The organism is Micromonospora sp. MP36 (assembly GCF_008119785.1).
Taxonomy (GTDB): Bacteria; Actinomycetota; Actinomycetes; order Mycobacteriales; family Micromonosporaceae; genus Micromonospora.
This window is the reverse complement of the sequence record NZ_VSFA01000013.1, coordinates 1-110,761: the sequence shown is the minus strand read 5'-3', so window position 1 is coordinate 110,761 and position 110,761 is coordinate 1. Positions and strand designations below refer to the sequence as shown.

Here is a 110,761-nt window from a genome sequence, read left to right as displayed (position 1 = left end):
GGGCTTGCCAGCGACCGGACGCCCGCTGACGCACGTTGCCGAAACGACGCCGGCCACCACGCGCGGGCATCAGGCCACCTCCGCGAACTGCCGCCGCAGCTGCGCCCGTGTCATGGGCACGACCCGGTTGGCCTCGATGTAGGCGGCTACGGCAGCAGGCTCGAACCGCACGAAGCGCCCGACCTTGACGTAGGCGATACGCCGCTCAGCCACCAGCCGGCGCACGAAGCGAGGTGTAGCGCGGAGGCGAGCCGCCACCTCACCAGCCGTCAGCAGGTCATCCGTCACGGTCGAGGCTCCTCCTCAGTAGTCAGGTACTGGTCAGTTGCCGAAACGTTGGGCAGGTCGGCGGCCCGTCTGGCGGCGTCGAGTTGCGCACGCCATTGGATGCGTTCGGAGATGGCGCGGAGGACCCGGTGGCCGAGGGGTGGGACGTCGGGGTCGGTGGGTTTGGCGAGTTCCCAGGCGTGCCGCACGGTGTCGGAGCCGGCCGGGGCGGTGGCGGCGTCGGTGGTGACGCCGAGCAGGGCCTTGACCCACTCGCGCCGATCGGCGCGGTGGTCGGCCAGGGTCTTGCCGGACCACTGCCGAGAGATGAGGACGCGCCGGCCGCCGATGCCGAGGGTCTCGCGCTTGTGGACCTTGTTCTTGCAGTTGCCCGGCTTGAGCCCGGGCCGCGCCTTCTTCGGCTGGATGCCGTAGAGCAGCCAGTTGGCGCACCGCTCCGAACATGGCGTGTGCCGCAGTTCCTGCCACAGCCGTTCGAGGTGGGCGCGCTGCCGGCCGGTGGTCACGTCATGGCAGTCGGCGGCCTGCTTGGTCAGGTACTTGGTGATGTAGCCGACGCACCGATCCGCGTCCTTGGTGCCGGCGAGCACGCCCTTGGCGTCGACCTGGACGCCGAAGCGGACCACGTGCACCGGATTGGCGTCAGGGTCGGCGTCGATCAGGTCCAGGGCGTCATCCCACGACGGCAGGAGCCGGCCCGTGGTGGGGTCGGTGTAGCCGCCAGCGTCGGCGTCCCATTGCGGCGCCCTTCCCGGTTCGTAGACCAGCTGGTCGACGGGCGGCCACCACACCTGGTGGTAGGTGGCGGCGGCGACCTGGCGGACGAGGGCGCGGGGGATGGTGCCGCGCATGGCGAAGTGCGCGTGCGGGGCAAGCCGGCGTTGCGGCTCGACCGCCCCGGCGTATTGCACGTTCCAGCCGACCGCCCGCCGCAGGTTCTGCCAGAACCGATCCAGGAGCCGGGGGAAGTGCACGGCGTCCCAGGCGGCCCGCCGGTAGTCGTAGCTGTCGGGGTCGACCGGGGTGCCGTCGGAGTGCACCCGGCCGTAGGAGTCGAGGGTGAGGGTGAGGAACATCGACGGCCGGAACACCTGCCCGCCGTGCCCCTCGTAGGTCCGCCCGATGGTGCGGTTGTCGACGGGCAGGCGGGGCAGGTCCGGGGCGTCCTGCCGCCGCTTGGTCGACCGGACCCGGCGTTTGCCGTCGCTGTCCTCCTGGTCGTCGCTGGCGTGCGGGGGTGCGGGTCGGCCCCGGAGTCCTTCGGTGGTGATCTGGGCTTCCAGCTCTCCGATCGCCTCGTCCAGGTCCGCGACCTGATCCCACTGCGACGCCCGAGCCGCCTCGTCGCGGGCGAACTCGAGATGCGCCCGAGCCACGATCAGCCCGCGTTGGGCGTCGGTGGCGGGTTGGGGGCCGGGGTCGGGTTCGTCGTCGCGGTGCCAGCCCTCGCGGATCTGCTGCTGCCGCAGCCGCCGGGCACGCTTCGCGCAGGCCGGGCACTTCGCCTCTTGGGTGGCTCCGCAGGGCATGTCGATGACCTCGGTTTGCCCGGAGTCGAGGTCGGTGCGGCGAAGGCTGACGGGGCGGGTGCAGACGCCGTAGTCGGCGGCGAGGTCGGCTACGACGTCGACGGAGCGGGGCATGAGCATCCGGGCGGCCCGGGAGCCCGGCCGTGGCTCCACCGTCGGGGTGGGGTCGAGGCCGGGCAGCGCGGGAGTGATGGTCATCGGCTCACCTCCCGCATGGGGGTGAGGTCGCGGACCCGCACGGCAGGGCGGGAGTCGGCGGCCGGGGTGGTGTGGTCGTCCCGGCGCGGGTCGAACACGGCCACGCCGGCCCGGGCGGTCTTCGCCCGGTACATGGCGGCGTCAGCGTCGGCCAGGGCGGCGGCGAGGCCAGCGGGACTGGTGGGGGCGAGGCCGATGCTGGTGGTCACCGACACCGCCACGCCGGTCGGGAGTTGGACGGGGGCGGCGATCGCGGCGGCCAGCTGGCGGACCGCGTGGGTCGGGTTGGGGTCGAGGATCAGGGCGGCGAACTCGTCCCCGCCGAGCCGGGCGGCCACGCCGTGGACGGTGCGGAGGCGGTGGGCGACGGCGGTGAGCACCACGTCTCCGGCGGCGTGGCCGTGGGTGTCGTTGACCGGCTTGAAGCCGTCCAGGTCGACCACCGCCACCCACGGCCGGTGCGGGGCGAGCTGCTGCCAGGCGGCGGCGAGGCCGGCGCGATTGGCGATGCCGGTCAGCGGGTCGCGCTGGGATGCCCGTTGCAGGGCGGCGAGTTCGTAGCGGGCGGCGGAGAGCCGGTACTGGTCCCAGCAGAACAGGACGAGCCCGCCGACCAGGAACAGGGTGGAGAAGAAGTGCTCTTTCATCGGGTCACCTCCCGAGTCAGCGGGGTGCCGTTACGGCGGACGAACGCGGTCGACGGCACCGGGGCCGGGGCGACCGGGGCGGGGCGGGCCGGCTCGACCGGGACCAGGGCGACAGGCGCGGCCGGGGCCGGGGTCGGGGTCGGCGCGACGGGCGGGGCGGGCGGCTCGACCGGCCGGGCCGGCGGGGTGGCGACCGGCGGAGCCGGGGCGTGGACGGGTTCGTCGGCCGGGGTGGGTGTGGTGGCGAGGATGAGCTTGGACAGGCCCATGAAGGCCAGGGCGGGGACGGCGGACAGGAGCCAGCCGGACAGGCCGGGCTTGGCCACGGCGAGCTGCGCGGCGAGGGACAGGGCGACGGCGGCGACGAGCAGGAACATCGGGTAGCCGATCGGCCCGCCCGTGCGACGTCGACGGCGGATGGTCAGCAGGGCGGCGACGGGGACGAGTTCGGAGATGACCGCGTTGGCCCAGCCGAACCACGCCCCGGTGCCGGGCGGGGAGTTGTCGAGGGTCCAGTCCTTGACGTGGGTGAACGAGGCCGCCCCGGCGAAGCCGGCGACGAGCAGGAGGATGACGACGAGGACCAGGCCCTCAACGCGTTCGGCGCGGGTGTGGGTGGGGTGGGGTTTCATGCGGCACCGTCCAGGACTTCGCCGTCGATCACGCGCAGCCGGCCGTAGGTGTGGGCCATGTCGCGGATCTCGTCATCGGTCAGGTAGGAGAACCGGACCCGCATCGGGGTCGGGTCACCGTCGATCACGACGAACCCGACACCGGGCAGGGACTGCGGGATGCGGTCGCACAGCGCTCCCCGGTCGCGCATGCCGTCACCCAGCACCAGGTCCACCTGCGCCGCCTCGGCCAGCCGCAGCCCGATCCGGGTCGGGAACAGGTCGCGGAACGGCAGCACCTCCTTGCGCGGGTCCTGGATCGCGGCGACGACGTGGACGCCGACCGCGCGGCCTTGGCTGAGCAGGATCGACAGGGCGGCCTTGATGCGGTCCTTCAACTGGCGGTCGGTCAGGTAGGCGGTCAGGTTCGCCAGCTCATCGATCACGAGGACGATCAGCGGCTCATCCGGGGTCGGGACGTGCTGGCGGGTCCGCCCGTGCAGGTTCCGCGCCCGATTCCGCGCTAGGGCGGCGGCGTCCTCGATCAGCTCGCACATGGCCGGGTAGTCGCGGCAGGCGAACCGGGCGAACATCGGCGCACCGATCCCCAACTCCATCCCACCCTTGGGGTCCAGGCCCCAGAGTTGGACGAGGCCGGAGGTGGTGCCGGCGGCGAGGGAGCGGACCACGGACCAGATGACCGAGCCCTTGCCCGATCCGGTGGCGCCCACGACCAGGACCTGAGTGCCGAACAGCCGCAGCCCGTACCCGTCGCCGTCCTCCTGCCGACCGACCGGCAGGGCGGTGAACTCCGGCACCGCCGGCACCGGCAGCGGCCGGACCACCCGAGCGAGCGGGTCACCGCGGAACAGGGTCAGCAGCACCAGATCGGTACGCGGACCAGGAGCCGCCTTGACTTGGCGGACGCCGAAGGTGTGGGCGAGGCGTTCGGAGACGCGGGCGAAGTCGTCGGGGATCTGGCCGGTGACCATCCGCACCGTCACCACATCCACGCCGGCACCGCAACGGACGGACTTGAGCACCGGCACGACGGTGTGCCGATCGAAGGAGATCGCCAGCTTGGCCGTCACCATCGCCGCCAGCCACTTACGGCGGTAGACCCAGCGCCGGTAGCAGGACAGGACTGGCCACCACCCGAACCGCAGGAACGACGGCCGGTGACCCAAGCCCCAGCCGGCGGCGATGGCGGCGACCAGGACGACGAGCCCGACCGGTCCAGCCCAGCCGAACCGGAGATAGAGCCAGCCGAAGACCACGGTCGGGGTGGTGACGTACCAGAAGCGGAACAGCAGCCAGACGAGACGGCAGAAGCCCTTGATGGTCCACCAGGTCAGGGCCAGCCACGTCGGGATGCGGATGATCGGGGTACGGATGTTGATCGGGGCGGGGTCGATCCGGTCACCCCGGATCACGTTGACCAGCGGCATCGGTCAGTCCTCCCGCAGGGTCGCGTCGGGCAGCTCCAGGTAGGTGCTGGCCTGTCCGGTGCCGTAGGGGGCGACGGACAGCAGCGCGACACCGCAGGCCCGGCAGCGGGCAACGGCGACGCTCACTCCGTGATCCGGGGTGCCGTAGGACAGCAGGTAGGCCGCGTCACCGTCGACCATTGGCGCGTGCGGACGTGCAGAGCTGGCGGCCGGGCAGTCACCGGCCGGGCGGACAGCGAAGCGGGCGGCCATCAGGACACCTCCCGCGTACCGGCAGCGAACAGGGAGCCCTGTCCCGGCGCACCGGGACGGCGGACCACCCGGCGACGCACCGGACGGGCCGGGACGAGGGCGGCCAGGTCGACCGGGCCGGTCTGTGGGGCGGGGACGTGGCGGGTCATGGTCGGCAGCCACCGGCCACGCCCGAGCACGGCGCGCAGGTCGACGCGGTCGCCCACGTGCGGGGCGATCAAATCGGGGTCGAGGTGGCGCAGCTTCACCACCGTCCGGGCAAGTGCGGCAGCGGCGGCGGAAATCTCCACCAGCGCCGCGACACGGACGGCGTCGGCGGGGATGGTGGTGTAGACCTCGCGGGCCGCCCGGATACCGGGGCCGGCGAGGCGCATCACGGTGCGGCGGTGAGTCGTACGGCGGGGGGCGGGGCGCGGGTTCCCGGCGATGCGGGCAGCGTCAGCTAGCGTGGGCATCAGCCCAACTCCTTCCAAGGAGAACGGTTGATAGCGCGGGGCGAGAGTTGTCTTGGCGGGCGAGTCCCGCCCCGCGCGTCCAGATCTGGTCAGGCCGCCTGCTTCACGGCGGCGGCTTCCGACATGGCACCGGCGCGGATCGACCACGCCTGACGCGCCCGGCACTTCCCCGACCCCTTGCACCGCTGCGAGTCCACATACGGGGTGAGGGTCACGTCGGTGAACTCCACCGCCGGCGGATAGCCCGGGATCTTCGACGCCGGCGGCACCGGCTGCACCGGAGCGGCGATCTTCACCTTCACTTCCTTCGAGCCGCCGAACTTGCCGGCCTCCGGGTCCAGGTCCAGCACCTTCACCACCCACAGGCGCTCGCCGCTGTCCTTGTCCCGCGCCTGGTCATCACCCTGACCGCGCTTGTCGAAATCCGTCACCGGCTCCACACCCAGGCACAGCGCACCCTGCGGAAACACGTAGTCGAACGGAACCGGAACCTTGATCGTGTTCGGGACCATGCCCTTGCCTCCTCGTTGTCTACCCCCCTAGACGGTCGCGATCTGCGTAGCCGTTGGGATGTATAGGGGGATAGACAGGAAGCTGCGGCGGTACGTTGATGGCGTCAAGGGGACTAGACGGAGCCCTGCCAGGTAGTGCGAGGACGGACATGACGGGCGAAGTTGAACGTATCGCAGCGATACGTGATCCGTTCGAGCTTCTTCGCGAAGCGACGGCGCGGATGTCGGCAGCTCAGGAGGAAGTGACCGAGCTTGCCCGTCTGCGCCGCCGCGTGATTCAGGAGCTTCACGACAAGGGCATGTCGTTCGCGGACATCGCTCAGCAGGTCGGCCTGTCCCGTGGCCGCATCCACCAGATTCGGCACGCTGGTCCGGCCCCGGAAGGCGCGTTCTTGGGCCAAGGCACGGTCACGATCAGTACCCCGTTGAAGCAGGAGGCGATCAGGTCGCGGCCGGTGGTCGCGATCGAAGACATGACCGGCGCTCAGCGGCTTGGGGACCTCGCGCGCAGCCTCGGTCTAGAGCCGTCGTTCGAGTCGATTCCCATCGGCGGCGAGATCGACCTCAACCGTCCCAACCAGGTGGTGATCTCTGGTCCGCGCATCTCCGAGCACATCGCCCAGGTGCTCGCGCAGGACCCCGTCCTGCAGTTCGAGCGCGCCAGCGACGGCCCATGGACGCTGGTCGACCGCACGACCGGCACCGTGTACCGGTCCGGGCAGGACCAGACGCCGCCGCGCAGCTGGGACGTGGCGTACCTGGGCCGCCTACCCCGACCGGATCGGCAGGGGTCGCTGATCGTTTTCACCGGCATCCACCCGCCCGGTTCCCTCGGAGTCGTCCACCTGCTCTGCACCCGGATCAGCGAGCTGTACAACGAGGTCAAGACCGGTCACTTCTCCGTACTGGTCGGCACCGAGTACGACCCCGACACCCACGAGCCGCGCCACGTGGAGCTTCTGACACCGCTGTACCGGCTGGAGGACAACTGATGCAGGTCACCATGGCGACCAGCCCGGCCAAGCCCGGCCAACCCAACGAGGACTTCACCGCGGCCACGCCGCACGGGGTCGTTCTGCTCGACGGTGCCGGCCTGTCCGGCACCACGTCACGGTGTTCGCACGGGGTCGCCTGGTACACCCGCCAGCTCGGTGGGGCGCTGCTCGCCGGTCTCGCTGGCGACGACGGCCAGGACCTGGCGGCCATTCTCGCCGAGGCAATCAGCCAGACGGCCGCCGCGCATGAAGGCAGTTGTGACCTTGACGACCCCGGCACACCGTCCGCGACCGTCGTCATGCTCCGCCCTACCGCTGATGACCTGGAGTACCTGGTGCTTGCCGACTCCGTGCTCGTGCTCGACCTGGCCAGCGACATGCCGCTGGTCATCACCGACGACCGCGAGGCACACGTCGGACGGCGCTACCGCGCAGCGATGGACAGCCTCACCAACGGCACACCCGAGCACGACCAGGCCCGCCGCGATTACGTCCAAGCCATGCGCGCCCACCGCAACAGGCCCGGCGGGTTCTGGGTCGCCGCCGCCGACCCACGAGCCGCCGATGAGGCGGTTCTTGGAAGCCGACCTATCAAGGAGGTGACAGCCGCAGCCCTGCTCAGCGACGGTGCCAGCCGCCTCGCTGACCGTTTCGGCCTGACTGACTGGCCCGGCCTACTGGCGATCCTGCACGATCACGGCCCAGCCGAACTGATCCGCCGCGTCCGTGCCGCAGAAGACTCCGACCTACAAGGCAACCGCTGGCCGCGCGGCAAGACACACGACGACGCAACCGCCGCCTACTGCGCCCGGCTGCTCGACACGCGTCCGTTGCCGAATTGACCTCTTAAGGATCAAGGCGGCCCGCAAGCGGGCCGCGCCGGCCCGGCCCCGGCCTGCTGGCGACCTCCGGCCGGCATCGGCCGGGCCGGCCGGCCACACTTGGGGACGACCAGGACCCTGAAGACCTCGGGGCGCTGCCCCGAACCCCGGCCCTCCTCAGAGATCGGCCGGGCGGATCACCTCATCGGGCACCACAAGGGCTACCAGCCTCCCCGGACGGGGCCAAGGTCGTTCGTCCGGTAGGGCGCTCCACCTTGTCCCCGTCCGGGGAGGCTGGACGGTCTACGACTGCCCGACGAGGAGATCCGCCAAGCGGCGTGGTCCGGTACAGGCAGCGCGACCCCGCCAGACGGCTGTGGGCGGTGAGGAGCTACAACAAGCCGATCTGACCGGGAAGCTCGGTTGGCGTGAGCACAGCACGAAGCTTTTCGAGGTGCGGAAACTGCGTCGCCCCGGCTTCGCTCCACAACTCACGCCACTCTGAGTCATCACCTAGCACCCGGGCGAGAGCTTCCGCGGCGAGTTCTGGCAGGTCGTCGTCCAGCTCGAGTGCATCACCGGCAAGCAGGAAATTGGGCGCGTACGTGGAGGTAATCGGCGGCCCGCCGGGCATCCGAGACGCAACGATTGCCGCCGCAGCGATAGCCGCCGCCGCATCGTCATAGTCGAGGTATCCGGTAGTGTGAGCCGCCGTTGTCAAGGCCGCACGAACCATTCCCCGGCGCTCGGACGGGTGGGCATCGTGAAGGCCATCGCACCAGTCGGCTGCGCTGTCGTTCTCAAAAGGGCCCTCGCCCCAAGCGCCCATCTGCCTCTCCAAGGTGTCGACGTAAGGGGATCATGAGCCGCCCTTGCGCCAACCGCAAGACCCGAGGGGCACGCCAGCGGGAATCTACGTGCCATTGGCGGACGGCCGTGATGGGCCATCCACGGGCCAGTAACTGTGGCGCGCAGCGGTCATGAACGGGCACGAGGGGTGCTCAGCTTTGCCGCCGTCCACAGGCGTTTCGGGCATCGCGGCCGGTTGAGCGCGCTCTTCCAAACTGACGGTGCGGGTTCGATTCCCGTCGCCCGCTCCACCCACGAAGGCCGTGGTGGACCGAATGTTCGCGGCGTCCGGGCGGCCCGGACACGGCGGGCTGCTCAGCAGTTGCCCGTCGCTGCCCGGTACCGCTCGATCCACTGCTGGTTGAGCTGGTCGGCCTGACGTCGATGTCGGGGAGTGATGGCAACTCCTTGCGGCACGTCGAGCCCGAGGAAGTCGAGGATGCCGCGGGTCGTCGCCACCATGTCCGTGTCGAGGTCCTCGTAGCGCACCAGGTACGGCTGGATCCCCCGGGACGCGAACCACGCCGCCCAGGCCGCGTTGTGCGCCCTGATCACGTCGACGAACCGGCTGATGCCGTCGGCGTCGAAGCGGGGCGGCTGCCCGTCGCCGGCGCTGCCGCTGATCTCTCCATTGCCGCCGACGAACCATCTGCCGGTCTGCTCCGCGCGTAGCCAGGACACCGCCTGTGCCACCACGTCGTCGCGGCGCAGGAAGACGAAGCCGGTGCGGCCGAACGCCCGGTCCAGCAGCGCGACATCGTCACCGTTCAGCTCGGGGTGGATCGCAGCGAGCTTGTCGACCAACTCGTCCAGGGTCCCCCACATGAGCTTCGCGCCGAACACGCCGTTGCCGGTCCGCCCGGCGGCCAGCGCGGCCCGCAGGTAGTCCGCATAGTCGAACCCGCCCTGGGTGGTGCGCGGGAGTTGCCACCGGTCGGCCCACAACGGCTCGTCGGGCGAGCGGAAGTAGGACTGGGGACGACCGGCGACCCCGGTCGACTCCAGCAAGCCGAGCAGGAGCGAGCTACCGGTGCGCGGGGTGGCGCAGATGAAGTACGACTCGACACCGCCGGCGGGATGTGCGGGCATGGCCGCAGCCCATCGCACCGCCGCGCCACCCCGCAATCGAGTTCCGGGGAAGGGGGCGCGCCACCGCCACCGCAGCGGACCCGAGGGACCGCAGCGAATCCGTACCTCGCGCCGGAGATCACCCGGCGGCAGGGCCTGCGTACGATGCGGGGCCGGACATCCCCGCGTCGGGTGGAGGTAGCCACGGATGTCAGGCCAGCAGGACGGGTACGCCCTCGGCGTCGACCTCGGCACCTCGAACACGGTGGCGGTGCTGCGCTGGCCGGACGGGCGGACCCGCCCGTTGCTCGTGGACGGACACCCGATCCTCCCTTCCGGCGTCTACGTCGACCCGGACGGGCGGACCCGCCCGTTGCTCGTGGACGGACACCCGATCCTCCCTTCCGGCGTCTACGTCGACCCCGACGGGCACCTCCACGTGGGGCGGGACGCGCAACGGCTGGCACAGGCTGACCCGGCCGGGTACGAGCCGAACCCCAAGCGCCGGGTGGACGAGGAGACCGTCGAGCTGGGCGGGCGGGCGTACCGGCCGGCGGAGCTGCTGGCGGCGACGCTGCGGGCGGTGGCGGACGCGGCGGTGGCCGCGGTGGGCTTCCTCCCACCCTCGGTGGTCACCCACCCGGCGGCCTGGGCGGCGCCCCGCCGGCAGGTGCTGCACGACGCGCTCGCGCTGGCCGGGTGGCCCCCGGCCGCCGAGCACACCCTGGCCGGGCCGATCACGCCCGGCACCCGGCTGCTGCGCGAGCCGGTGGCCGCCGCCCGCTACTACACCCAGTTGCTGCGCCGGCCGGTGCCGGTCGGGGGCTCCGTCGCGGTGTTCGACTTCGGCGGCGGCACCCTCGACGTGGCGGTGCTGCGGAACGAGGGCGCCGACCCGTGGGGCGACTCGGGATTCGCGCTGGTCGCCAGCGGTGGCGTCGCCGACCTCGGCGGCCTGGACCTGGACGCCGCCCTGGTGGGCCGGCTGGGCGACCTGGTCGGCCCGGTGCACCCGGCCGCGTGGGCGCGCCTGACCGGGCCGAGGAGCACCGCGGAGCGGCGCGACCTTCAGCAGCTCTGGGACAACGTACGCGGGGCTAAGGAGATGCTCTCCCGGGCCATGGTCGCGCCGGTGGCCGTACCGGGGGTGGAGGCGGCCGCCCGGCTGACCCGGGAGGACCTGGAACTGCTCGCCGCTCCCCTGCTGGCCCGGGCAGTGGCCGAGACCCGCGACGTGATCGCCGCCGCGGGGCTCGTACCCGGGCAGCTCGCCGGCCTCTTCCTGGTCGGCGGGTCGTCCCGGGTGCCGCTGGTGGCCCGGATGCTCCACGCCGACCTGGGCGTCGCCCCGACCGTCCTGGAACAGCCCGAGCTGCCGGTCGCCGAGGGGGCGCTGACGGACCTGCCGCTCCCCCGCCGGGCCGCAGCCAGCGCGCCGGCGGTGCCCGCCGGACCGCACGGCACGCCGCCCGGGAGCGCGCCACCGGTGCCGGCCGGGCCCGCGCCCGGCGGCCCGCACGGCACCCGACCCGAGAGCGCGTCAGCGGCCCCCACCGTGCCGGTACCCGCCGGAGCGCACGACACGGTGCCCCAGAGCGCGCCGCCGGCCGCCGGGCCGCACGGCACGCTGCCGGCCGGGGCGGCGTCCGGGGACACGCTGCCTGCGGCCACGGTGCCGGTCCCCGCGTCGCACGCCACCCTGGTCGCCGACGCGAGGACCCTGCCCGGGTACGCGGGCACCCCGACCCCGTCGGGGCACGTCGGCGCCGGGCAACCGCCGGCCGTGCCGGATCAGGGCGGTTTCGCTCCGGGCGGCCCGGGGCGGCCGGACGTGCCCTTCGGTGCGCCGCCGGTCTCGCCCGCGCCGGGATCCGGCGCGGCCCGGCCGGGGCGGGGCCGGCGAAATCTGTGGATCGCGCTCGGCGCCGGCCTCGTGGTGGTCGGCGTGGTGGCCGCGACGGTGCTCTGGGCGCTCCGGGACCCCTACCCGGCGCTGAAGTTCCACGACCTGGAGGTGATCGACCGGTACGGGGCGGGCAGCGAGCGACCGAGCGACATGTTCACCTCGGTGCTGGCCGACCGGGCCTACCTGGCGTACCCGCGGGATGACGACCGGCTGCAGGTGGTGGCGGTCGATACGGCCACCGGCGGCGAGAAGTGGCGCAAATCGACCCCGGTGGCCGCGGACCGGTGGGCGGCGGTCCAGGCGCTGCCCGGCGCGGTCGCCGTGCTCGCCGACGCCGCCGGCGCCAGCACGCCCCGCGAGCTGGTGGTGCTCGACGCCGGCACGGGCAAGCAGCGCTGGCAGTTGAGCATCCATGGCGACGACGCCCTGTATTTCACCGAGGACACGGCGGTCTGGCTCGACCGGACCGGCGGCCGGCTGGTCGGGCTGCGGCTCGACAACGGCGAGCAGAAGTGGGACCAGGCCAACCCGCGCAACGAGTACGGCGACGCCCGCACCGCGGTGGTGCCGGTGGGCACGGGCGAGGCGCTCGGCGGGCCCGCGTACCTCGACGGCTCGCCGCGGGCGCCGTGGCTCGGGGGCGCGAACCGGCTCGTCCAGGTGGGAGCGGACCGGTCGGTGCGGGTGGTCGACATGGACAGCGGGGAGATCCTGCGCAGCCGGGGCAACGTCGCCAACGTCGACGACCTGGTGGCGGCGCGGGACGACCAGCTGTACGTCACCGAGGACAGCCACGGCTACCGGCTGCTCGCCTACAACCTGGGCAAGCTCGGCGGGCCGGCGGTGCTCTACACCGCCCCGGACGAGCGGCGCCGGGCGAAGGCGCTGGTCACCTGCGGCGAGCACCGGGCCTGCCTGCTGGAGGTGCCGGACTCCGGAGCCGGCGGGACGGAGGTGGTAGCGGTCACCGAGGGGAAGGCCACCCGCCACTGGTCGGCCCCGGAGGCGGACGGGCTGGTCCCGCTGGACGAGCACCTCGTCGCCTGGCGCGACTCCCCGCAGGCCGCGTTCACCCTCTTCGACCCGGAGGGCACGGCGGTGCTGCGCGACCGGGACGGGGTGGCCGGGCGGATCGACGGCGGGAACCTGCTGCTCTTCGCGGAGACGCCGAGCAGCGCGGCGGACGACCGCAGCGTGGCCGGCATGTCGGTGAGCGACGCGCCGGACGAGATGGGTCTACTCAAGGACGTGCGCAGCGAGTCCTGCTCGTGGAACGCCGAAGTGCTCGCCTGCGGCGCCGAGAAGGACTTCGTGCTGTACCGCTTCGCCGGCTGACCCACCCACCCGGCCGCCGAAACGGCGGCCGCAGGTCTGCCCAGGCAGGGGTGGCTCAGCCCACCGGGCGACGGATGAACCGGGCAAAGCCGGGTAAGGCGACCCCGTCCTGGTGGAGTGACGACCGGCGTCGCGGCATCCCGCGACCGGGCGCGCGGGCGGGCGGCGCAACGCCGACCCGCCCGCCGCCACGGCGGATCAGTTGCCGGTGACCCAGTTCCAGGCGGCCACCACCCACTCGGTCTGCTGCAGGTAGGCGACCCCCACACCGGCCAGGAAGAGCGCCGTCACCAGGTGGGCGCCGCGCGCGCTGCGGCGTACCCGGCCCAGCTGCCGCTCCCACACGAGCCGGCCGAGCAGGCGGGCGAGCGCGAAGAGGCCGGCGGCCGTGAGCAGGCTGAGCACGAAGGTGAGCAGCGGGGCGCCGAGGTCGCCACGGCCGGAGATCGCCCAGATGCCCCAGCAGACGAAGGCGAACAGGACACCGGCCGCGCTCCACTCGCCGCCCCGGCGCAGCTGGGCCAGGTGCCAGGCCATCGGCCGGCGCGGGGTGGAGCCACCGGACCAGTCCGTCGTCGGGTCGACGGTGGAGAACTGCTCGGTCCGCGACGTACGCGGCTGCCCCACCGCGGCCACCCCACGCCGGAACGCGTCCCGCTGCGGTGGCACCACCCCGACACCGGGCTGCGGCGGCACCTCCACGGTGCGCTCGGCCCACGGCTGTGTCTGGTCCGCCATCTCGTGTCCTCCCCCTCGACCGACGCCGGCCACGGTTCCGAGGGTAGCGAGCCGGCAAATCGGTCGCCGACCCCGAAGGGGATGGGTTACACACATCCGATGATCGACGTAACGGTGCCCCGGGCCGAGGACTTCGACGACATCGCCGGACTGCTGGCGCTCGCCTTCCACGGGGGCTCCGACCCGGAGCTGCGCGAGATCGAACGGCCCATCTTCGAGCCCGAACGCGCCCTGCTGGTCCGCGACGGCGGCACCGCCGTGGCGCACGCCGGCGCGTTCAGCCGCGAGCTGACCGTGCCGGGCGCGACCGTGCTGGCGGCGCACGTGACGATGGTCTCGGTCGCCCCGACCCACCGCCGCCGGGGCCTGCTCACCGGCCTGATGCGCCGGCAGCTCACCGAGATCCGCGACGCCGGCCGCGAACCGGTCGCGGTGCTCTGGGCCAGCGAGGGTCGCATCTACCCCCGCTTCGGCTACGGCCTGGCCGCCCAGCGGTACACGCTGACCTGCGACACGAGCGAGCTGCGGCTGCCGGAACCGGCGTCCGCCGGGGGCACGCTCCGCCTGGACCGGCCGGCCGCGCACCAGGCCGAGCTGGCCCGGCTGTACGAGCGGGTACGTGCCGACCGCCCCGGCTGGTCACGGCGGGACGAGCGGTGGTGGGCGTACGTGCTCGCCGACGTGCCGAGCCTGCGAGGCGGCGCCACCGAGCGCCGGGTGCTGCTGCACGAGGGGCCCGACGGTCTGGACGGGTACGCGCTGTACCGGACGAAGGAGGAGTGGGACCGGACCGGCCCGCGCGGCGAGGTCCGGGTCGACGAGGTGGTGGCCGGGAATCCGGCGGCGTACGAAGCGCTGTGGCGGCTGCTGTTGTCGATCGACCTGACCCGGCGGCTGTCCTTCGACCGGGCCGCCGTGGACGAGCCGCTGCTGTGGCTGGTGAACGAGCCGCGGCAACTCGGCGCCCACCTCTCCGACGCCCTCTGGGTACGCGTCGTGGACGTCCCGGCCGCGCTGGCCGCCCGCCGGTACGCCGCCGACGTGGACGTGGTGTTCGAGGTCGCCGACGACCTGCTGCCGGCGAACACCGGCCGGTGGCGGCTGGTCGGCGGTCCGTCCGGAGCCCGGTGCGAGGCGACCGACGCGCCCGCCCGGCTCGCCTGCGACGTGCGCGCCCTCGGCGAGGTCTACCTGGGCGGGTCCGGCCTGGGCGCGCTCGCCGCCGCCGGCCGGGTCCGTGAACTGGTGCCGGGTACGGTGGCCGAGGTGGCGCCGGCCCTCGGCTGGCACCGCGCCCCGGCCCCGATGGAGGTCTTCTGACCGGCCGCCACCACCCCGATCATGAGGTTGACGGCGCCATTCCCCCGGTACGCCACCGTCAACTCCATGATCGCCGGCTCTGGTCGGGCGGGCGCGATCAGCGGTGGGGGGCGTACGGTCGGGGGATGGGTGATGCGGAGCGACGGCGCCGCCGACTGCGGCACCACGGCGAGGTCGGGATGCCGGACGGCGAAGCTGCCGCCGGACGGACCGGCCGGCATGAGCCCGCCGACACCTTCGCCGACGGGCCGACCGCGAGCACGGCCGCGGTGCACGACGACAGCGCCAGGTCGCGGCGCGGCGTCAGACGCGCCGAGCCGGAGTTGTCGGACGACGGCTCCAGGTCGCGGCGCGGCGTCAGACGCGCCGAGCTGGAGTTGTCGGAGCCCCGGGGGCGCCGCGGCGGTCCTGCCGCGGAGGAGGGCGAGCGGGGGTTGCGCGGCCTGGTCGGCTCCGGGTCCTCGCAGGTGAGCGTGACCGCCGCGCTGCGCGCGCGGGACGCCGCCCGGCCGACCGACGCGGACCTGGCCGAGGCCGAGGCCCGCGTCGTGCTCGTCCGGCGCAACTGGGTGCCCCGCGAGGAACTCCCCCGCCCGAACCGGTAACCCGTCAGGCGGGCAGTTCGGGCAGCTCGCGGCTCTGCTCGTACGCGGCCATCTGGGCGATCCGGCGGGCGTGCCGCGGGTTGCCCGAGAACGGGGTGGTCAGGAACGCCTCCACCAGGGCGGTCGCCTCGTCCAGGGTGTGCTGGCGGGCGCCGACGGCGATGATGTTGGCGTCGTTGTGCTCCCGGGCCAGCTGGGCGGTGTCGATGTTCCAGGCGAGGGCGGCCCGGACCCCGGCGATCTTGTTGGCCGCGATCTGCTCGCCGTTGCCGGAGCCGCCGATGACCACCCCGAGGCTGCCCGGGTCGCCCGCCACCCGGTCGCCGGTGTGCAGGCAGAAGGCGGGGTAGTCGTCGTCCGGGTCGTAGCCGTGCGGGCCCACGTCGACCACCTCGTACCCCTGCTTGGCCAGGTGGTTGGCCAGGTGCCCCTTCAGCTCGAAACCGGCGTGATCGGATCCCAGGTAGACGCGCATACCGCGCAGTCTGTCAGGCCGGCCTCCGCGCCGTCGCGCGGGCGGCGGCACGGAGGCGGATTCGTCACAGGATCAGTGCGGCAGCTCGGCCAGGACCAGGCCGGCGCGCGCCTTCGGGGTGAACCAGGTGCTCTTGCGCGGCATCTTCTCCCGGGCCAGGTTCACCGCGACGAAGTCGTCCACGGTCACCGGGGCGATCAGGATGGCCAGCTCGGCCCGGCCGGCGTCCACCTCGCCGGTGAGCCAGCTCGCCGGGTAGTCGCCGCCCACGTAGGTGATCCGCTTGTCGCCCGGGTCGAGGCCGAGCGCGTCGCGCAGCAGCAGCCGCTCGACCAGCGCGTGATCCAGGTTCTCCAGCCGGTCGCCGTCGACCTGCGGCAGGGTTACCGCGTACCCCCGGCCGGCGAGGTAGAGGTGGACCTCGCCGCCGGCCGCCGGGACCTCGACCGGGCCGTCGATCGGGCTGATCTCGGCGCCGGCCGCGCGCAGCCGGTCGAGCAGCTCCTCCGGGCGGCTGGTCAGCTCGCTGACCAGCCGGTTGTAGGGCTGGATGGCGACCGAGGCGGGCGTGGTGATCACCGAGAGGAAGCGGGACAGGCCGCCGGTCTGGGCGGCCAGGCTGCGGTGGTTGCCGTCGGCGACCACCAGCTCCCCGCCGCCGGCGAGGGCGGTCAGCTCGTCCTGCTCCGGGCCGGGGCCCAGCAGCCAGATGGCGTGCGTCCGCCCGGCCTGGTCGACGTCGGTCGCGGCGGGCGCGCCGGCCGCCTCGGTCGCCGCCGCGAGCGCGGCGTGCAGCTCGTCGCCCCGCCCGGTCTGCAGCAGGAGTACGGGCGAGAGCAGGTGGCCCAGCGCCTCGGCCAGGGCGACCCGCTCCCGCACCTTGGCGATGAAGACGTCCTCGTTGCGGATCACCAGGCCGGGCTCGTCGGCCCGGGTGGAGATCTGATCGGTGTCGACCATGGCGAACAGCCCGTACGCGGGCTCCTCGCCGGGCGCGCTGATCCGGTAGAGCACCACGACCTGCTCGGCCGGGGTGTAGCTGCCGTCCGCCTTGGCCTCGGCGAGGCGGGCCACCGCGTCGGGGAGCGCGTCGAGGAAGGACTTTCCGACGCTGCCGGGCGCCCGGTGGGGCATCTCGATGCCGAGGGCACTGTGCGGATTCGCCTCGACGATGGCGGTGATCTCCGCGTCGTCGGCGAACTCGTCGTAGTTCTGCGCGCCGGTGCCGCCAGTGGTGATCCAGGCCCGGGCGATCGGATGCACGACCGTCATGCCCGCTGACGCTACCCGCGCCACCCGCCCCGCCGCGCCGGACCCTCGCCGCTTCCACCAGATGAAAGGAGTGGCCGCTGGTCAAGGCATTCGGTAGCGCAGGGCCCCCTTCCTGACCGCCGTCAGGCGGTGCGGTCGGCGCCGGCGTTGCGGTGCCGGCCGGGGGCCGGACGGCGGCCGGGAGCCGGGGTGGTCGGCCGGGACGCGGCGGGCGCGGCGAGGCGTACCGTCGTCGCTCCCGGCACCGGACGGCCGGCGGCGGCGCCGGACCGGATCCCGCCGGTGGTCCGGGGCGGGAGGTCCGCGTCGGCGGGCGGAGTCATCCGGGAGGTCGCCACCACCCGGGCGACGCCGACCACGATCGGCGGGGCCAGCAGGTCGGCCATCTCGGGTGGCAGGGTCGGCTCGACGGCCGGCCAGTCGCCCTCGGCCACGGACCAGTACGTCGCACCGGAGTCCGCGGTCGCCGTCACCGGCGCGTCGTCGGGCAGGCGGCGGTGCTTAGCCATGGGAACGCCTCCAGGAGCTGCCGGGGTGCGGCCCCACGGGCCGCCGGCTGGGACACCTGGTGAAACGAACCCCGCGCCGCCGGGGTGACGCCGGCGCCGCGGGGTCGCGAAGGTGTCAACAAGGGGCCCTGCGCTATCGAAAGCGCCAACCGCCCTGCCTTGCCGCTCAGTCGAAGATGGGGCCCAGCTCCCGGGTTCGCTTGAGCTCGTAGAAGCCGGGGGTGCCGGCGACCAGCAGCACGCCGTCCCAGAGCCGGCCGGCCGCCTCGCCCTTCGGGGCCGGGGTGATCACCGGGCCGAAGAAGGCGACCTGGCCGCCGTCCGGGCCCGGGGCGTGGATCACCGGGGTGCCGACCTCGGTGCCGACCGGCCGCATGCCCGCCTCGTGGCTGGCCCGCAGCGCCTCGTCGTACGCGCTCGTCTCGGCGGCGTCGGCGAGCGCCGGGTCCAGCCCGACGTCGGTCAGCGCGCCGACCAGCATGTCCCGGCCGAGTTCCTCCTTGCCCAGGTGGATCCGGTTGCCCATCGCGGTGTAGAGCTTCGCCAGCGTCTCCCCGCCGTGCGCCTGCTCCACCGCGATGCAGACCCGCACCGGGCCCCAGCCCTTCTCCATCAGGTCCTGGTACTGCTCGGGCAGCTCGCGCCCCTCGTTGAGCACGGAGAGGCTCATCACGTGGAAGCGGATCTCCACCTCCCGGACCTTCTCGACCTCCAGCAGCCAGCGCGAGGTGATCCACGCCCACGGGCACATCGGGTCGAACCACATGTCCACTGCGACACGTTCGGTCACGGTGATATCCCTTCACGACTCCGCGCGCCGGACCTCCGGCGCCTTCCCTCCGATCCTCACCCCGGGCGGCATCGACCGGTACCGGAATGAGAGCGTGACCTCGACCACCGAGGGTGTCATCGCATGGAAGACTCGGTGCGGACCGGCCGTCACGAGCGGGCCGGGCGGGCCGGCGCCGCGGGCGCGGCGATAAAGAGTGGGATGGAGACGAACAGTGCCGGGAGTGCGCAACCTGACCCAGGTCGAGGCCACCGAGCGGGCCCGCCTGCTCGACGTGACCGGGTACGACATCAGCCTTGACCTGTCCACCGCCGTGCAGGCCGCCACCGGCCGCACGTTCCGCTCGGTGACCGAGGTCCGGTTCCGCTGCGCCGAGCCGGGAGCGAGCAGCTTCATCGAGGTGGCCGCCGACTCGGTCCGGTCCGCCACGCTCAACGGCGAGCCCGTGGACATCTCCGGCTGGTCGGCGGAGAAGGGGCTGACCCTGCCCGGCCTGGCGGCGGAGAACGTCCTCGTGGTGGACGCGGACTTCGCGTATTCGAACAGCGGCCAGGGGCTGCACCGCACGGTCGACCCGGTCGACGGCGAGACCTACCTCTACAGCCAGTTCGAGACGGCGGACGCGCAGCGGGTGTACGCCTGCTTCGACCAGCCCGACCTGAAGAGCGTCTACACCTGGCACGCCACCGTGCCCGACCACTGGCGGGTGGTGTCCAACATGCCGGTGGCGCGGGAGGAGCCGGCCGGGGAGGCGCTCAAGACCGTCCACTTCGCCGAGTCGGCGCGGATGAGCACCTACATCACCGCGCTCTGCGCGGGGCCGTACCACGAGGTGCGGGACAGCCACGACGGCATCGACCTGGGCGTCTACTGCCGGGCCTCGATGGCGCAGTACCTGGACCCGGACGACCTGTTCCTGATCACCAAGCAGGGCTTCGACTTCTTCCACGAGAAGTTCGGGGTGCGCTACCCGCTGCCCAAGTACGACCAGCTCTGGGTGCCGGACTTCAACGCCGGCGCGATGGAGAACTTCGGCTGCGTCACGCACGCCGAGTCGCACTACATCTTCCGCTCGCAGGTCACCGACTTCGAGTACGAGCAGCGCGCCAACACGATCCTGCACGAACTGGCCCACATGTGGTTCGGCGACCTGGTCACCATGCGCTGGTGGAACGACCTGTGGCTGAACGAGTCGTTCGCCGAGTGGGCCAGCCACTGGTGCAACACCAACGCCACCCGGTTCCACGACGCGTGGACGACCTTCCTGTCGATCCGCAAGAACTGGGGCTACCGGCAGGACCAGCTCTCCTCCACCCACCCGGTCTACTGCGACATGCCGGACCTGGAGGCGGTCGAGGTCAACTTCGACGGCATCACGTACGCCAAGGGCGCCAGCGTGCTCAAGCAGCTCGTCGCGTACGTCGGCGAGGGGCCGTTCCTGGCCGGCCTGCGGGCCTACTTCGGCAAGCACGCCTGGGGCAACGCCACCTTCGACGACCTGCTCGCCGAGCTGGAGGCGGCCTCCGGCCGGGAGCTGCGCAAGTTCGCCGCCCAGTGGCTGGAGACCGCGCAGGTCAACACGCTGCGCCCGGAGGTCACGATCGGCGCCGACGGCAGCTACGAGCGGGTGCTGGTCCGCCAGGAGGCGCCGGCGGGATACCCGACGCTGCGCACCCACCGGATCGGGGTGGGCCTCTACGACCTGACCGACGGGCGACTGGTCCGCCGGGAGCGGATCGAGGCGGACGTGACCGGCGAGGCGAGGGAGCTGTTCGCGCTGCGCGGCACGCGCGCCGCCGACGTGCTGCTGCTCAACGACGACGACCTCACCTACGCCAAGCTGCGGCTGGACGAGCGGTCCATGGCGACCGTGGTGCAGCACCTCGGCGGCTTCGAGTCGTCGCTGGCCCGGGCGCTGTGCTGGACGGCCGCCTGGGACATGGTCCGGGACGCCGAGCTGGCCGCCCGGGACTACGTCGCGCTCGTGCTGGCCGGCCTGCCCGCCGAGACCGACATCAACCTGGTCACCGCCACGCTGCGCCAGGCGACCACCACGCTCACCTTCTACGCCGACCCGGCCTGGGCGCCGACCGGCTGGGCCGACCTGGCCCGCACCGCCCGGGCCGCGCTGCTCGCGGCCGAGCCGGGCAGCGGCTTCCAGCTCGCCTGGGCCCGGGCGTACACCGCCGCGGCCCGTTCCCCCGAGGACCTGGCGGCGCTGCGCGGCTGGCTGGACGGCGTCGAGGTGCCGGCCGGGCTGACGGTGGACACCGAGCTGCGCTGGGGGGTGCTGCAGTCGCTGGTGGCCAACGGCGCGGCCGGGGCCGCCGAGGTGGAGGCCGAGCTGGCCCGGGACCGCACCGCCAGCGGCGAGCGGGAGGCCGCGTACGCCCACGCCCTGGTGCCGACCGCGGAGAACAAGGCGGCGGTGTGGGCGGCGCTCACCGGCCCGGAGGCGCTGCCGAACTGGCGCAACCGGGCGCTGCTGCAGGGCTTCACGCACCCGACGCAGGTCGACCTGGTGGCGCCGTACCGGGAGAAGTACTTCGCCGAGGTGGACCAGGTCTGGGGCAGCCGGGACAGCGAGCCGGCCCAGGAGTTCGCCCAGCTGGCCTACCCGGCGTACCTGGTGGCGGACGACACGGTCGCGGCGACCGACACGTGGTTGGCGGGCGAGGGGCATCCGGCCCCGCTGCGCCGGCTGGTCGCCGAGGGCCGCGACGGCGTGCTCCGCGCGCTGAAGGCCCGCGCCCGGGACGCCCGCAGCGCCTGACCCGAGGAGTACGCGGCCGGGGCCGGCGTGGGCGACCGCTCACGCCGGCCCCGCCCGTTATGGTTACGGATGGAGGTGGACGTGATGGCACAACCGACCTATGAGTGGCGCCCACCTGAGCGTGGCTGGCGGGAACAGGACCTCTCCGACCTGCCAGAAGACGGTAACCGCTACGAGATCATCGACGGGAGCCTGCACGTGACCCCACCTCCGGGGTACGGACACCAGTTGCTGGCGGACGAGATCCGATCAGCGATTCAGGCGGCGGCACCGACCGGCTGGTGGGTCATCCGGGAGGCCGGGCTGCGAGCACCGGGGGCCAACCTGATACCGGACATCACGGTGCTGAGGCCGAGCGCCCCCCGGACGGCATGTGGACGCAGGCTGAGGACGTGGCACTCGTCGTCGAGGTCGAGTCGCCGAACAGCCGACGGCAGGACCGGTTGACCAAGCCCGCGCTCTACGCTGAGGCGGGCATCCCGGCCTACTGGCGGGTGGAGCGCGGCGACTTCGGTCCGATCGTCTACCGGTACACGCTCGTCAAGGGCGTCCACTACAACCTAGTGGGCACGGTCGGGCCGGACGACCCGGTCGAGGTGACCGAGCCGTGGCCAATGCGGCTCGACCCGTCCGCTTGGCCCCGCTGACCAACCGTACGACGAAGCCCGCCCCACGGCATTCCGCGGGGCGGGCTTCGTCGTACGAGGAAGGATCAGCCCTTGCCGGCGTGGCTGGCGAGCTGGTCGAGGCCCTGGATGATGCCGCCGGCCAGGTCACCGCCGCCGAAGGACGCCACCATGGAGAGCGCGGCGAGCTTGGCGTACGTGTCCGGGATGCGCTTGCGGGCGTACCGGCCGGTGACGATCTCCAGCTGCCGCTGGTTGGGCGACACGGCGATCAGCACGGACCGGTCCGGCTCGGCGAGCTGCCGGTGCAGCCGCTCGGCGTGCTCCCGGATCGGCTCGTCCAGGCCGCCGACGTAGACCGAGAAGACCAGCCCGGTGCCCTGGTCGGCCAGGCGGAGCGCCTCGTCGATGCGGAGCAGCTGACGGGTCGAGAAGGGCCCGTCCAGCACCTGGGGCGGGACGCCCGTTTCGGCCTCGGTCTGCATCTCACCAACGGTCACTTGCGCCTCCGGTGCCCGCGGCCGGCGCCTCCCGGCCGGCCAGTTCCTGCTTGCGGCTGGTCAGCGCCGGCGCCTGCGCCCCGGCGGCCAGCACGGTGCCGGCCGAGTCGGCCAGCTGCTCCGGACGGCCCAGGAACCAGACCGGAGTGAATTCGAAGGGCCGGCCCGGCCGGTAGCGCTTGGCGCCGCCACCGCCGCCGCGGCGGGCGCCGGCGTATGCGAGCCCGGCGATCACCAGCACCGCGACCGCCGGGATGCCAGCGAAGACCAGCAACGTGTCGGTAACAGACAATCCCAACGCCCCCAGGCGGAAAGAGAGACCAGGAATTTTCCGGGTCGGGTGACGATCATGATGACGGGTCCCCGACCCCGCTTGTGCTGTTCACGTTAGCGGAGCCGACCGCCCGCCAGATTGCGGGGTGCTGATCCCATCCGCCACAGCCGTGCTCCAGTTGCGCGGCAGTGGCGAGCAGCGTGGCGTCCTCGCCGTACCGGCCGGTGAGGAGCACCCCGACCGGCAGCCCGTCGCCGGTCCGGCCAAGCGGCAGCGAAACGGACGGGTCGCCGGTCACATTGAAGATGGCGCAGTACGGCGAAAAGCGGCGCTGCCGGTCGAAATCCTCGACGGGGTCGAGGGCGGCGAACGCGCCCACCGGCGCCTGCGGCGCGGCCAGGGTCGGGCAGAGCAGCAGGTCACAGCCGGCGGTACGGCGGACGCCGAGGCGTACCTGGGCCTGCAGTTCGCCGAGCGCGGCCAGCAGCGGGCCGGCGCCGACGGCCGCGCCCCGGGCGCGGAGGAACCGGGTCAGCGGCAGCAGGTCGCTCTCCCGCTCGGGCGGCACCGGGGAGAGCGCGAGGACGTACCAGAGGGTCTCGAAGAGCGGCCACGCCGCCGGGCCGAGCGGCGCGGGGACCTCGACCACCTCGTGGCCGGCCGCGGTGAGCAGCACGGCGGCCCGGTCGACGGCGGCCACGCAGTCGGGGTGGACGGGCTCGTCGGCGAGCATCGGGGTGGTGAAGCGGCCGATCCGCAGTCGCCCGGGCGCCGCGTCGCGGGCCACCCGCAGGTAGCCACCGGCGGGCGCGGTCGGCGGCAGGTACGGCTCGCCGGTCACCGGTTGGGCCAGGACGTCGAGCAGCGCGGCCACGTCGGGGACGGTCCGCCCGAGCGGGCCGTTCACCGGCAGCCCGAACCCGCCGAAGCCGAGCGGGCCGCCGGAGACCAGCCCCCGGCTCGGCTTGTAGCCGACCAGGCCGCAGAGCGCCGCGGGGATGCGCAGCGAGCCGCCGCCGTCGGACCCCTGCGCCACCGGCACCAGCCCGGCCGCCACCGCGGCCGCCGCACCGCCGCTGGACCCGCCCGCGGTGTACGCGAGGCGCCACGGGTTGCGCGCCGGCGGGGCCACGAGCCCTTCCGAGTAGAGCGAGCAGCCCAGCTCGGAGGTGGTGGTCTTGCCGAGGCTGACCAGCCCGGCGGCGGCCATGAACCGGACCACGTCGGCGTCGACCGGCGGCACGAAGTCGGCGAAGGCGGCCGAGCCGAAGGTGGTCCGCACCCCGGCGGTCAGCGTGAGGTCCTTGATGGCCGTCGGTACGCCGTGCAGCGGGCCGCGCCGGTCCACCGGCACCGCGTCCGCCGCCCGGGCCGCCTCCCGGGCCCGCTCGGGGGTGACGGTGACGAACGCGCCGACGGTGTCGCCGAGCGCCTCGACCCGGCGCAGGTGGTGCTCGACCAGCTCCACGCTGGACAGCTCGCCCCGGCGGGCCGCGGCGGCCTGCTCCAGCGCGGTCAGGTCGTGCGGCTCGGCCATGCCCCCATCCTGCCCGCTGCGACCGTCGGGTGCTGTTCCGACACGGGCGTCATGCCCGCTCCAGGCCGAGGAAGCGCAGGGCGTTGCGGGAGAGGAGCTTGTCGCGCTGGTCGGCGGTGAGGAAGTCCGCCTTGCGGACCACCTGCCCGACCGGCCGCTCCCCCAGCGGGTACGGGTAGTCGCTGCCCACCAGCACCCGGTCCTCTCCCATGGTGTCGACCAGCAGCCGCAGGGCCGCCGGGTCGAAGACCACCGAGTCGACGCAGAACCGATCGACGTAGGAGCTGGGCGGGGCGGTGGAGGCGCCGCGTACCAGGTCGCCACGGCGGTGCCAGGCGTTGTCGGCGCGGCCCAGCCAGAACGGGAAGCTGCCCCCGCCGTGCGCGAAGCAGATCCGCAGCGTCTCCGGCACCCGGTCGAAGACCCCGCCGAGGATGAGCGCGAGCACCGACAGGTGGGTCTCGGCGGGCATCCCGGTGAGCCAGCGGGCCATCCAGCGGTCCAGCCGCGGGCCTGCCGGCATGTCCCACGGGTGCACGAAGACCGGGGCGCCGACCTGCGCGCAGTGGGTAAGGAACTGCACGATGCCGGGGTCGTCGAGGTCGCGGTCGCCGACGTGGTTGCCGATCTCCACCCCCACGTGGCCGGCCGCCAGGCAGCGGTCCAGCTCCGCGCAGGCCAGGTCCGGATCCTGCAACGGCACCTGGCAGAACGGCACCAGCCGGTCGCCCCCGGCGGCGGTGACCGCCAGGGTGAGGTCGTTGAAGATCCGGGCCACCTTGACCGCCTGGTCCGCCGGGCGGTCGTAGCTGAAGAAGACCGGGGTGGGCGAGACCACCTGCACGTCGACGCCGTCGGCGGCCATGTCGGCCAGCCGGGTCTCCGCGTCCCAGCACTCCGCGCCGACCGGCCGGAACTCCGTCTCGCCGACCATGATCATGGCCGCGCGCTCGGAGTCCACCCGCAGCCAGGGCCAGCCGGACCCGCCGCACGCCGCGGCGAGGTCCGGCCACCCCTTGGGTACGACGTGCGTGTGCACGTCCACGACAGGTCCCGGCATCAGCCCTTGCCCGGGTGCAGCGCGCCGCAGTTGGTGCAGGTGCGGGCCTTCTCGTCGGCGTAGAACGCCTGGAAGACCGGGGGCAGGTCGGCGGCGATGTCGCGGACCTGGAGTTCCACCTCGTGCACCTGGTGACTGCACTCGGGGCAGTACCACTGGAACTTCTCCAGCGTGCCCTCCTCGCGGACCCGCTCGATCACCATGCCGATCGAGCCGGCCTCGGGCCGCTGCGGCGAGTGCGGGGTGTTGCGCGGCAGCATCCACATCTGGCCCTCGCGGATGTGCACCGTACGCGGGCCCTCCGGCAGCATCAGGTTGACGTGCATGTTGCCCTTGACCTGGTAGAAGAACTCCTCGTACGGGTCGACGTGGAAGTCGGTGCGCTGGTTGGGGCCGCCCACCACCATGACGATGAAGTCATCGCTGCCCGGCAGCATCTCCTTGTTGCCCACCGGCGGCTTGAGCAGGTGCTGGTTCTCCCCGATCCAGCCTTGGAAGCTGAACGGCTCGGCGATCTCACTCACGACTGACCTCCCGACGGAAGTAGGGCCACGGCCTGCATCTCGATCAGCAGGTGCGGATGCGGCAGTTGGTGCACCGCCACCGTGGTCCGGGTCGGCCCGGTGGCGTCGAAGAACTCCGCCCACACCTCGTTGTATCCACCGAAGTCATTCATGTTGACCAGGTAGCTGGTGACCTGGACCAGGTCGGACAGGTCGGCGCCGACCGACCGCAGCAGGTCCAGGATGTTCTCGATCACCGCCCGGGTCTGCACCCGGATGTCCAGGTTGGTCGTGCCGAACTCGTCCACCGCCACACCCGCGAAGGTGTTGTCCGGCCGCCGCGACGACGTACCGGAGACGAAGACGAACCCCCCGGCCACCTTGACGTGCGGAAACGCCCCCCGCGGCACCGCCTTGCCGGCCACCACCCGCGCCTCCCCACTCACGACAGACCACCCCCCGGCACCGACGCGCGGACAACGAGCACGACGGGGTTCCGGGCAGCCCGCCCGGCGGAGGGATCAAGCCTGACCGCCCGGAGCCGGGTGGGCTGCCCGGAACCCCCGACGCCGATCATGACGAAGCCCGCAGCGAGGCGGTGCCGAGCTTCTCCACCACGGCACGGACGTGGGCGCCCGGGCGCAGCGGCACCGCGGCCGTCGCGGCGCCGGCCAGGAAGACCCAGCCCTCACGCAGCCGGACGCCGTGCCGGCCGGCCAGCCGGACCCCCTCGTCCAAGGCCCGGCGCGGGTCGCCGAGGATCGCCGCGGTCGAGCCGACCTGCGCCACCCGGCCGTCGATCTCCAGCAGCACGCCGAGGTTGTCCAGCCCGTCCGGCACCGGCGACCACGGCCCGACCACGAACGCGGCGGCCGAGGTGTTGTCGGCGACGACGTCCGGCAGGGAGAAGGTGAAGTTGGCGTACCGGGAGTCGATCAGCTCGATCGCCGGGGCGACTGCGCGCACCGCGTCGGTGAACGCGCCGACCGGCTTGCCGGGCTTGGGCAGGCGGTCTAGCAGGAACGCCACCTCGGGCTCCACCCGGGGGTGGATGAAGGCCCCCACGTCGACCGTGCCGCCGTCGGGGACCCGCATCGCGTCGGTGAGCCGGCCCCAGATCACCTCGTCCACGCCGACCTGGGCCATCTTCGCCTTGCTGGTCAGCCCCATCTTCAGCCCGACCAGTCGCTCACCCCGGTCGAGACGGCGCTCTACCAGCGCGGCCTGCACCGCGTACGCGGCGTCGACGTCGAGGCCGGCCTCGGCCGCGAGCTGCGGGATGGCGGTGGCCGTGTCGGCGGCCGCGCCCAGCTTCTCGGCGATCCCTGCGATGTCCGGACCGATCACGCCATCTCCCCCTGCTCCGCACGCCGACCGGCGAGGTCGAGCGCCACGTCCACGATCATGTCCTCCTGGCCGCCGACCATCCGGCGCCGGCCCAGCTCGACCAGGATCGAGCGGACGTCCACCCCGTACCGGGCGGAGGCGCGCTCGGCGTGCCGGAGGAAGCTGGAGTAGACGCCCGCGTAGCCCAGGGAGAGCGTCTCCCGGTCCACCTGGACCGGCCGGTCCTGGAGTGGGCGGACCAGGTCGTCGGCCGCGTCCATCAGCGCGAACACGTCGCAGCCGTGCTTCCAGCCGTGCAGCTCGGCGACCGCCACGAAGACCTCCAGCGGGGCGTTGCCCGCCCCCGCACCCATCCCGGCCAGCGACGCGTCCACCCGGACGGTACGGCCGGACGGGGAGCCGAGCGGCCCGTCCCCGAGGATGCGGCCGTGCTCCACCGCGACCACGCTGTTCGCCACCCCGAGCGACAGGTTGTGGTGGGCGTGGATGCCGATCTGCGTCTCCGGTTCGAGCACCTGCCGGTACGCGTCGATCCGCTCGGCCACGTCCGACATCAGCAGCCGGCCGCCGGAGTCGGTCACGTAGACGCAGTGCGCCCCGTACGACTCCATCAGCTTGGCCTGGGCGGCCAGCCCGGCCGGGTCGTTCATGTGCGACATCATCAGGAACCCGGAGACGTCCATGCCGTTCTCCCGGGCCCAGGAGATGTGCTGCGCGGAGATGTCCGCCTCGGTGCAGTGGGTGGCGATCCGGACGCTGGTCACCCCGAGCGCCTTGGCCGCCTTCAGGTCGGCGATGGTGCCGATCCCGGGCAGCAGCAGGGTGGTGAGCTTCGCGCCGGTCAGCACCTCGGCGGCGGCGGAGATCCAGTCGGCGTCGCTGGCCGCGCCGTGGCCGTAGTTGACGCTGGACCCGGCCAGGCCGTCGCCGTGGGCCACCTCGATGGCGGCCACCCCGGCCGCGTCCAGCGCCGCGGCGATGGTCCGCACCTGGTCCACGGTGTACCGGTGCGCGATGGCGTGCATGCCGTCCCGCAGCGTCACGTCCTGGATGTAGAGGTCGGTCATCGCGCCGCCACCTCCGTCGTGCTCGAGCGCCGCAGGGCCACCAGCCGCTCCGCGGTACGCAGCGCCGCCGAGGTCATGATGTCCAGGTTCCCGGCGTACGCGGGCAGGTAGTGCCCGGCGCCGGAGACCTCCAGGAAGACCGAGACCTGGAGTCCGGTCAGGTGCCGCCCCAGCGACGGCACGTACGTGTCGACCCGGTCGAACTGCACGTCCTGCTTGAGCCGGTAGCCCGGGACGTACTCCTGCACGGTGGCCACCATGCCCGCCACCGAGGCGGCGATGGCGGACCGGTCGGCGTCGACATCCGGGCAGAGGCAGTAGACGGTGTCCCGCATCAGCAGCGGCGGGTCGGCCGGGTTCAGCACGATGATCGCCTTGCCGCGCTCGGCGCCGCCGACCACCTCGATGGCCCGGGCGGTGGTCTCGGTGAACTCGTCGATGTTGGCCCGGGTGCCCGGCCCGGCCGACTTCGAGGCGATCGACGCGACGATCTCCCCGTACGCGACCGGGGTGACCCGGCCGACGGCGGCGACGATCGGCACGGTCGCCTGCCCACCGCAGGTGACCATGTTGACGTTGGTTTGGTGCAGGTGCTCGTCCAGGTTGACCGGGGGCACCACGTACGGGCCGAGGGCGGCCGGGGTCAGGTCGACCACGGTGCGGCCGTGCGCCCGCAGCACCGCGTCGTTGCGCTGATGCGCGCCGGCCGAGGTGGCGTCGAAGACCAGCTCGACGTCGGCGAACTCGGGCAGCGCCACCAGGCCGTCCACGCCCTCGGCGGTGGTCGCCACGCCGAGCCGCCGGGCCCGGGCCAGGCCGTCCGAGGCCGGATCGATGCCGGCCATGGCCACCATGCGCAGGCTGTCACTCAGCCGCAGCACCTTGATCATCAGGTCGGTGCCGATGTTGCCGGAACCGATCACGGCCACGCCCACACTCATGCCGACACTCCGCTTCGCTCCGGGTCGCCATGCGGCACCACCAGGCGTGGATGATTCGCTCGCTGACGCTCGCTCATCGCGTCTCCTTCGAGAAACAGGTCCGGACCGAGCCGAGCCCGGAGATCCGGGCCTCGTACGCCGCACCGGGGGTGACCGGCACCATCGGGCCGAGCGCGCCGGAGAGCACCACGTCACCGGCGCGCAGCGGGTCGCCGGCGCGGGCCATCGTCCCGGCCAGCCACTTCAGCGCGTGCAGCGGGTTGCCGAGGCAGGCCGCGCCCGCGCCCACCGAGACCGGCTCTCCGGCGTGCTCCAGCACCATGCCGCACAGCCGGAGGTCGACGTCGGCGAGCCGGCGGGGCGCGGTGCCGAGCACGAAGAGCCCGCTGGAGGCGTTGTCCGCCACGGTGTCCACGATGGAGATGTCCCACCCGGCGACGCGCGAGTCGACGATCTCGATGGCCGGCAGCACGTGGTCCACGGCCCGGATCAGGTCGACGGTGGTGACCCGCTCGTCGGGCAGGTCCGCGCCCAGGACGAAGGCGATCTCCGCCTCCACCCGGGGCTGGAGCAGCCGGCCCATCGGCACCTCGACGCCGTCGCCGACCGCCATGTCGTCGAAGAGCACCCCGAAGTCGGGCTGGAAGACGCCGAAGTTCTCCTGCACCGCACGGGAGGTCAGGCCGATCTTCGCCCCCACCCGGCGGTGGCCCTTGCCGAGCCGCTGCCGGGTGTACACCTGCTGCACCTGGTAGGCCGCCTCGATGTCGCCCTCCGGCAGCAGCCGCCCCCGCAGGGGCGGGCACGGCTTCTCCTCCTGCCGGGCCACGGCCAGTTCCCGGTTCGCGGCCTCGATGTCGACAGTGGTCATCCCCGCTCCTCGCTGCGCTCGCTGACGACGTCCGGACATTCTGCCCTTCGTGCCGCTCCCGGCGCCGCCTCGCTCGCTCATGTGAGGTCCACGCAGACGTTGGTGAGCTCGGAGTAGAAGTCGAGGGAGTGCACGCCCCCCTCCCGGCCGATGCCGGACGCCTTCACCCCGCCGAACGGGGTGCGCAGGTCACGCAGGAACCAGGTGTTGACCCAGACGATGCCGGCGTCCAGCCGCGACCCGGCCCGGTGCGCCCGGCCCACGTCGCGGGTCCAGACCGTCGCGGCCAGGCCGTAGTCGGTGCCGTTGGCCAGGGCGTACGCCTCCTCCTCGGTGTCGAACGGGGCGACGTGGACCACCGGGCCGAAGATCTCCTCCCGGTTGGTGCGGGCGTCCGGCCCGAGCCCGGTCAGCACGGTCGGCTGCACGTACGCGCCGCCGTCGCGGGCGTCGCCGAAGCGCGGCACCCCGCCCCCGGCGCGTACCTCGGCGCCCTCCGCCCGGGCCAGGTCGTAGTGGCCGAGCACCTTGTCCCGGTGGGTGTGCGAGATGAGCGGCATGTTCGCCGTCGCCTCGTCGGCCGGCCAGCCGTACGCCAGTTCGTCGGCGCGCTTGGCGAGCCGCGCGGTGAACTCCTCGAAGACCGGCCGCTGCACGTAGATCCGCTCCGTGCAGAGGCACACCTGGCCGCCGTTGGTGAAGCTGGACCGGACCGACCCGGCGACCGCGGCGTCCAGGTCGGCGTCGGCGAAGACCAGGCCGGCGTTCTTGCCACCCAGTTCGAAGCTGACCGCCTTAACCCCGTCCGCGGCGGCCCGCATGATGGCGCTGCCGGTGGCGGACTCCCCGGTGAAGGTGATCGCGTCCACGCCCGGATGCCGGGTGAGGAACTCCCCGGCCGAGTCCGGGCCGAAGCCGTGCACCAGGTTGAACACGCCCTCCGGTACGCCCGCCGCCGCCATCACCTCGGCGAGCAGGGTGGCCGAGGCCGGGGTCTCCTCGCTGGGCTTGACCACCACGGCGTTGCCGCAGGCCAGCGCCGGGGCGACCTTCCAGGTGAGCAGGAGCAGCGGCAGGTTCCACGGCACGATCACCGCGACCACGCCGACCGGCTTGCGGACCGCGTAGTTCAGCGCCCGGCCCCCGGTCGGGGTGACCGTGGTGAACGACTCGGTCGGCGCCGTCGCCACGATCTCCGCGAACGCCCGGAAGTTGGCCGCGCCGCGCGGGATGTCCAGCGTACGGGCCTGGGAGATGGCCTTGCCGGTGTCGGCCACCTCGGCGGCGACCAGGTCGTCGAAGCGGCGTTCCAGCTCGTCGGCGACCCGGCGGAGCACCTCGGCGCGCTCCCGCTCCCCCAGCCGGCCCCACGGCCCGTGCAGCGCCGCGCGGGCCGCGCGCACGGCATCGTCCACGACGGACGAGGAGGCCTCGACCACCTCGAAGACCGGCTCGCCGGTCACCGGGCTGTGCTTGGTGAACCGCCGCCCGTCGGCGACGAACTCGCCGCCGACGAAGTTTCGCAGCAGACCCGGCCCGTCCGGCGCCTGCCCGGCCATCAGCCGGGGATCCCAGAGCGTCATCGCCGCCTCCCTCTGCCGAGCACCATCGCCGCACCGGCCAGCGCCGCCACCGCGCCGGCCGCGACCGCTCCGAGCACCTGGTACTGCCGGCGCACCCGGCGGCGCACCTCGGCGTACGGGGTGGTGGAGAAGGAGACCAGCTCGTACTGCGACACGTACCGGCCGGGCAGCGCCCGCTCCAGGGCGTGCTCGATCCGCTTGCGGGTCTGGAACACCGGCGAGGCGACCTTGTCCCGCATCTCCACGAAGTTGGCCAGCGCCATCCGGGCGATCGCCTCGACGTTGGCCTGCCGGCGCTGCTGGAACAGCGGCAGCGCCGCCGCCCACTCGTCGGCGCACTCGTCGAGGCAGCGGTCCAGCTCGACCACGTCCTCGAACGCGCAGTTCGCGCCCTGGCCGTAGAACGGCACGATGGCGTGCGCCGCGTCGCCGAGCAGGCCTACCTTCCCGGCCACCTGCCACGGGGTGCAGCGGACCGTGCCGAGCACGCCGATCGGGTTGTGCTGGTAGTCGTCCACCAGGTTGGGGGCGAGCGGGACCAGGTCCGGGTAGTGGGTGCGGAAGTACCGCTCGATGGCGGCCGGGCTGCCCAGCGACGCGAAGCTCGCCGTGCCGTGGGTGGGCCAGAACAGCGTGCAGGTGAAGGAGCGGTCCGGGTTGGGCAGCGCGATCATCATCGAGGTGCCGCGCGGCCAGATGTGCAGCGCGCCCGGGTCCAGGGCGAACTCGCCGCCGATCGGCGGGATGGTCAGTTCCTTGTAGCCGTAGTCGAGGAAGTCCAGGCTCTCGGTCAGCGCGCCGTACCCGAGGAGCTGCCCACGCACGGCGGAGCCGGCCCCGTCGGTGCCGAGAACGACCGACGCGGCGGCGGTGACCTTGCCCTGCGGGGTCTCGAAGGTCATCTCACCGGTGGTCGGGTCCAGGCCGACCAGCCGGTGGTCGAAGGCGATCCGCACGCCCGGCAACGCGGCGGCGGCGTTGAGCAGGGCGTTGTTCAGCGCGCCCCGGCTGATCGAGTTGATCGCCCGGTCACCGGAGCCGCTGTACGACTGGAACTGCGGCTCCCCCTCGACCGGATGGATCATCCGGCCGCGCATCGGCAGCGCGTCCGCCATCACCTGCTGCTCCAGCCCGATCCGGCGCAGTGCGTCCAGGCCGCGCTCGGAGAGCGCCAGGTTGATCGAGCGACCCCGCTCCACCCGCCCGCTACGCGGGTCCGGTCGCCGCTCATAGAGGGCCACCGGATAGCCGCGCCGGGCCAGGTAGCAGGCCAGCAGACAGCCGGCCAGCCCGGCCCCGACCACGGCGATCTCGTCGCGCTCGCTCATGACTCCTTCTCCACCGTCGCGGCCAGCGCGTCGGCGACCCGCCAGCAGTCGTGGTACGTCGAGTAGAGCGGCACCGGCGCGAACCGGACGATGTCCGGCTCCCGCGCGTCGGCGATCACGCCATGCTCGTGCCGCAGCCGCTTGGTCAGCTCGTTGGCGCTGCCCACCCCGATCCGCACGGAGAGCTGGCAGCCCCGACGGGCCGGGTCGCGCGGGGTGACCACGGTCAGCGGCCGGTCGAGGGTCACCTCGTCCAATAGCCGCTCCAGGTAGCCGGTGAGCCGAAGGCTGCGCTCCCGCAGCGCCGGCAGGCCGACCGAGTCGAAGAGTTCCAGCGAGGTACGCACCGGCCCCATCGCGAAGATCGGCGGGTTGGAGATCTGCCACGCCTCGACGGTGGCCGGTGGCCGGGAGACCGGGGTCATCTCGAACCGGGTGGCGGCCTCGGTGCTCCACCAGCCCTCGAACCGGGGCAGGCCGGGGTCGCCCAGGTGTCGCTCGTGGACGAAGACGCCGGCCAGCGCGCCCGGCCCCGAGTTGAGGTACTTGTACGAGCACCAGGCGGCGAAGTCGACGTCCCAGTCGTGCAGCGCCAGCGGCACGTTGCCGACCGCGTGCGCCAGGTCCCAGCCGACCACGGCGCCGGCGGCCCGGCCCGCGGCGGTGATCGCCGGGATGTCCATCAGCTCGCCGGTCAGGTAGTTGACGCCGCCGAGCAGCAGCAGCGCGACGGTGTGCCCCTCGGCGGCGAGGAAGTCCAGGACGTCCTGGGTACGCAGGGTGTCCTCGCCGGGGCGCGGCGCCAGCCGGACCACGGCGGCGTCCGGGTCCAGGCCGTGGAACCGGGCCTGGCTGCGCACCGCGTAGCTGTCCGAGGGGAAGGCGCTGTCCTCGATGACGATCCGGGTCCGCTCCCCCGCCGGCCGGTAGAAGCTCACCATCAGCAGGTGCAGGTTGACCGTGAGGGAGTTCATCACCACGGTCTCCGCGGGGAGCGCGCCGACCAGTCGCGCGGCCGGGGCGGTGAGCAGTTCGTGGTACGGCAGCCAGGGCCGCTCCGCCTCCAGGTGCCCCTCCACGCCCAGCCGCCGCCAGGCGTCCAGGTCGGCGAGGAGTTCGTCCCGGGTGGCCCGGGGTTGCAGGCCCAGCGAGTTGCCGGCCAGGTACGCCACCTCGGGGTACCGCCCACCCTCGGCGGGGGGCACGTGGAACAGGTGCCGGTGCCCCGGGTCGGCGGCGTCGCGGTCGCGGGCTTCTTCTTCGGTGTGCATGTCTCGTTCTCCGGTCACATCGCGGTCCGGGCCGACCACAGCTCCGGGAAGACCACCCGGGCCATGCTGCGCTGCAGCCAGGCCAGCCCGGCCGAGCCGCCGCTGCCGACCTTGGCGCCCATGGTCCGCTGCACCGCCTTGACGTGGTGCCAGCGCCAGTCGGCGAACCGCTCGGCCACCTCGGTGAGCGCCTCGCCCAGCAGGCGCAGGTGGTTGTCCGGGCCGCCGTCGGCGTAGATGCGCACCCAGGCCGCCTCGACCGCCGGGTGCGCCTCGTGCTCGGTCGCCACGTCCCGGTCGAGCAGTTCGCCGGGGAGGTCGAAGCCGCGCCGGGCGAGCAGGGCGACCACGTCGTCCCAGAGGCTCGGCGCGGCGAGGGCGGCGGTCAGCTCCGCGTACACCTCGGTCTGCCGGCGGAACGGGCGGATCAGCGCCGGGTCGCGCAGGCCGAGCAGGAACTCCAGCTGCCGGTACATGGCGGACTGGAAGCCGGAGCCCTCGCCGAGCCGGTCGCGGAAGCGGTTGAAGTCGGCCGGGGTCATCCAGCGCAACCCCTGCCAGGCGGCGTTCAGCCCCTCCAGGTGCAGGGCGGCGCGGCGCAGCGGGGGCAGCGCCTCCCAGATCCGGTTCGCCCGCAGCTCCCGCTGGGTGTGCCGCAGCTCGTGGCAGGTCAGCCCGAAGTACAGCTCCATGATCTGGCTGACCATCAGGAAGGACATCTCGCCCGGATCGTCGCTGAGCGGCTGCTGCAACTGGTGCAGCGTGCTCGCCCGCACGTAGGCGTCGTAGGGCACCCGGTCGGCGAACTCCAGCGTCGGTTCGCCGCCGTTGCGCGCCGCCCGGGCCGCCCGCTGCTGCGGGGTGGCCGGACGAACCGCCGTCGTCTGTTCCACCGTCATCTCCCTCGGTACGCGGGGTAGACGACATGATCCCGCTACCGGATCCGCGGATGGAATGCCTGTTCAACGGCGGTACGGTGGTTCGACCTGTCGTGTTGAAGGCCGCACGGCTCCGGGGTTCACGAAAGAAAGGTCACGCAGTGGACGACATGGACTGGGCCCTGCTGCGCGAGCTCCAGGCCGACGCCCGGCTCTCGTTCAGCGAGCTCTCCCGCCGGGTGCACCTGTCGCCGCCGGCCGTCGCCGAGCGGGTCCGTCGGCTGGAGGAGTCCGGCGTGATCAGCGGCTACCACGCGCACGTGGACCTGACCCGGGCCGGCCGTACGGTGGTCGCGATGATCCGGATGTCCTGCTACGGGTCCCGTTGCATCCTCAACGACCCCGAGGTGGCGGGCTGGCCGGAGATCATGGAGATCCACCGGATCACCGGGGACGCGTGCAGCATGCTCAAGGTCGCGGCGGGCTCGATCGACGAGTTCGAGCGGCTCATCGACCGGCTCGCCCCGTACGGCCAGCCGTCCAGCACGATGGTGCTCTCCACCCCGTTGGACTGGCACCCGGTCACCCCGCTCCGACCGGCCGGTTCGCCCCCGCCCGGGCGCCGCCGCTGATCCGCCCCGGGTTTGCCCCCGAGCCAGCGGGAAAGCAGCCGGCACTGCCCGTCAGCAGGATTCCGGTGCGCCGCACCGGGAGGGGGGAACCATGCGAGGGCTCGTGTCACACCGCGCCCTGTCCGCCGTACTGGGCGTGCTCGCCCTGGTCGGGGTGTTCGTCCTGATGACCGCCTCCCCGGCCCGGGCCGGGGAGAACGTCTTCGTCGAGGTCACGCCGAACCCCGCGCAGGCGGGCACCCGGGTGAGCATCCGGGCGAGTTGCGACAACGCGAACAACCGGCAGGCCGAGGTGAACTCGGACGCCTTCGGACGGGTGATGCTCCGCCCGGACAACGGCTTCCTCACCGGGTCGGTGACCATCCCCGGCAACAAGGAGGCCGGGGACTTCCCGGTCGATCTGCGCTGCTCCAACGGGAAGACGGCCTCGACCGTGCTCACCGTGTTGAACATGGCCCAGCCCAGCAAGGGCCCGGCCACCGGCGGCGGCGGCACGGCCGGCGGCCGGGGCGCGGGCTCGCTGCTGCTGGTCGCCGGGCTGGTCGCGGTGGCGGTGGTGGCCGGCGTGGGGGCCCGCCGCAGGCCCGGGTCGCGCTTCTGACGAGGTGCGGCCATGGCCCGCCCACGGACCCGAGCCGGCCGGCAGCCGGACACCCGGGACGACGGCCGCACCACGCGGATCCGCGGCGACGGCCGGGGTGGCGCCGGCGCCGTGCGGGGCGCACCCGCGCCGGGCGGACCTGACGGTTGGGTCGACGGCCGGGGGCGCACGCCGCGGATCCAGGGCGACGGCCGCACCGGACTCCGTCGCGACGGCCGCATCCCGTCCGCCCGGACCGGGCGCCGCAGCGCCCGCATCCAGGGCGACGGCCGCACCACCCGGATCGGCGGCGGCACGCCGACCCGCCCGGAGGGCAGGATCCAGGGCGACGGCCGCGCCCGGCGGATCGGTGGCCGCACCCGGCCGGTCCGGGGCGTGGGCCACGTGCGGAACGTCCGGCCGCGGGCGAACCGGGACCACCGCCGGACCCGGCCCGGGGCGGCCGGCAACCGGCTGCGGACCTCGCTGCGGCTGGTGACCCAGGCGACCCGTCGGTTCACCCACGCCGCCGGTCAGGCCGCCACGGCTAGCGTCGCCACCGCCGACCCGCGGACCCGTGCCGCGCCGGTCCGGCCCACCCGGGCCGCGACCCGCTGGCGGTACGCGGCTCGGCGCGGCCCTGGCGTCCCCGTGCTGGTCATCGGCACGCTGATGGTGCTGATCATCGCGATGCTCGGCGTGGAACGGGTCACCGGCGTCACCGTGCTGCCGGACCGGCTCTTCGCCGGGCTGCGGCCACCGCCGAAGGAGTTCCCGGTGCTGGCGGCGAGCCCGCCGACGGACATCACGATCAGCAAGCTCGGTCTGCGCGCGCCGGTGCACCGGGTCGGCATCGCCGAGGACGGCAGCATCGCCGTACCGGCCCTGGAGCGGGCCGGCGAGGCCGGCTGGTACGACCAGGGGCCGGCCCCGGGGCAGAACGGCCCGGCGGTGATCGTCGGGCACGTCGACACCACCACCGGCCCGGCCGTCTTCCACGACCTAAAGAAGCTGGACGACGGCGACCGGGTCGAGGTGACCCGGGAGGACCGCTCGGTGGCCGTCTTCGAGGTCACCTCGGTGCAGCGGTACGGCAAGGAGCGGTTGCCGGTGAACGAGATCTTCGGCGACTTCAGCCGGCCGAACCTGCGCCTGATCACCTGCGGTGGCCGGTGGGTGGGTGGCGCGACCGGATACGCCGACAACCTGGTGGTCTACGCGTCCCTGGTCGACTCGCGCGGCCCGTGAGCCGCACCGGACCGGGCGGGCTCAGGCGGCCTCGGGCTCGGGCTCGCGCAGGTCCAGCCAGTCCGCCCAGCGCGGATCCGGCGCCCGGTGGCCGAGCACCCGCCAGGCCGTCCCTTTCGGGGCCGCCGGCAGGGAGTGCAGCCGCCACCCCAGCTCAGCCGGGGTCTTGTCACCTTTGGTGTGGTTGCACCGGGCGCAGGCGGCGACCACGTTCTCCCAGGCGTGCCGGCCGCCCCGGCTGCGCGGGAAGACGTGATCGATGGTCTCGGCCGGACCGCGGCAGTAGGCGCACCGCCAGCCGTCCCGGGCGAAGACGGCCCGGCGGGAGAGCCCGACGTGGGTGCGGTAGGGCACCCGGACGTAGCGGGTCAGCCGGACCACCGAGGGGACCGGGAGCGCGTTGCGGGCGCTGTGCAGGATGCCGTCGCCGTCGGCGACACAGACGGCCTTGGCGGAGAGCACCAGGATCGCGGCGCGACGCACCGACACGACACACAGCGGCTCGTAGGTGGCGTTGAGAACGAGTGCACCGGAGCCCGCCGTGGGTCGTATGTCAGGCATCGTGCTCACCCTCCCGGTCCAGCCGCTCCTGCCGCTGTCGCGCCGGGGGTGCCCCGCAGGCAGCGGGGAGCCGCACCGACGCCGGCCGGAATCACCGACGTCCGCTGCGCCCATCGTCCCTGATCGGACCCCGGATTGCACGTACTAATCCGGGGTACCCTCATGAACCTTTCGTGGCGCGTGCCACGATGGGCGGTTCCCTCCGGATGGCCAGTGGCCTGGCCCGCGTCGCGGTGGGTCAGCAGCGGACGCCCAGGAGCCTTGCGGTACGAAAGCAGGGTGAGTACCGCCGACCTGATGCTCCGCGCCCTGGCCGCCGCACCCGATCCTGGCCCGACACCATCCGCCGACTGCAAGAGCGACACCTTGTGCAAGCAGTTGTTGGACTTGACCAACTCGACCTGGTTCGCCGAGGGCAGCTACTGGATCGTCCTGAAGCCGCTGCGGATCATCCTGATCCTGCTGCTGGCGGCCGCCGCCCGCTGGGCCCTCCACCGGACCATCAACCGGCTGGTCCGGACGACCACCGAGACCGCGGTGCCCACCCTGCTCAAGCCGCTGCGCGAGCGGATCCCCAGCGCCGCAGCGAACCCGGAGGAGTTCGTCCCGGAGCGGCGGCGGCAGCGTGCCGAGGCGATCGGCTCGGTGCTGCGCAGCATGGTCACCGCGTTCATCTTCGGCATCGCGCTGCTGATGGTGCTGAAGGAGTTCAGCTTCGACCTGGCCCCGCTGCTGGCCAGCGCCGGCATCGCCGGCGTCGCCCTCGGCTTCGGCGCGCAGAGCCTGGTCAAGGACCTGATCGCCGGCCTGTTCATGCTGATCGAGGACCAGTACGGCGTCGGCGACACCGTCGACCTGGGCGAGGCGACCGGCGTGGTGGAGGCGGTGGGCCTGCGGGTCACCACCGTCCGGGACGGCCGCGGCGTGCTCTGGTACATCCGGAACGGCGAGATCGTCCGGGTCGGCAACAAGAGCCAGGGCTGGGCCCTGGTGGTGGTGGACCTGCCGATCGGCTTCGCCGGCACCGAGGAGGCCACCGCGGTGCTGCGTACGGCGGCGGCCTCGGTGGCGATGGACCCGGATCTGGCGCCCCAGATCGTCGAGGCGCCGGACGTGCTCGGCGTCGAACAGATGACGGTGGACGGGGCGGTGATCCGCACGGTGGTCAAGACGACCGCCGACGGGCAGTTCGCGGTCGGCCGCGAGCTGCGCCGCCGGCTGGCCGAGGCGCTGGAGAACTCCGGCATCACCGCCCGGATCGCGGCGGCCCGGCTCTACCCGGGCCTGCCGACCAACCTGCCGACTCCCGGGGAGACGGGCACCGGCGGGGCGACCTGAGGCGGGTCGCCAGCCGGTCCCGGCGGGAGGGCCGTTGTCGGGGGGTCGCGCGCCGAGCGGCCCCTCGGGTATCGTCCGTTCGTTCAGTCGGAGATGCGACGATCAATCCGTTCACCCTAGCCAGCTGTCAGACGATCGGGCAGAATCCGGTGCACACGCTCCCGCTGGGAGCGTGCTCGTGTCCTCGCTGATCCGTAAACCTGACGACGGTTCCCGGGCGGTCCATCACGAGTGGTCGGGCCGGGGACGATGGAGGCGACGGTGTCCGACGAGCGACCCGCCCAGGAGGGCTCGGCCACCTTCCGCGACGTGTTCAGCCAGCCGGAGTTCCGCGCCCTTTTCACCGCCAGCACGCTGTCCTGGGTCGGCGACTACCTCGCCAAGGCCGCGGTCACCGTCCTGGTCTACCAGCAGACCGAATCGGTGGCGCTCTCCGCCGCGGCGTTCGCGGCGAGCTACCTGCCCTGGCTGATCGGTGGCCCGCTGCTCTCCGCGCTCGCCGAACGGTATCGGTACCGGCAGGTCATGGTGACCTGCGACGTCATCCGGATGGCGTTGATGGCGCTGGTTGCCGTGCCGGGGATGCCCCCCTGGGCGCTCCTCGTCCTGATCTTCGTCGCCACCCTGGCCAACCCGCCGAGCCAGGCCGCCCGGTCCGCGCTGACGCCCCAGATCCTCCCCGGCGACCGGCTGGTGGTCGGTCTGTCGGTCACCACCAGCACCGCCCAGGCCGCCCAGGTGGTCGGCTACCTGCTGGGCGCGGCGATCGCCGCGATCAACCCGACCACCGCCCTGCTGATCAACGCGGCCACCTTCGCCCTGTCGGCCGCCCTGGTCCGGTTCGGCATCCGGGACCGGCCGCCCGCGATGACCGCCGCGCACCGCAGCCACCTGCTGCGGGAGACCGGTGAGGGCTTCCGCATCGTCTTCGGTCAGCCGGTCCTGCGGGCCATCGCCGTGGTGGTGTTCAGCGCGGTGGTCTTCTCGATCGTGCCGGAGGGGCTGGCCGCCGCGTGGGCGGCCGAGCGCACCGACGGCGCGTTGGACGCCGGCACCGCCCAGGCGGTGATCATGGCGGCCAACCCGGTCGGCTACATCCTCGGCGGGCTGCTGATCAGTCGGCTCGTCGCCCCGGTCCGCCGGGTGGCGCTGATCCGCCCGCTGGCGGTCCTCGCCCCGGCGGCGCTCGTCCCCGCCCTGCTCGACCCGCCGCCGCTCCTGGTGGCGCTCCTCGCCGCCGGTTGCGGTTTCGCGGTGGGAGGGCTGCTGCCGGTGGCCAACAGCCTCTTCGTCCGCGCCCTGCCCGACGGCTACCGGGCCCGGGCGTTCGGGGTGATGGCCAGTGGGACGCAGATCATCCAGGGCGGGGCGGTGCTAGCCACCGGAGCGCTCGCCGAGCGGTTCGCCATCCCCGCGGTGGTGGGCGTGTGGAGCGCCGCCGGGGTGGGCCTGATGCTCCTGGCGGTGCTCACCTGGCCGCGCCCGGAGACGGTGGCCGCGACCGTGGCGGCGGCCGAGGCCGATTCGGTCGCCGCCACCGGCCGGAACCCGCACACCCCGGCCATGCCGGGCGTGATCGGCGAGCGGGGCCGGCGCCGGCACGCGGTGGGGTGAGCTGACTCCCGCCGGGTAATCGCCGAGCGGGGCCGGCGCGGGCAGGCGGTGGGGGTGAGCTGACTCCCGCCGGCCGGTGGGCGGCGCCGGTGCGCCGCCGGCACCTGGCAGGATGGAAGGGTGAATTCCCCAGGCGAGTCGATGACCCTCTTCGAGGCGGTCGGCGGCGAACCCACCTTCCGCAAGCTGGTGGACGAGTTCTACGCGGGTGTGGCCAACGACCCGCTGCTGCGGCCGATGTACCCGGAGGAGGACCTCGGCCCGGCGGCCGACCGGCTGACCCTGTTCCTCATGCAGTACTGGGGCGGCCCGCACAGCTACTCGGAGCAGCGCGGCCACCCGCGGCTGCGGATGCGGCACGCGCCGTTCCGGATCGGGGCGGCGGAGCGGGACGCCTGGCTGCGCCACATGCGGCGGGCCGTGGACCGGGTCGACCTGCCACCGGAGATTGCCGGCGCACTCTGGGACTACCTGGAGCGGGCGGCGTACTTCATGGTCAACGTCATGGAGGACCCGGCCGCCGGGGCCTGACGCCCGAGGGCGCCGCCGAGGGCCAGGCCGAATGGCAGATGGCGGCCGACCGCGCGGCCCGGGCCCGGGGCCCGGGCCGGCGCGATCAGAGCAGGGCACCCTCGTCGTGCAGCCAGTCCACGAAGCTGGTGGCCACCGCCGACCCGCAGTCGAGCATCTCGACCAGCAGCGCGTCGTGGGTGCCGGCGCCGAGCGGGACCTGGAGCTCCGCGTAGATCGGCAGCTGACCGCGCTCGGTCGGGTCGCCGATGTACGCCTTGCAGAACCGTCGAGTGTGGTTCCACTCGTTGACCACGCGGTAGGCGCGGTCGGCCCAGTCCGGCGGCACCGTCGCGTGTGGACGGGCCCGCATCACCAGGATCTCGTCGTCCGGGCCCTCCAGCGTGACCAGCACCGCGTGCCGCTCCCACATGGCCAGCAGGTTGCCCCCACCGTCGGCCAGGTAGCGCACGTCGAGCAGGTCGAGTGCGTCGCAGACTCGGCGAAGGGTGACCGGGGCGACGGTTGCCGGCATGTCCGCGATCACGGGCCGCTCGGCGGCCGGCGTGTCGTCCCCCGGCTGGCGGGGGGTCGGTGGTCCGACCCGGACGGTGTCCTCCACTGTGATCCCGCTTCGAGTTTCCGGGTCGCCGCCACCGGCGGCACCTGGGCGCCATGACCACCACGGCATCGCTCGCGCACCTCACTCCCCAGCGGATCCAGCCGCCTACGGTGCGTTGGATCCGAGCATGGACGGTACCCGGACAGCCGGGCTGAGGCATCCCCCCAACGGACGCACCAAACCGGAAGGATGAGGTGTGGTCATACTTTCGGATGAGTAATAGTGGGCGTAAGGCTCAGCTCCGCCACCTTCTGCGACCAGGCAGCTCCGTACGGTCCGACCAGACCGACCCAACGGCCGGCGACACGTACCTGGACGTCGCCGGTGCCGACGAAGCCCATCCGGACCAGCCCCTGCACCAACCGCTGCGGCACCTCGACCGGCGCGTCCGGCAGGTCGTCCGGGGTCACCACCACGGCGACGTGGTCCAGCAACGCGTCCCGCAGCGCCCGTTGCCCCACCGCGCGGCCCGCCACGCCGTGCGTGGCCGCCTCGCGCAGCGTCCCGGCCGCCGCGGCGGCGATCCGGCGTACGTCCTCGGCGGGCAGGGTCTCCACCGCCCTGCTGGCCGGCGGCGGCAGCGGCCAACGCCAGCCGTCGTCGCGGCGCCGGGGCAGCCCCGAGCCCCCGGACGACAACTCGGCCAGCAACTCCCCGGCCGCGACGGTGACGTCACCCGGAGCCGTCCCGGTGACCGTCCGGACCACCAGGACGCCCCACGGCAGCCGGGCCCAGAGGGCGGTACGGCCGACGCCGGCCACCGGCCGGAGCCGGACCAGGGCGGCCGGGTCCAGCCGGACCAGCCGGGCCAGGAAGGCCCCCGCGTCGGCCACCCCGTCCAGCCCGTGTCGCGCCCCCGACCCGCTCACGGGGCCACCTCAGTTCGCGACTGCGGGGCTCGCAAACCCGGCTCACTCCTCGCGCTCACGGGACGACCCCGGGCGCGTACCGGAGCAGGAAGGCCCGCTCGTCCGAGGAGATCCGGCGGGGCCGCTGCGCCGCCAGGTCGAACGGGACGAGCACGGACCGGGCTCGACTGGCCAGCACCTCGCCGTCGTACAGCTCGTAGGCGACGGTGAACGAGGCGGCCCGGATCTCCTCCACCCAGAGCTCGATCCGGACCGTCGGCGCGGCCTCCGCGCTGGCCCGACCCAGCGCGTAGTCGACCGGGCGCAGGTAGTCGACCTCGTGCCGGCGGATGACGACCCCGTCGGCGAACGAGCCCATCCCCCACGCCCGGCCGCCGGCGAACATCATCGCCACCCGCGCCTCCTCGTAGAGCGTGAGGAAGCGCGAGTTGTTGACGTGCCCGTACGCGTCCAGGTCGGACCAGCGCAGCGTGCAGTGGTAGACGAAGCGGTCAGTCACGGGTGAGCTTGCGGTAGGTCACCCGGTGCGGACGGGCGGCCTCGGCACCGAGCCGGTCGATCTTGTTCTTCTCGTACGCCTCGAAGTTGCCCTCGAACCAGAACCACTTGGCCGGGTTCTGGTCGTCACCCTCCCAGGCCAGGATGTGCGTGGCGACCCGGTCCAGGAACATCCGGTCGTGGGAGATGACCACGGCGCAGCCGGGGAACTCCAGCAGCGCGTTCTCCAGGCTGCCGAGGGTCTCCACGTCCAGGTCGTTGGTCGGCTCGTCGAGCAGGATGACGTTGCCGCCGATCTTCAGGGTCAGCGCCAGGTTGAGCCGGTTCCGCTCGCCGCCGGAGAGCACCTTGGTCGGCTTCTGCTGGTCCGGCCCCTTGAACCCGAACGCGGCGATGTACGCCCGGGACGGCATCTCGACCTTGCCGACCAGCAGGTGGTCCAGCCCGTCGGACACCGTCTCCCAGACCGTCTTGTCGCCGGCCAGACCCGCCCGGCTCTGGTCGACGTACGACAGCGAGACGGTGTCGCCGACCTTGACCGAGCCGGTGGTCGGCTCCTCCAGCCCGACGATCGTCTTGAACAGGGTGGTCTTGCCGACGCCGTTCGGGCCGATCACGCCGACGATGCCGTTGCGCGGCAGCGAGAAGCTGAGGCCGTCGATCAGCACCCGGTCGCCGAACGCCTTGGTGAGGTCGTTGACCTCGATGACCGTGCTGCCGAGGCGCGGACCCGGCGGGATCTGGATCTCCTCGAAGTCCAGCTTCCGGGTCTGCTCCGCCGCGGTCGCCATCTCCTCGTAGCGGTCCAGGCGGGCCTTGGACTTGGTCTGGCGGGCCTTCGCGTTGGAGCGGACCCACTCCAGCTCCTCGTCGAGGCGCTTCTTCATCTTGGCGTCACGGCGGCCCTCGACGGCCATCCGGGCCGCCTTCTTCTCCAGGTAGGTGGAGTAGTTGCCCTCGTAGCCGATGGCCCGGCCCCGGTCCAGTTCGAGGATCCAGCCGGCCACGTTGTCGAGGAAGTACCGGTCGTGGGTGATGGCGATCACAGTGCCGGCGTACTTGGCCAGGTGCTGCTCCAGCCACTGCACGCTCTCCGCGTCCAGGTGGTTGGTGGGCTCGTCGAGCAGCAGCAGGTCCGGCGCCTCCAACAGCAGCTTGCACAGCGCCACCCGGCGGCGCTCACCACCGGAGAGCTGGGTGACGTCGGCGTCCGGCGGCGGGCAGCGCAGCGCGTCCATCGCCAGCTCGAGCTTGGAGTCGATGTCCCAGGCGTCGGCGTGGTCCAGCTCCTCCTGGAGCCGGCCCATCTCCTCCATCAGCTCGTCGGAGTAGTCGGTGGCCATCTGCTCGGCGATCTTGTTGAACCGCTCCAGCTTAGCCTTGGTCTCGGCGACCGCCTCCTCGATGTTGCCGAGGACGGTCTTGGTGTCGTTCAGCGGCGGTTCCTGCGCCAGCATGCCGACGGTGTAGCCCGGCATCAGCCGGGCCTCGCCGTTGCTCGGCTGGTCCCAGCCTGCCATGATCTTGAGGAGGCTGGACTTACCGGCGCCGTTCGGACCGACCACACCGATCTTGGCCCCCGGCAGGAAGTTCAGCGTCACGTTGTCGAGCACGACCTTGTCGCCGTGCGCCTTGCGCGCCTTTTCCAGGACGTAGATGAATTGGGCCACGGTGCGGGCTACCTCCGTCGATTGCGTCTGGGTCGCGGGCACGGGCGCGGGCCGGAAACTCCGCCCGCCGCCGCCGGCCGGGAGCCGGCCACGCGCACGCCGCCCTCAATCCTGACAGGTACGGCCCGGTCCGCCCACATCACCCCGCCGGGGAGGTACGCGACGGGCCCCGATCGGTGACCGATGTTGGCAAGATCACGTAAAGGGGTTCTGCGGGCGTGGGACGGGTAGGTGACTCCGGCACGGGGGAACAGAAGCCGCAGCTACGCTCAGTACGCTCATCGCGGTGGACCCGTCAGCACCCGGAGGTGGCCGATCGTGACCGTCCGTAGCTCCTTTGTCGTAGTGGCGAACCGACTGCCGGTCGACGAGGTGAGCACACCCGAAGGACGGCAGTGGCGGCGGAGCCCCGGGGGGCTGGTCACCGCGCTGCATCCGGTCCTCGCCGACCACCAGGGCACCTGGGTCGGGTGGGCGGGCGGCACCGGGGCCGCGCCGGAGCCGTTCGACCTGGAGGGCATCCGGCTGCATCCGGTGCCGCTGAGCGCCGAGGAACTGGAGCGCTACTACGAAGGCCAGTCCAACGCGACGATCTGGCCGCTCTACCACGACGCGGTGGAGACCCCGGTCTACAAGCGCCGCTGGCGGGAGACGTACCGGCTGGTCAACGCCCGGTTCGCGGAGGCCGCGGCGGAGGTCGCGGCCGAGGGCGCGACGGTCTGGGTGCAGGACTACCAGCTCCAGCTGGTCCCGGCGATGCTCCGGGAGCTGCGGCCGGACCTGCGGATCGGGTTCTTCCTGCACATCCCGTTCCCGCCGATCGAGCTGTTCATGCAGATGCCGTTCCGGACCGAGGTCCTGCGCGGCCTGCTCGGCGCCGACCTGGTCGGCTTCCAGCAGCGGCTGGCCGCGCAGAACTTCGTCCGGCTCGCCCGGCACCTGCTCGGCCTGCGCTACGAGGGGCAGATGATCCAGGTCGACGGCCGGCAGGTGAAGGCCGGCGCCTTCCCGATCTCCATCGACACCCGGGAGATGGAGCGGCTGGCCGAGGACCCGGCGATCCAGGCCCGCGCCAAGCAGATCCGTGAGGAGCTGGGCAACCCGAGGACGATCGTCCTGGGCGTCGACCGGCTGGACTACACCAAGGGCATCGAGCTGCGGCTCAAGGCCTTCCGCGAACTCCTGGCTGACGGGAAGCTGACAGTTCCCGACGCGGTCATGGTGCAGGTCGCCACCCCGAGCCGGGAGCGCGTGGAGCACTACCAGGCGCTTCGAGTGAAGGTCGAGCGCGAGGTGGGCAGGATTAACGGTGAATTCGGACGGGTCGGCCTACCGGCGGTGCATTATCTGCATCAGTCGTACAGTCGCTCCGAACTTGCCGCGATGTACGTCGCGGCAGACGTGATGATGGTGACCCCGCTGCGAGACGGAATGAATCTGGTGGCCAAGGAGTACGTCGCATCGCGCGCCGACCAGGGCGGCGCGCTCGTGCTCAGTGAGTTCGCCGGCGCCGCGACCGAGCTGCGCCAGGCGTTCCTGTGTAACCCCCACGACCCCGACGCGGTCAAGGACGCGCTGCTGCGCGCCGTGCACGTCGAGAAACCCGAGGCCCGCCGCCGGATGCGGATAATGCAGCGCCATCTGCGCACCCACGACGTGGGCCACTGGGCCAAGTCGTTCCTGACCGAACTCGGCGTGCCCGATGCGGAGGCGGCGTGAACTTCCCCACCACCACCGCCCCGGCCGGGGTGATGGATCCCGAGCTGCGTGCCGCCATCGGCCGGATCGCCCGGGTGCCGCAACTCCTGGTCGCCTGCGACTACGACGGCACCTTGGCCCCGATCGTCGACGACCCGAGCAAGGCCGTGCCGCTGCCCGAGTCGGTGGCCGCGGTCCGCGCGCTCGCCTCGCTGCCGCAGACCACCGTCGCGGTGGTCTCCGGGCGTGCGCTGCGCGACCTGGCCACGCTCTCCCGGCTGCCCAGTGAGGTGCACCTGGTCGGCAGTCACGGCTCGGAGTTCGACATCGGCTTCGTCGAACGGCTCTCCCCCGAGCTGATCGCGGTACGCACCCGGCTGCGGGACGCGCTGCGCCAGATCGCCGCCGAGCACCCGGGCGTACGGCTGGAGCGCAAGCCGGCCAGCGTCGCGGTGCACACCCGCGGGGTGGACCCGCAGGTGGCCGCCTCGGCCGTCGAGGCGGTCCGCAGCGGCCCGGCCACCTGGGACGAGGTGACCGTCACCCAGGGCAAGGAGGTCATCGAGCTGTCGGTGGTGGCCACCCACAAGGGCACCGCCGTCGACCAGCTCCGCACCCAGCTCGCGGCGAGCGCGGTGCTCTTCATCGGCGACGACGTCACCGACGAGAACGCCTTCGGCAACCTGCACGGCCCGGACGTCGGCATCAAGATCGGCCCCGGCGACACCCAGGCCGACTACCGGGTGGCCGAGCCGATCGAGGCGGCCCGGGCGCTGGGCCTGCTGCTGGAGACCCGCCGGCACTGGCTCTTCGGCGAGCGCGCGGTGCCGATCGAACGGCACTCGATGCTGGCCAACGGCCGCACGGTCGCGCTGCTCACCCCGGACGCCAAGATCACCTGGCTGTGCCACCCGAAGCCGGACTCGGCGGCGATCTTCGCCGACCTGGTGGGCGGCAGCCCGGCCGGGCACTTCAGCATCTCGCCGGAGCGCGGCGGCATCCCGCTCGGTCAGCGCTACCGCAGCGGCACCATGACCGTGGAGACCCGGTGGTCGGGGCTGACCGTCACCGACTGGCTGGACGTGCCGGCGACGGAGACCACCCCGGACGGCCCGGCCGTCGTCAGCGGCGACTCGACGCTGGTCCGGGTGCTCACCGGCACGGGGCGGGCCCGGGTGGACTTCGCCCCCCGGCCCGAGTTCGGCCAGGTAGCGGTGCAGTTGCAGCCGATCGACGACGGCCTGCTGGTGCTCGGCTCCAACGAGCCGATCGCGCTCTACTCCCCGGGCGTGACGTGGGACGTCACCAGCGACGGGGTGAACGAGACCGCGAAGGCCGTGGTCGACCTCTCCGCCCTCGGCGGGCAGATCGTGCTGGAGCTGCGCTTCGGCACCCAGAGCCTGGAGCACCACACGGTGCCGATCCACGAGCGGCAGGCCGCCGCCGAGCAGCCCTGGAAGGACTGGGTGGCCGGGCTGCGGCTGCCCAACACCGCCCGGGACCTGGTCGCCCGCAGCGCGCTCACCCTGCGCGCGCTCTGCCACGAGCCCAGCGGCTCGATCCTCGCCGCGGCAACCACCTCGCTCCCCGAGGAGCTGGGCGGCGTCCGGAACTGGGACTACCGCTACTGCTGGCTGCGGGACGCGTCGATGACGGCCCGGGCGCTGGTCGACCTCGGCTCGACCGAGGAGGCGGAGGCGCTGCTGCGCTGGATCGACGGCGTGGTCGAACGCACCGGCGGGCACCCGGAGCGGCTGCACCCGCTCTACACCGTCGACGGGTACGAGCTGGGCGCCGAGGCGGTCATCGACACCCTGCCCGGGTACGCCGGCTCCCGGCCGGTCCGGGTCGGCAACCTGGCCAACCACCAGCTGCAGCTCGACGTCTTCGGCCCGATCGCCGACCTGATCGCGGCGGTCGCCGACGCGCGGGGCTCGGTCCGTGAGGACGAGTGGCGGGTGCTGGACAACATGGTCGAGGCGGTCCGCCGCCGCTGGCACGAGCCCGACCACGGCATCTGGGAGGCTCGCCTCCCCCCGCGGCACCACATCTTCTCGAAGGTCATGTGCTGGATGACCGTCGACCGGGCGCTGCACGTGGTCCGGCAGCACGGCCACGAGGACCGGCCGGAGTGGGTGGAGCTGCGCGACCGGATCGCCGCCAACGTGCTGGAGTACGGCTGGCACGAGGTGGCCGAGGCGTACAGCGTCGCGTACGGGCACGAGGACATGGACGCCTCGTCGCTGTGGATCGGCCTGTCCGGGCTGCTCCCGGGCGACGACCCGCGCTTCCTCTCCACCGTGCTCAAGATCGAGGCGGACCTGCGGAGCGGCCCGGTCGTTTACCGGTACCACTGGGACGACGGCCTGCCCGGCCGGGAGGGCGGCTTCCACATCTGCACGGCGTGGCTGGTCGAGGCGTACCTGCGCACCGGCCGGCGCATCGACGCGGAGGAGCTGTTCGTCCAGATGATCGACACGGCGGGTCCGACCGGACTGCTCCCGGAGCAGTACGACCCGCTCGCCGAGCGCGGCCTGGGCAACCACCCGCAGGCGTACAGCCACCTCGGCCTGATCCGCTGCGCCCTGCTGCTCGACAACATGCTCAAGCAGTGACCTGACCAGCACCACCGGCGGCCGGAGACGAAAGTCTCCGGCCGCCCGTTTTACTGTTCCCCCTCAGCGACGGATGGCCCCCACCCACGACAGGTTTCCGGGGAGCCCGCCCCGCGGAAGGATCAAGCCTGACCGCCTGGAGCGGGGTGGGCTCCCCGGAAACCGGACGACCCGGACAAGGGGTCAGACGTCGAGCGCCCCCACCACGTCGCCGATGACGACGATGGCGGGTGGGTGGATGCCTGCCTCGACCACGTCGGCCGCCACCGCGCCGAGCGTCGAGCGGAGGGTGCGCTGGCCGCTGGTGGTGCCTTCCTGGACCACGGCCACCGGGGTGTCGGCCGGGCGGCCGTGGGCCACCAGGGTCGCGCTGATCGCGGGAAGATTCTTCAGGCCCATCAGGACCACCAGGGTGCCGCGCAGGCCGGCCAGGGCCTCCCAGCGGACCAGCGAGGCCGGCGAGTCGGGTGCCACGTGCCCGGAGACCACGGTGAACTCGTGCGCCACCGCCCGGTGGGTGACCGGGACACCGGCCACCGCGGGCACGGCGACCGCGCTGGTCACCCCGGGCACCACGGTCACCGGCACGCCCGCCTCGGCGCAGGCCAGCAGCTCCTCCCCGCCCCGGCCGAAGACGTACGGATCGCCGCCCTTGAGCCGGACCACGAACTTCCCGGCCCGGGCCCGGTCCACCAGGATCCGGTTGATCTCCTCCTGCGCGCGGGACGGCCCGTACGGGATCTTCGAGGCGTCGACCAGCTCGACGTCGGAGCGCAGCTCGTCAAGGAGCAGCCCGGGCACCAGCCGGTCGGCGACCACCACGTCCGCTTCGGTGAGCAGCCGCCATCCCTTCACGGTGATCAGCTCCGGGTCGCCCGGCCCCGCGCCGACCAGCGCCACCCGCCCAGCGGTGTCGACAGGGGGCCCCTCCTCCAGTACCGGAGACGTCAGGAGGGGGCCCTGCCGTGCACCCAGCAGGTCGCGGACGGCGTCGCGGACGGTCATCGCACGGCGGGGGTCACCGCCGCCGAGCACGGCCACCGTGACCGGGCCGTGCCGGGTGACCGCGGGAGTCCACGCGGTGGCCGCCGCCCGGTCGTCGGCGCGTACGCAGAAGATCCGGCGCTCGGCGGCGGCGGCGCTGACCGCGGCCGCGGCGGCCGGGTCGTCGACGGCCACCTGGACCAGCCAGGCGCCGTCCAGGTCGGCGGGGACGAAACGACGCGGCTCCCAGTGCAGCCGGCCCGCGTCGGCGTGCGCCCGCAGCGCCGGGGTGAGTTCCGGCGCGACCAGCAGCACGTCCGCGCCGGCGTCGAGCAGCGCGGGCACCCGCCGGGTGGCCACCGCGCCCCCACCCACCACGACGACCCGGCGGCCGGCCAGCCGGAGCCCGAGGGGATACGGGTTGCCGCCGCTGGGCCGAATGGTTCGCTCGCTCACGCCGCCACCTCGCTCCGCTCGGCGGCGGCGCGACGCGCCACGCTGCTGAGCCGAATGGTTCGCTCGCTCCGCTCGCTCACTTCTCGGCCACGCCCGCCGAGTCGAAGGTGGCGACCTCGTGCAGCACCCGGACCGCGCCGGTCACCACGGGGAGCGCGAGCAGCGCGCCGGTGCCCTCCCCGAGCCGCAGCCCGAGGTCGATCAGCGGGTCGAGGCCGAGCTGCCGCAGGGCCGCCGTGGCGCCCGGCTCGGCGGAGCGGTGCCCGGCGACCATCGCCCCGACCGCGTCCGGCGCGAACGCGGCGGCGGCCAGCGCGGCGCTGACCGCGATCACCCCGTCCAGCAGCACCGGCACCCGGCGCGCGGCGGCGCCCAGGATCAGCCCCGCCAGCGCGGCGTGTTCCAGCCCGCCGACCGCGGCCAGCACGCCGAGCGGATCGGCCGGGTCCGGCGCGTGCCGGTCGAGCGCGGCCCGCACCACGTCGACCTTCCGCGCGTACGTCCCGTCGTCCACTCCGGTGCCCCGCCCGGTCACCTCGGCCGGGTCGGCCCCGGTGAACGAGGCGACCAGCGCGGCGGCCGGGGTGGTGTTGCCGATGCCCATGTCGCCGGTCAGCAGGATGCCCGCCCCGGCGTCGACGAGTTCCCCGGCGATCCGGATGCCGGTCTCCACCGCCGCCCGCGCCTCGTCCCGGGTGAGCGCGGCGGTCACCGTCATGTCCCGGGTGCCGGGGCGGACGCTCGCCGCGACCAGCCGGGGTCCGGCCGGGTCGGTGCCGGGCGACAACTCCAGCTCGGCTGGCGGCCATAATTCGGCCTCCGCGCCGCTAGGCGCCGCTCCGGACCGAATGAAGGCCGGTCTGACGCCGCGCTGCGACCTGGAGCTGTCGGCCGCCGGGTCGATCGGGAGCGGGGTGGCCACGCCGACGTCGACCACGGTGACCGAGGCGCCGGCCTGCCGGGCGAACGCGTTGACCACCGCGCCGCCGGCCAGGAAGTTGCCGATCATCTGCGCGGTGACCTCCTGCGGCCACGGGGTCACGCCCTGGGCGTGCACGCCGTGGTCACCGGCGAAGATGGCCACCGCGGCCGGCTCGGGCAGCGGCGGCGGGCAGGCACCGGCCAGCCCGGCGAGGCGTACGGAGAGGGGCTCCAGGGCGCCCAGCGAGCCGGCGGGCTTGGTCAGCCGGCCCTGCAGCTCGCGGGCCGCCGCCATGGCGGTCTCGTCGAGCGGCCGAATCGCCGCCACGGTGGACTCCAGCATCATTCCTCCAGGATCTCCGCCAGCACATCGGTGAACGCGTCGGTCGTCGCCGGATCGCGCACCGCGATCCGCAGCCAGTCCGGGCCGAGCCCGGGGAAGGTGTCGCCCCGGCGTACCGCCCAGCCACGCTCCCGCAGCCGCTCCCGCACCGCCGCGGCGCCGGGCCGGTGGATCAGGACGAACGCGCTGGCCGGGCGGCCCGCGACGCGTACCCCGGGCAGGCCGGACAGGCGGGCCACGAGGTGCTCGCGGTCGGCGGCGAGCCCGGCGGCGATGGCGCGCTCGGCCGCGACGGCGGCCGGGGACGCGCAGGCGGTGGCGGCGGCGAGCGCCGGGGTGGAGACCGCCCACAGCGGCTGGGCGGCAGCGAACCGGGCCAGCAGCGCCGGCTCGCCGAGCAGGTAGCCGACCCGCAGGCCGGCCAGCCCCCAGGTCTTGGTGAGGCTGCGGACCACCACGAGGCCGGGCAGGTCGCGGCGGGTCGCCAGGGACTCGGGCTCGCCGGCCACGCCGGGAGCGACGGTGGTGTCGGCGAACGCCTCGTCGACCACGAGCACCCGGCCGGGGCGGGCCAACGCGGCGAGCTGCGCGGCGGGGTGCAGCACCGAGGTCGGGTTGGTGGGGTTGCCGAGCAGCACCAGGTCGGCGTCGGCGGGCACCCGGGCTGGGTCGAGCCGGAAGTCGTCGGCCGGGTCGAGCAGCACCCGCTCGACGGCGTGCCCGGCGGCCCGCAGCGCGGCCTCCGGCTCGGTGAACTGCGGGTGCACCACCACCGGTCGCCGGGCGTCGCGCAACGCCCGGGCGATCAGCACGAAGCCCTCCGCCGCGCCGGCGGTGAGCAGTACCTCCTCCGGGGTACGCCCGTGCCGGGCGGCGACGGCGGCCCGGGCCGGACCGGGGTCGGGGTACGCGGCCAGCTCGCCCAGCGCCGCGACCAGCGGGTCGGCCAGCCAGTCGGGCATCGGCGCGCGGCGGACGTTGACGGCCAGGTCGACCAGCCCGGGGGCCACCTCGGCGTCCCCGTGGTGCCCGAGGTCGGGCTCGTCCCGCGGGTCCGCTCCCGGCCCGGCGGCGGGCGTTCCGGTCAGCTGAGCACGCATGTCCGCGATCCTGCCGGGAAGCCGTCGCCCGGGACAGCGGATCCCGGCGTGGGCCGCGTCACCACCGCGCGACCCACTCGCCCGTTTATGAATTTTTCTCATTTCCGAATCGGAAATGTCATAGCTTGACCTCGTGAGCAACCGACCCCGTGCCTCCGCTGGTCGTGCCGTTCTCCTCCTCCGCGCCGGGCTGATCGCCGGCCTCGTGATCGCCGCCGCGGCGTTCCCGCTCGCCGCCCTCACCGGCATCGGCGCCAAGGCCACCGCACACGCAGTGGAGCAGAAGACCAACATCCTGAAGACCGCGCTACCCGCCGAGACCTCGTACCTCTACGCACCGGACGGCAAGACCGTGCTGACGATGTTCTACGAGGAGTACCGGCAGTACACCAAGATCCAGGACATCTCGCCGAACGTGCAGCAGGCGATCGTCGCCGCCGAGGACAACCGCTTCTACCAGCACCACGGCGTCGACCCGAAGGGCGTGGCCCGCGCCTTCGTCGCCAACTCCCGCTCCGGCGGCGTCTCCCAGGGCGCCTCGACCCTCACCATGCAGTACGTCCGGATGGCCCTGCGGGACAGCGCCAAGACCCCGAAGGAGGTCCAGGAAGCCACCCAGCAGACCAGCCTGCGCAAGGTCAAGGAAATGCGCATGGCGCTGGACATCGAGAAGCACCTCAGCAAAGAACAGATCATGGAGCGGTACCTCAACTCGGCCTACTTCGGCCACCGGGCGTACGGGATCTACGCGGCCGCGCAGATCTTCTTCTCCAAGACCCCGGCCACGCTCACCCCGGCCGAGGCGGCCACCCTGGCCGGCCTGGTGAAGTCCCCATCGGAGTACGACCCGATCACCTCCGACCAGAAGGACGCCACCGGCCGGCGCAACTACGTGCTCGACAACATGTCGCGGCTCGGCTACCTGTCGCCCGACGCGGTCGCCCGGGCCAAGGCCGAGCCGATCCGGCTGCGGCTGACCAACCCGCCGAACGACTGCGCCGCGCTCCTGGAGAAGTACCGGACGACCTGGGGCTTCTACTGCGACTACCTGAAGAACTGGTGGAGCTCGCAGCCCGCGTTCGGCAACAACCGGCTGGAACGGATGGACAAGCTGCGCCGGGGCGGCTACCGGATCGTGCTCGCCCTCGACCCGAAGATCCAGGAGGCGGCGGAGAAGAACGTGGGCGCGAAGGACGGCACCGGCAGCCCGTTCGCCAACGGCATCGTGGTCGCCGAGCCGGGCACCGGACGGATCAAGGCGATGGCGGTGAACCGCACCTACTCGCTCGACCTGAGCGAGAACCCGAACAGCTCCAACCCGGAGGCCGGCCCGAACGTCAAGGCGAACTATCCGAACACCGTGGCGCCGCTGCTCGGCGGGGGCACGCTCCCCGGCTACCAGGCCGGATCGACGTTCAAGATGTTCACGATGCTCGCCGCGCTCAACTCCGGGACGAAGCTCTCCGACACCATCAACTCGCCGTTCAAGTACCAGTCGGCCATCTACGACGGGTGGGCCCCGGTCAACGCCAGCGGCGCGATGACCGGCGTGCAGACCATGTGGTCCGGCTTCGGCAAGTCGGTGAACACCTTCTTCGTGCAGTTGGAGGAGAAGGTCGGCGCGGAGAAGGGGGTGCGCCTGGCCGAGCAGCTCGGGCTGCGCTGGCGTACCGACGTGGACCGCGACCACGCCTCGCCGGACAAGGCGAACAAGTGGGGCGCGTTCACCCTGGGCGTCTCCGACGCCACCCCGCTGGAGATGGCGAACGCGTACGCCGCGGTGGCCGCGGACGGCCGGTACTGCGAGGCGATCCCGGTCAACGCGATCTTCAACCGCGACGGCACGCCGGCCATGTACAAGACCGCCGGCGGGGTGGAGCGGGAGGTCGCCAAGCCGCGCTGCCGGCAGGTGGTCAGCGCGGACGCGGCCCGGGCCGCCACCGACGCCGCCCGCTGTCCGACCGGTGACACCCCGGCCAAGGGCGGCTGCGGCGGCTGGTCCACCGCCGACAGCGTCCGGGGCACGGTCGGCCGCCCGGTCGCCGGCAAGACGGGTACCACCGACAGCACCCGGTCCGCCTGGTTCGTCGGCTACACCCCGGAGCTGGCCGCGGCGAGCTTCATCGCCGACCCGGACAACCCGTTCAACGCGGTGGGTGACGGGCTCTCCCAGGTGCCCGTGGACGCGGTGGCGACCACCCTGCGCGACGCGCTCAAGGGCCAGCCCACCCACCAGTTCACCCCACCGTCCGACCAGATCGTCGGCTGACCGTCGAGCCCACGACGACTCCGGCTCGGCGCGTCTGGAGCCGCGCCCCGACCCGGAGCCGTCGGCCGGACCGCCCGGGGGTGCGCCCGGGTAGTTGATCAAGAGGTTTGCGTCCAGGACCTGCGGATCCTGACGCGGACCTCTTGATCGCCGTTCCGGGCCGGGCCGGCCCGGTCAGCGCAGGTCAGCGGCGACGAAGGACCAGAGTTCGAGGTCGACGCGGGCGCCGCGGACGAAGCCGGCGTTGCGCAGCAGGCCCTCGTAGCTGAAGCCGGCCTTCTCGGCCACCCGCCGGGACGCCACGTTGCCCGGCGCCACCCGCAGTTCGACCCGGTGAAAACCGTGCTCCAGGATCAGCGCGATGGCGACCGCGTCCACCGCCTCGGCGGCCAGGCCGTAGCCCCGGGCGTGCGGCGCGACCGCGTACGACACCTCGGTCAGCCGGGCACCCCAGTCGGTGCGCCGGGTCCAGAGGCAGCCGACCACCCGCTGGTCCTCCCGGCGGACCACCCCGTAGTGGTCGCCGTCGCCGCTGTCCCGGCGCTGCCGGGCCAGCTCGGTGCACCAGGCGCGCCCGTCGATCCGCCCCGACGAGTCGGCCAGCGGCAGCCAGCGCTGGGTCTGCCGGTCCCCGAACACCTCGTCCACCGCCTCGGCGTCGGCCGCCACGAGCGGGCGTACCTCCGTGCGCGGGGTGGACACGGTCAGCGTCGGGAAACGGCGCACCGCCACCTGCCCGATCACACGGCCGCGCCGTGCGCGAACAGCGGAGCGATCCGCTCCGGCCCGACCAGCCGCGGGTCCAGGTTCCGCCCCAGCCGCCCGGCGGCCAGCCCCAGGTACGCCGCGTCCACCTGGTCCGGCCCGATCTGGAAGCCCGCCGCGTCCAGCCCCCGCACCCCGAGGGCGGCCAGCAGCCCGAGGGAGAGCGCACCCGTGCCGTGCCCCGAGGAGGGTGCGCTCAGCACGACGCGCGGCACGATCATCATCGACTCCTGATCTGGGGTGGTTTCCGCCCGCGTGACCATACCCGCCCGGACCGACGCGCGGCGGCCGTCGACCGGCCGGTTCCGGCCCGGTGCAGCTCAGTGGCGCCGCTCATACGAGTAGCCTTGGCCAACGTGTACCGGTTCCTGCTGACCCCGCGCTGGCTGGGCTATCTCGCACTGACCCTGGTCGCGGCCGTGCTGATGGTGTTCCTCGGCAACTGGCAGCTGGACCGCTACCGGGGCCGCACGGCGATCAACGAGCGGATCGACGCCGGCTCCACCATGACCCCCGCGCCGCTGCGCGACGCCCTGCCCGTCCCGACCGGCGGGCCCGGCACCACCGGCCCGGCCCCCGCCGAGCAGCTCACCTGGTCCAGGGTCACCGTCACCGGCCGGTACGACCCCACGAACCTGGTCCTGGTCCGTGGCCGCACGATCGGCCGAGACGTCGGCTTCGAGGTGCTCACCCCGCTGGTCCTCGCCGACGGCACCGCCGTGCTGGTCGACCGGGGCTGGATCCCGCCCGCCCCGGGCGGCGACGCCACCACCCAGCCGGAGGTGCCGGCGGCACCCAGCGGGGACGTGACGGTCACCGGCCGGGTGGTGGCCAGCGAGAGCGGCGGCGGCACGGTCGACCGGCGCAACGGCAAGCTGGAGAGCCGACGGATCAGCATCCCCCGCATCGCCAAGCAGCTGCCCTACCCGGTGGCCGGCGGCTACGTCCTGCTCGACCAGCAGACCCCGGCCGCCGACCCGGCCTTCCGGGCCGTCCCGATCGGGCACACCAACAACTGGCAGAACTTCGGGTACGTGGTCCAGTGGTGGCTCTTCGCCGCCATGAGCCTCTTCGGCTACGGCTGGGTGGCACGCCGGGAGGCGCGGCGCGCGGCCGGCCTGGACAAGCCGCGCAAGCCGGTCGACCGGGCCGCCGAGCCGGCCTCCGCGTGACCGACGCCCACTGATCGGACCGGGCCGTCGGCGGCCACACGGGACATCGGCGACGCTGTAAGGTCCGCCCATGATCGCCAACCGTCGGGGGTCGCGGTGACCCCTGATCCCACCAAGCCGTTGCCGCCAGGCCAGCCGCCGATGCCAGCACAGCCGACGTACGACCCGTGGGCCGCCATGCCCCCCGCCGTCGCGCCGCCCACCGAGCAGTTCCCGGTGCTCCCGCCCGGCCCCGCTCCGACCGCGCCGGGCGCCTCCGCGCCGTCGGACGCCTCCGCGCCGTCGGACGCCTCCGCGCCGTCGGGGGCCTCCGCTTCGGGAAGCGCCGGCCCGCCGGATGCTCCGCCGACCATGCGGTTCGCCGCCCCGCCGGCCCCGGTCCCGCCGACTCCGGCCCAGTTCTCCGCGCCCCCGGCCACAGCCCAGTTCTCCGCACCGCCGGCCACAGCCCAGTTCTCCGCGCCGCCGGCGCCGCAGGCCGGTGAGCTGCTGGCGCGCCCGGGTTCGGCTCTTCCGGTACCCGCCCCGCCGGTCGGGCCGCTGCCGCCCGGGCAGTCCGTGGTCGCGGTCCAGATCGGCGAGATCATGGTGGCCCCGCCGGTGATCCGTACGCCCGTCGGCGCGCTGCCGCTGGCCGGAGCCTCCTGGCACGTGATGGACCACTGGCAGAAGGAGGAGAAGGTGGCGACCTGGGCGCTGGTCTGCGCCATCCTCGGCTTCTTCTGCCTGACCGTGTTCAGCCTGCTCTTCCTGCTGATCAAGGAGACGAAGCACCACGGGACCGTGCAGGTGACGGTGACCAGCGGCGGCCAGCAGTACGTGGCCCGGATCCCGGTGGTCGACCAGTTCCAGGTGCAGCACATCAACAACCAGGTCAACTACGCCCGCTCGTTGTCGCTCGGCTGACCCGTACGGCGTCGGAGGCGGGCACACCGCCTCCGGCGCCGCTGGCTAACCGGTGGGCCGGCCGGCGTGGATGGCCCGGACCGCGTCGATGGTGTCCGCCTCGGCGGCGCTCTTGTCGTCCCGGTAGCGCACCACGCGGGCGAACCGCAGCGCCACGCCACCCGGGTAGCGGCTGCTCGTCTGCACCCCGTCGAACGCGATCTCGACCACCTGCTCGGGGCGGACCCGGACCACCCAGTCGCCCTTCTCTACGGCCAGGCCGAGGAAGCGCTCGGTCTGCCAGCGCAACAGTTCGTCGCTGAGCCCCTTGAACGTCTTGCCGAGCATGACGAACTCCCCGGTGCGCGGGTCCCGGGCGCCGAGGTGCAGGTTGGACAGCCAGCCCTGCCGGCGCCCGCTGCCCCACTCCACCGCCAGCACCACGAGGTCGAGGGTGTGCCGGGGCTTGACCTTGACCCACGCCGAGCCACGCCGGCCGGCATCGTAGGGGGCGTCCGGATCCTTGACCACCACACCTTCCTGGCCGGCGTCGACGGCGGCCGCGAAGGCGGCGCCGGCCTGCTCCGGACCGTCCACCTCCATCCGCCCGACCAGCAGCGACGGATCGACCGCGCCGGCCAGCGCGGCCCAGCGTTCCCGGCCGGGCAGGTCGATCAGGTCCGTGCCGTCGAGGTGCAGCAGGTCGAAGAAGTACGGAGTCAGCACCGCCTGGCCGGTGCGCTCGGCGGCGGCGAGCACCGCGGGGGCCACCGCCGTGCCGCCGGTGGTGCTGGGCGTGGTGCGCCGGGCCGCCCGGCTGGAGGTCTCCTGGAAGGGCAGCGGGCGGCCGGCGGCGTCCAGCCCGATCGCCTCGCCGTCGAGCACCAACTCCCGGGCCGGCAGGGCGCGGACGGCGGCCACCACCTCGGGCAGCCGGCCGGTGATGTCGTCCAGGCTACGGGTGAAGACCGCGATGTCCTGCCCGGACCGGTGCACCTGGATCCGGATGCCGTCGAGCTTCACGTCGACCACGGCGGGGGTGCCGGTGGCGGCGAGCGCCTCGTCCACCGTGGGGGCGCTCTGCGCCAGCATCGGGGCCAGCGGGCGGCCCACCTGGAGCCCGAAGGCGGCCAGCGCCGCCGCGCCGCCGGAGAGCGCCGCGACCGCCACCTCGCGTAGGTCGCCGGCGAGCAGCAGGGCGCGCCGGACGGCCGCCAGCGGCACCTCGGCGGCCCGGGCCACCGCGTCGGCCAGCAGGCCGGCCTGGGCGCCCTGGCGCAGCTCACCGCTGAACAGGCCAACCAGCAGCCGCTGCTCGTCGGCGGTGGCCGTGGCGAAGAGCCGGCCGAGCAACTCCCGGCGGCGGGCCTGCGAGCCGGGGCCGCGCACCGCCGCGATCTCGTCGACCGCCGCGTCGACGGCCGCCACGGTCAGGGCCGGCTCGGCGGCTGGCGGCGGCAGGTCGCGCAGGCTCGCCCAGCCCACGCCGGTCTGCCGTTGGCGCAGCTCACCGGCGAGGTAGCCGGCGCCCGCCGGGACCTCGGCCGGATCCAGCGACCGCAGCGCGGCGGCCAGCAGCTCCACCTTGGCCCGCCGGCCGCTGGTGGCGCCCACCGCGGCGGAGGTGGCCGCCAGGTCTAGGAACCGCACGAACCCATCCTGCCAGCCACCGCCGACCGGATGGCGTATCCCGGCCGGGCGACGGGCCCCGCGCGCCACCCGGCCGGGCGACCGATCCCGTGCACCGCCCGGCCGGGCGACCGATCCCGTGCACCGCCCGGCCGGGCGACGGGCCCCGCGCGTCGCCCAGCCGGCGATCGTGCCGGCCCCGAAATGCCGGTGCGGACCGCCACACACCGGGCCGGGTCGGTCGCACGGCGGCAGGCCGCGCATCGGCAGGACCGCTTGCCCGACGAACCCCGCAGGTGTGCGAGACGCTACGAACTTGATGACGTGAACGAGTCAGCGCCAACCCCGTCCACACCGGCCGGCGCGATCCATCCACGTCATCAAGTTCGTAGTCACCCGAGAAGCATGGCCGGACGTTGCCCCTCGAACAGCGGCCGGCGGCCACCGAGACCGCAGCGGACGGGTCGAACCGGGTGGGCCGGACCGCTGACCGAACCCGGGCGGGCCGAACCGGGGGCCGGACCCGGCGCGATGGTCAGGCCGAGACCGGCTCCTCGATCCGCAGGCCGCGCGCGCGGACCTCGTCGGCGACCCGGGTGAGCAGCGTGTCGAGCGTGACCAGCGCGGCGGAGAGCTCGCCGAGCTGTTCCTTGAGGGTGTCCTCGGGCCACGCGGAGACGTCGACGTCCCCCAGAGCACTCACGGCGGCCTGGAGCCGCGCCATCTCGTCGTTCGTACGCATGTTCGAGAGGCTATAACACCCCCGCGCCCGACACACCCCAAACTCCGACATCGGCTGCGAAGTTACGCTTCCGACACGTGCAGCCCGTCCCGGCCCGGGTGAACCCACCTAGCCCCGGTTCGCGCCCGCCTCGGCGACCTTGGCCAGCAGCAGCGCCTCGGCGACGCAGACCCGGGCGAACTCGCCCAGGTGCAGGCTCTCGTTCGGCCCGTGGGCCCGGGCGTGCGGGTCCTCGACGCCGGTCACCAGGATCGCCGCCTCGGGGAACATCTCCTGGAAGGTGGCGATGAACGGGATCGAGCCGCCGACGCCGATGTCGACCGGGTCGGTGCCGTCCCAGGCCCCCCGGAAGGCCGCCCGCGCCGCCTCGAACATCGGCCCGGTGGCGTCGATGACGCAGGGCGCCCCGTCGTGCTCGAAGGTCACCGTCACCTGCGCGCCCCACGGCGCGTGCTTCTCCAGGTGGGCGATCAGCGCCGCGTACGCCTGCTTCGGGTCGTCGCCCGGCGCCAGCCGTACGCTCAGCTTGGCCTTGGCGGACGGGACCAGCGCGTTCGGCGCCTCCCCGGTGGCCGGCGCGTCGACGCCGAGCACCGCGATGGCCGGCTTGGTCCAGAGCCGGTCGGTGATCCGCCCGGTGCCGAAGAGTTGGGCCCCGTAGACCAGGCCGGCCTCGGCGCGGAACCGGTCCTCCGGGTAGTCGACCGTGGCGCCCTCTCGGCCGACCAGGCCCTCGACGGCCACGTTCCCGGCGTCGTCGTGCAGCGTGGCGAGCAGCTTGGCCAGCGTGGTGAGGGCGTCCGGCACGGCGCCGCCGAACATGCCGCTGTGCACGGCGTGGTCGAGGGTGCGCACCTCCACGAAGCAGTTGACGATGCCGCGCAGCGAGGTGGTCAGCGCGGGCACGCCGACGTCCCAGTTGGTGGAGTCGGCGATGACGATGACGTCCGAGGCGAGCTCCTCGCGGTGCGCGATGAGCAGCTGCTCCAGGGAGTCCGAGCCGTACTCCTCCTCGCCCTCGATGAAGAGGACCACGCCGACCGGGAGCTGGTCGCCGAAGGCGCGCAGCGCGGCGACGTGCGCCATGATGCCGGCCTTGTCGTCGGCGGCGCCCCGGCCGTAGAGGCGGCCGTCCCGCTCCACCGGCTCGAACGGGTCGGACTCCCAGAGCGACAGGTCGCCGACCGGCTGCACGTCGTGGTGGGCATACATCAGCACGGTGGGGGCACCGGGCGGGGCGGGCTTCGTCCCGATCACCGCCGGCTGGCCGCCGGAACGCACGATCTTGGTGTCGAGACCGCAGCCGCGCAGCAGCTCCGCCACAGCCTCGGCGGAGCGCTCCACGTGCGAGTGGTCGAAGCCGTCGAAGGCGATACCCGGGATGCGGACGAGGCGTTCCAGGTCGGCACGGACTCCGGGCAGTTCACGCTCGACGGCGGCCCGTACCTCGGACTCGGACAGGATCGGTGTGGTCATGACCGGCATCGTATGCCGGCCTTACCGGGGGCACCCGCCGAGCCCGTCCCGCTGGCCTGGCCGCGGGCGGCGGACGTAGTACCGGTCGGCGTCGTGCGGCAGGGTGGGGGCGGCGTCGACCACCACGTCGGCCGCGGCCTCGGTGCCGTCGGCGGCGAAGTGCGCCCGCTCCCCGACGTGCCAGCGGCGCAGCTCGGGCAGGATCTCCGCGCCGTCGCGGGCGACCGCGCGGGACAGCCGCAGCTCCGCGGGCGCGGTGACGAACACGGACAGGGTCAGCTCCCGCCGGATCGCCGCGCGGGCGGCGCTCACCCCCTCGACGATCAGCACCGGCCCGGCCGGCACCGGCACCGCCTCGTCCAGGAAGCACCGCCGCACCCAGCTGTACCGGCGGTAGGCCCCGGGCCGGCCCGCGCGTACCGGCCCGAGCACCCAGCGCTCCAGCCGGGGCCAGAAGGTGACCTGGTCGTCCCAGCCGTCCAGCAGGTCGTCGGTGCGGACCACCGGCGGCCGCTCGCCGCCGGGCAGCGCGCCGAGGGCGTCCGCGAGGCGCGTCGCGAACAGGCTCTTGCCCGCGCCGCTCGGCCCGTCGACCGCCACCAGTCGGGTACGCCCCAGCCGCGCCGGCGCCGCGAGCACCCGACGCGCCAACCCGGCGTACGCCTCGACCACCGTCACCGGCCTCACGCCGGCTCGCCCAGCATCCCCGCCAGCCAGGCCAGCTCGGCCCGCGTGGTCGCCCGGGCGATAGTGAGCAATCCCCGCCGGTACGGATCGTCCACCTCCTCCGCGCGCACCGGCCGGTCCCCCTCGTAGAAGAAGCTGCTGGGCGTACGCAGGAAGGCCAGCCGGCGGCGGAGGACCGCGTCGCGGGCCGCCGGGTCGTCGAGGTGGCGCAGGAACGCGAGCAGGGTGAACCAGCGGTTCTCGTCGCTGATCTCCACCTCCTCGGGCTCGGCCAGTCGGCGCCGGAGTTCGGCGCGGCCCCCCTCGGTCAGGACCAGCATCTGACGGGGTGCCGCCCGGGAGCCCGGCTCGGCTCGCCGGGTCAACCAGCCCGCCCGCTCCAGTCGCTTGATCGCCGGGTAGAGCGTGCCGTCGGCGATCGGGCGCACGTGTCCGGTCAGCTGAGCCACCCGCCGCTTGAGGTCGTAGCCGTGCAGGGGTTGCTCGGCAAGGAAACCGAGGATGGCGAGTTCGAGCACCCGCTCATAATACCCCGCTTCCGTTATACCTCGGCACGGATGTATTGTGCCGGGCATGCGTGCTGCGACTGTGGGCCCGGACGGGGCTCAAATGCGATGGGTGGAGATCGCCGGCGAGGAGCCGGCGCGGGTGTACGTGCACGGGTTGGGGGCGATGTCGACGGCGTACTTCGTCCCGGTGGCCACCCGCCCCGGACTGGCCGGACACCGGTCGCTCTTCGTCGACCTGTTCGGCTTCGGGTTGAGCGACCGACCGGCCACCTTCGGCTACACCCTCGAGGACCACGCGACCGCCCTCGCCGCGACCCTCGATCGGGCGGGGGTACGCGAGGCCGACGTGGTGGCGCACAGCATGGGCGCCGCCGTCGCGATCGTGCTCGCCCACCGGCGGCCGGATCTCGTCGGCCGGCTCCTCCTCGTCGAGGCGAACCTCGACCCGTACCCCCGCCGGACGGTCGGCAGCAGCGGCGTAGCCGGGTACGCCGAGGCGGACTTCCTGGCCGGCGGCTACGCCGAGACGCTGGACCGGGTCGGTCCGTTGTGGGCCAGCACCATGCGGTTCGCCGATCCGGTCGGCCTGCACCGCACCGCGACGGGACTCGCCGCCGGCACCCGACCGACGATGCGCCGCCTGCTGGAGCGGCTGCCGATGCCGAGGACGTTCGTGCAGGGTGGGCTCAGCGACCCGGTGACCGACGCCGCAGGGCTCTCCACCGCGGGCGTGACCGTGGTGACCGTGCCCGGCGCCGGCCACAACGTCATGCTCGACGCGCCCGACGAGTTCACCCGGGTGGCGGCCGCCGCGCTAGCCGTGGCCTGATCTGCACCGACCGGCTACCGCCTCCGGGGGATTTCCCTCGGCGGCCCGGTGAGCGCCGGTCGTTCCCCGGGCACGGCCTCCGGACGGCCGGCATCATCGGGTGGTGCTCCATGACGTGATGTGTCCGGGCGTCGACGCCCTGTTGGAACAGGCCCGGGCCGGACTCCGCCGACTCACCCCGCACGAGACCGTCGATGCGGTCCGCAAGGGCGCGCTGCTCGTCGACACACGTAGCGAGGCGCAGCGTCGTGAGCAGGGCGAGCTGCCCGGGGCGATCGTGATCGAACGGACCGTGCTGGAGTGGCGCCTGGACCCCGCCAGCGCCTGGCACATCCCCGAGGCGACCGGCTACGACCGGATGATCGTGGTGGTGTGCCGGCAGGGCTACAGCTCCAGTCTGGCCGCCGCGAGTCTGCAGGCGCTTGGACTGCGGCGGGCGACCGACATGATCGGCGGGGTGCAGGCGTGGCAGCAGGCCGGACTGCCCATGTCCGACCGCCCCGCCGACGTCCGCTACTGACTGGTCAGACCGGTGCGCCGGCGGGCGCGACCCGAGCCAGCCAGGCCGCCGCGTCGGACGGGTCGAGCGGCGCGTCCACCTTCAGCGAGCCGGGCAGCACGGTCAGACCCTCGATCAGTACGTCCGCTGTGGCCGGTGCCCGGGCGGGGTCAGACGGGCGGCGCGCCGGGGGGAATGAACGGCAGGCCCGGCGGTGGGCCGGACTCGATCAGCCGCCAGAGGGCATCGGTGTCGAGGTGCTCCTCGACCAGGTCACCGAGGAGATCCAGGGTCCGTTCGCGGGCGGCGGCGAACGCGGTGTCCGGGGCGACCTTGAAGCCGGTCCGCCCGGCCGCCTCGGCGACCTCGGCGAGGAACCGGCGGCGGAAGGCGTCGGACTCGAAGGCGCCGTGCCAGTGGGTGCCGTGCACCGCGCCGAACCGGGCGCCCTCGCCGGTGCCGTCGGCATACCACAGCAGCGGCGGCAGCCCCGGGTCGGCGGCGGAGACCTGCCCGTGGTGGATCTCGTAACCGTGCACCGGGACGTCCCCGGCGGCTGTGCCGGTGGCGCGGCGCACCGTCTTGCGCGGGTCGAAGGTGATCTCGATGGGCAGCAGCCCGAGCCCGGGGACATTGCCCTGGCGGCTCTCCACCGGATCGTGGATCACCCGGGCGAGCATCTGGAACCCACCGCAGATGCCGAGCAGCGGCCGGCCGGCGGCAGCCTGCGCGCGGACGGCGTCGGCCAGGCCCGTCTCCCGCAGCCAGGCCAGGTCGGCGACGGTCGACTTGGAGCCGGGGAGCACCACCAGGTCGGCCGCGGCCAACTCGGCCGGCTCGATCGTCAGCCGCACCCGGACGCCCGGCTCGGTGGCGAGCGCCTCGACGTCGGTGGCGTTGCTGATCCTGGGCAGCCGGACCACGGCGACGTCGAGCCAGTCGCTGCCCCGGGGCGCCGCCGGCCGGCCGAGCACCCGGCCGTACGCGAGCGAATCCTCGGCGTCCAGCCAGAGGTCCAGCTCCCAGGGCAGCACCCCGTACGTGGGGCGGCCGGTCACCCGGCGCAGCATGTCCAGCCCCGGCTGGAGCAGCCCCAGGTCGCCCCGGAACTTGTTGATCACGAATCCGGCGACGAGCGCCTGGTCGGCCGGGTCGAGCAGGGCGACCGTGCCGAACATGGAGGCGAACACGCCGCCCCGGTCGATGTCACCGACCACGATGGTGGGCAGCCCGGCCTGCCGGGCGAGCCCCATGTTCACGTAGTCGCCGGCCCGCAGGTTGATCTCGGCGGGACTGCCGGCGCCCTCGCAGATCACCACGTCGTACGCGGCCCGCAGCTCGGCCAGCGCCCGGTAGGCGGTCGCGGCGAGCCGGGGACGCAACTGCCGGTAGTTGCCGGCGGTGACGGTGTCGACCGCCTCGCCGAGCAGCACCACCTGGCTGGCGTGGTCGCTGCCCGGCTTGAGCAGCACCGGGTTGAAGCGCAGGTCCGGAGCGAGCCCGCAGGCGGCCGCCTGCATCGCCTGGGCCCGGCCGATCTCGCCGCCCCGCCCGTCCGGGCCGACCACCACCGCCGAGTTGTTGGACATGTTCTGCGCCTTGAACGGCGCCACCCGGACGCCCTGGCGGCGCAGCCAGCGGCAGATGCCGGCGGTGAGCACGCTCTTGCCGGCATCGGAGGTGGTGCCGGCGACCAGCAGCCCGCCGCTCACCGTCCACTCCCCCGGCGCACGGGACCGCCGCCCGCGACCCGACCCGGCCGGTCGGCCGCCCTGGTCCCGCCGAACGCGACCCGAATCGGCCGGTCGGCCGCCCCGGTCCTGCCGAACGCGGCCCGACCCGGCCCGTCGGCAGCCCCGGTGCCGCCGAACGCGGCCCGGCCCCGGCCACCGGCCGTCGCGCCCAGCCCGCGCAGGGCGGACCGGGCGGTTGCGCCGACGAGCCGGCCCACGGTCAGCCGGTAACCGGCGGCGAGGCCGAGCGCGGCCAGGCCGACCGCCCCGGAGATCCGGGCGGCGCGCCTCAGGTGCCGCGCCTCGGGACGGGGCCCGTCACCGAGGAACGGGCGGGTCTCCGATCGTCCGAAGTAGACGTTTCGGCCGCCCAGCCGGACGCCGAGCGCTCCGGCCATGGCCGCCTCGCACTGCCCGGCGTTCGGGCTCGGGTGGTCGTTACGGTCGCGTCGCCACACCCGCCACGCGGCCCCGCGGTCCCCGTGCGCGGCCGGCGCGACCGCGATGGTGAGCAGCCCGGTCAGCCGGGCCGGGACCAGGTTGAGCAGGTCATCCAGGCGGGCGGCCGGGGTGCCGAAGCGGGCGTACCGGGGAGAGCGGTGGCCGACCATCGCGTCGAGCGTGTTCGCCGCGCGGTAGCCGAGCAGGCCGGGCAGCCCGGCGACCGCACCCCAGACCAGCGGCGCGACGACCGCGTCGGAGGTGTTCTCGGCGACCGACTCGACGGTGGCCCGGGCCAGCTCCGGCTCGTCCAGCGTCGACGGGTCCCGGCCGCAGAGGTGGTTGAGCCGGCCACGGGCGGCGGGCAGGTCGCCGTCGCGCAGTGCCCGCGCCATCAGCGTCGACTCGTGCCGAAGGGTGCGACCGCCCAGCACCGTCCAGGTGCCGACGGCCACCAGCGCCGCGCGGGCCACCGGCCGGCGCCGGGTGGCGAGGGTGGCGGCGACGCCGAGCAGCACCGGCCCACCGACGGCAAGCACGGTGAACGCCGCGCCGGCGGACCGGTCCGGCCGGTAGATCCGCTGCTCCAGCGCGCCGGCAGCCCGGCCGAAGCCGGCCACGGGATGCCACCGGCGGGGATCGCCGAGCAGCGAGTCCAGGGCATAGCCCGCCACCAGTCCCGCCGCGTTCGCCATGGCGGTCGCCTGCCGCACCCGCACCACCTCCGGCCGGCCAGCCTAGTCGTACGGCGGGGTGGCCACGCCGGCGTCACCACCCCGCTCCCCCGTGCACGACCCGACAGCTCAGGCGGGCACCGGCGTCCGCCGGCCGCGCCGGCCCCGGCCGGTCGGGGTGACCCCCTGGACGTCGCCCTCCGGGGCGGGCTCGCCCGGGCCGTCACCGGGTTCGGGGGCCAGTTCGTCGTCCGCCGCGTCGTCGTCGGTCCCGCCGTCGAACGGGTCGGCCAGCTCGTCGAGGTCACCCGCCGGCCCGTCCGGGTGGGCGGGCAGGCCGTGCCCGGCGCGCGGGGCGTCGAACTCCGGCAGCTCGAAATCGTCGTCGAACGGCCGGTCGTCGAGCGAGGTCGGCGCCTGCGCCACCGGCACCGGCTCGGTCGCCTCGCCGTGCACCCGGCGCTCCGCCTCGGCGTCCTCGACGGTGCTGGTCGTCATGCTCGGGCGGTTGCGCAGGAACCGGGCCCGCCCCCGGGACAGGTCGTGCCCGACCGCGACCGCCTCCAGCTCGTAGACGGTGCGGTGGTTGCCCGCGTCGTCGGTCCAGTCACGGGTGTAGAGGCGGCCGGCGACGACCACCGGATCGCCGACCGCCACCGAGGCGGCCACTCCCTCGGCCAGCTTCCGCCAGCAGTTCACCCGCACCCGCAGGCTGTTCCCGTCGACCCAACGGCCGGAGTCCCGGTCGAGGCGGCGGGCGGTGGAGGCGACCTTGAAGTTGGCCACCAGGGTGTTGCTCTGGGTGGTGCGGCGCCACTCGGGCGCGGTCAGCACGTTGCCGACAATCGTTACATAAGTGTCGAACATCGCCCCTCCACGTAGACTCGGCTTGTCGGGCCGAGCCTCGACCGACGGCGGCGCGGCCACCAGCCCGCGCCGCCCTGGCTGTGGACGACGGACCGGCCTGTGGACAACGACCTGATCAAGGCCCCGTCTGCTAGGGACCCCGGCGCGCGTGCCGGTCAGCGCCCGGCCGGCGCGCAGGGCTACCGCCGGGTAGCTTGGCGGCGTACCGTCGCGGTCGTGGAACCCGACGTGCTGGGACCGCCGTACGAGCGGCGGACGATCGACCTGGGCGCCGACGACGAAGGACCGGTCGTCGCGACGCTGGTCCGTCGACGGGCCGCGCGCCCCACCGGCCGGGCCGTTCTCTACGTCCACGGCTACGTCGACTACTTCTTCCAGACCCACGTGGCCGACCACTTCGCCGAGCGAGGCTGGGACTTCTACGCGCTCGACCTGCGCAAGTACGGCCGCAGCCTGCTGCCGCACCAGACCCCGAACTTCTGCCACGACCTGAGCGACTACTTCCCCGAGCTGGACGCCGCCGCCGAGATCATCCGCGCGGACGAGGGGCACGACACCCTGCTCGCCATGGGCCACTCCACCGGCGGCCTGATCATCTCGCTCTGGGCGCACGCCCGCCGGGAGGCCGGCCTGGTCGACGGGCTCTTCCTCAACAGCCCGTTCTTCGACATCAACGCACCCTGGCTGGTCCGTCGCCCCCTCGCGGCCGCCGTGTCCCGGCTGGGCCGCCGGGCACCGCACCGCATCCTCCCGTTCGGGCTCGGCACCGTGTACGGCGAGAGCCTGCACGCCGACCACCGCGGCGAGTGGCGGTACGACCTGGCCTGGAAGCCGCTCGCCGGGTTCCCGGTGCGCGCCGGCTGGATCAACGCCATCCGCGCCGGCCAGCGGCAGCTCCGGGCCGGCCTGGACATCCCCGTGCCCGTGCTGCTGGCCTGTTCGACGCGCAGCTACCGGGGCATGAAGTGGCACGAGTCGGCGACCCTCGCCGACGCGGTGCTCGACGTGGAGCACATGGTCCGCTGGGCGCCCCGGCTCGGTCGGCACGTCACCCTGGCCCGCTTCGACGGCGGACTGCACGACCTGACCCTGTCCGGCCCCGCCGTACGCGAGAAGGTCCTTGCCGAGGCCGGGCGGTGGGCGGAGGCGTTCCTCGACGCCGGGCCGACCGAGCCGGCGCCGGACGGCCCGCCGGCGGCGCGGCGGCCGGTCGAGGACCGGGCCGGCGCGGCCGCCGACGGCTGAGCCGACGGTCAGCGGTAGCCGGCGGTGGCCGCGGCGAGCGCCGACCGGATGCGGTCGAACGTCGCGACCGGGTGGCCACCGTCGACGGAGGGCAGCACCAGGCCGAGGCAGTGCAGTGCCAGCTCCCCGCCCGGGTCCGCCTCGACGCCGAACACCGGCGCGCCGACGTACCCCGTCGGCAGCTCAGTGGTGACCCGCAGCTCGTCACCGACCCGGACGACCCGCTCGACCACCGCCTCCAGCGGCCGCGACCCGTCCCCGGCGACGCCGAGCGCCAGCACGAACGCCGAGCCGGGCTCCGCGCCCACCCGGGCCACCGCGTCGGCCCCCGCGGCCACCGCGTCGCTCACCTGCTGGGTACGCCAGCGCCAGCCCCGGTCCTCGGCGTGCCCGTGCAGCCCGCCGGTGGGCATGGCGGCCAGCCCGACCTCCGGGAGGTGCAGCCACTGACCGGCGAAGTCGGGCAGCAGGATGCCGTCCGACGCCACGCCCGCCGGCTCGGTGACGCTCGGTCGCAGACCGATCTCCCCGTACGGCGCCCGCGCGGCCGCGTCCGCGGTCAGCAACCACTCGTGCACCACGTCCCCGTCGTCGGTCGAGCCGACCAGCTCGGTGTAGAAGAAGGCGGTGCCGAAGCCGCCGGCGGCCGCACCCGGCCGGTCGAACTGGCTGACGGGCAGAATGGCGCGGCCGAGGAGCTGGCACAGCTCGTAGACGACCTCGTTCTCGGTTTCCTGATCGAGCAGCACGACGCAGAGGGTACAAACCGGGCCGAACGCTCGGCGGGCGGGGCGTAACCCCGGTGCCGGTATGGGACACATCGTGCGACCCTGATCATCGACGTGGCCCGCGCCCACCCGTTCCCCCGAGCGACCGGGCAGCGGCGGTACCCTCTTGGCGCGACACGTCGACGCGCGCCCGTAGCTCAGCGGATAGAGCAGGGGACTTCTAATCCCAAGGCCGCAGGTTCGAATCCTGCCGGGCGCACCACCGCCACCCCAGGTCAACGGCTCGTCGCTCCCGGCCCCTCGGCCCCCGTACAGCCATTCGTACAGCCAAGTCAGCCAAGAGCTGCTTCGCAGCCTCGTCCACGGCGACCCGCTTAATCTCCGGCAGGACATGGGCGTAGGTGTTCACGGGCAAGCGGTGGTTGATCGGACGTCTCACAAGCTGTGACGTCCGGGTCGTCGACGATGGGGACGGCGCGGAACGAGCGTGGGGCAGGGCGTGCGTCATCTCCCGGCCGCCGGATCAACGATCGCGGGAGGAGCCTGGCTGGATAGCCTGGTAGATCATGGCGGACTGGGAGATTCGACCGGCGTCGGCAGCGGACGTCGAGGCGGTGGCCGAGTTGCGGGCCGTGGTGCTGCGGGCGGATCTGGAGCGGCTCGGGCGATATGACGAGCAGCGGGTCCGGCAACGGCTGCGGGACGGGTTCCGGCCGGCGCACACGTGGGTGATCGAGGTGGGCGGCGCGTTCGCCGGCTGCGTGTCGCTGCGGCCGGCCGAGGACGCCCACTGGCTGGAGCACTTCTACCTGGCCCCACACCTGCAGGGCAGCGGCATCGGTACCGCCGTACTGCGCGGGCTGCTGGAGCAGTGCGACCGCGACGGCATGCTGGTCCGGCTCAACGTGCTGCAGGGCAGTCCGGCCCGGCGGCTGTACGAGCGGCACGGATTCACCGTCGAGACCGAGGATCCGGTGGACGTGTTCATGGTGCGCGAGCCGGCCCTGGCCGTGTGACAAATGATCATTAGTCGGGGCTCCGCTTCCAGGCGCGAGCCCGGCGAGGCCAGGCGCCTAGCTCGGCCAGCCGATCGCGTCGAGGAAGTCTTCCACGGCGACCACGACTCGGCTGAGCACCGCGATCGACTCGGTGAGCGGGCCGGGTACGTACATACCGTGATCCGCGCCGTCCACCTCCAGCACATGGGGTGACAGTCGGCGGGCGAGGTCACCGTCCCACACCGTGTCGGCCGTGCCCCCCACGAGGAGGAACGGCGCGGTCGCACGGCCCAACGCGTCAGCCACCCACGGCAGGGTGAGCAGGGGCGTGAGCCACACGGCGGGCAGGGATCTTTCGGCGGCGATCGCTGCCGCGTTCGTGCCGAGGGACTTGCCGATCAGCAGTGGGCGACCGCCAACAGTGTCGATCAGCGGAGCGATCTCGCCGCTGGCCCAATCCTCGATTTCTGGCTGATCAAGCTTCGGAAACTCCTGGGACCATGAGTGTCGGTGCACGGTTGCACCCCGCTGCTCCGCCACATCGCCGGCATACATGAGCAGGGGTGCACCCGGTCCGAACCTGGCGCCGGGAATGACGACCGCGTCAGCCATGCGGACGACCCTACCTAGACACCCTCGGTCTCCGAGATCGGCGAGATCTACAACATCGCTCGGTCAACCGCGTACCGCGCTGTCAAGGAGCTGCACGAGCGAAACCTCGTGTACGGACAGCAGGGGCAAGGCGTCTTTGTCGCGGAGTCGGAGCAGCTAGGCGACTGAGGATCCCGGCGCCATGGGCATCACGGGCGCTTCCGGTCACCGGCAGCCGGCAACGGCACCATGCGCTCCTCGTACACCTGGATCTCCGCGCGGAAACGGCGCGCGGCCGGGTGCCAGATCTCGTCGAACGGCCCCATGACGTCGCCGCCGATACCGAGCCGGCGGACCCGGGACGCCAGCCACCCGAGGAGGCTCAGGACGACGGCCAGGCAACCGACCACCAGCAGGATCGCCATCAGTTCCGCCATGTGAGCACGGTACGGCACCCCACCGCCGACCCCGCCGGTCGTCGCCGAGATCGGCCGAGCCAGGCACCGGGTCGGCCGATCTCAAGACCTCCGGGCGGAGAGGTACCGACGCCGGAGGGGGCTGGATTGTCGCCCCCGGCCACTACTCTCCGGCCATGGTGACCGAGACCGATCTCCGGCTGGGCGACGGCCGCACGTTGCACGTGTACGACACCGGCGGGGCGGACCGGCTCGCCGTCTTCTGGCACCACGGCACGCCGAACATCGGTGCTCCGCCCGCGCCCCTCTTCGCGGCCGCCGACCGGCTCGGTCTCCGCTGGGTCTCCCACGACCGTCCCGGCTACGGCGGCTCGACGCGGGTCCCGGGCCGGGATGTCGCCTCGGCCGCCGCCGACGTCGCCGCGGTGGCCGACGCGCTGGGCATCGCGCGGTTCGCGGTGATGGGCCACTCCGGCGGCGGCCCGCACGCCCTGGCCTGCGGCGCGCTCCTGCCCGACCGGGTGGTCGCGGTGGTGAGCGGCGCCGGCCTGGCACCGTACGGCGCGGCGGGGCTGGACTGGTTCGCCGGCATGGTGCCGTCCGGGGTGGCGTCGCTGCGCTCCGCCGCCGCGGGCCGGGCGGCGAAGGAGTCGTACGAGACCTCGGGCGCCGCGTACGACCCGGAGTTCACCCCGGCCGACCTGGCCGCGCTGCACGGCGTCTGGTCCTGGTTCGGCAGTGTGGTCGGCCCGGCGACACAGGCCGGGCCGGGCGGGCTGATCGACGACGAGCTGGCGTACGTCGCGCCGTGGGGCTTCCGCCCGGGCGAGGTGGTTCCGCCGGTCCTGCTGCTGCACGGTGGCCGGGACGGGATCGTGCCGGCAGCCCACGGCGAGTGGCTGGCGGGGCACTGCCCCCGTGCGGAGTTGCGCCGCTACCCGGAGGACGGCCACATCTCGGTGCTCCGGCACGCCGAGTCGGCCCTGGACTGGCTGCGCGAACGCGCCAACGCCGACCCGGTTGGCGCGTGACGTCGACGCCGACTTGGTTGGCGCGTGACATCGACGCCGGTTCGGAAGGCCGGCGGCGGGAGGGGCCGGGATTGGTTGAGGCGGCGGCCTCGGGACGGGCCGCCGCCTCGCCGCGCCGGCTCCGGCGCGGATCGCGACCGGTAGGCGACCCAGGGGGGGGGACGGGTCGGCCGAGTGGGCCGCGGTGTCGACGCCGGACGAACGGAGGGGGGGTGTGGCCCGCCCGGCGCCACCGATCAGGTGAGTCTTGTTGCGATCATTCCGTGCCCTCAGCGCCGGCTGCCGGCCGGATGTCACATCGTCACCGACGGGCACAAGCATGAAGCGGTCGGTGAAGGCGGCGGCCGAAGGCGCTCCCGGTCAACTGATCGGCGTCGCCGGGGTGACGGCCGGCAGCGGGGTCAGCCCGAACGCGGCGAACACCGTCGGATCCTGGAAGACCACGTTCCGACTGATCCGCCCACCGCTGACGGTGAGCACCTGGACGGTGTGCGGGATGTATGCGTCCCCGTCGCGCACGTACGCGACCAGCGCCGGCTGCCCGTTCGCGGCGGTGGGAAGCATCCGCCAGTCGGTGCCGCGGAGCGCGAGGATCCGGGCGATGAACCGGGCGTAGCGCTCCCGGCCGACGTACCAGTTGAGCACCGGCGGCATCTCCAGCACGGCGTCGTCGGCGAGCAGCCGGGCCAACGCGGCGACATCGGCCCGCTCGAACGCGGTCACGTACCGGTCGACCAGCGCGCGCTGCTCGGGGTCGGCCGGCTCGACGATCTGCTCCTCGCGTACGGCCACCGCGCCAAGCCGGGCGCGGGCCCGTTGCAACCCGCTGTTGACCGCGGCGGGCGTGGTGTCCAACGCCTCGGCGACCTCGGCGGCCGACCAGTCGAGCACCTCGCGCAGGATCAGGATGGCGCGCTGCCGGGGCGGCAGCAGTTGCAGCGCGGCGACCAGCGCGAGCCGCAGGCTGCCCCGGGCGGCGACCACGGTGGCCGGGTCCAGGAGCGCGTCGGGCAGCGGCTGCAACCAGGGCACCTCCCCTACCACCATGGGTGCCTCCGGGTCCGGGTTCGGCGCGACGAAGTCCGACGGCAGCGGCCGGCGGGCCCGGTGCCGGAGCGCGGTCAGGCAGACGTTGCTGGCGATCCGGTGCAGCCAGGTACGCAGCGAGGCGCGCTCCGCGTCGTACCGGTCGAAGGCCCGCCAGGCGCGCAGCAGCGTCTCCTGCACCAGGTCCTCCGCCTCGTGCACCGAGCCGAGCATCCGGTAGCAGTGCGCCAGCAGTTCCTGCCGGTACGGCCCGGTTCGCCGGTCGAAGTCCTCGCTGGTCACCGTCATCGCTGCACCCCTCCCGCCGGCCCTCCCATACCTACCGGCCCGGCGGGCGGAATTCATCCCCGCCGGGGCGATGAATTGCGGCGGGCGACCGAGTGGGTACCGGCCGAGTGACAACCACGAGGAGGACGACCATGACCGACACGATCGACACCCGGGCCGAGGCGGTACGCGACGTGCTGGGCGCCCTGGTGGCCGCCTGGGCAGCCAATGACGCCGACGCCTTCGCCGACCGGTACGCGGAGGACGCCACGGTGGTGCTCCCGGGCGGCGTGTTCCACCAGGGCCGGGAGGAGGTACGCCGCTACATGGCGGGGGCGTTCGCCGGCCCGCTGAAGGGCTCGACCTCGGTCGACGAGCCGGAGAGCGTCCGGATCGTCGGCGACGACAGTGCGGTGGTGGTGAGCCGCAGTGGCTTCCTGCTCCCCGGCGAGGAGACGTTGCCGGCGGAGCGGTGCCGCCGGGCCACCTGGGTGCTGTCCAGGGGCGCTGACGGCTGGCGGGTCGCGGCGTACCACAACTGCCCTGCCTGACCACCGGCCCGGCCGACCCGTGCGGAGCGGCCGTGCCACCGTCACTCGCAGACCCGCCAGGCGCCGTCCTCCTTCACCAGGGTGTACGCCTGGGTCACGGTGGTGCCGCTCTGCGGGGTGAAGCGGACGTTCGCCGATCCCCGCACCCGCCCGTTGTTGTTCATGACGTTGAGGCCCACGATCTCGTAGCCGGTCAGCGCGGGCTGGGCGGACTGTTGGCGGACGAAGTCCTCCTGGCTGACCCGGTTGCGCACCGGACCGCAGAGCTGCGCGTAGGCGGTCGGGTAGTCGCGGGCAACCAGCGCGCCGGCGAAGGTGTCCACGGTGCTCCGGGCCGGACCGGTGGCCTCCTGCACCGCGTTGTAGAGGAAGAAGCCGCCGACGCCGCCGCCCAGGCAGCAGAGCGCGAGCACCACGCCGACGACGATGAGCACAGTACGGGTCGTATTCGACTTCCGGGGCGGGGGCAGCATGGCTGGCTGGTACGTCATGCCCGGGAGGGTAGGAGGGTCGGGCCACCGGCACGGTCCCGGGCGAAAAAGGGGATGATCCGCCCAGGAAGCTCGGCCACCATCGACGGATGCCACACCATCGACCGGCCGAGCCGGACATCCAGCGCTACTACACCGAGGTCTTCGCCGAGGCGGAGCGGCTGGACCGTACGCCGCAGGGACGCCTGGAGGCGACGCGGACGCGGGACCTACTCACCCGGCTGCTGCCTCCGCCCCCGGCCACCGTGCTCGACGTGGGCGGCGGCCCCGGCGCGTACGCGGGCTGGCTCGCGGCGGCCGGTCACCGGGTGCACCTGGTCGACCTGGTGCCAGCGCACGTGGCCGCCGCCGGCACGGCCTACCCGGAGATCACGGCGAGCGTGGGCGATGCCCGAGACCTGCCGTTGCCCGACGACTCGGTCGACGTGACGCTGCTGCTCGGCCCGCTCTACCACCTGACCGCGCGGGCCGACCGGGTGGCCGCGCTGCGCGAGGCGGCCCGGCTCACCCGGCCCGGCGGGCCGATCGTCGCGGCGGTGATCAGTCGCAACGCGGCCCTGATCGACCTGACCGCGCAGGGACGGGTGGACGAGCGCACCCGCGCGCTCCTGCTCGGCGAGTACGCCACCGGCGTGAACGACCCGGAGACCGGCTTCACCACCGCCTACTTCCACCGCCCCGAAGAGGTGGTGGACGAGTTCAGCGCGGCCGGGCTGCCGGCGCCCCGGCTCTACGGGGTGGAGGGTCCACTCTGGCCGCTGCTGAACGCCCTGGACACCGGGCCGGAGGACCGGCTCTTCCAGGACGCGGTGGCCTGCGCGGCGGCGTTCGAGCAGGATCCGGCGATACTCGGCGCCAGCGCGCACCTGCTCGCGGTCGCGCCCGCCTGACCAGGCGGGCGCGGTTCTCCGGCCGCCAGATCGGCGAGGTGGCGGGGAAAGGCCACCCGGCACACCGCCATCTCGCCGATCCCGCGGGCGGCACCGCGCCGGGCACGCGCCCAAGCGACGCGCCGCGTACCGAGGGTGACCAGTTGCCGTTTGACATGTTATTCTCCGGCGTCGATCTAGGCCGCGCGGACCCGATCGGGTCGCTGCCGGAAGGACACCTCCCCCCATGCCGGTCGTTGCCGCCACGACCTCGCCGCCGAGCCCGTTCGACCGGCCGGGCGCCGCCGCGTTCGCCCTCGTCTTCACCACTACACCAGCCCTGCTCCGGCTGACCTGTGGCCTCGTCGCCGCGGTGGTGGCCCTGGCGGTCCGCACTCCGCCGGTCCGGGTGGCGCTGCTGGTGCCAGCGGTCGCCGTGCTCACCGCCTGGTCGGTCTGGTACGCCGTCCGCGCGCTCCGGCACGGGATCACGGTCGGCCTGGTGGCCGGTGACGTCGCGCTCACCACGGCGGCCGGGCTGGCGATCCCGTGGCTGGTCGCGCCGGAGGTGCTGCCCGGCCAGGTGAGCTGGATCGCGGTGCTCGCCAGCACCACCGTGATCAACGCGCAGGCCACCGCCCCGGCCCGCTGGTCGATCCCGGCCGGCCTGCTGGTCACCGCCGGCTACGCGGCCGGTGCGACCGCCGCGGGCAACCCGGTCGAGGCGCGGGCGCACGCGACGACACTGCTGGTGCAGACCGGCATCACCGCGGGGATGACCGCGCTGATGCGGCGTCGGATCGGGCGCGCCGACGCCGCCTTCGCCGACTACCAGCGGCTGACCCGGGAGGCGGTGGTGGCGCGTACCGCGCGGGAGGCCGAGCGGCGGCAGAACCGCGACCTGCACGACACCGTCCTCGCCACGCTGACCATGGTGGGGCTCGGCGCGGTTCCCGGTCCGTCGGCCGCGCTGCGCGAGCGGTGCGCGGCGGACCTGCGTACCCTTGCCGCCCTGGCGGACGCCCGGTCGGCGCCACCGACCGGCGCGGTGGCGCTGGACGACCGCCTGCGGGCGGTCGTCGCCCGGCTGCCCGAGCTGCCACTGTCCGCGGCACTGGCACCGTGCCCGGTGCCGCCGGAGGTCGCCGAGGCCCTCGCCGACGGCGCCGCCGCCGCGTTGGCCAACGTGGTCCGGCACGCGCCGGGTGCGTCCGCCACGCTGCGGCTGGCCCGGGACGCCGACACCGTCGTGGTCGAGGTGACCGACGACGGGCCGGGCTTCGACCCGGCCACGGTCCCGGCCCACCGGTACGGGCTGCGCGAGTCGATCCACGGTCGCATGGCGACGGTCGGCGGGCGCGCCGAGGTGACCTCCGGCCCTGGCGCCGGCACCCGGATCCGGCTGGAGTGGACCGGTGACCACTGACCTCGGCCCGCGCGCTCCGGCCGGGCCGACCCACCGCCTCGCGCCGATCCCGGCCCCGGGCGGTCCGGCCGCTCCCGGCGCGGTGGGGGCGGCGACGGCGGTGGCCACCGCCTCCGACCGGGCCGCCCGGATCGCCGCGCTCACCATCGCGCTCGCCTGGCACCTGGCGATCGACCTGCCGGCGCTGCCCGGCGCCGGGTCCTCGCCCGCCGCCTCGGCCGTGGTCGCCGCGGCCTGGCTGGTGACCGCGGCGGTCGGCGTGGTGGCCGGCGTACGCCTGCTGCGCGGTGGCCTGCCGCCGGCCCGGCGGCTGGTGGCGGTGCTGCTGGTGGTCGACGCGGCGGTCTTCGCGGCGGTCGGGGGCGGGCACCTGTTCGCCGGGGCGAACTGGGCGTGGGGCGGGCTGGTCTGGTTCTTCCTGCTGGTGCTCTGGCGACGGCCGGTCGGATGGCTGCTGGCGGTGCTCGGCGCGCACGCGAGCATCGCGCTCGCCGCGGTGCTCGCCTCCGGTGCGACCGCGCCGGCCGACCTCGCCCGCTACGCGATGTACGTCTACGGCGTGTCGTCGCTGCCCGTCGCGGTCTTCGTCGGCGGCGCCGCGATCGCCGCACTGGCCCGGGACCGGGCCGGCACGGCCGCGGCGACGCTGGCGGTCGAGGCGGAACGGGTGGCGGCGGAACGGGCCCAGGCGGAGCGGCGAGCGCGGCTGTCCCTGGTCAGCGGCACCGCCGAGGAGGTGCTGGCCGCCCTCGCCGCCGGCGACGCCGACCCGGCCGACCCGGAGGTACGCCGCCGCTGCGTGCTGGCCGCGGCCCGGCTGCGCCGGCTGATCGCCGAGTCGGACGACGTGCCCGACCCGCTGCTGCACGAGCTGCGCGCCGCCGCCGACCTGGCGGAACGCAACGGCCTGCCGATCGAGCTGGTCGCCGTCGGCGTCCCGCCGGAGCTGCCCGTCGAGATACGCCGGCGGCTGGCCGACCCGCTCACCGCGGCGCTGACCGATGCCCGGGACCGGGCCCGGCTGACCGTGGTGGCTGGCCCGGACGAGGTGGTGGTCAGCCTGGTCACCCCCGATCATGACGGGCCGGACGGGAGCGGCCCACCAGACTCGGCCGGGGATGCGGACGGGGACGGGCGGGTGGAACATGTGCACGAGCGGGACGGGGAGATCAGATGGACGCAGACCCGGTGGCGGCGGACGTGACCGACGAGCGGCCCATCGGTGTGGCCATCGTGGACGACCACCCGGTGGTGATCGACGGGGTACGCGCCTGGCTGGCCAGCGAGCCGCGGCTGCGCGTACTGGCCACCGGGGACGACCCGGACGTGGTGCTGCGGGCCGCCCCGGAGGCCGAGGTGGTGCTGCTCGACCTGCGGCTGCACGGGCGGATGATGTTCGACAAGCTCGCCGAGCTGAGCGCCGCCGGCCGGCGGGTGGTGGTCTACTCCGAACACAGCGACCCGGACACCATGCTCGCCGCGCTCGACGCGGGGGCGGTGGCGTTCCTCGCGAAGCACGAGGGGCGTGAGCACTGCGTGGCGACCGTGCTGGCCGCAGCGAGCAACCGCCCGTACGTGCCGCCGGCGCTGGCCGGGGCGATGGTGGGCGACCCCCGGCCGGACCGGCCGACCCTGTCGGACAAGGAGCGCGAGGCCCTGCTGCTGTGGTTCCAGTCGATGTCGAAGGCGTCGGTCGCCCGCCGGATGCGGATCAGCGAGCACACCGTGAAGCAGTACGTGGACCGGGCGCGGATCAAGTACACCCGGGCCGGCCGGCCGGCCGCCACCAAGGCGGCGCTGCTCGCCCGGGCGATCGAGGACGGGCTCGTCCGGCCGGAGGAGATCGGCATCTACCGGTCACAGGCAGCCACCGACCGGCCGACCCCCTAACGGGTGTCATGACAGCCGCCGCCGCGTCGGCCAGGCTCGACGTACCGCCCAACGTCCCCGGGAGGTCGTGACCGTGCAGGAGGACGCCGCACCCTTCTTCATCGGACCGCACCGCTTCGACGCGGATGCGGATGCCACCCGTCCCGCCCTCGACCGGCGGTACGCGCTGGTCCCTGAACCGGGCGAGCAACTGCTCGGGCAGCACCGGCTGCGGATCGCCGGGCACCTGCTCGGCCCCACCGAGAATGTGCCCGCCTGGCGATTGCCCGAGCCGGCGACGGTCACCGTGACGGACCGGCGGCTGGCGTACGTCTGCACCGGCTCCGAGCTGGCCCTGGTCTCCGGGCGGGACGGCCGGACGGACCCCCGGCACCGACGTCCGCTCCGGCTGTCCCGCCTGGTCAGTGGTCAGATCCGCTGGCAGTGGCCGTCCCGCCTGGAGCTGGTCGACGGCCCGGACGACGAGGTCGAGCTGCTGGTGGTCTGTGACGCGCTGCGCACCATCCGGCAGCCGGCGCTCGCCCTGGCCGGGCCGGACGCCCTGCTCGTCGCGCTGGCCCGCCAGGTACGCCGCGCGGTGGCCGCGTTCCGCCTGGTGCACCCCGAGCTGGTGGACCTCTCCCCGCCGGAACGGGACACCCTGCTGGCCCGGGTGGGCGGCGCGCCCGGCCCGGCCCGTGGCTCGCTGACCCTGCCCGGTTCGCTGCCGGTGGAGTTCCTCTCCCGGGAGGACTACTACCGTCCGGCGGCGACGGAGGCGGCGGGCTGGCCCCGGTCGGCGTCCCACGGCCGCCCCGGATCCGCCTGCTGACCGCTGCTCAGCCGGCCAGGGTCAGCGCGGGTCGGTCGGGGCGGACCCGGGCGCGCAGCCGGCGCAGCATCCGGGCGTCGGTGAAGCCGACCGCGCGGGCGGCGGCCTCCACGGTGGTCCCGTGCCCGATCAGGTGCTCGGCCCGTTCCACCCGCAGCAGCTGCTGGTAGGCGAGCGGGGTCAGCCCGGTGGCCTGCCGGAACAGCCGGCTCAGCGTGCGCTCGGCGACCCCGCAGGCGGCGGCCAGCTCGGCCAGCGGCAACGGTTCGGCGTAGTGCGCGTCGATCAGGTCCTGCGCCCGGTGCACGGCGTCGGACAGGTGCGAGCGGTGTCGCATCATCGCGCTGGCCTGCTGCTCGTGGCCGTTCCGGCGGGCGTACACGACGAGGGCGCGGGCGATCCGGGCGGCCGCCGCCGGGCCGTGCCGGGTGGCGACCAGGTGCAGCGCGACGTCGATGCCGCTGGCGATGCCGGCCGAGGTGACCACCCGGTCGTCGACCACGTACAGCACGTCCCGGACCACCCGGGCCGCCGGGTGCCGCCGGGCCAGCTCGTCCTGCACCTCGTGGTGGGTAGTGCAGCGCCGCCCGTCGAGCAGGCCGGCCTGGCCGAGGGCGAAGGCGCCAGCGCACACGCTGGCCACCGTGCCGCCGGCCGCGTGGTGGTCGGCCAGCCGCCGCAGCTCGTCCGGGCCGACCGGCCCCGCCGGTCCGTGCGCCGACGGCCGCCACCCGGGTACGACCACCAGGTCGTCGCGGTCCAGCGCGGGCCATTCCCGCTCGGCCCGCAGGGTCACCCCCTGCACGGTCGGCACCTCCGGGGTGGCGGCGACGTAGTGCAGGCGGTAGCCGTACCCCTGGTCGGCGGCGGTGGAGAAGACCTGGGCCGGGCCGGCGAGGTCCAGCAGGTGCAGCTGCGGCACCAGCAGGAAGACGACGGCAACAGGGCGCGGCGCGGTGCCGGACGCGCCGAGCTGGAGTCGTCGCACGACCTGGCCCACGAGGTCAGGCTCCGGCCGGGACCGCGCCGGCGACCGCTCCAGGTCGCGGCGCGGCGTCAGACGCGCCGAGCTGGAGCCCCCGCACGACCTCGGCGACTGTCCGCACGGTGGCGAACCGGCCCGCCAGGGCGTACTCGGTGCGGGCGACGATCTGCTCGGTGGACAGGGTGCGGGGGTCGGCGAGGATCTGCTCCAGGGTGGCGTCCGCCGGCAGGTCCCGGTGCGGGGTGGGGAAGGTGACCGTCGCGTCGGTCACGAAGGTCATCTCGTAGCCGAGGTCGCAGCCGACGCGGGTGGTGGTCTCCACGCACTGCTCGGTGCGGATGCCGCAGACCGTGAGGTCGCGGATGCCGGCCAGGGTGAGGACCTGCTGAAGGTTGGTGGTGGTGAAGGCGTTGTGCGACGTCTTGACCAGGGTCGGCTCGCCGGCGACCGCGGCCAGGCCGTCGATCAGCCGGACGTGCCCGTTGGCCGGGTCGAAGAGGCCGCCGCTGCCCGGCTCGGCGTGCAGGACCCAGACCACCAGGTCGCCCCGGCGGCGGGCGGCGTCGACCAGCCGGTTGACCTGGTCGACGATGTCCGGCTGCGAGGCGTACGCCCAGATCGGGCGCTGCCGGAAGGACTCCTGGACGTCGATGACGACGAGTGCTGCTCTGCTCATGGCTTCGATCCTGGCCGGGCGGGTGCTCGGGCGGCAGGCACCATCATGCCCGGATGCGGAACGATCCGGCCACCGGACGTACCGCGGCTCGCCGGAGCCGGGCCGGCGCCGCTCGGTCCGCGCGGGCCGGCCCGGTCGGCGATCCATCCACGTCATCAAGTTCGTAGTCACCCGAGGAACATGTCCCGGCCGAGCCCGCGGCGACCAGCGGGCGGCCGGCGCGGGCGGCGGCCGCCCGCCAGGTCAGGAGGTTGCGGTGCGACGGCCCGGCCGGTCCAGCTCGGCGGCCCGCTCCGGGGTGGGGGCGGTGCCGCCGAGGTGGGCGGGCTGCCACCAGGCGTCGTCCGGGCCGGCCGGCTGCTCCGGGTACTCCCGCTGGGCCCGGTCGACCAGCGCGCTGAGCCGGTTCCTCAGCTCGGCGGTCATCGTGGTGGCGTCCGGGTAGCCGGCCGGGTCCATCGGCTCCCCCACCAGGATGGTGATCGGGGTGTGCCGGCGGGTAAGGGTGCGCGGGCGACCCTTGGTCCACAGCCGCTGAGTGCCCCAGAGGGCGACCGGCAGCAGCGGCACGCCAGCCTGCTGGGCCATCCGGGCCGCCCCGCTCTTGAGCTCCTTGACCGTGAAGGAGCGGCTGATGGTCGCCTCCGGGAAGACGCCGACCACCTCGCCGCGCCGCAGCGCGGACACGGCGGTCTGGTACGACCCGGCGCCGGCCGCCCGGTTCACCGGGATGTGCTTCATGCCCCGCATCAGCGGACCGGAGACCTTGTGCGTGAAGACCGACTCCTTGGCCATGAACCGGACCAGGCGGCGGGACTCGTACGCGCCGTACCCGCAGAAGATGAAGTCCAGGTAGCTGACGTGGTTGCTGGCCAGCACGGCGCCGCCGGTGCGCGGCACGTGGTGGCTGCCGGTCACCTGCAGGCGCAGGTCGAGGACCCGGAACATCGTTCTGGCGGCGGCGATCACGGGCGGGTACACGAGTTCCGGCATTCGCCAACTTTACCGTGAGTAGGTTACGCAACCGTAGGGACGCGTCGTGCCGCCCCGGCTCTGCCCTGAGCAGAGCCGGGTCGCGGGTCGGCCTCGGGAGGGGCCACCATGGCGGGATGACCGAACGCGGGGTGCTGCTCTGGATCCACGGTGGCGGCTGGCGCGCCCGCTACCACGAGGACGGCGCCGCGCTGGCGCCGCTCGGGCTCCGGGTGGTCGCGGCGACCTACCGGTTCGTGTCCGAGGCGCACTGGCCGGCCCAGCTCGACGACGTACGCGCCGCCGCCCGGGCCGCCCGGGCCGCGGCGGACGGGCTGCCGTTGCTGGTCGGGGGCGACTCGGCCGGCGGGACGCTGGCCCTGCACCTCGCCCTGCGCGGGGTGGACCGGCCCGGCGACGTCACGGCCGGGCTCGCGTACTGGGCGCCGGTCGACCCGCTGGACCCGCAGTGGCGGCGGTTGCGCCGGCACGACGACCCGTGGGCGGACCTGCTCGGGCATCCGCCCGCCGCGGGCGACCCGGCCACCGTCGACGCCACGGTCGCGTCCCATCTCGGGTCCGGCGTACCGGTGCTGCTGGTGCAGGGGCGCGAGGACGCGTCGGTGCCGGCCGCGCAGTCGGTGGCGCTGACCGGGCAACTGCTCGCCGCCGGTCACCCGGTGCACACCTGGGTCACCCACGGCGGGCACGCCCTCGACCTGGCCCGTCCCGACATCCACGCGGTGACCGCCGCGTTCCTGGACACCGTCCTGCCGCCCGCCCGACCCGACTAGCGTCAGGGCATGCCCGACCTAGCCGCGATCGTCATCCACTGCCGCGACCCCTACCTGCTCGCCCCGTTCTGGAGCGCGGTCACCGGGCTGCCCGTGGTCGAGGAGGACCGGGTGCGGCTCGCCGAGCGGTCGCTCGCGCCGACCGAGGCGGTGCTGCTGCGCGACCCGTCCGGGCGCCGGCCGGACATCTGGATCAGCCCCGCCGACGACCTGCCGGCCCGCGGCCGGATCCACCTCGACCTGGTCGGTGACGCGGAGGAGCGGGCCGCGGTGCTGGACGCGGGGGCGACGGTGGTCCGCGAGGTGCCCCGGTGGACCGTGCTGGCCGACCCGGAGGGGAACGAGTTCTGCCTGCTGCCCCGCACCGAGGCGCACGCCGACCCGCTGGTGCCCGGCCACTGAGCACGCGGCGGCGCCGCCGACCCCGCGTCGACGGCGCCCCGGACGATCACCTCACTGAGCGGCCAGTTTGTGCAGGTCCACCCGGCCCCGGGCGAAGGCGTCCACCCGCCCCCACCGGCCCGGAATGTCCAGCACCTCGATCCGTCCCATGCCGACCGGCAGCCGGGGGTCGACCGCCAGGTGCCCCTCGTGCGGCTCCAACCCCAGCATCGTCCGGATCAGCAGGAGCGGGGTCCCGGTCGACCAGGCCTGCGGGCTGCACGCCGTCGGATACTCCACGGGGAACTTGGTCAGGTCCCGCGGATAGCCGCCGAACGCCTCCGGCAGCCGGCCGTCGAAGTACCGCGCCGCGTCGAGAATGCCGTTGGCGATGACGGCGGCCTCGTCGGCGAAGCCGTACCGGCGCAGACCCCAGGCGATGAAGGAGTTGTCGAACGGCCAGATCGTGCCGTTGTGGTAACCGATCGGGTTGTAGCGGACCTCGCCCTCGGCCAGGGTGCGCACCCCCCAGCCGGAGAAGAGCCGCGGCCCGAGCAGGTGGTCGGCGAGCTTCCGTGCCCGGTCCGGCTCGACGATGCCGCTCCACAGCAGGTGGCCGATGTTGGAGCTGAGCACGGCGCACTGCCGGCCGTCCGGGTCCATCCCGAGGGCGTAGTACTCGCCGTCCGTCACCCACCAGTCCCGGTTGAACCGCTCCCTGAGCTCCGCCGCCTCCCGCTCCAACTGGTCACCGAACGCCGGGTCGTCCCAGAACTCCCGGGCCAGCCGGGCGGCCCGCATCTTCGCGTCGTACGCGTACCCCTGCACCTCGCAGGTGGCCCGGGGGAACGGCGGCAGCGTGCCGTCGCGGTACGAGATCGAGTCCCACGAGTCCTTCCAGCACTGGTTCTCCAGGCCGGTGTCGGTGTTGCGCCGCTCGTACCAGATGTAGCCGTTGCCCACCAGGTCGGCGTAGCTGTCCACCCACTTCAGCGCCGCCCGGCACTCCGCTTCCAACTCCTTGACCAGCGCCACGTCGCCGGTCCACTTCTCGTACTCGTCGAGCAGCACCACGAACAGCGGGGTCGCGTCCACCGAGCCGTAGTAGGGCGAGTGCGGCTGCTCCTCGAAGGCGGCCGTCTCGCCGTAGCGCATCTCGTGCAGGATCCGGCCCGGGTCCTCGTCCCGGAAGTCGTCGAACCGGGTGCCCTGCAACGCCCCGAGGATCCGCAGCGTGGTCTTGGACAGGTCCGGCGCGAACGGCAGCACCTGGAGGCAGGTCAGGATGCTGTCCCGGCCGAACATGGTCATGAACCACGGCAGGCCGGCGGCCGGCAGCGTCTGCCCGCCGAGCGACAACGGCGAGAAGCGCAGCGCCGCCAGGTCGATCAGGCTGCGCCGGTACGTCGAGCAGACCTCGCGATGCTCGCTGTTCACCTTCGGCGCCTTGTCGATCCACTGCTGCAGGTCCTGCTCGAGGGCCAGCCGCTCGACGCCGTGCGTCCGCAGCCCCATCCGCAGGTCCCGACCGCCCGGGCCGACCGCGAAGGTCTGCACGTCGATGCCCGTTTCCCACTGCTCGTTCGGTTCGAGGTGGACGCTGAAGGCGAAACCGTTCCGGTCGTACCGGGCCCGCTGGGAGGCCTGGATCACCGTCTCCCGCTTGAAGTTGCCCCGCCGGTAGCCCAGCCGCAACCGGTCCGACTCGGCCTCGGCGTAGATCTCGCCCTTCTTGTTCAGGATCTCGTCCTTGACCTGGAACAGGTCGGCGAAGTCGGAGGCGGCGTCCATCCGGATCTCCAGGTCGACCGGTTTCTCGTCGTGGTTGAGGATGGTCAACGTCTCCCGGAAGCTGCCGCCCACCGCCCGCTCCCGGATGATCGACAACTTCGCGTCGATGTAGTGGGTGGCCATGCCGGGCACCAGGAAGAACCGTGCCTCGTAGTACTGGAGATCGTCGTACGACAGCGCGTTGAGCCGCTCACCGTTGACGGTCAGCACCCACTTGGAGAGGAACCTCGTGTCGATGGCGAAGAGCCCGGTCGGCTCGCTCGGCGTCGCCTCGATGTCGCCGGTGTCCTCGGACACCACGAACGTGTTGCCGTCCAGGATCCGGACGGTGTCGGTGCCCGCCATCAGGCAGCCCTCCTCTGGAACGCGTGGTGCGGCCCGCGGGCATCCGGCGGACCGGGGAAGATCCGTTCGATCTGCAACACCAGCCGCAGGTCGCCCAGGACGGTCATGTCGCCGCGCAGCAGCGCCGCGATGGCGTTCTCCTGGCCGCTGACCAGCTCGCCGAAGAGTCTCGGCCCGGTCCCGACGACCGTGTCCGCCTCCTGGTCCTCCTGCCGGACCCGGAGCTTGCCCCGGTCGATGTGCAGCAGCCAGTGTGTCGTGTGCGCCCCCTCGTGCAGGTCGAAGCGCAGGGTGCCGCTGGTCTTCGCCAACAGGGGCTCGTACCCCCGCCGGTCCAGGTCCTCGAAGAACCTCGTGGTCGCGTCCACCATCGGGTCCACTCCTCCCGCGATCCGCGGCGTTCGACGTCCGAGAAGGGGTGCCCATCGGGTACGAGGTCAATCTCGCCCGGTTCGGGTGAGTCGCCGCCTCGGCGACGTCGGACCCGGGCGGTAGCCTGCGGGCGGCGGACGAGGAGGGAACATGGCGGCGGCGCCGGAGATCGGCCGGGAGCAGGTCCTCGCCTACCGGGTGGCGGCCCAGCAGCTCGACCGTCCGGGTGCCGGGCCGGCCGGCCTGGACGTGCTCGACCTGGGCGCGCAGGACACCCCGTACGGATCGGCGCGGCTGGCGTCGGCGGCCCGCGTGCCGGCCGGGGTGGCGCTGGACGACGACCGGCTCGAGCTGGTCTGGTCGTGCCGGGGCGCCCCGCACCTGCACCGGCGAGCCGACCTGCCGGCGCTCGCCGCCGCGACCTGGCCGCTGAGCGACGCCGACGCGGCCCGGCGGCTCCCCGCGCAGATCCGTGCCGGCGCGCAACTCGGCCTGGCCGGGTTCACCGCGGTCGCCGAGGCGTTCCGGGCGGTGGTGACCGCCGAGACCGACAAGGGCGAGGTCAGCCGGGCGGTCACCGACCGGATCCCCGCCGAGTTGAGCTACGACTGTGCCGGGTGCCACGCCCGGCACGTCTCCGGGGCGCTGTTCCAGCAGGCCGCGCTGGCCGGCGGCGTACGCCTGGTGGTGTCCGGCCGGGCCGCCCGGCTGGCCCCGCTGGCGGAGCGGCCGCCGGCGCCCGCCGCGGCGGCCGGCACGGACGCGCTGGTCCTGGCCTACCTCCGGCTGCTCGGACCGGCCACGGTCGGCGACGCGGCCGGCTTCCTGGGCGCCTCCGCCACCGAACTGCGCCGCGTGTGGCCGAGGGACGCGCTCGCTGAGGTCCGGGTCGGCGGCCGGTCGGCCTGGCTGCCGGCGGACCGCCTCGACGCGCTGCGGGCCGCCGAGCCGGCCCGCCTGGTCCGGCTGCTGCCGACCGGCGACCCGTACCTGCAGGCCCGCGACCGCGCGCTGCTGGTCCCCGACAAGGCCCACCAGCAGCAGCTCTGGCGGATGCTCGGCAACCCCGGCGCGCTGCTGGTGGACGGCGAGGTGGCCGGCACCTGGCGCGTTCGGCAGGCCGGACGGGGGCGGCTCGACCTGAGCGTCACGCCCTTCGGGCCGCTGCCGAAGCGGGTGGGCCGGGAGATCGAGACGGAGGCGGAGACCGTCCGGGCGGCCCGAGCGGCGGCCGAGGTGCGGGTGACCGTCGAGCCGGCCTGACCGCGCCCCCACGACGCCGCCGCGAATCACGACCGCGCCCAGGGAGTCTTGACCGCGCGAAGCGGGGCAGCGAACGCCGGCCCCCCGGCGGACCGGGGGCCGGCGTCACCGCGGCGGACGGGTCAGTTGTTCGGCTCGTCGGCGCTGATGTCGGCGAGCACCGACTGGGGCTCCCGCTCGACGGCGAGGTCACCCATCGACACCAGCCCGATCAGCCGGCCGTCGTCGACCACCGGCAGCCGCCGGACGGCGTACGTCCGCATCAGGTCAGCGGCCGCCACCGCGTCGTCGTACTGGCTCACCGTCACCACGTCCTTGCTGGTGATCTGGTTGAGCCTGGTCGTGGCGGGGTCCATGTTCTCGGCGACGCCCCGGACCGTGATGTCCCGGTCGGTGACGATGCCGACCACACGGTCACCATCGGTCACCACCACGTCGCCGATGGCGCTGTCGCGCATCTCCTGCGCCGCGGCGGTCAGGGTGTCGTCGCCGTCCATCGTCACCAACCGGGTCGTCATGAACTCTCCGACCGTTGTCATGGTGCTCCCCTCTCGGTGTCGGCACCGCGGTCTACCCGCCGCCCCGGTCGGGGTAACGCGCGGGTTCAGGGGCGCGGGGGCGCGCCGTAGACCCGCTCGACGTGCAGCCGCAGCACGAGCCGGCGCTCGTCGACCATGGCCCGCCGGAAGTCGTCCCAGTCCGGGTGTTCGCCCTGCACCGCCCGGTACAGCCCGACCAGTTCCTCGACGGTCGGGTCGTCCGGTCGCTCGGCCACCGGGGTCAGCTCGGCCCGCGCCTCCGCCACCGCGTACGCCCAGCCGTCCGCGCTGCTGACCTGGAAGCTGGCCCGGGGGTCCCGGCGCAGGTTGGCGGTCTTCGCCCGGTCGTCGGTGACCGAGATCCGGATCACGCCCTGCCCCCGGTCGAAGGCGTGGACCACGTTGGACAGCTGGGGTCGGCCGTCCCGCTTGATGGTGGCGAGCACCCCGATCCGGCGGCTCGCGAGGAGATCGGTCAGGGCCTGCTGGGTCTGCGCATCCGCCATGGGGCCTCCCGGGTCGGCTGGTCGGGGTCGGCCTCCATCTCACCGCATTCCCGGCCGGCGTGCCCGACGCACCGGCCGGGCACGCCGGGTCGGCTCAGCGCCGCTCGGCGGCGACCAGCTCGGCGAGCTGCACCGCGTTGAGCGCCGCGCCCTTGCGCAGGTTGTCGTTGGCGCAGAAGAGGGCCAACCCGTGCTCGACGGTCTCGTCGCCCCGGATCCGCCCGACGTACGTCGGGTCCTGGCCGGCCGCCTCCAGCGGGGTCGGCACGTCCGACAGGGCCACCCCGGGCGCGCCGTCGAGCAGCTCACGGGCGCGGGCCGGGGTGATCGGCCGGGCGAAGCGGGCGTTGATCTGGAGCGAGTGCCCGGTGAAGATCGGCACCCGGACGCAGGTGCCGGAGACCTTCAGCCCGGGAATCTCCAGGATCTTGCGGCTCTCGTTGCGCAGCTTCTGCTCCTCGTCGGTCTCGAAGGAGCCGTCGTCGACGATCGAACCGGCCAGCGGGAGCACGTTGAAGGCGATGGGACGGGCGAACGAGCGCGGCGCCGGGAACTCGACGGCCGTGCCGTCGAAGGTGAGCCCGGCGGCGTGCTCGGACACCTTGCGGACCTGCTCGTCCAGCTCCGCCACGCCGGCCAGGCCGGCACCGGAGACCGCCTGGTAGGTCGCGACGACCAGGCTGACCAGCTCGGCCTCCTGGTGCAGCGGGCGCAGCACCGGCATGGCGGCCATGGTGGTGCAGTTCGGGTTGGCCACGATGCCCTTGGGCCGCTCGGCGATGGCGTGGGGGTTGACCTCGGCGACCACCAGCGGCACCTCGGGATCCATCCGGAACGCCGAGGAGTTGTCGATGACGACCGCGCCGGCCTCGGCGACCCGGGGGGCCAGCTCCCGGGCGGTGCCCTTGCCCGCCGAGAAGAGCACGATGTCCAGCCCGCGGTAGTCCGCGGTGGCCGCGTCCTCGACGGTGACCTCGCCGTCCCGCCAGGGCAGGGTGCGCCCGGCCGACCGCGCCGAGGCGAACAGCCGCACCTGCTCCGCCGGGAACTCGCGCTCCGCCAGCACCTGCCGCATCACGCCACCGACCTGGCCGGTGGCCCCCACAATGCCGATCCTCATGCCCGCGAGGCTACCCAGCCGTGCGGCCGGACCGGGAAGGCTTTCCCATCGGGCGGGCCGCCGGCCGGTGACCCCGCCGGCCTGCCGGCGGGCCGGTCCACCTGCAACGACAGCGCTCCGGGACCGCTCGCCCCGGAAGATCGCCCGCCGTCGGCCGGTCCCGCCGGAGCATCCGCGTCCCGCCCCGGGCGCCGGCGGCGGCCGGACGCGACCGGAATCACACCCCGCCAGCGGGTCCTGGTGCGAAGGCACCAGGACCCGGCCGAGGCGGGGCGTGGGCGGATCAGGGTGTGTGGTCGACGACCTCGCCGAGCCCGGTGGCGACCAGCTCGTCCCGGATGACCGCCGCGTCGCCCTCCACGACCAGGGTGAGCGACTCCGGGTGCAGGTGCGCCGCGGCCGCCGCGGAGACCTGGTCGACGTCGGCGGCGAGCAGCGCCTCGCGCAGCCGGGCGTGGTAGTCGTCCGGCAGGTCGTGCACCACCAGCGTGGCCAGCGCCGAGGCGATGGCCCGCGGGGTCTGCAGCTCGACCGAGAGCTGGCCGGCCCGCCAGAAGCGGGCCACCGCCAGCTCGTCCTCGGTCACTCCCTCCGCCCGGGTACGCGACACCTCGCCGACCGCCTCGACCAGGGCCGGGGCGGTCACCGCGGTCTGCACCCCGGAGCTGATCGCGAACCGGCCGAACCGGCGGGACGAGGCGAAGTCGCCGCGGATGCCGTACGTGTAGCCGTGCACCTCGCGGAGCAGGTGGTTCAGCCGGGAGGTGAACGCCCCGCCCAGCACCGTGCCGGCGAGCGTGGTCGGTACGTGGTCGGGGTGGGCGCGGTGCGGGGACGGGTGCCCCAGGCGGAGCGTGGACTGCACCGAGCCGGGACGGTCGACCAGGATGATCCGGCGCCGGTCGTGCCGCGGCACCTCGATCGGGCCGCCCTTCTCCACCGGCCCACCCCCGGCGCCCGCGAACGCCGTCGCGCCCAGCGCGTCCAGGTCGACCCGGTCCAGGTCCCCGACGACGATCAGGGTGCCGGGGCGGATGAACCACTCGGAGTGGAAGACCGTGACGTCGTCCACGTCCAGCGCGGCCACGCTGTCCGGGTCCCCGTACATCGGGCGGCCCCAGCGGTTGTCCGTGCCGAAGATGTCGCCGCGCAGCACCGCGTCCGCCCGGGGGCCGGGGTTGGCCCAGTCCATCCGCAGCGCGGTCGCCTCGTCGTCGCGGACCCGCAGCACGTCGGCCGGGTCGAGCTTCGGCGTCCGGACGGCCTCGGCGAGCAGCTCCACCGCCGCGCCCAGCCGGTCCACCGGCACCTGCACGCTGACCTGGAAGGAGTCCCAGTCCAGCCCGGTCACCAGCTCGGTGCCGAGCGCCTCGATGGCCAGCGCGTACGCGGTGGCGTCCCGCTGCGCGGTGCCCTCCTCCAGGGCCTTGGCGAGCACCGCCCCCAGCCCTTCCTTGCCGACCGGCTCCCGGCCGGCGCCGGCGTCGAGGAGCAGCAGCGCGACCGCGAGGTTCTGCCCGGGCAGGTGCGCCGCGACGACCTGCCCGCCGGCGACGGCCCGGCGGACCACCTGCGGGAACCGGTACGGGCGGGCGGCGCCGGGGCCGGGACGTTCAGTGATCAGCGTCATGCGGCCTTCTCCTCCGGCACGTAGATCAGGGTCACCCGGTCGTGTTCGGGACGGAGCAGCTCGGCGGCCTGTTCGGCGATCTGCTCGGCGGTGACGGCGAGCCAGGCCGGCAGCCGCTCGCCGGCCTTGGCCGGGTCGCCGAACTGGGTGGCGTACCGGCCCAGCGTGTCCGCCCGGCCCTCCACCGTGGACATTTGCCGCCACCACGTGGTGCTCAGCAGGGCCTTGGCCCGGTCCAGCTCGGCGGCGGTCACCGACACCGTGGCCAACTCGTCGACCACCTCGGCCAGCCCGTCGCGCAGCCGCTCGGCGGTCACCCCGTCCCGGGCGGTGGCGGTGGCGATCAGCGGGGCGGGAGCGTGGGCCAGGTCCACCCCGTACGCCCCGATCAGGTCCGGCTGGGCGATCCGCTCCCCGTCCGCGAGGCGCTGGTAGAGCCGGCTGCCCCGGCCGCTGCCGAGGACGGTGGCGAGCACCGTGGCGACGTCGTAGCCGGGGGTGCCGAACGGCTCGCTGCGGTGCGCCACGTACACCCGGGGCGCGGGAACGTCGGCGGTGACCGTCTCCCCGGCCGGCCGCCCGGCCGTCGGCACCGTCCGGCCGTCCGGCGCGGCGGGGATGTCGGCGCGCGGCGGGATGCTGCCGAAGTACTTGTCGGCCAGCGCGAACACCTCGGCCGCCGTGGTGTCGCCGACCACGGTGAGCACCGCGTTGTTCGGCGCGTAGTAGGTCTGGTGGAACGCCTGGAAGGTGGGCAGGCCGGCAGCGTTCAGGTCGGCCATCGACCCGATCGTGGCGTGGTGGTACGGGTGCCCCGGCGGATAGAGCAGCGGCAGCAGGCGCAGCCACGCGTCGCCGTACGGGACGTTCTCGTACCGCTGGCGGCGCTCGTTCTTGACCACCTCGCGCTGGTTGTCCAGCGTCTCCTGGGTCAGCGCCGGCACCAGGCCGCCCATCCGATCGGCCTCCAGCCAGAGCGCCAACTCCAGGTGCTCGGCCGGGACCGTCTCGAAGTAGTTGGTCCGGTCGGGGTTGGTGGTGGCGTTCAGCGAGCCACCGGACCCCTGGATGAGCTTCATGTGCTCGGTCTTCGCCACGTTCACCGAGCCCTCGAACATCAGGTGCTCGAAGAGGTGGGCGAAGCCCGTCTGTCCCTCCGGCTCGTGCCGGGAACCCACGTCGTACCAGAGGTTTACGGCGACCGCGGGGGCGGTGCGATCCTCGCTCACCACCACGCGCAGGCCGTTGTCCAGTCGGGTCGTCTCGATCGGCCAGGGGTAACCGCTGTCGGGCATGGCACGACGCTATCCGATCTCACGGGCGGAAAGGGGACGGGCGGGGGCATCGCCGCCGCGCGGCGGGGTACCCACCGGACATGCCCGACCCCACGTCCACCGCCGTCGAACGCGCGGCCGCCGCGCTGGCCCGCCGGCGGCACGCCCGGCTGCTGCATCCGGCCGGCCGCACCTTCTCCGCCGAGGTGATGATCTGGGGTACGCCCGGCCCGCCGACCGGAGTCCCGCTGTTCGACCGGCCCGGACGGTGGCCGGCCACGGTCCGCCTGTCGAAGGGGGTCGCCACGCCGGGCAGCTGGCCGGACGTGCTGGGGCTGGGCGTGCGGCTGCACCGGGAGGCGGAGCCGCCGGTGGATCTGCTGGTGAGTTCCAGCGCCGCCCCGCCCGTGCTGCGTCACCTGCCGCTGCCCCGGCGGCGCTTCACCGGGACGTACAGCTCGATCATGCCCTTCCGCGCGGGCAGGCGCCGGCTCCTGCTGGCGGCGCTGGCCGACCCGGACGGGCCGGAGCTGGGCCGCAGCCTCGCCGAGGTCGCCGCGGCGGTCGGCGCCGACCCGCCGCGGCTGGTGCTGGCGGTGGCCTCGGCGGTCGGGCCGTGGCGGCCGTTCGGGCAGGTCTGCCTGGACGGCCAGCGCGGCGCGCGCGAGGACGCCGCGCTGGCCTTCGATCCGATCGGCAACGTGCCGGCGGGCCTGCGGGCGGAGGGACTGCTCGCCTGGCTGCGCGCGACCACCTACCGCAGGTCCCGCCGGGCCCGGGGCGCGTCCGCTCAGTCCGGGGGCTCGATCGGGCCCACGGTCTGATCCGACGTGCGCCGCTCAAGCATGGTGTCCGGGGCGACGTTCCGGTCCTCCCGGGTGTCCGATTCGGCGAGGATCGCGTCGGCCTGGGCCTCGGGGTCCTCGCTGCCCACCGCCGCCTCCTCGGGCAGCAGGTGGGCCCGGGACTCGATCCGCTCCTGGTCGCTCTGCTCCTGACTCATGCCGTCCCCATACCCCGTGCGGGGCGAGCCGGAACAACCTCCGCCCGACCCCCGCTTCCCATCATCCGGAACACGCCGGAACTTTTTCGAGCTGGTTTCCCTCCCGCGATACGGGACAGCCGGACGGCTCGCCGCCCAGATCCGGCGTGGGCGGGCCGGTGAGCGCATCACGGAAGTTGAGCGGGGGGTCCGGGCGCGCGGACGATGGAGTGAGCCCAGCCCGTCGCGTCGGGTACGCTGGCTGGCGTGACGCGGTCGTATCGATGGTTTAGGCAGCCGGCTGGAGGAGCCGGTGACTCGACCATGATCTGACGTCACTCCTCTTCGAGCCGGCCGGGCAGGGATGATTCCCTGCCCTTTCGCGTACGAGCAGCCGGCTCGACCTCGGGCGCCGGCCCCGGGGCACGGTCGGCGGAAGGAACCCCACCGTGACGACCCCGGACGCCCATCGGGTCATCGACCAGCGGATCGACCGTGTCGTACCGCTGACCACCCCGGCCCTGCTGCACCACCACCTGCCCCTGGATGCGGCGCTCGCGGACGCCGTGGTGGCCGGCCGCCGCGCCGTCGGTCGGGTGCTGGACCGTGCCGACGACCGGCTCCTGGTCGTGGTCGGCCCGTGCTCGGTGCACGACCCCGCCGCCGCCCTCGACTACGCGGGCCGGCTGCGCGAGGCCGCCGACCGGCTCGCCGACGACCTGCTGGTGGTGATGCGGGTCTACTTCGAGAAGCCCCGCTCGACGGTGGGCTGGAAGGGCCTGATCAACGACCCGGGGCTGGACGGCTCGGGCGACGTCAACACCGGCCTGCGTACGGCCCGGGCGCTCCTGCTCGACGTGCTGCGGCTGGGGCTGCCGGTGGGCTGCGAGTTCCTCGACCCGATCACCCCGCAGTACATCGCCGACACCGTGGCCTGGGGGGCGATCGGCGCCCGGACCGTGGAGAGCCAGGTGCACCGGCAGCTCGCCTCCGGCCTGTCCATGCCGATCGGCATGAAGAACCGCCCCGACGGCAGCATCTCCACGGCGGTGGACGCGATCCGGGCGGCCGCCGTACCGCACGTCTTCCCCGGCATCGACGTCTCCGGCACCCCGGCGATCATGCACACCCGAGGCAACGCCGACGGTCACCTGGTGCTGCGCGGCGGGGGCGGGCGGCCCAACTACGACGCGGAGTCGGTGGCCGGAGCGCTCGACCTGCTCCGTACCGCCGACCTGCCCGAGCGCGTGGTGATCGACGCGAGCCACGCCAACAGCGGCAAGGACCACCGCCGCCAGCCGCTGGTCGCCGCCGACGTGGCCGCCCAGCTGGCCGCCGGGCAGCGCGGCATCGTCGGCATCATGCTGGAGAGCTTCCTCCAGCCCGGCCGCCAGGACCTCGACCCCACGCGGGAGCTGGAGTACGGCAAGTCCGTCACCGACGCCTGCATCGGTTGGGACACCACCGCCGACGTCCTCACCGACCTGGCCCAGGCCGTCCGCACCCGCCGCGCCACCCTCCCCACCCCCGCCTAACCCCGTTGATCATGAAGTTGTTGCCGCGACACACCCCGCGCCGCAGGGCAACAACTTCATGATCAAGCGGATGAAACAGCGCCGCCCCGGCCGGGAGGGCCGGGGCGGCACTGGGTGTCGGTGTGCAGGTCGCCTCTCGGCGAAGTGGCACGACGCGGCTCCAGCCGGACGGTATTCCGCGAAGGCAGATGGGGTGAGGCCCGGGGACACTGGACACACCGACGCTCTGCACAACCACCGGTACGCGTCCGGTGTTCCAGCCGGTGCGGTGACCGCCGTCACCGCACGCCGGGCCGCGACCGGCGACGTTTGACCGATTCGGCCCGGGGTAGCTGACCGGGGTGACCGACGAAGCGCCCGTGACCGAGCAGCCGGACACCCGGCAGCTCGACGAACTGCTGGACGACATCTACCACGGCCAGGAGCGGATCACCCAGGCGGACATCTACCGCCGGGCGGTCGCCGCCGAACTCCCCGCGGAGCTGCTCACCCGGATCGCCGCGCTCCCCCAGGGCGAGTACGCGGTCGACGAGGTGGCCGACCTGCTGGGCGGCACCGTGGCCTGAACGGCCCGCCGGTCGGGTAGCCGCCGCGCCGGACAGCCGCAGCGGGCCGGGTACGCGCCGCAGCGGCCGGCGCGTAGGCCGCGGCGTCGGCCGACTGCACGACGGAGAGGACAGTGGGATGACCGACCGGGACGAGGGGCACCGGGAAGCGCTCGGCCAGCCGCCGACGGCGGCACCCCCCGACGCTGATCCGGAGTTCGCGGAGGAGCACGAGGAGACCGCGGTGGACGAGGACATCATCACCGGCGAGGACGACGGCCGACGCGAGACCGAGTCGCCGCGCGGCTGGGCCGGCGAGGACCACGGCACCAGGGCCACCTGAGCGGCACGGAAGACGGGGCGGGCACGCCGTGCCCGCCCCGTCGCCGGGCGGGGTCACTTGTCGCGCTGCCCACCCTGGGCCGCCTGCTGGGCGACCGCGTACCCCATCTGGAGGAAGTCGGAGGCGGCCACGGCGGTCAGCGCGGTGGCGACCAGCCGGGTCAGCCGGGGTGCCAGCACCAGCCCGCCGGTGAGCCCGGTGGCGACCCAGACCGCGAGGCAGAACGGGCAGCTCAGCAGCTCCCCGACCGCGTGCCGGGTCGCGCTGCCCTGGTCGCGGACCTGCTCCATCACCTCGCCGCTGCCGATCGGGTGGTCGTAGCGGGTGAACGGCGCGCGCAGCGGGCTGGTGATCGCGTCCTTGGAGAGCAGCCGGCTGAGCTTGTGGGTCGCGATGGAGAGCAGCACCACGTCCGCCGGGGACGGCCGCTCCGGCACCGGCCGCCCGGTCACCCGGACCAGGCCCACCAGCGACGCGGTGACCGTCGCGTAGGTGCCCATCGCCGCCAGGTAGCCGCCCAGCGGCCGGTGCTCGTGCGGCGCGTACGCCTGGCGCAGGCGCGCCACCTTCTGCTTCAGGCCACTCCCGGTCACCCGGCCTCCTCGGTTCTCGTGGCGCCGCCGGGTCAGCCGGCGGTCAGGTTGTCGGCCACCTCGCGGGCGAGGTTGGCCAGCGTCTCCTCGGCCAACCCGGGGCCGTCCGCGCCGGCGAGGTCCAGCTGTACCCGGGCGCCGCCGGCGTCGACCGACTCCACCCGGATCTCCGCCGACCAGTCGGGCGCGGAGTCGCTGTACCAGGTGGCCCGCATCTGCTCGATGCTGATCACCTCCGGGCGGCGGCTGCCGTCCTCGCGGAGCGGCTCGGGCAGCCACGCCGCCGCCCGGTCGGGGTCAATGGCCGTGTTGAAGACCACCTCGGGCGGCGCGGACATCCCCCGCTCGGCGTGCGCCGCCATCAGGCGCCCCGCAACCGGCTCGGGTCGACCTCCCGGCCCGGGTGCCGGGCGAGGTACTCCGTCTCCAGCTCGGCGGTGCGCCGCAGGTGGTTGGCGAGCGCGGAGTCGGTGGCGTGCCGCAGGGTGTCCAGCCGGGTCCGGTGCAGGCTGGACATCTCCCGGATCAGGTCCTCGTCGCCCAACTCGGCGGGGTCCACCCCGAGCAGCTCGCCGTCGACGTCGCTCAGCGTGGCGTCGCCGCGGGCGTGGTCGCCGTCCCACTCGGGCATCCGCTGCTCCGGGCTGGCGTCCCCGGGCCGGCGTACTGATTCGGTCATCGTCGCCCCCTCGTCTCGTTCGGGCTGGCGTCTAGACGGATGCCCACCGGGGATGCCACCAAACCCCGCCACCTACGACACCGCGTCGGAGACGGCGGCCGGTCCCGGTACCCTCGAAGGCATGAAGCGGCTCTGGACACCGGCGTGGATCGCCCGCCACGTGGCCATGGTCGTGCTGGTCGGGGGTTTCCTCGGGTTGGGCTGGTGGCAGGTCACCCGGGCCGCCGAGGGCAACACGCTGAGCTTCGGGTACGCGATCGAGTGGCCGGTCTTCGCCGGTTTCGTGATCTTCCTGTGGTGGCGTGAGGCGCGTCACGCGCTGCGGGGGCCGCGGGCGGACGAGCCCACTCCGGCGCCGCCGGCGGCCGCTGGGCCGGAGCCCACCCCCACCACCCCCGTGGTACGCCGACCGGTGCGGGTCAGCCGGGGGCCGGCGACCCCGGTCGAGGCGGTCGAGGACGGCGACCTCGCCGCGTACAACCGCTATCTGTCATGGTTGAACGCCAACCCGGGCGCGCGGCCCGGCGACTATCCCGGCTGAGGGCCGGTTCGGAAGGACGGACGACGGTGGGCGGAGCGCTTACCCGGTACCGCGTGATCGCCTGGATCGTGGGCGTCGCGCTGGCGGTGCTGGTCCTGATCGGCATGCCGCTGAAGTACGGCTTCGACAAGCCGACCGTGGTGGCCGTGGTCGGCACCGCGCACGGCTGGCTCTACATGCTCTACCTGGCCGCGACGTTCGACCTGTCGCGCCGGGCCGACTGGCCGCTGAAGCGGATGCTGCTGGTGATGCTGGCCGGTACCGTGCCGTTCGTCTCGTTCTACGCCGAGCGCCGGGTCAGCAACTGGCAGGCGGCCCGGCCCCGCACCCCGGAACCGGTCGCCGGCTGAGTCACCGGTTCGGCCGCCACGGGTCGGCCGAGGCCACCGGGTCCGCCCAGCCGGCACCGTGGCGGATCCCTTCCCGGGCCCGCTTCAGGGCCCGGGTGACCTGGCCGAACTGCCGCTCGTCGTCGCTGCTGAACAGCAGCACCTCGGCGCCCCGGTGCAGCCCCCACAGCTCGTACGCCGGCGGCCGCCAGCGGTCGCCGATCAGGACCAGCACCAGCGGCAGCAGGCCCACCGCGCCCAGCGCCAGGTACGCGGACGCGGTGAGCCGTTGCAGCCCGCCGGTGAAGCCGAGCAGCACCCCGACCGCGCCGATCAGCGCGGCGGTGACCACGACCGCCTGGACGGCCAGCCGGTCGTGCGGCCCCCGGGTGGTCCAGAGCTGGGTGAGGTCGGCGACCCGCCAGCTGTTGCGGCCGACGGTGAACCGTTCCGCGGTGACGACGATGCCCGGCCGGGCGTAGAGCAGGGTCGGGGCGGTCGCCTGTGGCGATCGGGGCGGGCGGGTGGTGGAGCCATCGCTATGCACGGCGTCCTCCAGGGGTCGCGCGCCGGGTCCTCCGCGCCAGCCCTGACCTGTGCCGATGCCGCTGACGGGAATCCCGGCTCCGCGCTTCATTGTGTTGGGGCCGCGCCACCCCGGCCCGGCGTTTCCCTGTTCCCCCGGACCCGCACCGACGGGGATTCGGTCAGGAAACAGAAGCCATTTCGGTCTATGTCATGACTTCGCGACGGGGTGCCTGGCGACATCCGCCGAGAACGACGAATGGGGCGAGCCCCCACGATGCGGCCATCCGGCGCGGGGGTCGCGACGCCCGGACGGCAAATCGGTCACAAAGCGTCACGGTCATCAGCATCACTTCCTGACACTTTGCCAACATTCGTCCCTGCTTCAACTGCCGGCCACTCCTGTCCCGGGTTAGGTTGGGCAGGCCGGTCCGGTCGACCGCCATCCACCCGGATGGCCCCGGGCCGGTGTCGCCGGGTCGCCCAGCGCCCCGGTCGACCGTGGGAGAGGAGCTTTCCGCTCTTGTCGTCCTTACGGATCCTGCTGCGCTCGCTGGTGGTCGCCGGCCTCTCGGCCGTGCTGATCGCCCCGGCGTCGGTGGCTCGGGCCGAGCCCACCCCCGCCGAGCTGACGAAGCAGATCGAGAAGTCCTCGACTGAGCTGGAGCGAATCGTCGAGTCCTACAACAAGCTCAACGAGGACATCAAGGCCAACCAGGCGACCGCGGCCGCGTTGGAGGCCAGGATCGGCCCGTTGCAGGCGCAGGCCGAGCGGAGCCGCGCCGACGTGGGCGTCCTCGCCGTCACCGCGTACAAGACCGGTGGGCTGCGGGCCGCGCAGGCCCTGCTGGAGCCGAGCGGGCCGGCCTCGCTGCCGGAGCGGCTGGGCACCCTGGACCAGCTGACCCGCCAGCGCCAGCAGACCATCGCCGGCTTCACCGCGGACCAGCGCCGGCTGATCGACCAGAAGACCCGGCTCGACGCCACGCTGGCCCGTGAGGCGGCCCAGGCAAAGCAGCTCGCCGCGGCCAAGAAGAAGATCGAGGCCGACCTGGCCCGCCTCTACCAGCTACGGCGGCAGGCGTACGGCCGGGCCACCGAGGCGCCCGCCTCGTCCAGGTCCGCCGGCAGCCCGCCGGCCGTCTCCGGCTCGGCCGGGGTGGCGGTGCGCTACGCGTACGGCGCGGTCGGCAAGCCGTACGTGTACGGGGCCGACGGCCCGGACGGCTACGACTGCTCCGGGCTCACGCTGGCCGCCTGGCGGGCGGCCGGGAAGTCGTTGCCGCACAACGCGGCGATGCAGTGGAACGCCACGGCGCGGATCAGTCGCAGCTCGTTGCAGCCCGGTGACCTGGTCTTCTATTCGGGGCTGGGGCACGTGGCGCTCTACGTGGGCAGCGGCCAGATCATCGACGCGCCCAGCGCCGGCCGCAACGTCAACAAGCGGGACATGGACATCATGTCCATCGCCGGCTACGGCCGGGTGCGCTGATCCTGCGGCGCCCGCGCGGGCTCCAGTACGGCGAACGGCCGGCGTCCCCCTATCGGACGCCGGCCGTTCGTCTTGTCATTACTACCAGCTCAGGCCGCCTGCAGCCCCTCGGCCCGGGCCAGCTCGCGGAGCCGGCCAAGGGCCTGGATCTCCAGCTGGCGGATCCGCTCCCGGGACAGCGAGAACCGCGACGCCACCTCGGTCAGCGAATGCTCCCGGCCGTCCTCCAGGCCGTAGCGGGCCCGCATGATGCCGGCGGACCGGTCGTCGAGGTGGTTGAGCAGACCCTCGATGCGCTGCCGCTCCAGCCCGGTGAGGACGATGTCCTCCGGCGACGGGGCGTCGCTGTCGGCGACCAGGTCGCCGAGGTTCGTGTCGCCGTCGTCGCCGACCGGGGTGTCCAGCGAGACCGTGTCCTGCGACCAGCGGACCAGCTCGTTGACCCGCTCGACGGTCACGCCGAGCGCCGTCGCGATCTGCTCCGGCTCCGGGTCGGTGCCCAGCTCGCGGGTGAGCTGCCGGGTCACGTTCCGCATCCGGTTGACGTCCTCGACCAGGTGCACGGGCAGCCGGACGGTCCGCTCCTGCTGCGCGATGGCCCGGCTGATGGCCTGACGGATCCACCACGTCGCGTAGGTGGAGAACTTGTAGCCGCGCTCGTAGTCGAACTTCTCGACCGCCCGGACCAGGCCGGTGTTGCCCTCCTGGATCAGGTCCAGCATGGGCATGCCGGACCGCACGTACCGGCGGGCGATCGACACGACCAGTCGCAGGTTGGCGCGGATGAACAGGTCCTTCGCGCGCTCACCCTCGACGATCAGCCGCTCCAGTTCCTCCCGCTCGACGCCGACGGGGACGCGGTCCTCGCCGAGCAGGTGCTCGGCGTAGAGGCCGGCCTCGATCGCCTTGGAGAGGTCGACCTCCTTGGCGGCGTCCAGCAACGGCGTCCGGGAGATCTCGTGCAGGTAGACGCCGACCAGGTCGCGCTCCTCGGCGACCTCGTCGGTACGCATGCCGATGTTCTTGTCCACGATTGCCACGGTCCCCTCGCTCGCGCCGGTTGCCCGGTTCCTTGCCATCCCCACGTTCATCAGCCCTCCCCGTAACCTCTGCTGTGCCCGTAGGTGCTGACACCTACACAACAGTTGAGACGCGTCGGGGATTCCATGTCGTGAGTCGAAACTGTCACGAATGCCTGAGTAGTAGCTGAGAGCCCGGTCCATGTTTGCTGTCAGGACCCCTGCTCGGGTGGCTCACGCACGCCCCGGTCAGAAGGCGGTCGGAGCAGCGGAATCGTCGTCCGCCCCGGAAATCGCACCATTGCGAATTCCATGAACACAGCGACCCGCGTCACCGCGACATTGCGATCCTGGTCACTGCGAGATACGCGTCCGCGCGCCGGGCGGTTCAGCCACGGGTCAGGATTACCCCACGCTTCGATGAACAATCCGCAGCGCGCAGGCCGTCCCGGCCGCGGCGTGACGTGCGTCGCAGTCGCCGGAGCGAGTCGGGTGGACGGGCCCGCCGGGGCGGGTCAGGAGGCGAGCAGGGCCAGCGCGCCGCGCACCTGGTCGGCGGAGCGGGCCAGGGCGGCCCGGGCGGCGGCGACCTCCGCGCCGGAGACCAGGGAGACCAGGGCGGTCTTGAGGTCGCCGTCGGCCTCGTGCAGCACGGCCTGGCAGACCTCCTCGGCGCAGCCGGTGGCCTCCATCAGGATCGAGATCATCCGGCCGCGCAGCTTGGCGTTGGTGGCGACCATGTCGATCATCAGGTTCGAGTAGACCCGGCCGAGGCGCACCATGACGGCCGTGGAGAACGTGTTGAGCACCAGCTTCTGCGCGGTGCCCGCCTTCATCCGGGTCGAGCCGGTGACCACCTCCGGCCCGGTGTCCACCCCGATGAAGACGTCGACCGACGAGGCGGCGTCGGCCTCCGGATTGGCGCAGAGCAGGACGGTTGCGGCCCCCTGCGCCCGGGACGCGGCGAGCGCCCCGAGGACGTACGGGGTGCGGCCGCTGGCGGCCAGCCCGACCACCAGGTCGCCGGGGCGTACGCAGTCGGTGGCCTCCGCGGCGCCGGTGCGCTCGTCGTCCTCGGCGTCCTCCACGGCCCGCCACATGGCCTCCGGACCGCCCGCCAGGTGGGCGCAGAACCAGTGCCGTGGCGAGTTGAAGGTGGGCGCCAGCTCCGCGGCGTCCAGCACGCCGAGTCGGCCGGAGGTGCCGGCGCCGAAGTAGTGCACCCGGTGCCCGCCGCGCAGCGCGGCCACGGCCAAGTCGACGGTCTCCGCGATCTCGTCGAGGACGGCCGCCACCGCGCCCGGCACCCGCCGGTCCGCCTCGTTGATGACGGTGAGCACCTCGCGGGTCGACATCAGGTCGAGGTCGAGGCTGTGCGGGTTGCGCCGCTCGGTGGGCGCCCCGACCCGCACCACGGGCCGCGCCGCGGCCACCTCGTCCGGCTCCACTCGACCGGTCGTCATCCCCGCCTCCGCCCGGAGCCCACCCGGTGCGACTGGACGGCCTCGGCGGTCGCCTCCAGGGCCTTCCTGGCCCTGGCCCGGTTGCGCGCGGCCACCCCGACGAAGAGGCAGTCCACCACGGTGAGCTGGGCGAGCCGGCTGGCCATCGCCCCGGAGCGGTACGTGGTCTCCCGGGCCGCGGTGGTGAGCACGAAGTCGGCCACCTCGGTGATCGGCGAGCGGGGGAAGTTGGTCAGCGCCACCGTGGTGGCGCCCCGCGCCCGGGCCTGCTCCAGCACCTCGATGACGTCGGAGGTAGTGCCGGTGTGCGAGATGCCGACCGCGACGTCGCCCCGGCCCAGCAGGGCCGCCGAGGTCAGCGCGGTGTGCACGTCCGGGAAGTAGAAGGCGGTCCGGCCGATGCGGTGCAGCTTCTGCTGGAAGTCGGAGGCGACGAAGCCGCTGGCGCCCGCGCCGTAGACGTCGATCCGGCCGGCCGCGCCGATCGCCTCGACCACCTGCTCGCAGACGGCCGGGTCGAGCTGCTCGGCGGTCTCCTCGACGGCCCGTGCGTCGTTGAACGCGATGGTCGCGATGATCTGCGCCAGGTCGGCGCCGGGCGGGATGTCTCCGCCGACCACCCGGGCGTCCGGGGGCTCGACCCGGCGGGCGGCCTCGGCGGCGAGCCGGATCCGCAGCTGGGGATAGCCCTCCATGCCCACCGACCGGCAGAACCGGATGACGGTGGCCTCCGAGGTCTCGGCGGCGGTGGCGAGGTCGGTGATGGTGCGCCGGGCGGCGTCCGCCGGATCGGCGACGACCAGCCGGGCGACCCGCTGCTCGGCCGGCGACAGCGACGGGAGCAGGCCGCTGATGTGGACGATCAGTCCACCGGGCTCGTGACTCGCAGAAATCTTCGGACTCTTCGCCACGGATGAAACTTACTTTCATGAAGGCGTGACCGTCAACCATGACGGCGCGTATCGGGAAAAGTACCGCCTTCCGCGCCGGATCATCGCCGCAAGGGTCCCATTCCCGCTGCCCGCCCGCCTCCCCCGCTCCGGTCGAGTCGGCCGCGCCGACCGACCGCCGGATCGGCCTTCGTGCAGGTCATGCCGACCGGACGGCTCGGCCCGGACCGCCGGACGGACGGCTGGCGGACGCCGGTCGGCATCGACCCCGCCGGATCGCGCCCCGCCCGCCACGCCGGCCCGCGGGCGGCTAGCGTGTGCCCATGGCGGAACGCACGGTGCTGGTGACCGGAGGCACGGGCGGGCTGGGCGGTGCGGTCACCGCCGCCTTCCTCAAGGCGGGCTGGCGGGTGGTCGTACCCGAACGGGAGAGCGATCCGACGTCCGGACCGGTCCGGGTCGAGCGACAACTCCAGCCCGGCGCGGCTGACGCCGCGCCGCGACCTGGCGCCGTCGTTGAAGCCGTCACCGCCGACCTGCTGGAACCCGCCGGCGCGGCGCGGGCCGTGGCGGTGGCGGCCGCCGAACCGACCGCGCCGCTGCGCGCGGTGGTCAACCTGGTCGGGGGGTACGCCAGCGGTGGGCTGGTGCACGAGACCCCGGTCGAGGAGTTCGACCGGATGCTGCGGATCAACCTGCGCCCCACGTACCTGGTCACCCAGGCGGCGTTGCCGCACCTGATGGCGGCCGGCGGCGGGGCGGTGGTCTGCGTGTCGGCGCGGGCGGCGGTGACGCCCTTCGCTGGCGCGGCCGGCTACGCCACGGCCAAGGCGGCGGTGCTCGCCTTCGCCAACGCGGTGGCGGTGGAATACCGGCAGCGCGGAGTCCGGTGCAACACGGTGCTGCCGAGCGTGATCGACACCCCGGCCAACCGGGCCGCGCAGCCGGAGGCCGACCACCGGCGCTGGGTGCCGCCCGCCGAGATCGCCGCGGTGATCCGTTTCCTCGCCTCCGACGAGTCCGCGCCGACCAGCGGGGCGAGCGTCCCGGTCTACGGCCGGGCCTGAGCGGGCAGCGGGTCATCCCGACCCGACCCGCCGGACGGCGGGCGGGTGCCGCCCGGCGGCCCGCCCGTCGACGCGGGCGGGTCACCGGGCAGCCACTCGGTGAGGTGGGCGCGGATCCGCCGGGACACCTCATCCGGCGAGCCGTTCGCGTCGACCACCACGAAGCTGGGGTACTCCGGCAGCGCCTGGTAGGCGGTGGCGGCGGTGGTCAGCCAGCGCATGGTCTCGTGGTCGGTGCCGCGCCGCTCGATCCGCCGGTACGCCTCGGCCGGGTCGACGCTGAGCAGAAAGGTGACCCGCGGGGCGGGGAAGATGCGGTAGCCGGCCCGGGCCAGCCGTTCCCAGCGCTGTCCCCCGTGCGCGCGGATGCTGGCGTACTGGCAGGGGGACCAGCGGTCCATCACCGCCGTGCGGCCGGTCACCAGGCAGCTCAGCAGGGCGAGAGCGATGGCGAGCCAGCGGAGCACGGACTCGACGGCGAGCAGCCCGTCGCGGCCGACGAGCCGCTGCGCGTCCGGGCGGCCGAGCCGCTGGGCGAGCCGGCCGAGCCAGCGGCGACCGCCGGCGTTGCGATGGTAGGTGGCGGGATGGCCGGCCGCGGTGAGCGCCTCGGCGAGCCGGTGAGCCTGGGTGGTCTTGCCCGAGCCGTCGATGCCGATCAGGGCGACGGCGCGCAGTCGGGCCCTGCCGCGCCGCCCCCGCAGTGACCTGGCCACCTGCCCCAGGCTAGCGGAGCGGCGCCCGTCCCCGGCAGTTTGTCCCATTCCGCTCCGTCCCGCCCGTGCCGCGCCGACAAGAGGTGTGGCCGACCGGTTCGCCGGGTACGCAACTTCATTCCCACCGCCACCCACGACGACGGGAGAACCCGATGGCCGAGCGCGGGGACGAGACCCTGGTGCACACCCTCAAGAAGGTCGCCGCCGTGCTCAAGCAGTCCGAGATCCCCTTCGCGCTCGGTGGCAGCTTCGCCGTGTACGCCCACGGCGGCCACTCCAGCGAGCACGACGTGGACTTCCTGATCCGGGAGCAGGACGTCGACCGGGCGCTGGAGGCCCTGGTCGAGGCCGGCTTCACCGCCGAACGCCCGCCCGAGGACTGGCTGGTCAAGGTCTATGACGAGGGGCGGATGGTGGACCTGATCCACCGGCCGATCGAGACCCCGGTGACCGAGGAGACCTTCGCCGACACCATCGTGCGGCCGGTCGACGCGATCCACATGCCAGTGCTCTCGGCCACCCAACTGATGGTGCACAAGCTGCTGAGCTTCTCGCAGCACTACTGCGACTTCGCCCGCGCCCTGCCGCTGGCCCGCTCGCTGCGGGAACAGATCGACTGGGAACGGGTACGGAAGGAGACGCAGCACTCGCCGTACGCAGAGGCGTTCCTGGTGCTCCTCGACCGGCTGGACGTGCTGCCGGAGAGCGGCACCGCAGAGGGAAGGGAGACACCGTGACCGAGCAGCACGGCGACGCGCCGCCCGACGAGTACGTGGAGGCGGAGATCCAGCGCCTGTTGGCCGAGGACCCGGCGATCGCCGAGCAGGGCATCACCGTGGTCCGCCTGGAGCGGGGCCTGGTGCTCTACGGCGAGGTGGAGAGCCCGCACCGGCGGGAGGAGATCCTGCGCCGGGTGGCCGAGCGCTTCCCGGACGTGCCGATCACCAGCGACATCGGCGTGATCCGGACACAGGCGCCCACCCAGGTCGAGGAGCTGCCGTGAGGGAGGTTGGACCGTGATCCGGATCGCCGCCGTCGGCGACGTGCACATGGACGAGGACGTGGTCGGCCGGTTCCGGCCGGCCCTGGACGAGCTGCCCGACTGCGCCGACGCGCTGCTGCTCGCCGGCGACCTGACTCGGCACGGCACCGAGTCCGAGGCGCGCTGCGTGGCCCGGGAGTTCGGCAACCTCGGGGTGCCGGTGATCACCGTGCTCGGCAACCACGAGCACCAGTGCGACGAGGTGCCGCAGCTGGTGAAGGTGCTGGAGGACGTCGGCATCACCGTGCTGGAGGGGACCGGGATGGTGCTGGAGTGCGCCGGCGGGCGGCTCGGCGTGGCCGGGGTGAAGGGCTTCGGGGGTGGGTTCGCCGGGCGCTGCGCCAGCGACTTCGGCGAGCCGGAGATGAAGTCCTTCGTCCAGACCACCAAGGACAGCGCCGACGCGCTGGGCCGGGCGCTGCGCGGGCTGGAGTGCGACGTGCTGGTGGCGCTGACCCACTACTCCCCGGTGCCGGACACGCTCGCCGGCGAGCCGCTGGAGATCTATCCGTTCCTCGGCTGCTACCAGCTCGGGCAGGCGATCGACTCGGCGCCCACCGCGCTGGCCCTGCACGGGCACGCCCACCACGGGTCGGAGCGGGGCACCACCCCCGGCGGCGTCCGCGTCCGCAACGTCGCCCACCCGGTGATCAAGCAGGCGTACAGCGTCTTCCACCTGGGAGATCAGCTCGACCGGGCACAGGTTTCTCGGATCTGACGGCCGGGTACTGCCCGAGCCATGGAGCTGATTCTCTGGATTATCGCAGTCGTACTGGTGGTCGCCGGCATCCTCGCGCTGTTCCGCCGGCAGATCCTGTGGGGCATCGTCCTCATCATCGTCGGCCTGCTGGTCGGCCCGGGCGGCGTCAGCATCTTCAGCAGCTAGCCGCCGCATCCCTCAGCACCCCTGACCCGCCGGGGTCGTCGGGTCCGCAGGCTCCGTCCGCCCAGATCGGAGCGGGCGGGCGCGACGACCCCGGCGCTTCGCGTTCCGGCGGTCGTCCGGCCGACCGCGTCGCCGGTCCGGCGGCCGGACGCGGGGCCCCGATCCGGACCCCGCGTCCGCTGCCGGTCAGCAGCGCGGTACGCCGGGGATGTAGCCGTCGTAGCCGGTGTAGACGTACGCGTCGGAGATGTACCGGCCGGTGCCGATCCGGTCCCAGATCGAGCTGGTGCCGTAGGTGCCGGTGACCGTGGTGCCGCTGGTCTGGCAGTAGATGGTGACCTTCGCGCCGTCGGCGACCGAGCCGACCGCGCTGTAGTTGGTGCCCGGGCCGGAGCGGACGGTCAGGCTCACGCCGGAGGTGGTGTTGACCGTGCCCTCACCGGTGTTCGAGCCGGAGCAGCCGTTGTCGCTGGTGTACGTCTTGGTGCCCCAGTAGAGGGCGAGCGCCCCGTTGAACCGGACCTGGATGTCGTTGCCGTTGAGCCGCTGCTCGTAGTGCAGGTGCGGGCCGGTGGAGCCACCGGTGCTGCCCACGTACCCGATCACCCGGCCGTAGCCGACGGTCTGCCCGACCGAGACGTTGAAGCCGCTCAGGTGGGCGTAGTAGGTGGTGTAGCCGTTGCCGTGGTCGATCCGGACGTACTTGCCGTAGCTGGTGCCGCCGAGGTCGGTCACCCGGTCGACCGTGCCGGGCGCGCTGGCCACCACCGGGTCGCCCAGGTCGTCGGTGCGGTTGAAGTCGATCGCGTAGGCCGGGCTGTGGTCGGACCGGGTCTGGCCGGACCAGGACTGGTTACAGGGGAACGGGACCTTGAAGGTCGGGGCCGCCATGGCCGGGGCGGCCGGGACCAGGGTCGCCGCGAGGACGGCGCCCACGGCCGCGAGACTGAACCACCGCTTGCGCATCCATCTCCTCCTATGTTGAAAGTTTTCGATTGGCTGCGCTTAGCGTGACAGAAAGTTCCATCGATGGGAAGGGTCGCCCAGGGGCCAGATCGCCGGAGGGTGGGAGCGCGCCCACGAGCGGTGAGGAGGGTTTCGAGATTGTTACCTGGCCGTGTCCGGCAGGGGGGTGGACCGGGTGAGATGCAAGCGCTTACATGTGGGAACGACCATCGGACCGGCGCGCGTTCGATCCCTCCACGCGCCGGCTAGGAAGGAGATCGGCATGGCGTTTGCCAGATCGCGCCAGGCTCTCGCGATCGCCGGCGTACTGGGGCTGGCGCTCGGCGTCACCGCCTGCGGCACCGGCAACGACAAGAAGAGCAGCAAGGCGAGCTCCCCCGAGTGCGCCCCATACGAGAAGTACCAGGGTCACGACGGCAAGAAGGTCACCATCTACTCGTCCATCCGGGACATCGAGGCCGACCGCCTCGCGGAGTCCTGGAAGGAGTTCGAGAAGTGCACCGGCATCAAGATCGACCACGAGGGCTCTCCCGAGTTCGAGGCCCAGCTGCCCGTCCGGGTGGACGGCGGCAACGCCCCTGACCTGGCCTTCATCCCCCAGCCGGGTCTGCTCAAGCGGTTCGCCGACGCGGGCAAGCTCAAGCCCGTCGGCGCCGACACCAAGGCCATGGCCGAGGCCAACTACTCCCCCGACTGGCTGAAGTACTCCACCGTGGACGGCAAGTTCTACGGCGCCCCGCTGGGCTCCAACGTGAAGTCCTTCGTGTGGTACTCGCCGAAGATGTTCAAGGAGAAGGGCTGGACCGTCCCCGAGACCTGGGACGACCTCATCAAGCTCAGCGACACGATCGCGGCGAGCGGCATCAAGCCGTGGTGCGCCGGCATCGAGTCCGGTGACGCCACCGGTTGGCCGGCCACCGACTGGATCGAGGACCTCATGCTGCGCATGACGTCGCCCGAGGTCTACGACCAGTGGACCACCCACGCCATCCCGTTCAACGACCCGCAGGTCGCCGGGGCGGTCGACAAGGCCGGCCTGATTCTCAAGAACGAGAAGTACGTCAACGGCGGCATCGGCAACGTGAAGAGCATCGCCACCACCGCATTCGGCGAGGCCGGTCTGCCGATCACCAAGGGCAAGTGCGCCCTGCACCGGCAGGCGTCCTTCTACGCCAACCAGTGGCCGAAGGGCACCAAGGTGGCCGAGGACGGCGACGTCTTCGCGTTCTACTTCCCGGCCGTCGACCCGGCCAAGGGCAAGCCGGTGCTGGGCGGTGGCGAGTTCGTCACGGCCTTCGCCGACCGGCCCGAGGTCCAGGCCGTGCAGACCTACCTGGCCTCCGGCGAGTACGCCAACAGCCGCGCCAAGATCGGCGACTGGGTGTCGGCGAACAAGAAGCTCGACCTCGCCAACGTCCCGAACCCGGTGGACAAGCTCTCCGTCCAGATCCTCCAGGACCCGAAGACCGTCTTCCGTTTCGACGGCTCGGACCTGATGCCGGCCGCGGTCGGCGCGGGCAC

The 110,761-nt window shown here is 73.6% G+C and carries 114 protein-coding genes, 1 tRNA gene and 4 pseudogenes (1 of these 119 cut by a window edge); 46 read left to right on the top strand and 73 right to left on the bottom strand.

Going from position 1 to position 110,761, the window contains the following annotated elements; genetic code table 11:
• The 9 genes from FXF52_RS42475 to FXF52_RS13745 all read right to left on the bottom strand — a co-directional run.
• A protein-coding gene (locus FXF52_RS42475) for a hypothetical protein (RefSeq protein ID WP_222870509.1) crosses the window boundary here: on the bottom strand, positions 1-70 show its 5' portion. The gene continues 140 nt to the left of window position 1, outside the view; only the first 70 of its 210 coding nucleotides appear in the window; its start codon is at positions 68-70; its stop codon lies beyond the left edge, outside the window.
• Positions 70-288, bottom strand: a complete 219-nt coding sequence (locus tag FXF52_RS13780) for a helix-turn-helix domain-containing protein (protein ID WP_148797180.1) — start codon at positions 286-288, stop codon at positions 70-72. Before FXF52_RS13780 ends, FXF52_RS42475 begins: the two co-directional genes overlap by 1 nt.
• Positions 285-2,015 carry a replication initiator gene (locus FXF52_RS13775; protein WP_148797177.1) on the bottom strand — a complete coding sequence of 577 codons (1,731 nt, stop codon included), beginning with the start codon at positions 2,013-2,015 and terminating at the stop codon, positions 285-287. The genes FXF52_RS13780 and FXF52_RS13775 overlap by 4 nt, the downstream gene beginning before the upstream one ends.
• The gene (locus tag FXF52_RS13770) at positions 2,012-2,662 is read right to left on the bottom strand and encodes a GGDEF domain-containing protein (RefSeq protein WP_148797174.1); all 651 of its coding nucleotides are present in this window, start codon (positions 2,660-2,662) and stop codon (positions 2,012-2,014) included. The genes FXF52_RS13775 and FXF52_RS13770 overlap by 4 nt, the downstream gene beginning before the upstream one ends.
• Complete coding sequence (locus FXF52_RS13765) at positions 2,659-3,294, bottom strand: DUF2637 domain-containing protein (RefSeq protein ID WP_148797171.1); 636 nt, start codon at positions 3,292-3,294, stop codon at positions 2,659-2,661. The genes FXF52_RS13770 and FXF52_RS13765 overlap by 4 nt, the downstream gene beginning before the upstream one ends.
• Complete coding sequence (locus tag FXF52_RS13760; protein ID WP_148797168.1) at positions 3,291-4,721, bottom strand: FtsK/SpoIIIE domain-containing protein; 1,431 nt, start codon at positions 4,719-4,721, stop codon at positions 3,291-3,293. The genes FXF52_RS13765 and FXF52_RS13760 overlap by 4 nt, the downstream gene beginning before the upstream one ends.
• A 3-nt stretch (positions 4,722-4,724) precedes the next feature.
• Complete coding sequence (locus FXF52_RS13755; protein ID WP_148797165.1) at positions 4,725-4,973, bottom strand: hypothetical protein; 249 nt, start codon at positions 4,971-4,973, stop codon at positions 4,725-4,727.
• Positions 4,973-5,428 carry a hypothetical protein gene (locus FXF52_RS13750; protein WP_148797163.1) on the bottom strand — a complete coding sequence of 152 codons (456 nt, stop codon included), beginning with the start codon at positions 5,426-5,428 and terminating at the stop codon, positions 4,973-4,975. Before FXF52_RS13750 ends, FXF52_RS13755 begins: the two co-directional genes overlap by 1 nt.
• An 89-nt stretch (positions 5,429-5,517) precedes the next feature.
• Positions 5,518-5,940 (bottom strand): hypothetical protein, encoded by a 423-nt coding sequence (locus FXF52_RS13745; protein ID WP_148797160.1) that lies wholly within the window; start codon positions 5,938-5,940, stop codon positions 5,518-5,520.
• A 149-nt stretch (positions 5,941-6,089) separates the two neighbouring features.
• Between FXF52_RS13745 and FXF52_RS13740 the strand changes: the two genes are divergently transcribed.
• Both FXF52_RS13740 and FXF52_RS13735 read left to right on the top strand, forming a co-directional pair.
• Positions 6,090-6,932: a sigma factor-like helix-turn-helix DNA-binding protein gene (locus FXF52_RS13740; RefSeq protein ID WP_148797157.1), complete on the top strand. Its 843-nt coding sequence runs from the start codon at positions 6,090-6,092 to the stop codon at positions 6,930-6,932.
• A complete protein-coding gene (locus FXF52_RS13735) occupies positions 6,932-7,777 on the top strand; it encodes an integrase (protein WP_148797155.1) in 846 nt (281 codons plus the stop codon). The genes FXF52_RS13740 and FXF52_RS13735 overlap by 1 nt, the downstream gene beginning before the upstream one ends.
• Positions 7,778-8,147: 370 nt before the next feature.
• Here FXF52_RS13735 and FXF52_RS13730 read toward each other — a convergent pair whose 3' ends face one another.
• Both FXF52_RS13730 and FXF52_RS13725 read right to left on the bottom strand, forming a co-directional pair.
• The gene (locus FXF52_RS13730) at positions 8,148-8,597 is read right to left on the bottom strand and encodes a DUF4259 domain-containing protein (RefSeq protein ID WP_255471906.1); all 450 of its coding nucleotides are present in this window, start codon (positions 8,595-8,597) and stop codon (positions 8,148-8,150) included.
• Positions 8,598-8,920: 323 nt separating this feature from the next.
• Entirely contained in the window at positions 8,921-9,694 is a 774-nt protein-coding gene (locus FXF52_RS13725; protein WP_148797151.1) for a Stf0 family sulfotransferase, read from the bottom strand.
• Positions 9,695-9,881: 187 nt separating this feature from the next.
• Between FXF52_RS13725 and FXF52_RS13720 the strand changes: the two genes are divergently transcribed.
• Positions 9,882-12,914, top strand: a complete 3,033-nt coding sequence (locus tag FXF52_RS13720; RefSeq protein ID WP_148797148.1) for an Hsp70 family protein — start codon at positions 9,882-9,884, stop codon at positions 12,912-12,914.
• Positions 12,915-13,112: 198 nt separating this feature from the next.
• On the opposite strand, the gene FXF52_RS13715 is transcribed toward FXF52_RS13720, so the two are convergent.
• A complete protein-coding gene (locus FXF52_RS13715; protein WP_148797146.1) occupies positions 13,113-13,652 on the bottom strand; it encodes a hypothetical protein in 540 nt (179 codons plus the stop codon).
• Positions 13,653-13,751: 99 nt separating this feature from the next.
• On the opposite strand from FXF52_RS13715, the gene FXF52_RS13710 reads away from it, so the two are divergent.
• Positions 13,752-14,972 carry a GNAT family N-acetyltransferase gene (locus FXF52_RS13710; protein ID WP_148797143.1) on the top strand — a complete coding sequence of 407 codons (1,221 nt, stop codon included), beginning with the start codon at positions 13,752-13,754 and terminating at the stop codon, positions 14,970-14,972.
• Positions 14,973-15,097: 125 nt separating this feature from the next.
• Positions 15,098-15,577 (top strand): hypothetical protein, encoded by a 480-nt coding sequence (locus FXF52_RS44045; protein WP_148797140.1) that lies wholly within the window; start codon positions 15,098-15,100, stop codon positions 15,575-15,577.
• A gap of 4 nt (positions 15,578-15,581) precedes the next feature.
• Here the strand turns inward: FXF52_RS44045 and FXF52_RS13700 are convergent, their stop codons facing one another.
• From FXF52_RS13700 to FXF52_RS13685, 4 genes are all read right to left on the bottom strand, one after another.
• Positions 15,582-16,052, bottom strand: a complete 471-nt coding sequence (locus FXF52_RS13700; protein WP_148797137.1) for a ribose-5-phosphate isomerase — start codon at positions 16,050-16,052, stop codon at positions 15,582-15,584.
• Between the two features lie 72 nt (positions 16,053-16,124).
• Positions 16,125-17,324, bottom strand: coding sequence for a DUF1015 family protein (locus FXF52_RS13695; RefSeq protein ID WP_148797133.1), 1,200 nt, complete (start codon positions 17,322-17,324; stop codon positions 16,125-16,127).
• A gap of 122 nt (positions 17,325-17,446) precedes the next feature.
• Complete coding sequence (locus FXF52_RS13690; protein ID WP_148797130.1) at positions 17,447-17,833, bottom strand: hypothetical protein; 387 nt, start codon at positions 17,831-17,833, stop codon at positions 17,447-17,449.
• A 166-nt stretch (positions 17,834-17,999) separates the two neighbouring features.
• Entirely contained in the window at positions 18,000-18,623 is a 624-nt protein-coding gene (locus FXF52_RS13685) for a DsbA family protein (protein ID WP_148797127.1), read from the bottom strand.
• A 223-nt stretch (positions 18,624-18,846) separates the two neighbouring features.
• Between FXF52_RS13685 and pepN the strand changes: the two genes are divergently transcribed.
• Together pepN and FXF52_RS44040 are read left to right on the top strand one after the other, a co-directional pair.
• The gene (pepN, locus tag FXF52_RS13680; RefSeq protein ID WP_148797124.1) at positions 18,847-21,396 is read left to right on the top strand and encodes an aminopeptidase N; all 2,550 of its coding nucleotides are present in this window, start codon (positions 18,847-18,849) and stop codon (positions 21,394-21,396) included.
• 69 nt (positions 21,397-21,465) lie between these two features.
• Positions 21,466-22,043 (top strand): annotated as a pseudogene (locus tag FXF52_RS44040) (Uma2 family endonuclease).
• Positions 22,044-22,108: 65 nt separating this feature from the next.
• Here the strand turns inward: FXF52_RS44040 and FXF52_RS13670 are convergent.
• The 14 genes from FXF52_RS13670 to FXF52_RS13605 all read right to left on the bottom strand — a co-directional run bounded on the left by FXF52_RS13670 (position 22,109) and on the right by FXF52_RS13605 (position 35,203).
• Positions 22,109-22,522, bottom strand: coding sequence for a DUF5130 family protein (locus FXF52_RS13670; protein WP_148797121.1), 414 nt, complete (start codon positions 22,520-22,522; stop codon positions 22,109-22,111).
• Complete coding sequence (locus tag FXF52_RS13665) at positions 22,509-22,796, bottom strand: hypothetical protein (RefSeq protein WP_148797234.1); 288 nt, start codon at positions 22,794-22,796, stop codon at positions 22,509-22,511. The genes FXF52_RS13670 and FXF52_RS13665 overlap by 14 nt, the downstream gene beginning before the upstream one ends.
• Before the next feature lie 73 nt (positions 22,797-22,869).
• A complete protein-coding gene (locus FXF52_RS13660) occupies positions 22,870-24,333 on the bottom strand; it encodes an amidase (protein ID WP_148797119.1) in 1,464 nt (487 codons plus the stop codon).
• 49 nt (positions 24,334-24,382) lie between these two features.
• Entirely contained in the window at positions 24,383-25,393 is a 1,011-nt protein-coding gene (locus tag FXF52_RS13655) for an amidohydrolase family protein (protein ID WP_148797116.1), read from the bottom strand.
• A complete protein-coding gene (locus tag FXF52_RS13650) occupies positions 25,393-25,917 on the bottom strand; it encodes a 3-hydroxyanthranilate 3,4-dioxygenase (RefSeq protein WP_148797113.1) in 525 nt (174 codons plus the stop codon). Before FXF52_RS13650 ends, FXF52_RS13655 begins: the two co-directional genes overlap by 1 nt.
• Positions 25,914-26,342 carry a RidA family protein gene (locus tag FXF52_RS13645; RefSeq protein ID WP_148797110.1) on the bottom strand — a complete coding sequence of 143 codons (429 nt, stop codon included), beginning with the start codon at positions 26,340-26,342 and terminating at the stop codon, positions 25,914-25,916. Before FXF52_RS13645 ends, FXF52_RS13650 begins: the two co-directional genes overlap by 4 nt.
• A gap of 127 nt (positions 26,343-26,469) precedes the next feature.
• On the bottom strand, positions 26,470-27,243 hold the full coding sequence (locus FXF52_RS13640) for a 2-keto-4-pentenoate hydratase (RefSeq protein WP_148797107.1): 774 nt from the start codon (positions 27,241-27,243) through the stop codon (positions 26,470-26,472).
• Positions 27,240-28,310, bottom strand: coding sequence for a 4-hydroxy-2-oxovalerate aldolase (gene dmpG / locus FXF52_RS13635; protein ID WP_148797105.1), 1,071 nt, complete (start codon positions 28,308-28,310; stop codon positions 27,240-27,242). The genes FXF52_RS13640 and dmpG overlap by 4 nt, the downstream gene beginning before the upstream one ends.
• Positions 28,307-29,251 carry an acetaldehyde dehydrogenase (acetylating) gene (locus FXF52_RS13630; RefSeq protein ID WP_148797102.1) on the bottom strand — a complete coding sequence of 315 codons (945 nt, stop codon included), beginning with the start codon at positions 29,249-29,251 and terminating at the stop codon, positions 28,307-28,309. The genes dmpG and FXF52_RS13630 overlap by 4 nt, the downstream gene beginning before the upstream one ends.
• A gap of 73 nt (positions 29,252-29,324) precedes the next feature.
• Positions 29,325-30,122 (bottom strand): 2-keto-4-pentenoate hydratase, encoded by a 798-nt coding sequence (locus FXF52_RS13625; RefSeq protein WP_148797099.1) that lies wholly within the window; start codon positions 30,120-30,122, stop codon positions 29,325-29,327.
• A gap of 77 nt (positions 30,123-30,199) precedes the next feature.
• Complete coding sequence (locus FXF52_RS13620; protein ID WP_148797231.1) at positions 30,200-31,681, bottom strand: 2-hydroxymuconic semialdehyde dehydrogenase; 1,482 nt, start codon at positions 31,679-31,681, stop codon at positions 30,200-30,202.
• 20 nt (positions 31,682-31,701) lie between these two features.
• A complete protein-coding gene (locus tag FXF52_RS13615; RefSeq protein ID WP_148797095.1) occupies positions 31,702-33,033 on the bottom strand; it encodes an NAD(P)/FAD-dependent oxidoreductase in 1,332 nt (443 codons plus the stop codon).
• Positions 33,030-34,304 carry a kynureninase gene (gene kynU / locus FXF52_RS13610; protein WP_148797093.1) on the bottom strand — a complete coding sequence of 425 codons (1,275 nt, stop codon included), beginning with the start codon at positions 34,302-34,304 and terminating at the stop codon, positions 33,030-33,032. Before kynU ends, FXF52_RS13615 begins: the two co-directional genes overlap by 4 nt.
• A gap of 14 nt (positions 34,305-34,318) precedes the next feature.
• Positions 34,319-35,203, bottom strand: coding sequence for a tryptophan 2,3-dioxygenase (locus tag FXF52_RS13605; protein WP_148797090.1), 885 nt, complete (start codon positions 35,201-35,203; stop codon positions 34,319-34,321).
• A gap of 140 nt (positions 35,204-35,343) precedes the next feature.
• Between FXF52_RS13605 and FXF52_RS13600 the strand changes: the two genes are divergently transcribed.
• The 3 genes from FXF52_RS13600 to FXF52_RS43010 all read left to right on the top strand — a co-directional run bounded on the left by FXF52_RS13600 (position 35,344) and on the right by FXF52_RS43010 (position 37,642).
• Complete coding sequence (locus FXF52_RS13600) at positions 35,344-35,814, top strand: Lrp/AsnC family transcriptional regulator (RefSeq protein ID WP_148797087.1); 471 nt, start codon at positions 35,344-35,346, stop codon at positions 35,812-35,814.
• A gap of 91 nt (positions 35,815-35,905) precedes the next feature.
• Complete coding sequence (locus FXF52_RS13595) at positions 35,906-36,415, top strand: hypothetical protein (RefSeq protein WP_148797084.1); 510 nt, start codon at positions 35,906-35,908, stop codon at positions 36,413-36,415.
• 453 nt (positions 36,416-36,868) lie between these two features.
• The gene (locus FXF52_RS43010) at positions 36,869-37,642 is read left to right on the top strand and encodes a class F sortase (protein WP_255471923.1); all 774 of its coding nucleotides are present in this window, start codon (positions 36,869-36,871) and stop codon (positions 37,640-37,642) included.
• Between the two features lie 21 nt (positions 37,643-37,663).
• Here FXF52_RS43010 and FXF52_RS13585 read toward each other — a convergent pair whose 3' ends face one another.
• Positions 37,664-38,203 carry an HNH endonuclease gene (locus FXF52_RS13585; RefSeq protein WP_148797078.1) on the bottom strand — a complete coding sequence of 180 codons (540 nt, stop codon included), beginning with the start codon at positions 38,201-38,203 and terminating at the stop codon, positions 37,664-37,666.
• Between the two features lie 297 nt (positions 38,204-38,500).
• Here FXF52_RS13585 and FXF52_RS13580 point away from each other — a divergent pair, with 297 nt between their 5' ends.
• From FXF52_RS13580 to FXF52_RS13570, 3 genes are all read left to right on the top strand, one after another.
• Positions 38,501-39,541: a mechanosensitive ion channel family protein gene (locus FXF52_RS13580; protein ID WP_148797229.1), complete on the top strand. Its 1,041-nt coding sequence runs from the start codon at positions 38,501-38,503 to the stop codon at positions 39,539-39,541.
• A 249-nt stretch (positions 39,542-39,790) separates the two neighbouring features.
• Positions 39,791-41,155 (top strand): MFS transporter, encoded by a 1,365-nt coding sequence (locus FXF52_RS13575; RefSeq protein ID WP_148797075.1) that lies wholly within the window; start codon positions 39,791-39,793, stop codon positions 41,153-41,155.
• A gap of 141 nt (positions 41,156-41,296) precedes the next feature.
• The gene (locus tag FXF52_RS13570; protein ID WP_148797226.1) at positions 41,297-41,686 is read left to right on the top strand and encodes a globin; all 390 of its coding nucleotides are present in this window, start codon (positions 41,297-41,299) and stop codon (positions 41,684-41,686) included.
• Between the two features lie 85 nt (positions 41,687-41,771).
• Here FXF52_RS13570 and FXF52_RS13560 read toward each other — a convergent pair whose 3' ends face one another.
• From FXF52_RS13560 to ettA, 4 genes are all read right to left on the bottom strand, one after another.
• Positions 41,772-42,356 (bottom strand): YbjN domain-containing protein, encoded by a 585-nt coding sequence (locus FXF52_RS13560; RefSeq protein ID WP_148797072.1) that lies wholly within the window; start codon positions 42,354-42,356, stop codon positions 41,772-41,774.
• Positions 42,357-42,487: 131 nt separating this feature from the next.
• The gene (locus tag FXF52_RS13555) at positions 42,488-43,156 is read right to left on the bottom strand and encodes a hypothetical protein (RefSeq protein WP_148797068.1); all 669 of its coding nucleotides are present in this window, start codon (positions 43,154-43,156) and stop codon (positions 42,488-42,490) included.
• 55 nt (positions 43,157-43,211) lie between these two features.
• Positions 43,212-43,655: a thioesterase family protein gene (locus FXF52_RS13550; protein WP_148797065.1), complete on the bottom strand. Its 444-nt coding sequence runs from the start codon at positions 43,653-43,655 to the stop codon at positions 43,212-43,214.
• Positions 43,648-45,324 carry an energy-dependent translational throttle protein EttA gene (ettA, locus tag FXF52_RS13545; RefSeq protein ID WP_148797062.1) on the bottom strand — a complete coding sequence of 559 codons (1,677 nt, stop codon included), beginning with the start codon at positions 45,322-45,324 and terminating at the stop codon, positions 43,648-43,650. The genes FXF52_RS13550 and ettA overlap by 8 nt, the downstream gene beginning before the upstream one ends.
• A gap of 318 nt (positions 45,325-45,642) precedes the next feature.
• Between ettA and FXF52_RS13540 the strand changes: the two genes are divergently transcribed.
• Both FXF52_RS13540 and otsB read left to right on the top strand, forming a co-directional pair.
• The gene (locus FXF52_RS13540; RefSeq protein WP_148797060.1) at positions 45,643-47,043 is read left to right on the top strand and encodes a trehalose-6-phosphate synthase; all 1,401 of its coding nucleotides are present in this window, start codon (positions 45,643-45,645) and stop codon (positions 47,041-47,043) included.
• Between the two features lie 32 nt (positions 47,044-47,075).
• On the top strand, positions 47,076-49,637 hold the full coding sequence (gene otsB / locus FXF52_RS13535) for a trehalose-phosphatase (RefSeq protein ID WP_148797222.1): 2,562 nt from the start codon (positions 47,076-47,078) through the stop codon (positions 49,635-49,637).
• 183 nt (positions 49,638-49,820) lie between these two features.
• Here otsB and cobA read toward each other — a convergent pair whose 3' ends face one another.
• From cobA to cobC, 3 genes are all read right to left on the bottom strand, one after another.
• On the bottom strand, positions 49,821-51,062 hold the full coding sequence (cobA, locus tag FXF52_RS13530) for a uroporphyrinogen-III C-methyltransferase (RefSeq protein WP_148797217.1): 1,242 nt from the start codon (positions 51,060-51,062) through the stop codon (positions 49,821-49,823).
• Positions 51,063-51,153: 91 nt separating this feature from the next.
• Complete coding sequence (locus tag FXF52_RS13525; RefSeq protein WP_148797220.1) at positions 51,154-52,341, bottom strand: nicotinate-nucleotide--dimethylbenzimidazole phosphoribosyltransferase; 1,188 nt, start codon at positions 52,339-52,341, stop codon at positions 51,154-51,156.
• Complete coding sequence (gene cobC / locus FXF52_RS13520) at positions 52,341-53,441, bottom strand: Rv2231c family pyridoxal phosphate-dependent protein CobC (RefSeq protein ID WP_148797058.1); 1,101 nt, start codon at positions 53,439-53,441, stop codon at positions 52,341-52,343. The genes FXF52_RS13525 and cobC overlap by 1 nt, the downstream gene beginning before the upstream one ends.
• 133 nt (positions 53,442-53,574) lie before the next feature.
• Between cobC and FXF52_RS13515 the strand changes: the two genes are divergently transcribed.
• Positions 53,575-55,710, top strand: a complete 2,136-nt coding sequence (locus FXF52_RS13515; protein ID WP_148797055.1) for a transglycosylase domain-containing protein — start codon at positions 53,575-53,577, stop codon at positions 55,708-55,710.
• A gap of 174 nt (positions 55,711-55,884) precedes the next feature.
• On the opposite strand, the gene FXF52_RS13510 is transcribed toward FXF52_RS13515, so the two are convergent.
• Together FXF52_RS13510 and FXF52_RS13505 are read right to left on the bottom strand one after the other, a co-directional pair.
• The gene (locus FXF52_RS13510) at positions 55,885-56,442 is read right to left on the bottom strand and encodes a GNAT family N-acetyltransferase (protein ID WP_255471901.1); all 558 of its coding nucleotides are present in this window, start codon (positions 56,440-56,442) and stop codon (positions 55,885-55,887) included.
• A 14-nt stretch (positions 56,443-56,456) separates the two neighbouring features.
• Positions 56,457-56,699: pseudogene (locus tag FXF52_RS13505) on the bottom strand (cobyrinic acid a,c-diamide synthase); the annotation flags it as partial.
• Between the two features lie 132 nt (positions 56,700-56,831).
• On the opposite strand from FXF52_RS13505, the gene FXF52_RS13500 reads away from it, so the two are divergent.
• Positions 56,832-57,647, top strand: a complete 816-nt coding sequence (locus tag FXF52_RS13500; RefSeq protein WP_148797214.1) for an SURF1 family protein — start codon at positions 56,832-56,834, stop codon at positions 57,645-57,647.
• 141 nt (positions 57,648-57,788) lie between these two features.
• Positions 57,789-58,553, top strand: a complete 765-nt coding sequence (locus tag FXF52_RS13495; protein ID WP_255471900.1) for a hypothetical protein — start codon at positions 57,789-57,791, stop codon at positions 58,551-58,553.
• Positions 58,554-58,598: 45 nt separating this feature from the next.
• Here FXF52_RS13495 and FXF52_RS13490 read toward each other — a convergent pair whose 3' ends face one another.
• From FXF52_RS13490 to FXF52_RS13470, 5 genes and pseudogenes are all read right to left on the bottom strand, one after another.
• Complete coding sequence (locus tag FXF52_RS13490) at positions 58,599-60,182, bottom strand: ATP-dependent DNA ligase (RefSeq protein ID WP_148797047.1); 1,584 nt, start codon at positions 60,180-60,182, stop codon at positions 58,599-58,601.
• 514 nt (positions 60,183-60,696) lie between these two features.
• A complete protein-coding gene (locus FXF52_RS13485; protein ID WP_123242657.1) occupies positions 60,697-60,903 on the bottom strand; it encodes a hypothetical protein in 207 nt (68 codons plus the stop codon).
• 108 nt (positions 60,904-61,011) lie between these two features.
• The gene (locus FXF52_RS13480; protein WP_148797044.1) at positions 61,012-62,379 is read right to left on the bottom strand and encodes a dipeptidase; all 1,368 of its coding nucleotides are present in this window, start codon (positions 62,377-62,379) and stop codon (positions 61,012-61,014) included.
• Positions 62,327-63,057, bottom strand: a pseudogene (locus tag FXF52_RS13475) (uridine kinase). The gene FXF52_RS13480 and the pseudogene FXF52_RS13475 overlap by 53 nt, the downstream one beginning before the upstream one ends.
• Before the next feature lie 5 nt (positions 63,058-63,062).
• Positions 63,063-63,584, bottom strand: a complete 522-nt coding sequence (locus tag FXF52_RS13470; RefSeq protein WP_148797038.1) for a PadR family transcriptional regulator — start codon at positions 63,582-63,584, stop codon at positions 63,063-63,065.
• Between the two features lie 55 nt (positions 63,585-63,639).
• Between FXF52_RS13470 and FXF52_RS13465 the strand changes: the two genes are divergently transcribed.
• Both FXF52_RS13465 and FXF52_RS13460 read left to right on the top strand, forming a co-directional pair.
• Entirely contained in the window at positions 63,640-64,404 is a 765-nt protein-coding gene (locus FXF52_RS13465; RefSeq protein ID WP_148797035.1) for an alpha/beta fold hydrolase, read from the top strand.
• Positions 64,405-64,522: 118 nt separating this feature from the next.
• Entirely contained in the window at positions 64,523-64,924 is a 402-nt protein-coding gene (locus FXF52_RS13460) for a rhodanese-like domain-containing protein (protein ID WP_148797210.1), read from the top strand.
• 149 nt (positions 64,925-65,073) lie between these two features.
• Here FXF52_RS13460 and FXF52_RS13455 read toward each other — a convergent pair whose 3' ends face one another.
• From FXF52_RS13455 to ssb, 3 genes and pseudogenes are all read right to left on the bottom strand, one after another.
• Positions 65,074-66,615, bottom strand: coding sequence for a cobyric acid synthase (locus tag FXF52_RS13455; RefSeq protein WP_148797032.1), 1,542 nt, complete (start codon positions 66,613-66,615; stop codon positions 65,074-65,076).
• A gap of 164 nt (positions 66,616-66,779) precedes the next feature.
• Positions 66,780-67,790, bottom strand: a pseudogene (locus tag FXF52_RS13450) (cobalamin biosynthesis protein); the annotation flags it as partial.
• 90 nt (positions 67,791-67,880) lie between these two features.
• Positions 67,881-68,618, bottom strand: a complete 738-nt coding sequence (gene ssb / locus FXF52_RS13445; protein WP_148797030.1) for a single-stranded DNA-binding protein — start codon at positions 68,616-68,618, stop codon at positions 67,881-67,883.
• A gap of 216 nt (positions 68,619-68,834) precedes the next feature.
• On the opposite strand from ssb, the gene FXF52_RS13440 reads away from it, so the two are divergent.
• Entirely contained in the window at positions 68,835-69,863 is a 1,029-nt protein-coding gene (locus tag FXF52_RS13440) for an alpha/beta hydrolase (RefSeq protein WP_148797027.1), read from the top strand.
• 8 nt (positions 69,864-69,871) lie between these two features.
• On the opposite strand, the gene FXF52_RS13435 is transcribed toward FXF52_RS13440, so the two are convergent.
• Positions 69,872-70,612 (bottom strand): hypothetical protein, encoded by a 741-nt coding sequence (locus FXF52_RS13435; RefSeq protein ID WP_148797025.1) that lies wholly within the window; start codon positions 70,610-70,612, stop codon positions 69,872-69,874.
• 165 nt (positions 70,613-70,777) lie between these two features.
• Here FXF52_RS13435 and FXF52_RS13430 point away from each other — a divergent pair.
• Positions 70,778-70,853: transfer RNA gene (locus FXF52_RS13430), tRNA-Arg, on the top strand.
• A gap of 304 nt (positions 70,854-71,157) precedes the next feature.
• Entirely contained in the window at positions 71,158-71,607 is a 450-nt protein-coding gene (locus FXF52_RS13425; RefSeq protein ID WP_148797022.1) for a GNAT family N-acetyltransferase, read from the top strand.
• Positions 71,608-71,664: 57 nt separating this feature from the next.
• Here FXF52_RS13425 and FXF52_RS13420 read toward each other — a convergent pair whose 3' ends face one another.
• Both FXF52_RS13420 and FXF52_RS13410 read right to left on the bottom strand, forming a co-directional pair.
• Positions 71,665-72,201 (bottom strand): alpha/beta hydrolase, encoded by a 537-nt coding sequence (locus tag FXF52_RS13420; RefSeq protein ID WP_148797019.1) that lies wholly within the window; start codon positions 72,199-72,201, stop codon positions 71,665-71,667.
• Between the two features lie 188 nt (positions 72,202-72,389).
• The gene (locus FXF52_RS13410; RefSeq protein ID WP_222870507.1) at positions 72,390-72,617 is read right to left on the bottom strand and encodes a hypothetical protein; all 228 of its coding nucleotides are present in this window, start codon (positions 72,615-72,617) and stop codon (positions 72,390-72,392) included.
• A gap of 155 nt (positions 72,618-72,772) precedes the next feature.
• On the opposite strand from FXF52_RS13410, the gene FXF52_RS13405 reads away from it, so the two are divergent.
• Complete coding sequence (locus tag FXF52_RS13405; protein WP_148797016.1) at positions 72,773-73,627, top strand: alpha/beta fold hydrolase; 855 nt, start codon at positions 72,773-72,775, stop codon at positions 73,625-73,627.
• Between the two features lie 360 nt (positions 73,628-73,987).
• Here FXF52_RS13405 and FXF52_RS13400 read toward each other — a convergent pair whose 3' ends face one another.
• A complete protein-coding gene (locus FXF52_RS13400) occupies positions 73,988-74,962 on the bottom strand; it encodes a sigma-70 family RNA polymerase sigma factor (protein WP_148797013.1) in 975 nt (324 codons plus the stop codon).
• 131 nt (positions 74,963-75,093) lie between these two features.
• On the opposite strand from FXF52_RS13400, the gene FXF52_RS13395 reads away from it, so the two are divergent.
• On the top strand, positions 75,094-75,492 hold the full coding sequence (locus tag FXF52_RS13395) for an SgcJ/EcaC family oxidoreductase (RefSeq protein ID WP_148797010.1): 399 nt from the start codon (positions 75,094-75,096) through the stop codon (positions 75,490-75,492).
• Positions 75,493-75,533: 41 nt separating this feature from the next.
• On the opposite strand, the gene FXF52_RS13390 is transcribed toward FXF52_RS13395, so the two are convergent.
• Positions 75,534-75,983, bottom strand: coding sequence for a hypothetical protein (locus tag FXF52_RS13390; protein WP_148797007.1), 450 nt, complete (start codon positions 75,981-75,983; stop codon positions 75,534-75,536).
• Between the two features lie 89 nt (positions 75,984-76,072).
• Here FXF52_RS13390 and FXF52_RS13385 point away from each other — a divergent pair, with 89 nt between their 5' ends.
• The 5 genes from FXF52_RS13385 to FXF52_RS13365 all read left to right on the top strand — a co-directional run bounded on the left by FXF52_RS13385 (position 76,073) and on the right by FXF52_RS13365 (position 80,979).
• The gene (locus FXF52_RS13385) at positions 76,073-76,873 is read left to right on the top strand and encodes a class I SAM-dependent methyltransferase (RefSeq protein WP_148797004.1); all 801 of its coding nucleotides are present in this window, start codon (positions 76,073-76,075) and stop codon (positions 76,871-76,873) included.
• Positions 76,874-77,099: 226 nt separating this feature from the next.
• Positions 77,100-78,278, top strand: a complete 1,179-nt coding sequence (locus FXF52_RS13380; protein WP_148797002.1) for a sensor histidine kinase — start codon at positions 77,100-77,102, stop codon at positions 78,276-78,278.
• A 46-nt stretch (positions 78,279-78,324) separates the two neighbouring features.
• The gene (locus FXF52_RS13375) at positions 78,325-79,482 is read left to right on the top strand and encodes a hypothetical protein (protein ID WP_255471912.1); all 1,158 of its coding nucleotides are present in this window, start codon (positions 78,325-78,327) and stop codon (positions 79,480-79,482) included.
• Positions 79,452-80,168 carry a response regulator transcription factor gene (locus FXF52_RS13370; RefSeq protein WP_148797000.1) on the top strand — a complete coding sequence of 239 codons (717 nt, stop codon included), beginning with the start codon at positions 79,452-79,454 and terminating at the stop codon, positions 80,166-80,168. Before FXF52_RS13375 ends, FXF52_RS13370 begins: the two co-directional genes overlap by 31 nt.
• A gap of 73 nt (positions 80,169-80,241) precedes the next feature.
• Positions 80,242-80,979, top strand: coding sequence for a hypothetical protein (locus FXF52_RS13365; protein WP_148797202.1), 738 nt, complete (start codon positions 80,242-80,244; stop codon positions 80,977-80,979).
• A gap of 7 nt (positions 80,980-80,986) precedes the next feature.
• Here FXF52_RS13365 and FXF52_RS13360 read toward each other — a convergent pair whose 3' ends face one another.
• The 3 genes from FXF52_RS13360 to FXF52_RS13350 form a co-directional block, all read right to left on the bottom strand.
• Positions 80,987-81,979 carry a DJ-1/PfpI family protein gene (locus tag FXF52_RS13360; protein WP_319993785.1) on the bottom strand — a complete coding sequence of 331 codons (993 nt, stop codon included), beginning with the start codon at positions 81,977-81,979 and terminating at the stop codon, positions 80,987-80,989.
• A gap of 4 nt (positions 81,980-81,983) precedes the next feature.
• Positions 81,984-82,640 carry an isochorismatase family protein gene (locus FXF52_RS13355; RefSeq protein ID WP_148796996.1) on the bottom strand — a complete coding sequence of 219 codons (657 nt, stop codon included), beginning with the start codon at positions 82,638-82,640 and terminating at the stop codon, positions 81,984-81,986.
• Positions 82,641-82,883: 243 nt separating this feature from the next.
• Positions 82,884-83,633: a 1-acyl-sn-glycerol-3-phosphate acyltransferase gene (locus FXF52_RS13350; protein WP_148796993.1), complete on the bottom strand. Its 750-nt coding sequence runs from the start codon at positions 83,631-83,633 to the stop codon at positions 82,884-82,886.
• Positions 83,634-83,749: 116 nt separating this feature from the next.
• Here FXF52_RS13350 and FXF52_RS13345 point away from each other — a divergent pair, with 116 nt between their 5' ends.
• Together FXF52_RS13345 and FXF52_RS13340 are read left to right on the top strand one after the other, a co-directional pair.
• Entirely contained in the window at positions 83,750-84,406 is a 657-nt protein-coding gene (locus FXF52_RS13345; RefSeq protein WP_148796992.1) for an alpha/beta hydrolase, read from the top strand.
• Between the two features lie 9 nt (positions 84,407-84,415).
• Entirely contained in the window at positions 84,416-84,808 is a 393-nt protein-coding gene (locus FXF52_RS13340) for a VOC family protein (RefSeq protein ID WP_148796989.1), read from the top strand.
• A 51-nt stretch (positions 84,809-84,859) separates the two neighbouring features.
• Here the strand turns inward: FXF52_RS13340 and FXF52_RS13335 are convergent, their stop codons facing one another.
• A complete protein-coding gene (locus FXF52_RS13335) occupies positions 84,860-86,923 on the bottom strand; it encodes a glycogen debranching N-terminal domain-containing protein (RefSeq protein ID WP_148796988.1) in 2,064 nt (687 codons plus the stop codon).
• Positions 86,923-87,294: an SCP2 sterol-binding domain-containing protein gene (locus FXF52_RS13330; RefSeq protein ID WP_148796985.1), complete on the bottom strand. Its 372-nt coding sequence runs from the start codon at positions 87,292-87,294 to the stop codon at positions 86,923-86,925. The genes FXF52_RS13335 and FXF52_RS13330 overlap by 1 nt, the downstream gene beginning before the upstream one ends.
• Positions 87,295-87,445: 151 nt before the next feature.
• Here FXF52_RS13330 and FXF52_RS13325 point away from each other — a divergent pair, with 151 nt between their 5' ends.
• On the top strand, positions 87,446-88,558 hold the full coding sequence (locus tag FXF52_RS13325) for a DNA glycosylase AlkZ-like family protein (protein WP_148796984.1): 1,113 nt from the start codon (positions 87,446-87,448) through the stop codon (positions 88,556-88,558).
• 122 nt (positions 88,559-88,680) lie between these two features.
• On the opposite strand, the gene FXF52_RS13320 is transcribed toward FXF52_RS13325, so the two are convergent.
• The 5 genes from FXF52_RS13320 to FXF52_RS13300 all read right to left on the bottom strand — a co-directional run bounded on the left by FXF52_RS13320 (position 88,681) and on the right by FXF52_RS13300 (position 93,648).
• Positions 88,681-89,097: a CBS domain-containing protein gene (locus tag FXF52_RS13320; protein WP_073836006.1), complete on the bottom strand. Its 417-nt coding sequence runs from the start codon at positions 89,095-89,097 to the stop codon at positions 88,681-88,683.
• A 65-nt stretch (positions 89,098-89,162) separates the two neighbouring features.
• The gene (locus FXF52_RS13315) at positions 89,163-89,603 is read right to left on the bottom strand and encodes a PPOX class F420-dependent oxidoreductase (protein WP_148796982.1); all 441 of its coding nucleotides are present in this window, start codon (positions 89,601-89,603) and stop codon (positions 89,163-89,165) included.
• Between the two features lie 94 nt (positions 89,604-89,697).
• Positions 89,698-90,723 carry an aspartate-semialdehyde dehydrogenase gene (locus tag FXF52_RS13310; protein WP_148796979.1) on the bottom strand — a complete coding sequence of 342 codons (1,026 nt, stop codon included), beginning with the start codon at positions 90,721-90,723 and terminating at the stop codon, positions 89,698-89,700.
• Between the two features lie 283 nt (positions 90,724-91,006).
• Positions 91,007-92,353, bottom strand: a complete 1,347-nt coding sequence (locus FXF52_RS13305) for a pitrilysin family protein (protein WP_148796976.1) — start codon at positions 92,351-92,353, stop codon at positions 91,007-91,009.
• The gene (locus FXF52_RS13300; RefSeq protein WP_148796973.1) at positions 92,350-93,648 is read right to left on the bottom strand and encodes a pitrilysin family protein; all 1,299 of its coding nucleotides are present in this window, start codon (positions 93,646-93,648) and stop codon (positions 92,350-92,352) included. Before FXF52_RS13300 ends, FXF52_RS13305 begins: the two co-directional genes overlap by 4 nt.
• Before the next feature lie 80 nt (positions 93,649-93,728).
• On the opposite strand from FXF52_RS13300, the gene FXF52_RS13295 reads away from it, so the two are divergent.
• A complete protein-coding gene (locus tag FXF52_RS13295; RefSeq protein ID WP_148796970.1) occupies positions 93,729-94,451 on the top strand; it encodes a phosphodiesterase in 723 nt (240 codons plus the stop codon).
• Here FXF52_RS13295 and FXF52_RS13290 read toward each other — a convergent pair.
• The gene (locus tag FXF52_RS13290) at positions 94,418-94,630 is read right to left on the bottom strand and encodes a hypothetical protein (protein WP_148796967.1); all 213 of its coding nucleotides are present in this window, start codon (positions 94,628-94,630) and stop codon (positions 94,418-94,420) included. The genes FXF52_RS13295 and FXF52_RS13290 overlap by 34 nt on opposite strands.
• Before the next feature lie 428 nt (positions 94,631-95,058).
• Between FXF52_RS13290 and FXF52_RS13285 the strand changes: the two genes are divergently transcribed.
• From FXF52_RS13285 to FXF52_RS13275, 3 genes are all read left to right on the top strand, one after another.
• Positions 95,059-96,144 (top strand): 3-deoxy-7-phosphoheptulonate synthase, encoded by a 1,086-nt coding sequence (locus FXF52_RS13285; protein WP_148796964.1) that lies wholly within the window; start codon positions 95,059-95,061, stop codon positions 96,142-96,144.
• A 332-nt stretch (positions 96,145-96,476) separates the two neighbouring features.
• Positions 96,477-96,710, top strand: a complete 234-nt coding sequence (locus FXF52_RS13280) for a hypothetical protein (protein WP_370517966.1) — start codon at positions 96,477-96,479, stop codon at positions 96,708-96,710.
• Positions 96,711-96,828: 118 nt separating this feature from the next.
• On the top strand, positions 96,829-97,032 hold the full coding sequence (locus FXF52_RS13275; protein ID WP_148796959.1) for a hypothetical protein: 204 nt from the start codon (positions 96,829-96,831) through the stop codon (positions 97,030-97,032).
• Positions 97,033-97,085: 53 nt separating this feature from the next.
• Here FXF52_RS13275 and FXF52_RS13270 read toward each other — a convergent pair whose 3' ends face one another.
• The 3 genes from FXF52_RS13270 to FXF52_RS13260 are packed head-to-tail and all read right to left on the bottom strand — an operon-like array spanning position 97,086 to position 98,304.
• Positions 97,086-97,625, bottom strand: coding sequence for a DUF1360 domain-containing protein (locus tag FXF52_RS13270; protein WP_148796957.1), 540 nt, complete (start codon positions 97,623-97,625; stop codon positions 97,086-97,088).
• 32 nt (positions 97,626-97,657) lie between these two features.
• Positions 97,658-97,987, bottom strand: a complete 330-nt coding sequence (locus FXF52_RS13265) for a hypothetical protein (protein WP_148796955.1) — start codon at positions 97,985-97,987, stop codon at positions 97,658-97,660.
• Positions 97,987-98,304, bottom strand: coding sequence for a DUF6158 family protein (locus tag FXF52_RS13260; protein ID WP_148796953.1), 318 nt, complete (start codon positions 98,302-98,304; stop codon positions 97,987-97,989). Before FXF52_RS13260 ends, FXF52_RS13265 begins: the two co-directional genes overlap by 1 nt.
• A gap of 121 nt (positions 98,305-98,425) precedes the next feature.
• Here FXF52_RS13260 and FXF52_RS13255 point away from each other — a divergent pair, with 121 nt between their 5' ends.
• Positions 98,426-98,845, top strand: coding sequence for a hypothetical protein (locus tag FXF52_RS13255; RefSeq protein ID WP_148796951.1), 420 nt, complete (start codon positions 98,426-98,428; stop codon positions 98,843-98,845).
• Positions 98,846-98,871: 26 nt separating this feature from the next.
• On the top strand, positions 98,872-99,195 hold the full coding sequence (locus FXF52_RS13250; RefSeq protein ID WP_148796949.1) for a DUF3817 domain-containing protein: 324 nt from the start codon (positions 98,872-98,874) through the stop codon (positions 99,193-99,195).
• Between the two features lies 1 nt (position 99,196).
• On the opposite strand, the gene FXF52_RS13245 is transcribed toward FXF52_RS13250, so the two are convergent.
• The gene (locus FXF52_RS13245; protein ID WP_148796946.1) at positions 99,197-99,721 is read right to left on the bottom strand and encodes a DUF6232 family protein; all 525 of its coding nucleotides are present in this window, start codon (positions 99,719-99,721) and stop codon (positions 99,197-99,199) included.
• 501 nt (positions 99,722-100,222) lie between these two features.
• Here FXF52_RS13245 and FXF52_RS13240 point away from each other — a divergent pair.
• Positions 100,223-101,191, top strand: coding sequence for a C40 family peptidase (locus FXF52_RS13240; protein ID WP_148796944.1), 969 nt, complete (start codon positions 100,223-100,225; stop codon positions 101,189-101,191).
• Positions 101,192-101,280: 89 nt separating this feature from the next.
• On the opposite strand, the gene FXF52_RS13235 is transcribed toward FXF52_RS13240, so the two are convergent.
• The 3 genes from FXF52_RS13235 to FXF52_RS13220 form a co-directional block, all read right to left on the bottom strand.
• Positions 101,281-102,270 carry an RNA polymerase sigma factor RpoD/SigA gene (locus FXF52_RS13235; protein ID WP_187413491.1) on the bottom strand — a complete coding sequence of 330 codons (990 nt, stop codon included), beginning with the start codon at positions 102,268-102,270 and terminating at the stop codon, positions 101,281-101,283.
• Positions 102,271-102,725: 455 nt separating this feature from the next.
• Positions 102,726-103,673 carry an N-acetylmuramic acid 6-phosphate etherase gene (gene murQ / locus FXF52_RS13225; protein ID WP_148796938.1) on the bottom strand — a complete coding sequence of 316 codons (948 nt, stop codon included), beginning with the start codon at positions 103,671-103,673 and terminating at the stop codon, positions 102,726-102,728.
• The gene (locus tag FXF52_RS13220; protein WP_148796936.1) at positions 103,670-104,584 is read right to left on the bottom strand and encodes a MurR/RpiR family transcriptional regulator; all 915 of its coding nucleotides are present in this window, start codon (positions 104,582-104,584) and stop codon (positions 103,670-103,672) included. Before FXF52_RS13220 ends, murQ begins: the two co-directional genes overlap by 4 nt.
• Before the next feature lie 302 nt (positions 104,585-104,886).
• On the opposite strand from FXF52_RS13220, the gene FXF52_RS13215 reads away from it, so the two are divergent.
• Complete coding sequence (locus FXF52_RS13215) at positions 104,887-105,630, top strand: SDR family NAD(P)-dependent oxidoreductase (protein WP_148796934.1); 744 nt, start codon at positions 104,887-104,889, stop codon at positions 105,628-105,630.
• On the opposite strand, the gene FXF52_RS13210 is transcribed toward FXF52_RS13215, so the two are convergent.
• Positions 105,615-106,346 (bottom strand): dTMP kinase, encoded by a 732-nt coding sequence (locus tag FXF52_RS13210; protein ID WP_148796932.1) that lies wholly within the window; start codon positions 106,344-106,346, stop codon positions 105,615-105,617. The genes FXF52_RS13215 and FXF52_RS13210 overlap by 16 nt on opposite strands.
• Positions 106,347-106,498: 152 nt before the next feature.
• Here FXF52_RS13210 and FXF52_RS13205 point away from each other — a divergent pair, with 152 nt between their 5' ends.
• From FXF52_RS13205 to FXF52_RS41615, 4 genes are read left to right on the top strand one after another with little or no spacing between them, the layout of a single operon-like run.
• Positions 106,499-107,083 (top strand): nucleotidyltransferase, encoded by a 585-nt coding sequence (locus FXF52_RS13205; protein WP_148796930.1) that lies wholly within the window; start codon positions 106,499-106,501, stop codon positions 107,081-107,083.
• On the top strand, positions 107,080-107,349 hold the full coding sequence (locus FXF52_RS13200) for a hypothetical protein (RefSeq protein WP_148796928.1): 270 nt from the start codon (positions 107,080-107,082) through the stop codon (positions 107,347-107,349). The genes FXF52_RS13205 and FXF52_RS13200 overlap by 4 nt, the downstream gene beginning before the upstream one ends.
• 13 nt (positions 107,350-107,362) lie before the next feature.
• Positions 107,363-108,106 (top strand): metallophosphoesterase, encoded by a 744-nt coding sequence (locus tag FXF52_RS13195; protein WP_148796926.1) that lies wholly within the window; start codon positions 107,363-107,365, stop codon positions 108,104-108,106.
• A gap of 21 nt (positions 108,107-108,127) precedes the next feature.
• Positions 108,128-108,274, top strand: coding sequence for a GPGG-motif small membrane protein (locus FXF52_RS41615; protein ID WP_187413490.1), 147 nt, complete (start codon positions 108,128-108,130; stop codon positions 108,272-108,274).
• A 186-nt stretch (positions 108,275-108,460) separates the two neighbouring features.
• Here FXF52_RS41615 and FXF52_RS13190 read toward each other — a convergent pair whose 3' ends face one another.
• A complete protein-coding gene (locus FXF52_RS13190; RefSeq protein WP_148796924.1) occupies positions 108,461-109,240 on the bottom strand; it encodes a M23 family metallopeptidase in 780 nt (259 codons plus the stop codon).
• 262 nt (positions 109,241-109,502) lie between these two features.
• On the opposite strand from FXF52_RS13190, the gene FXF52_RS13185 reads away from it, so the two are divergent.
• Positions 109,503-110,761, top strand: a 1,259-nt coding sequence (locus FXF52_RS13185) for an ABC transporter substrate-binding protein (protein WP_148796922.1), incomplete at its 3' end; no start/stop codon positions are given.

Coding starts and splice junctions, on each gene's coding strand:
- FXF52_RS13775 (WP_148797177.1), bottom strand. CDS start 2,015: ATGACCATCACTCCCGCGCTGCCCGGCCTCGACCCCACCCCGACGGTG.
- FXF52_RS13770 (WP_148797174.1), bottom strand. CDS start 2,662: ATGAAAGAGCACTTCTTCTCCACCCTGTTCCTGGTCGGCGGGCTCGTC.
- FXF52_RS13765 (WP_148797171.1), bottom strand. CDS start 3,294: ATGAAACCCCACCCCACCCACACCCGCGCCGAACGCGTTGAGGGCCTG.
- FXF52_RS13760 (WP_148797168.1), bottom strand. CDS start 4,721: ATGCCGCTGGTCAACGTGATCCGGGGTGACCGGATCGACCCCGCCCCG.
- FXF52_RS13755 (WP_148797165.1), bottom strand. CDS start 4,973: ATGGCCGCCCGCTTCGCTGTCCGCCCGGCCGGTGACTGCCCGGCCGCC.
- FXF52_RS13750 (WP_148797163.1), bottom strand. CDS start 5,428: ATGCCCACGCTAGCTGACGCTGCCCGCATCGCCGGGAACCCGCGCCCC.
- FXF52_RS13745 (WP_148797160.1), bottom strand. CDS start 5,940: ATGGTCCCGAACACGATCAAGGTTCCGGTTCCGTTCGACTACGTGTTT.
- FXF52_RS13740 (WP_148797157.1), top strand. CDS start 6,090: ATGACGGGCGAAGTTGAACGTATCGCAGCGATACGTGATCCGTTCGAG.
- FXF52_RS13735 (WP_148797155.1), top strand. CDS start 6,932: ATGCAGGTCACCATGGCGACCAGCCCGGCCAAGCCCGGCCAACCCAAC.
- FXF52_RS13725 (WP_148797151.1), bottom strand. CDS start 9,694: ATGCCCGCACATCCCGCCGGCGGTGTCGAGTCGTACTTCATCTGCGCC.
- FXF52_RS13720 (WP_148797148.1), top strand. CDS start 9,882: ATGTCAGGCCAGCAGGACGGGTACGCCCTCGGCGTCGACCTCGGCACC.
- FXF52_RS13715 (WP_148797146.1), bottom strand. CDS start 13,652: ATGGCGGACCAGACACAGCCGTGGGCCGAGCGCACCGTGGAGGTGCCG.
- FXF52_RS13710 (WP_148797143.1), top strand. CDS start 13,752: ATGATCGACGTAACGGTGCCCCGGGCCGAGGACTTCGACGACATCGCC.
- FXF52_RS44045 (WP_148797140.1), top strand. CDS start 15,098: ATGGGTGATGCGGAGCGACGGCGCCGCCGACTGCGGCACCACGGCGAG.
- FXF52_RS13700 (WP_148797137.1), bottom strand. CDS start 16,052: ATGCGCGTCTACCTGGGATCCGATCACGCCGGTTTCGAGCTGAAGGGG.
- FXF52_RS13695 (WP_148797133.1), bottom strand. CDS start 17,324: ATGACGGTCGTGCATCCGATCGCCCGGGCCTGGATCACCACTGGCGGC.
- FXF52_RS13690 (WP_148797130.1), bottom strand. CDS start 17,833: ATGGCTAAGCACCGCCGCCTGCCCGACGACGCGCCGGTGACGGCGACC.
- FXF52_RS13660 (WP_148797119.1), bottom strand. CDS start 24,333: ATGGCCGAGCCGCACGACCTGACCGCGCTGGAGCAGGCCGCCGCGGCC.
- FXF52_RS13655 (WP_148797116.1), bottom strand. CDS start 25,393: ATGCCGGGACCTGTCGTGGACGTGCACACGCACGTCGTACCCAAGGGG.
- dmpG (WP_148797105.1), bottom strand. CDS start 28,310: ATGACCGACCTCTACATCCAGGACGTGACGCTGCGGGACGGCATGCAC.
- FXF52_RS13630 (WP_148797102.1), bottom strand. CDS start 29,251: ATGAGTGTGGGCGTGGCCGTGATCGGTTCCGGCAACATCGGCACCGAC.
- FXF52_RS13625 (WP_148797099.1), bottom strand. CDS start 30,122: ATGACCACTGTCGACATCGAGGCCGCGAACCGGGAACTGGCCGTGGCC.
- FXF52_RS13620 (WP_148797231.1), bottom strand. CDS start 31,681: ATGGCCGGGCAGGCGCCGGACGGGCCGGGTCTGCTGCGAAACTTCGTC.
- FXF52_RS13615 (WP_148797095.1), bottom strand. CDS start 33,033: ATGAGCGAGCGCGACGAGATCGCCGTGGTCGGGGCCGGGCTGGCCGGC.
- kynU (WP_148797093.1), bottom strand. CDS start 34,304: ATGCACACCGAAGAAGAAGCCCGCGACCGCGACGCCGCCGACCCGGGG.
- FXF52_RS13605 (WP_148797090.1), bottom strand. CDS start 35,203: ATGACGGTGGAACAGACGACGGCGGTTCGTCCGGCCACCCCGCAGCAG.
- FXF52_RS13595 (WP_148797084.1), top strand. CDS start 35,906: ATGCGAGGGCTCGTGTCACACCGCGCCCTGTCCGCCGTACTGGGCGTG.
- FXF52_RS13585 (WP_148797078.1), bottom strand. CDS start 38,203: ATGCCTGACATACGACCCACGGCGGGCTCCGGTGCACTCGTTCTCAAC.
- FXF52_RS13580 (WP_148797229.1), top strand. CDS start 38,501: ATGCTCCGCGCCCTGGCCGCCGCACCCGATCCTGGCCCGACACCATCC.
- FXF52_RS13575 (WP_148797075.1), top strand. CDS start 39,791: ATGGAGGCGACGGTGTCCGACGAGCGACCCGCCCAGGAGGGCTCGGCC.
- FXF52_RS13570 (WP_148797226.1), top strand. CDS start 41,297: ATGACCCTCTTCGAGGCGGTCGGCGGCGAACCCACCTTCCGCAAGCTG.
- FXF52_RS13560 (WP_148797072.1), bottom strand. CDS start 42,356: ATGCCGTGGTGGTCATGGCGCCCAGGTGCCGCCGGTGGCGGCGACCCG.
- otsB (WP_148797222.1), top strand. CDS start 47,076: ATGGATCCCGAGCTGCGTGCCGCCATCGGCCGGATCGCCCGGGTGCCG.
- FXF52_RS13525 (WP_148797220.1), bottom strand. CDS start 52,341: ATGCTGGAGTCCACCGTGGCGGCGATTCGGCCGCTCGACGAGACCGCC.
- cobC (WP_148797058.1), bottom strand. CDS start 53,441: ATGCGTGCTCAGCTGACCGGAACGCCCGCCGCCGGGCCGGGAGCGGAC.
- FXF52_RS13495 (WP_255471900.1), top strand. CDS start 57,789: ATGCCAGCACAGCCGACGTACGACCCGTGGGCCGCCATGCCCCCCGCC.
- FXF52_RS13485 (WP_123242657.1), bottom strand. CDS start 60,903: ATGCGTACGAACGACGAGATGGCGCGGCTCCAGGCCGCCGTGAGTGCT.
- FXF52_RS13480 (WP_148797044.1), bottom strand. CDS start 62,379: ATGACCACACCGATCCTGTCCGAGTCCGAGGTACGGGCCGCCGTCGAG.
- FXF52_RS13465 (WP_148797035.1), top strand. CDS start 63,640: ATGCGTGCTGCGACTGTGGGCCCGGACGGGGCTCAAATGCGATGGGTG.
- FXF52_RS13460 (WP_148797210.1), top strand. CDS start 64,523: ATGTGTCCGGGCGTCGACGCCCTGTTGGAACAGGCCCGGGCCGGACTC.
- ssb (WP_148797030.1), bottom strand. CDS start 68,618: ATGTTCGACACTTATGTAACGATTGTCGGCAACGTGCTGACCGCGCCC.
- FXF52_RS13425 (WP_148797022.1), top strand. CDS start 71,158: ATGGCGGACTGGGAGATTCGACCGGCGTCGGCAGCGGACGTCGAGGCG.
- FXF52_RS13420 (WP_148797019.1), bottom strand. CDS start 72,201: ATGGCTGACGCGGTCGTCATTCCCGGCGCCAGGTTCGGACCGGGTGCA.
- FXF52_RS13410 (WP_222870507.1), bottom strand. CDS start 72,617: ATGGCGGAACTGATGGCGATCCTGCTGGTGGTCGGTTGCCTGGCCGTC.
- FXF52_RS13405 (WP_148797016.1), top strand. CDS start 72,773: ATGGTGACCGAGACCGATCTCCGGCTGGGCGACGGCCGCACGTTGCAC.
- FXF52_RS13400 (WP_148797013.1), bottom strand. CDS start 74,962: ATGACGGTGACCAGCGAGGACTTCGACCGGCGAACCGGGCCGTACCGG.
- FXF52_RS13395 (WP_148797010.1), top strand. CDS start 75,094: ATGACCGACACGATCGACACCCGGGCCGAGGCGGTACGCGACGTGCTG.
- FXF52_RS13390 (WP_148797007.1), bottom strand. CDS start 75,983: ATGACGTACCAGCCAGCCATGCTGCCCCCGCCCCGGAAGTCGAATACG.
- FXF52_RS13385 (WP_148797004.1), top strand. CDS start 76,073: ATGCCACACCATCGACCGGCCGAGCCGGACATCCAGCGCTACTACACC.
- FXF52_RS13380 (WP_148797002.1), top strand. CDS start 77,100: ATGCCGGTCGTTGCCGCCACGACCTCGCCGCCGAGCCCGTTCGACCGG.
- FXF52_RS13370 (WP_148797000.1), top strand. CDS start 79,452: ATGGACGCAGACCCGGTGGCGGCGGACGTGACCGACGAGCGGCCCATC.
- FXF52_RS13355 (WP_148796996.1), bottom strand. CDS start 82,640: ATGAGCAGAGCAGCACTCGTCGTCATCGACGTCCAGGAGTCCTTCCGG.
- FXF52_RS13350 (WP_148796993.1), bottom strand. CDS start 83,633: ATGCCGGAACTCGTGTACCCGCCCGTGATCGCCGCCGCCAGAACGATG.
- FXF52_RS13345 (WP_148796992.1), top strand. CDS start 83,750: ATGACCGAACGCGGGGTGCTGCTCTGGATCCACGGTGGCGGCTGGCGC.
- FXF52_RS13340 (WP_148796989.1), top strand. CDS start 84,416: ATGCCCGACCTAGCCGCGATCGTCATCCACTGCCGCGACCCCTACCTG.
- FXF52_RS13335 (WP_148796988.1), bottom strand. CDS start 86,923: ATGGCGGGCACCGACACCGTCCGGATCCTGGACGGCAACACGTTCGTG.
- FXF52_RS13330 (WP_148796985.1), bottom strand. CDS start 87,294: ATGGTGGACGCGACCACGAGGTTCTTCGAGGACCTGGACCGGCGGGGG.
- FXF52_RS13325 (WP_148796984.1), top strand. CDS start 87,446: ATGGCGGCGGCGCCGGAGATCGGCCGGGAGCAGGTCCTCGCCTACCGG.
- FXF52_RS13320 (WP_073836006.1), bottom strand. CDS start 89,097: ATGACAACGGTCGGAGAGTTCATGACGACCCGGTTGGTGACGATGGAC.
- FXF52_RS13315 (WP_148796982.1), bottom strand. CDS start 89,603: ATGGCGGATGCGCAGACCCAGCAGGCCCTGACCGATCTCCTCGCGAGC.
- FXF52_RS13310 (WP_148796979.1), bottom strand. CDS start 90,723: ATGAGGATCGGCATTGTGGGGGCCACCGGCCAGGTCGGTGGCGTGATG.
- FXF52_RS13305 (WP_148796976.1), bottom strand. CDS start 92,353: ATGACGCTGATCACTGAACGTCCCGGCCCCGGCGCCGCCCGCCCGTAC.
- FXF52_RS13300 (WP_148796973.1), bottom strand. CDS start 93,648: ATGCCCGACAGCGGTTACCCCTGGCCGATCGAGACGACCCGACTGGAC.
- FXF52_RS13295 (WP_148796970.1), top strand. CDS start 93,729: ATGCCCGACCCCACGTCCACCGCCGTCGAACGCGCGGCCGCCGCGCTG.
- FXF52_RS13290 (WP_148796967.1), bottom strand. CDS start 94,630: ATGAGTCAGGAGCAGAGCGACCAGGAGCGGATCGAGTCCCGGGCCCAC.
- FXF52_RS13275 (WP_148796959.1), top strand. CDS start 96,829: ATGACCGACCGGGACGAGGGGCACCGGGAAGCGCTCGGCCAGCCGCCG.
- FXF52_RS13265 (WP_148796955.1), bottom strand. CDS start 97,987: ATGGCGGCGCACGCCGAGCGGGGGATGTCCGCGCCGCCCGAGGTGGTC.
- FXF52_RS13260 (WP_148796953.1), bottom strand. CDS start 98,304: ATGACCGAATCAGTACGCCGGCCCGGGGACGCCAGCCCGGAGCAGCGG.
- FXF52_RS13255 (WP_148796951.1), top strand. CDS start 98,426: ATGAAGCGGCTCTGGACACCGGCGTGGATCGCCCGCCACGTGGCCATG.
- FXF52_RS13235 (WP_187413491.1), bottom strand. CDS start 102,270: ATGGCAAGGAACCGGGCAACCGGCGCGAGCGAGGGGACCGTGGCAATC.
- murQ (WP_148796938.1), bottom strand. CDS start 103,673: ATGACGACCGGTCGAGTGGAGCCGGACGAGGTGGCCGCGGCGCGGCCC.
- FXF52_RS13215 (WP_148796934.1), top strand. CDS start 104,887: ATGGCGGAACGCACGGTGCTGGTGACCGGAGGCACGGGCGGGCTGGGC.
- FXF52_RS13205 (WP_148796930.1), top strand. CDS start 106,499: ATGGCCGAGCGCGGGGACGAGACCCTGGTGCACACCCTCAAGAAGGTC.
- FXF52_RS41615 (WP_187413490.1), top strand. CDS start 108,128: ATGGAGCTGATTCTCTGGATTATCGCAGTCGTACTGGTGGTCGCCGGC.
- FXF52_RS13190 (WP_148796924.1), bottom strand. CDS start 109,240: ATGCGCAAGCGGTGGTTCAGTCTCGCGGCCGTGGGCGCCGTCCTCGCG.